Genomic DNA, 115,343 nt, shown 5'->3' on the forward strand with positions numbered 1-115,343 from the left:
TTGTTGATGATGTCCTGCTTGGCGCGGGCGATGCCCTCCAGGACCGGGTCGACCGCCTCCAGGTGGGAGGGGTTCGCGGCGAGCGAGACCTTGATCTGCTCGCCGTCCAGGCCGGTGAAGGTGCCGTTGGCGCCCAGGTGGTACTTGACGTCGCCGGAGCCGTGCATCGACTTCGGGTCGAGGTTGCCCTCGAACTCGCGGAAGATCTGCGCGTACGACTTGCCGACGATGTTCGCCAGCACGTTGAGCCGGCCGCGGTGCGCCATGCCGATGACGGCCTCGTCGAGCCGCGACTCGGCGGCCGCGTCGATGACGGCGTCGAGCAGCGGGATGACCGACTCGCCGCCCTCCAGCGAGAAGCGCTTCTGGCCGACGTACTTCGTCTGCAGGAACGTCTCGAAGGCCTCCGCGGCGTTCAGCCGGCGCAGGATGCGCAGCTGCTCCTCGCGCTCGGGCTTGGCGTGCGGGCGCTCGATGCGGTCCTGGATCCACTTGCGCTGCTTGGGGTCCTGGATGTGCATGAACTCGATGCCGACCGTGCGGCAGTACGAGTCGCGCAGCACGCCCAGGATGTCGCGCAGCTTCATGAGCGACTTGCCGGCGAAGCCGCCGACGGCGAACTCCCGCTCCAGGTCCCACAGCGTGAGGCCGTGCTCCAGGATGTCCAGGTCGGGGTGCTTGCGCTGGCGGTACTCCAGCGGGTCGGTGTCGGCCATGACGTGGCCGCGGACCCGGTAGGAGTGGATCAGCTCGAAGACCCGCGCGGCCTTGGTGACGTCGTCGTCGTGCGCGGTGTCGATGTCCGTGCGCCAGCGGACCGGCTCGTACGGGATGCGCAGCGAGGCGAAGATGTCGTCGAAGAAGTCGTTCTCGCCCAGCAGCAGCTGGCTGATGATCCGCAGGAACTCGCCGGAGGCGGCGCCCTGGATCACCCGGTGGTCGTACGTGCTGGTCAGCGTCATGACCTTGGAGATGCCGAGCTTGTTCAGGGTGTCCTGCGAGGTGCCCTGGAACTCCGCCGGGTAGTCCATCGAGCCGACGCCGAGGATCATCGACTGGCCGGGCATCAGACGCGGCACGGAGTGCACGGTGCCGAGGCCGCCGGGGTTGGTCAGCGAGGCCGTGACGCCCTGGAAGTCGTCCATCGTGAGCTTGCCCGAGCGGGCGCGGCGCACGATGTCCTCGTAGGCCTGCCAGAACTCGAAGAAGTTCAGCGTCTCGGCCTTCTTGATGGCCGCGACGACGAGCTGGCGGTCGCCGTTCGCCTTGACCAGGTCGATGGCCAGGCCCAGGTTGACGTGCTCGGGCTTGACCAGGGTCGGCTTGCCGTCCTTCTCCGCGTAGGAGTGGTTCATCGACGGCATCGCCTTGAGCGCCTGCACCATGGCGTAGCCGATGACGTGCGTGAAGGAGATCTTCCCGCCGCGGGCGCGCTTGAGGTGGTTGTTGATGACGATGCGGTTGTCGAACAGCAGCTTCACCGGGATGGCCCGCACCGAGGTGGCGGTGGGCAGCTCCAGCGACGCGCTCATGTTCTTCGCCACAGCGGCCGCGGGGCCGCGCAGCGTCTGGAACTCGGTCGCGGTCGCGGCGTCCGCCGGGGCCGCGGCGGCGGCCTTCGCGGCGGGCGCGGGCTTCGCGGCAGGAGCGGCGGGCGCCGGGGCGGCCGGAGCCGGCGCGGCGGGGGCCGCGGGCTGCGCGGGGGCCGGAGCCGCAGCCGGGGGCTGCACGGGCGCGGCGGCGGCCGGGGCCGGGGGCGCCGCGGGGACGGCGGCGGGCGCCGGAGCGGCGTTCGCACGGGCCGCGGCGCCCGAGGCGCCGCCCTGGCCGGCGGGGGCCGCCGGAGCGGCGGAGCCGTCCGGCTTGTAGTCGGCGAAGAAGTCCCACCAGGCTCGGTCTACCGAGTTCGGGTCCTGGAGGTACTGCTGGTAGATCTCATCGACCAGCCACTCATTGGGGCCGAAACCCCCTGCGGGGCCCTCGCCCTGCGCTTCGTGGTCGGTCGTGACACTAGAGCTATTGGGGGACTGTGGCGACACGGCGGCAACCGCCCTCTTCCGCTTCACAAGATGGTGGACAGCGGAAATAAAGGCTACGCCTACCTGGCCCTGCGTCGCAGGCCCGGGGGCCAGTCGTCGTGTACGTCACACCGAAAATCTGGTTTCGGAGCCCTTCATGGCGGGAAATTGGTCCCTCTTGAGGGTTGTCCGACCGGAAGTGGCCGCTGTGCCCGGGATGAACGTCACATGAACTGCGGGCACCGCCGGGGCAAGGCCGTCAAGGCGTTGCCGTTCCGCTACCCGGAAGAGTCACATGTATGCGGCAACCGCGGGGTGATTCGGCCACCTGGATCCGGCCGCCGTGCAGGTCCACCGCCCAGCGCGCGATGGCCAGCCCCAGTCCCGTCCCCCCGTCGCCGCCCGGCTGGGAGCCGCGGTGGAAGCGCTCGAAGACCCGTCCCCGGTCCGCCTCCGGGATGCCCGGACCCTCGTCCACGACGTCCAGCTCCAGCGACCCCGGCGCCGCCCCGGCCCGTGCCCGTACCGTCACCCGGCCGCCCGGCGGGCTGTGCTTGACCGCGTTGTCGACGAGGTTGGCCACCACCTGGTGCAGCCGCTCCCCGTCCGCGTACGCGACCAGGCCCGGCGGTGCGACGTCCAGGTGCAGCGGCACGTCCGCGCGGGCCCGGGAGCGCGAGCCGCCCGAGCCCATGCCCAGGCTCGCGGTCTTCAGCACCGCCGACAGGTACGGCCACACCTCGAACCGCTTGGCGTCCAGCCGCACCGCCCCGCTGTCCAGCCGCGACAGGTCCAGCAGCTGGCTCACCAGCTTGCCGAGCCGCTCGGTCTGCTGGAGCATCAGCCGCATCGTCTCCGGGTCGGCGGCCGACACGCCGTCCACGACGTTCTCCAGCACCGCGCGCAGCGCCGCGATGGGCGTGCGCAGCTCGTGCGAGACATTCGCCACCAGCTCCTTGCGGTGCCGGTCGGCCGCGGCGAGGTCGGCGGCCATCCGGTTGAACGTCTCGGCCAGCTCGCCGACCTCGTCCCGGCGTGTCCTGGCGACCCGGCGGCTGTAGTCGCCGCCCGCCATGGCCCGCGCGACCGCGGTCATCTCGCGCAGCGGCGCGGTCAGGTTGTCCGCGACGATCTGGGTGATCAGCAGCGAGGCGATGATCGAGAAGATCGTGATGACCCGCAGCCCGGTGGCCGAGCGGATCGCCACGAACACCAGGCCGGTGGTGATCAGCACCGACACCAGCACCAGCGCGGCGAGCGCGGCCTTGATCGAGCGGAAGGGGTCCCAGGGCCGCAGCGCCTCCCACGCCTGCCGCCACCAGCGCCGCAGCACCCCGCCCGGCCCGGCGGGCACCGCCTTCGCGCGGCTCGTCACCCCCTCACCGCGACTCACGCCGACGGCGTCTCCAGCGCGTACCCCACGCCGTGCACGGTACGGATCCGGTCCGCGCCGATCTTCCGGCGCAGCGCCTTGACGTGGCTGTCGACGGTACGGGTGCCGGACGCGTCGGCCCAGTCCCACACCTCGGCCAGCAGCTGCTCGCGCGACAGCACCGCCCTGGGCTGCTGGGCCAGGCACACCAGCAGCTCGAACTCGGTCGGGGTCAGGTGCACGTCGGCGCCCGCGACGCGGACCCGGCGCTGCGCGTGGTCGATCTCCAGGTCGCCGAGCTGGATCGCGGCGCCGCGCGGGCTGTGCGCGGCCGTCGCCGCGCGCTCCATCCGGCGCAGCAGCACATGCACCCGGGCGGCCAGCTCGCGCATCGAGAACGGCTTGGTCATGTAGTCGTCGGCGCCCACCCCGAGGCCGACGAGCATGTCGGTCTCCTCGTCCCGCGCGGTGAGCATCAGCACCGGCACCGGCCGGTCGGCCTGCACCCGGCGGCACACCTCGTGGCCGTCGTAGCCCGGCAGCATCACGTCCAGCACCAGCAGGTCGGGCTGCCAGGAGCGGGCGGCCTCGACCGCCGCCGGGCCGTCGCCCGCGGTGCGCACCTGGAAGCCCTCGGCTTGCAGGCGGGCCGCGATGGCCTGCGTTATCGTCTGGTCGTCCTCGACCACCAGCACCCGGCGCTGCGCGCCGGTCGTCTGCGTGCCGTCCACAATCCGCCCCATAAAATCGTCCTGGCTATCCGGCAGCGTACGGGGCGGGGCGCCGCCGTGACCATCACACCAGCGCCGCCCTAGGCCGCCCGGTGTGCCAGGTGCACGACATCCGGCACCCCGCGGGCCACCGGAATCTCCAGGGTGCGAACCCGTTCGAATCCTGCCGACCGCAGCGCGTCCTCGAACGCGGCCGACGGCTGCGCCGACCACACTGCGAGGACGCCGCCCGGTGTCAGCCGGTTCCGGCATGCGTCGAGGCCGCTGGGACTGTAGAGACTGCCGTTGTTCTCCGTGACTGTCCAGTCCGGCCCGTTGTCGATGTCCAGGCACAGCGCGTCGTACGGCTCCCCGCCGCCGTGCAGGTGGTCCAGCAGGTCCTCCAGCACGAGCGTCACCCGCGGGTCGCCGAGCGCCCCCGCGGAGTACGCCGCGAGCGGCCCCTCGCGGTGCCACGCCACCACCGCGGCCTCGCGCTCCACCACCGCGATCCGCCCCCAGCCCGCCTCCGCCGCCCTGGCCAGCGAGAACCCGACGCCGAGCCCGCCCAGCAGCACGCTCGGCGCGGGCCGCCCGGCGAGCGCGTCGAGGGCGGCGTCCACCAGCAGCCGCTCGGAGCGCCCGTCGGAGGTGTCCATCAGGAAGCAGCCGTTCGCGATGATCTCGTACGTCCCCGCGCCTGCCCGGTGCCGCAGCGCCAGCTCCCCGGCGACACCCTCCCGCCGGTCCAGCACGGTCACCGTCTCGTCCTCAAGCATCCGTCCACCTTAGGCCGTGCCCGGCTCCAGGCCCGCCAGCGCCGGGGGCAGCGGCTCCAGGTGCAGCACGCCCAGCCGCTGGGTGGCGCGGGTCAGGGCGACGTACAGCTCCGCCGTACCGCGCGGGCCGTCCGCGAGGATGCGCTCGGGCGCGACCACCAGCACCGCGTCGTACTCCAGGCCCTTGGTCTGCGACGGCGGCACCGCGCCCGGTACGTCCGGCGGGCCGATCACCACGCTGGTGCCCTCCCGGCCGGCCTCCGCCCGTACGAAGGCCTCGACCGCGCCGGGCAGCTCCGCCGCCGTGACCTGCCGCGCCCACGGGCGCACCCCGCACGCCCGCACCGACTCCGGCGGCCGCACACCCGGCGCGAACTCGCCCAGCAGCGCGCCCGCGACCGCCATGATCTCGGCCGGCGTGCGGTAGTTCACCGTCAGCGAGCGGTAGAGCCACCGCCCCGGCGCGTACGGCTCCAGCGCCGCCTCCCACGACACCGCGCCCGCCGCCGAACGCCGCTGCGCCAGGTCGCCGACCACCGTGAACGACTTCAGCGGGCAGCGCCGCATCAGCACCCGCCACTCCATCGCCGACAGCTCCTGCGCCTCGTCGACCACCACATGGCGGTAGGTCCACTCCCGGTCCGCGGCCGCGCGCTCGGCCAGATCCCGCGTGTCGACCTCCTCGAAACGCGTCGCCAGACCCTCCGCGTGCACCAGGTCCTGCGCGAGCAGATGGTCCTCGTCGTCCATCAGGTCGTCCCGCCGGTCCAGGGCCATGATCTCCAGCACGCCCGCCGCGTACTCCGCCTCCTCCCGCCGGGCCCGCTCCGCCGCCCGCGCCGCGGCCCGCTCCGCCGCCGGGTCCTTCCCCAGCAGATCGACCAGCTCGTCCAGCAGCGGCACGTCCGACACCGTCCAGGCGTCCCCCTCGGCCCGCAGCAGCGACTCCGGCGCGCCCGCCGCCCGCAGCCGCCGCGCCGACCCGTACAGCTCCGCGAGCACCTGCTCCGGGGTCAGCACCGGCCACAGCGCGTCCAGCCCGGCCATGAACACGTCGTCGTCCAGCAGCTCCTTGAGCATGTCCGCCCGCAACCGCTCCCACAGCGCCCGGTCCGAACGGTCCAGCCACTCCCGCCCGGCCTTCCCCACCGCCCGCTCCGACAGCGCCCACGTCACGACGTCCCGGAAGACCTCCCGGGCCTCGTTGTGCGGCCGCCCGCTGTCCCGCGCCTCCTGCCGCGCCCACTCCGCGACGGCCGCGTCCAGCCGCACCGTCACCCCGCCCAGCTCCACCGGCAGCGGCACCTCCGGCACCCGCTGCCGGTCCGCGACCGCCGCCGCCAGCACCTCCAGGATCCCCAGCGAACCCTTCGCCACCGCGACCTGCGGCTCCGCCTCCTCCGCGGTCACCGCCAGCCCCGGCACCAGGTCCCCGGTCGTCATGAACACCACGTCCGACTCGCCCAGCGACGGCAGCACCCGCCCGATGTGCTCGAGGAACGCCGGATTCGGCCCCACCACCAGCACGCCCTGCCGCTCCATGCGCTCGCGCTGCGTGTAGAGCAGATACGCCACCCGGTGCAGCGCCACCACCGTCTTGCCGGTGCCCGGCCCGCCCTCGATGACCAGCACGCCCGGGTGGTCCAGCCGGATGATCCGGTCCTGCTCCGCCTGGATCGTCGCGACGATGTCCCGCATCCCCGGCCCCCGCGGCGCGTTCACCGCCGCCAGCAGCGCGGCGTCCCCGCCGCTCACCCCCTCCACACCGCCCAGCACCTCGTCGGTGAACCCCGTCAGCTCCCGCCCCCGCGCGTGGAACTGCCGCCGCCTGCGCATGCCCTCCGGGCTCGCCGCCGTCGCCGTGTAGAACGCCCGCGCCGCCGGTGCCCGCCAGTCCAGCAGCACCGGCTCATGAGCCTCCCCCTCGTCGAACAGCCCCAGCCGCCCGATGTACGCGGCCCCGCCCTCCACGGCGTCCAGCCGCCCGAAGCACAGCCCGCTGTCCGCGACGTCCATCCGCCGCACCTCGCGCGCGAGCTCGCGCACCGCGACGTCCCGCTCCACGGCGGTCCCGCCGTGCTCCTTGAGCGCGATGTCGTGCGCCGCCTTGGCCCGCGCGCGGCGCGCGTCCAGCCGCGCGTAGAGCGCCTTTACGTAGCCGCGCTCGTCGTCCAGCTCCGTGTCATAACCCTGACGTGCCGTCACGTGCTCCCCGTCCGCCTTGCTGAATCCGCCCACGGCGGAGCATTCTGCGACAAGGTGGGGGCCTTGCGGCAAGCCCCCCACTCCGCTATACGTTTATTAACGGCGGGAGTCCCGCCTGCCCCCTGCGCTGTCGGCTTCCCGCCGCGGGGGTGCCCGCGGGTGTTTCCCACCCCCACCGGCAGGCAGCCGCTGAACCGTCCCGGAGGGGGACGGTGCGGGGTGCCCCCGCAGGAATGCGCTGGGAGTGCCTCGCCAGCTCGGTAAGAGGGTGAAGGCGCATTCCGAGGAGGTGCCCCGTGCCGGCACCCGACCCACCCCCCGGACAGAAAGCGCGATGCCCCGCCGGGTGACACCAGGGGCGCGTGCCGGCACCTCCCAGGCGGAGCCTGGGGGAGAACTGCGCGCCAAGCCCCCACGTAGGGAAGATCGCGACGCCTGCCGCAACAGGCACCCCCGGAGCGTCCTCACGCCGCAGCCCGCGGCGTCTTCTCCCCGTGGACGGCGACGTACGTGGACGCCAGCCACGGAGCCAGGTCCGTGAGGAGGAAGCCGAGGTCCGCCGGGGCCCCGGACGGGGAGAGGGCGAGCTCAGCCGCCCGGCGCATCTGCCCACCCCGCGCGGGGTAGTAGCCCGCGAACGCCGCGGCCTGCTCGCGCAGGGAGCTGGTCCAGCCGCCCCAGCGCGGCATCACGAGCGTGAACCCCGTCCGCACGATCCGCCGGGCCACGCCCCGGCACAGCACGCGGCGCTCCGCGTCCGACGTGGCGGCGGCGAACCGCTCGGCCCACCCGGGGAGGGCGAGCGCGAGGTCGCCGTTGGTCTCCCGGGCGAGCAGCCCGTCCGGCCGGTACCGCGGCAGCGCGTCCGCGAGGTCCGGCCCGAGCAGCGGCGTGCACAGGCAGGCCACGAAGAACCCGAGGTCGTGCCGTTCCAGCTCGCTCAGCAGCGTCCCGGTGTCGAAGAGCAGCAGTCCGACGCCGTCCACGACGGGGAAGCGCGCGTCGAGGTCCGAGGCGAGCGCTTCGGCGGTGGCGCGGTCGGCCTCGGTCGGCGGGTCGTGGAGGACGACGACGAGGTCGAGGTCGGAGATCCCGGCGCGCGCGGTGCCCCGCGGAACGCTGCCGTAGACGTACGCGCTGTGCAGCCGGCCGCCCGGGTACGCGGCCGGGACCCGCTCGCGTACCGCGTCGAGCAGCGGCGCGAACTCCGGCTGGACCCGCGCGAGCGAACCCTCGCGCAGGATCGTCCCGTCGGGCCCGAGGCCCACACCGTGTCCGAGAGGTCCGAGGGGTCCGAGTGGTTCCATGCGCTCCAACCTATGCCGGGGCGCAAGCGGTTTTCGCAGGTCACGGCCTCCTCACCCGCCCGGCGCAGCTGATCGCCGAGAGCGAACACGTTCCCGGGAACACCGGGGACCCTCCGTGCATTGAGCCTCATGTACTCAACTTGCTTGCCCGAGGAGCGATCATGCCGATTGAGTCTGTTCCTTCCAACCCCGCCGGTTCGACGCTGACGCTGCCGGTCCTCCCGCTGGACGGCGAGGTCGTGCTGCCCGGCATGGTCGTGCCGCTCGACCTCACCGATTCCGAGGTCCGTGCCGCCGTGGAGGCGGCGCAGTCCGCGCACCGGACGGGGGCGGCGGGCAAGCCGCGCGTCCTGCTGGTGCCGCGCATCGACGGCACGTACGCGGGCGTCGGGACGCTGGGCACCGTGGAGCAGGTCGGTCGCCTGTCCGACGGCGACCCGGGCGCGGTCATCAAGGGCCGTACCCGGGTGCGGATCGGCGCGGGGACGACCGGGCCGGGTGCCGCGCTGTGGGTCGAGGGCACGGTCATCGAGGAGCCGGTGCCCGCCGAGTCGCCGGGCACGGTGGCCGAACTGATGAAGGAGTACAAGGCGCTGGCCACGAGCTGGCTGCGCAAGCGGGGCGCCTGGCAGGTGGTGGACCGCGTCCAGCAGATCGAGGACGTGGGCCAGCTCGCCGACAACTCCGGCTACAGCCCCTTCCTGACCGCCGAGCAGCGCGTGGAGCTGCTGGAGACGGTGGATCCGGTGGCGCGGCTGAAGCTCGCCGTGCAGTGGCTGCGCGACCACCTGGCCGAGCAGGACGTCGCGGAGACGATCCGCAAGGACGTCCAGGAGGGCATGGAGAAGCAGCAGCGCGAGTTCCTGCTGCGCCAGCAGCTGGAGGCGGTGCGCAAGGAGCTGTCCGAGCTGAACGGTGAGCCGGACGACGAGGCCGGTGACTACCGGGCCCGCGTCGAGGCCGCCGACCTGCCGGACAACGTGCGCGAGGCCGCGCTGAAGGAGGTCGAGAAGCTGGAGCGGTCCTCCGACGCCTCGCCCGAGGGCAGCTGGATCCGCACCTGGCTGGACACCGTCCTGGAACTGCCGTGGAAGGTCACGACGGAGGACACGTACGACGTCGCGGGCGCGCGGGCGGTGCTGGACGCCGACCACGCGGGGCTGGACGACGTCAAGGAGCGCATCACCGAATACCTCGCGGTGCGCAAGCGCCGGGCCGACCGGGGCCTGGGCGTCGTGGGCGGCCGCCGCGGCGGCGCGGTGCTGGCCCTGGTGGGCCCGCCCGGGGTGGGCAAGACCTCGCTCGGCGAGTCCGTGGCGCGGGCGATGGGCCGCGAGTTCGTCCGGGTCGCGCTCGGCGGTGTCCGTGACGAGGCGGAGATCCGCGGCCACCGCCGTACGTACGTGGGCGCGCTGCCCGGCCGTGTGGTGCGGGCGATCAAGGAGGCCGGGTCGATGAACCCGGTGGTGCTGCTCGACGAGATCGACAAGGTCGGCTCCGACTACCGCGGCGACCCGGCCGCGGCGCTGCTGGAGGTGCTGGACCCGGCGCAGAACCACACCTTCCGCGACCACTACCTGGAAGTCGAGCTGGACCTGTCCGACGTGGTCTTCCTGGCCACCGCGAACGTCCTGGAGGCCATCCCCGAGCCGCTGCTGGACCGGATGGAGCTGGTGCGGCTGGACGGCTACACCGAGGACGAGAAGGTCGTCATCGCCCGCGACCACCTGCTGCCCCGGCAGCTGGAGCGCGCGGGTCTGGACGCCGAGGAGGTGACCCTCGCGGAGGAGAGCCTGCGCAGGCTCGCCGGCGAGTACACCCGCGAGGCCGGGGTGCGGAACCTGGAGCGTACGGTCGCCCGCATCCTGCGGAAGATCGCCGCGCGGCACGAGCTGGGCGAGCAGGAGCTGCCGTACACGGTCGGCCCGGACGACCTGCGCGGCCTGATCGGGCGCCCGCACCACGTGCCGGAGTCCGCGCAGGATCCGCAGGAGCGGCGTACCGCGGTGCCGGGTGTCGCGACGGGCCTGGCCGTCACGGGCGCGGGCGGTGACGTGCTCTACATCGAGGCGTCGCTCGCCGACCCGGAGACGGGCGGGTCCGGGCTGCAGCTCACCGGCCAGCTGGGCGACGTCATGAAGGAGTCGGCGCAGATCGCGCTGTCCTTCCTGCGCTCGCACGGCGCCGAGCTGGAGCTGCCGGTCGGCGACCTGAAGGACCGCGGGGTGCACCTGCACGTCCCCGCGGGAGCGGTGCCCAAGGACGGCCCGAGCGCCGGTGTGACGATGACGACCGCGCTGGCCTCGCTGCTGTCCGGCCGCCGGGTGCGGACGGACGTGGCCATGACCGGCGAGGTGTCGCTGACCGGCCGGGTGCTGCCGATCGGCGGGGTCAAGCAGAAGCTGCTCGCCGCGCACCGCGCCGGGATCACCACCGTGGTGATCCCCAAGCGCAACGAGCCCGACCTGGACGACGTGCCGGCCGAGATCCTGGAGGCCCTGGACGTCCACCCGGTCGGCGACGTCCGGCAGGTGCTGGCCCTCGCCCTGGAGCCGGCCGCCGCGGACGTCCGCACGGTGCCCGTGGCCGCCTGACGGCGGGTGACGGCGTGTGACGGCCGTGTGGCCCCTTCCCCGCGCGGGGAAGGGGCCACACGGCCGTGCGCGGCCGGGCTCAGCCCTTGGCGTACGCCTTCACGCGGTCCAGTGCGCCGTTGAACTTGTTCTGGTCGCCGGGGAAGGTGCCGGTGTCGGCCCACTGCCAGAAGGTCTGGTAGCTCCACCCGGCCGGGAGCGTGCCGATGGTGCCGGAGTAGCGGGCGACCCACAGGGCGTTGTGCGCCGCGAAGGCGCCGCTGTTGCCCGTGCAGGTGGTCCACCAGCTGGTGGACGTGTAGATCGTCGGGTAGCGGCCCGTCTTGGCGTGGTACTCGTTCGAGAACGACTGGATCCAGCTCACCATGCCGCTCGCGGACTTCCCGTAGCAGCTGGCGCCGTACGGGTTGTACTCCATGTCCAGCGCGCCGGGCAGCGTCTTGCCGTCCGCCGACCAGCCGCCGCCGTGCGCCACGAACCAGTCGGCCTGCGCCGCGCCGCTCGACACGTCGGGCAGCGCGAAGTGGTAGGAGCCGCGGATCATGCCGACGTTGTACGAGCCGTTGTACTGCTGCGCGAAGTACGGGTTGGTGTACGAGGTGCCCTCGGTCGCCTTGACGTACGCGAACTTCGCGCCCTTGGACCAGGCGCCCGACCAGTTGACGTCGCCCTGGTGGCTGGAGACGTCCATGCCCGGGGTCTGGGTGACCTTGGAGGCGGACACGACCTTGGAGTCGCCCGCGGCGTCGGCGCCCTCGTGGATCTTGATCTGCGAGCCCAGCCAGTCCAGGTCCGGGTGGGTCATGTGGTCGGAACTCGCCGCGTGGGCCGTCCCGGGGGCGGCGAGAACCAGCGCGGACATGGTGGCGAGGAGTCCGGTGAACAGCGTGAGCCTGGCCCGGACCGAGCCGTTGCCGTGCATGACGGAGAGATCTCCGCGGGACATGCGTGCCTCCAGGTGGGGGACTCGTACGTGCGGCGCTACGCGCGGGGAAGGGGTCCTGTGACCGTCGTCGGTCTACTCCTGCGAAATACTTGACGGGCTGCGGAAACAACCGGGTGTGAGGACAACTCTCAGGCGTGGAAAGCGGGAATGCTGTGACCGACGCGCGCAATGCGGCAGATGCGGCAGATGCGACGGGAACGGACGCGTCGACGGAGGCCCTCGAACGCGAGCTGACCGTCCTCTTCCGGCGGGCCCGCGCGGCCTCGGGCGAGCTGGCCGCCGCCGTCCACCCCGACCTCGAACCCGCCGCGTACGGGCTGCTCGTCCGGCTGCACGAAGCGGAACCCGAACGGGCCACCGACCTCGCCTCCTACTTCGGGGTCGGCAAGGCGACGATGAGCAGGCAGCTGCGGGCACTTGAGGCGCTGGGGCTCGTCGCCCGCGAGCCCGATCCCGCCGACGGGCGCGCCTACCTGATGAGCCTCACCCCGGAGGGCCGGGCCCGCTTCACCCGTGTCCGCGACGCCCGCCGCGCGGTGTACCTCCGGCAGCTCGCGGCATGGGCCCCGTCCGACCGCGCGGACCTCGCCCGCCTCCTGCACGCCCTGAACGAATCCACGGCGGACATCCTCTGAGCGGTCCCCCATCCGGGGGAGACCACCTCCGCGGGAAGCTCAGAGCTCGAGCAGCAGCGCCGTCGCGTCGTCGAACGGCTTGCCGCGCGGGACGGCGGTGCCGTCGGCGTCCGCGGACTCGGCGGCGCGCACGCGGGCGAGGAGGCCTTCGGGGCCGCGGTCGCGCAGCAGGGCGAAGGTTCCCGCCCAGTCGTCGAGGTCGAAGACCTCGACCCCCCGCGCGGCCCCGTCGCTGAGCGCGGCCAGCGCCCGCAGCGCGGAGAGCGGTGTGCGCCCGGTCACCGCCTTCCCGGCGACGGCCGGATCCGCGGCGGCGGTGTAGAAGCCCCCCGGCAGGTTCCGCAGCGGGGCGACCCGGCGGCCCGCGGCGCGGAGCCGGTCGATGCGGTCGTCGAGGACGGCGGTCACCTTGCCGTCGGCGTCCTCCAGGAGCAGGACCGAGTCCGAGAGGACGAGGTGCTCCAGCTCGGTGGCGTCCCACCGCACCGCCACGACGGTGGCTTGCGGCGTCAGAGGGTGAGAAAGGTCACACGTGCCCCGGTGGGCATCCGCCGTCACGCGGATGGCGTCGGACAGACACTCCGCAAGCGTCAGATCGTGTCGCGAAACGGACAGTTCCAGCAGGTGGCCGCCGAGGCGGGCGGTGAACCAGGGGACGGAGTGCACGCAGTTTCCGTTGTCGGGCGGCGGAGTGACCCCGTCCAGTAGCACCATTGCCCCGCCGTGGCCCCCGGCGGGCATCGCGGCCGCCACGAAATCCTCGTTAAGCGCCCCGGGTGTTCCCGGCGCGGTCGCCGTCTCGATTCGCATGTCGTCCAGTGTGCGCGACGCGTGAGCGCCGCCCCCGGCAGGGCGCGGGTGTCGGCCCGGTGTGCCCGGCAGGCAAACCGCGGCGGGGTGTCGCCCCGCGGGCGCCGGGCCCGTAGCGGCCGCGGTGACACCGGAGCGTGCCCGGCAGGCAAACCGTCCGGCGGCGGGCCGGAAGCGGAAGCGGCGGACGCGGCGGCGGACGGGCCGTCAGGACCTGGCAGGGGAGGGCATCCTGGCAGAGACGGGGTCCGGCGCGCCAGTACGGCCGGGGTACGGGTGGGGCTGGTGGGCAACTCGGGGCGTGTGCCGGGTTGTCCGCCGCGACACCCGTGCGATTCACTCGTTCGGGTGTCCGGAGGAGGGAGGCGTGGCTCCCCTCCTGGCGGGACTGCAAGGGTCGGATCAGCCCCTGCATATTCCCTGGGGAATCCCCCGCCGGCGATACGTGATTGCGAGCCCCGAAGTGCGTAGACGACGTCAAGTGCGTGAACGGCGGGTCAGGCAGCGCATGCTCGCCGCCCTGCTGGTGTGCGCGGGCACGGTGCTGGCCGCCGCGGCGCCCGGGGTCGCCCTCGGCGTCGGCGACCTGACGTCGGCGCAGGACGGGGCGGCCGCCGCCCGACTCGCGCAGCGCACCACCGTGCTCGCCCAGGACCTCGGGGACGAGCGGGACGACGTGGCATCCCTCGTCGCCGCGGGCCGGCCCGGTGCCGCCGTGCCCGCGCAGGACGGCACCCGCACCGACCGCCAGGTGCGGGACGTGCTCGGCGCGGGACCGGACAGGGAGCTGCGGGCCGCGCTCGGCACGCTGCCCGGGGTGCGCCGTGCCGCCCTGGGCGCGGCGGGCGGCGGGGCGGGCGTACAGGCGGTCGTGACGGCCTACCAGCCGCTGCTGGACGCCCTCGCCCGCCGGGCGGCGGATCCGGCCGCCGCCGCCCTCACCCGCGCCGCGGACGCGGCCGCCGTGCAGCGCGGGCTGCTCACGGGCGCCCTCGGCGCGGGCGGCGGGCAGCCCGAGCTGGTGGCCGCCGCGCAGGCCGCCCGGCTCCAGGAACGCGCCGCCGTCGCCGACTTCCGGGCCGCCGCGGACGGTGCGCTGCGCGACCGCTACGACAGCACCGTGACCGGCCCGGACGCCGCGCGCGCCGACAAGGACACCACCGCGCTGCTGGACTCCGCCGAACTCACCGGCTCGGACCGGGCGATGGGCGCCGAGCGGGTCCGGGGGGACCTCACCGCCCGGCTCGCGCTGATCCGCAGCGTCGAGGCGTCGGCGGCCACCGACCGGGCCGCCGCGGCAGCCGCCCACCGCGACCACACGGTCACCGTGCTGGAACTGCGGATCGCCCTCGCCGCCGGGTGCCTGCTGCTCCTCGCCGGAGTGCTCGTCGCCCTCTTCCGCAGCCTGACCCGGCCGCTCGCGGCCCTGCACGTGTGGGCCCGCTCCGAGGCCGCGAGCGGGCGCGGAGCGCAGATCGTCGGGCAGGACGAGTTCGCCGCCGTGGCCCGCCGCGCCAACGCCCTCACGCACGAGGCGCAGGCGCTGCGCGCCCGTACCGCCGACCTCGGCAACGAGCTGACGGCGCAGCGCGGCACCACGCAGAGCACGCGCGGCGCGCTGGCCGGCGCGGTCGCGGAGAAGGACGCCCTGCGCCGCGCCCACGACGAGATGGTCGCCCATGTCGCCGATCTGGACCGCGAGCTGACGGCCGCGGCGACCCGGGACGCCGCGCACATGTCCCATGTCAGCCTCTCCCTGCGCACCTTGGGCCTGGTGGAGCGCCAACTGGCCCTCATCGAGAGCATGGAGGAGCAGGAGCAGGATCCGGACCGGCTCGGCACGCTCTTCCAGCTCGACCACCTCGCGACGCGGATGCGCCGCAACAGCGAGACGCTGCTCGTGCTCGGCGGCACCGAGCACAGCCACGGCGCCACCGCGAGCCCCGTGCCGCTCATCGACGTCGTACGCGGTGCGATCTCGGAGATCGAGCGCTACGAGCGGGTCCGCATCCAGGTACTGCCCGGTGCGCGGGTCGCGGGCCGGGCGGCGGACGACGTGGCCCACCTGGTCGCCGAACTCCTGGACAACGCCACCGGTTTCTCCGCGCCCGAGACCGAAGTGCTGCTGTCCGGGCGGGTGCTGGAGTCCGGTGAGGTCGCGGTCGCGGTCGAGGACGCCGGGATCGGCGTGCCCGCGGAGCGCCTCGCCGAGCTGAACGCGCTGCTCGCCGACCCCGATCCGGCGCCGCCCGGCGCGGTGGCCGGCATGGGCCTGTACGTGGTGTCGCGGCTGGCCCGCAGGCACGGCGTCCAGGTGCGGCTGCACGCGCTGCCGTCGGGCGGCACGCAGGCCGTGGTGCTGCTGCCGGGCCTGATCGTCCCGCCGGTCGGCCCGGACGAGGCGCCCTTCGTGCCGCTGGAGACCGCCGTCACCGGCTTCAGCGGCGGCGACCCCCGCCGCCACCCGTCCCCGCACCCGCACACCCCGTCCCCGCACGCCCCTTTCCCGTCCCCGTACGTCCCGGCGCCGCAGCCGTACGCCCCGCACACCGCCGTGCCGCAGCCGTACGCCCCGCAGGCCCCGGCCCCCTACGTCCCGGCCCAAGTGCCGCACCCGGACGGTCCGTTCACCGCGTCACCCGGTGAGCCGCCCGCCCCCTACCCGGGCCGCCCCGAGGCCGTACCCGGGCACCCCGCGCCCGCCGGGCCGCCGACCCCCGCGCACGGCACGCCCCTCGCGGCGCGCCCCACGCCCCCTCCGGCGGCCCCTGCCGCCCCGCAGACGGCCTCGCCCGAGCACGCGCAGGCCGCGGGCCCCGCGGCGCCGATAACCGGCCCGCACGGGCTTCCGCAGCGCGTGCCGCGCGGCGCGGGCGGGGCGGTGCGGCCGGTGGCCGCGCCGCCCGCGGCTCCGGTCGACGCGGACCAACTGCGGCGCAGGCTCGCCGGGTTGCAGCGCGGGCTGCAGGCCGGGCGGGCCGACGCCGTACGCGAGGCCGACGCCGCGCGTGAGCGCGGCGCGGCGCCCGGCGGGGAGCCGCGGCAGGGGCCGCGGACGCAGCAGGGGCACACCGACACCGCAGGATCCGTTGAGGAGGCGACCCGTTGAGCGTGGTCGACACGATGACCGGGGCGATCAGCCATGAGGCCCGCAACTTCCGGTGGCTGCTGCGCAACCTGGTCCATGAGGTGCACGGCATCCGCTCGGTCGCGGTGGTGTCCTCGGACGGCCTGCTGCTGTGCGGCTCCGAGCCGGACGGCGAGGGGCCGGGCCCGGACGACACCCCGCCCGCGCACCCGGGCCTGGCCGGCAGCGGCCGGATGGACCTGGCCGCGGTGGTGTCCGGGCTCGCCTCGCTCACCGTGGGCGCCGCGCAGCTCATGGACGGCGGGCGGGTCCGGCAGACCACCGTGGCGATGTCCGGCGGGGTGCTGATCGTGATGTCGATCAGCGACGGCTCGCTGCTCGGCGCGCACGCCACCGCCGACTGCGATCTGAGCGTCGTGGCCTACGAGATGGCGCTGTTCGTCGGCCGCGCCGGCCACGTCCTGACACCCGCGCTGCGCAGCGAGCTGCGCCAGTCGGGCGGCGGGGGCGCGCGCTGATGGCGGCGGCCGCCTGGGGGCCGCCCCCGCTGTCGTACGTACCGCCGCGGCAGCCGTACGGCCCGCTGTCGTACGTACCGCCGCAGCAGCCGTACGTTCCGCTGCCGCGCCGCACACCGCACCTCGCCCGGACGGAACGCGCCGACCGCAGGTCACACAGGGTGCGCCCGTACGCTCTGACGGGCCGCCGGGCGCTCGCCGGCAATGCCGGGGGCCCGATGCTCGGCGATCTCGCCGGGCAGGGAAGAATTCGCGTGTACGGTACCGGTCACGGGTCCGTACGCCCCGACCGCGCGCTGCTCGAAAGGGTGCTCAGTGGACTACGCAGGCTCTGACCGCCAGAACGGCCTGCACGCCTGGCCGGTTGAGCGTGACCGCGCGCCGGTCTCCACCAAGATCGTGGTGGCCGGCGGCTTCGGCGTGGGCAAGACCACCTTCGTGGGAGCGGTGTCGGAGATCACCCCGCTGACCACCGAGGCGGTGATGACGCAGGCCAGCGAGGGACTGGACGACCTGGGCGCGACACCCGACAAGGTCACCACGACCGTCGCGATGGACTTCGGCCGCATCACGCTGGAGGAGGACCTCGTCCTCTACGTCTTCGGCACCCCCGGCCAGCAGCGCTTCTGGTTCATGTGGGACGACCTGGTGCGCGGCGCGATAGGCGCGATCGTGCTCGCCGACACCCGCAGGCTCGCCGACTGCTTCCCGGCGCTCGACTACTTCGACGGCACGGGCCTGCCCTACACCGTCGCCGTCAACCAGTTCGAGGGCACGTACGCCTACACCTCTGAGGACGTGCGCGAGGCGCTCGCCGTGCCGTCGCACATCCCGGTGCAGATCATCGACGCGCGCGAGCGCCGTTCCGTCGTGGACGCGCTGCTGTCCCTCGTCACGCACGCGCTGGCCGACCAGCCGCTCTAGCGGCGGGGCCGCTGCCGCCCCGTCACTTCCGGAGCGTCGCCGCGGACTTGCCCGCCGGTGTGCCCTTGCCGGAGGCCGGGGCCTTCCCGGGCGCGGTGGACGCTGCGGACTTCGCAGTCTTCGCGGTCTTCGCCGCCGCGGGCACCTTCACCGCGGGCACCTTGCGCGGCTTGTAGTGCGCGAGCGGCTGCGCGCCCATGTCGGGGCGGACGGCGCCGAGGACCGGGTTGGCGCCGATCGGCGAGATCTTCACGTACGAGCCGGTGTGCGGGGCCTGCACGACCAGGCCGTTGCCGATGTACAGGGCCACATGGGTGGCCTTCGGGAAGTAGACGACCAGGTCGCCCGGCCGCAGCAGCGACAGCGGCACGCGCGGCAGCTTCGCCCACTGCTCCTCCGCGGTGCGCGGGATCGGCACGCCCGCGTGCCCCCACGCCTGCGAGGTCAGGCCCGAGCAGTCGTAGGAGTCCGGGCCCACCGCGCCCCACACGTAGGGCTTGCCGAGCTGCGCGAAGGCGTACGCGATGGCGGCGTCGCCCTTCGCGGAGGGGGCGCGTACGGCCGCGTCCCGGCCCAGCGGCTTGGAGTCCATGAACTCCTGCTGCGCCTTGTCCGCGCCCTGCTGCTCCAGCGCCTCCAGCTCGCTGATCTGGACGCCGCTGAGCCCGGCGAGCAGCGACTCGACCTGCCGCAGGTTCGTCTCGATCTCGGTCTTCTTCGCCGCCTGCGTGTTCTGCGCGGTCTGGGCGGCGTCCAGGGCCTTCTGCGCCTGCGCGTTGAGCCCGGTCAGCCGGTCCTGCTCGGCGGTGAGGCTGTCGACCGCCGCCTGCTGGGTTTCGACCGTGTGCTGCGCGAGGTGCAGGTTGCCGAAGAAGTCCTGCGGATCCTCGCCGCCCAGCATGGCGATGTACGGCGACAGGCCGCCGGTGCGGTAGAGCTGCCGGGCCAGCAGGCCGACCTGGTCCTTGCCGGCGGCGACCTTGGCGCGGGCGGTCGCGAGCTGCCCGTCCAGCGCGCGGGCCTTGGTGCGCTGCTGGTCGGCGGTGACCTTGGCCTGGTTGTACGACTCGGTGGCCGCCTCGGACTGCTGGTAGAGCGTCTGCAACTGCGTCAGGAGCTGCGGCAGCGAGTCGGGGTCGGCGGTGGCGCCGGGTGTGGGCAGCGAGCCCAGGGTGGCCGTCGGCGTGGTCGGGGGAGTGGTGGCGGGCGGTGCCGGCGGCGGTTCGTACGGGCGGGCGGACGCGGACTGCCCCGCGTTCAGCGACAGCGCCGCCGTCGCGAGCAGCGCGCTGCACACAGCCGCCGAGCGCTGCCAGGACCTGGTGTTGCGAGCCACCGGCATGTACGTGTCCTCCCACATGACGAGCCGTTGTGAGCGTGTCATAGGTTGTCATATCTTCGACTGCCGGAACGTGTCATTCCGCTCCGGGGAGTCGCCCGGTTCGCAGGACTGCCTCATCGCTTGCCCCATGTCTTCCACGAGCCTCCCCGCGCGCGCGGTTCCGTACCCGCAGCGACACACCGGGGAGCCGCAAAACGTTCGAACCCGTGTCCACGGCGGCGGGGCGCCGGGGACACGGGCTCGGGGGAGGCGTGGGGGGATGGGGCGTACGGCCCGGTCACCGCCCTCGGGACCGGGCCGTACGCGTCTGGGGGGCTACCGCGGGGTCAGCCGAAGTAGCTGTCGAAGTTCTTGGAGAACTCCGCGTTGTTGAAGCGGTCCCAGTTGATCGACCAGGTCATGAGGCCGCGCAGGGCGGGCCACTGGCCGTGGGTGGTGTAGCCGCCGCAGCTGGTCTTCTTCGTCAGGCAGTCCAGCGCCTGGTCGACCGCGGCAGGGGCGGTGTACCCGTTGCCCGCGGTGGTGGAGGCGGGCAGGCCGATGGCCACCTGGGAGGGGGCGAGCGCCGGGAACATGTTGGCGGTGTTGCCGGCCACCGGGAAGCCGGTGAGCAGCATGTCCGTCATCGCGATGTGGAAGTCCGCGCCGCCCATGGTGTGGTACTGGTTGTCCAGGCCCATGATCGGCCCGGAGTTGTAGTCCTGGACGTGCAGCAGCGTCAGGTCGCCCCGCATCGCGTAGATCACCGGCAGGTACGCGCCCGCCCGCGGGTCCTGGCCGCCGAACGGGCCCGAGCCGTAGAACTGGTAGCCGAGCTGGACGAAGAAGGTCTCCGGCGCCATCGTCAGCACGAAGCCGCTGCCGTAGCGGGCCTTGAGGGTCTTCAGCGCCGAGATCAGGTTGACGATCACCGGGGTGGTGGGGTTCTTGAAGTCGGTGTCGCCGGTGTTGAGCGACAGCGAGTGGCCCTCGAAGTCGATGTCGATGCCGTCCAGGCCCCACTGGTCGACGATCGCGGCGACCGACGACACGAAGGCGTCCCGCGCGGCGGTCGTGGTGAGCTGGACCTCGCCGTTGGCGCCGCCGATCGACAGCAGCACCTTCTTGCCCGCGGCCTGCTTGGCCTTGATCGCCGCCTTGAAGTCGGCGTCCGACTCGACCGAGGGGCACTCGGCGACCGAGCAGCGGTTGAAGTGGATCTGCCCGGAGGTCGGCGAGGACGTCTCACCGAAGGCCAGGTCGATGATGTCCCAGCTGTCGGGCACGTCCGCGAGGCGGGTGTAGCCGGAGCCGTTGGCGAAGGTCTCGTGCAGGTAGCCGACGAGCGCGTGCGTCGGCAGGGTCCCGCCGCCCGGCGGTGTGGTCGGGGGAGTGGTGGGCGGGGTCGTCGGCGGCGTCGTGGGAGGCGTGGTGGGCGGGGTGGTCGGGGGCGTCGTCGGCGGGGTGGTGGGCGGGGTCGTGGTGCCGCCGCCGGGGCCCTGGAGCGAGATGTCGTCCGCGAAGTACGCGGGCTGCCCGTACCAGCCGTGCACGAAGACGCCGGCGCTGGTCTGCGTGGCCGCGGTGGTGAAGGACACGCTGAGCTGCGTGTAGCCGCTGGTGCCCGGCGTCCAGGTGCTCGTGCCGCCGTCCACCCCGAGGTAGACGTAGGAGCCGTTGACCTGCGCGGTCAGCGTGTACGTGGTGTTCGGGGCGACGCTCACGGTCTGCTTGCACTGGCCGGTGGCGGACGCGGAGGGCGTCGCCTTCAGCGCGTACGAGCCGCTGTGCGCCTGCCCGGTGACGGCGGAGGCGCCGGCGTCGCACGTCCAGCCGGTCAGGTTGCCGGACTCGAAGCCGCCGTTCGCCAGGAACTCCCCGGCGCTCGCGGACGGGGCGAGGGCGACCAGGCCGCCGACGGCCAGCGCCCCGGCCAGCGCGGCCGACGCCGCGGCCAGTGGTCTCTTCCTGCTGAGCGTGCTGAGCATGGGGGGATGCTCCTTCGCGGGTGCGGTGCGGGGGAGGGTGCGGTGCGGTGGTGCGTGGGCTCACCGCGCAGCAAACAGGTTTAGACCAATCGTGTCAATGGTCCGGACCAAATCCCCCGCGCCGTCAGCGTGGCCGCGACCAGGGCCACTTGGGGCCCGGCGCCCGCTTGCCCTCGGGGTCCCACCGGAAGACCCACGGCGTCCGGTTCTCCCCCTTCACCCCCGGGACGCGGTGGTACACGTACCGCTGCCCCTCCACCGGCACGACGTACTCCTTGGGCGGCTGCCCGGTCATCCCCACGACCACCTCGATGACCCGCCCGTCCAGCGGCCCCCCGACGAACTCCGTCTCCTCATGCCTCATGCGCCCACCCTGCCACGGGGTGCGCCACCCGAACGTCTTTCCGGGCCGGAGGCCATAAGGTGGGGCGGTGGCTTACCGGAGAATGGACGTCGAGGCCCGCCGTGCGCAGCTGCTCGCCGCCGCCGTCGACCTGTTCGGCCACCGGCGGCCGGAGGACGTCTCGATCGACGAGGTCGCCGCGGCCGCGGGCGTGTCCCGCCCGCTGGTCTACCGCTACTTCCCCGGCGGGAAGCAGCAGATCTACGAGGCCGCGGTGCTCGGCGCGGCCGACGAGCTGATCGGCCGGTTCGCGGTCGCCGCCGAGGGCCCGCCCACCGGGCGGCTGTCCGCCGCGCTCGACCGCTACCTCGCGTACGTCGAGGAGCACGCCCCGGCGTACGGCGCCCTGCTGGGCGGCGGCAGTGTGGCCGAAACCAGCCGTACGGACGCGATCGTGGACGGGGTGCGGCGCCGCGCCGCGGAGCAGGTGCTGCACCACCTCGGGGTGACCGAACCGGGCCCGCGGCTGGCGATGATGGTGCGCTCGTGGATCGCGTCGGTCGAGGCGGTGTCGCTGATGTGGATCGACGAGGGCCGCAAGCCGTCCCGCGTCGAGCTGCGCGACTGGCTCGTGGACCACTTCACCGGCCTGCTGCTGGTCACCGCGACGACCGACCCGCAGGCGGCCCGTGCGGCGGCCGAGGCGCTGCCGCAGGAGACGGGCGAGAGCCCGGCGGGCGTGCTGCTCGCCCGGCTCGGCGCCCTCGCGCCCGCCGCGGCGCACCTGTTCGACAAGGCGTGACGCGACCCTGCGCCGGGCGGGTCAGAACGCGAGGGCCCCGGCCGCGCCCACGGTGCCGGCGAGGGCGCGGATCGCGTCGTTCTCGGTCTCGGTGCGCCAGACCAGGGCGTACCGCAGGGCCGGCAGATCGGGCATCGGAAGGTAGCGGATGTTCCTCATGGCCCAGTAGCCGGAGACCAGGCTGGGGAACGGCATGACGATCTCGCCCATGCCGACGGCGTTGATCAGTTCGTCCGGCTGGGCCGTGAGGATGAGCCGTTCGACCTGCCGGCCGCGGGGTGTGCTGAACGGCAGCATGGCGTCCTCCCAGTAGTCCAGGTTGAGGGCGGCGCCGCCGACGGGGAAGTCGCCCAGCGACTCCGCCGGCGCCGAACTGCGCAGAGCCAGCGGGTGGTCCGCGGAGACCGCGAGGACGCGGTGGTCGGTGAGCAGGGTCGGTCCCACGGTCAGGTCCGGTTCGTCCACGGGCAGCCATGCCACGAGGGCGTCGAAGTCGCCCCGGCGGAGCTGGCCGAAGGGGTCCGCGTATCGCGCGACCCGGATCCGGAGTTCCCACCGGGGGTGCGCGGCGCGGAAGGCGTGCCAGTAGTGGTGCAGCCCGCGGACGTTGAACGGCATCATGCCCACCCGCAGCCGGGCCGTGACACCGCGGGCGGTCATGCGCGCGCGTTCCAGCGACTCGTGGAGGCCGATGTAGACCGGCTGGAGGTCCGCGTGGAGCTGCCGCCCCACCTCGGTGAGCCGGACCACCCGGCTCGTACGCGTGAACAGCGGCGCCCCGATGCGGCGCTCCTGCTTGCGGATGCAGTGGCTGACGAGGGCCGGCGAGATGCGCAGCCGTTCGGCCGTACGCCCGAAGTGCAGCTCCTCCGCCAGCGTCAGGAAGATCTCGATCTCCCGCAGTTCCATGGATCCCCCGATCCGTGAACGACGAATCACCCGGGGCGGTACGTGGTCAGGGCACCGGCCCACGGCATTCAATCATTCAACCACTTTGGTCGATCACCACTGGATCCGTCGTTGATCACCGAGGGGATCCGCGACGAGGCTGGCAGCCATGCAAGCACGTATGAAGAACCCGGCATTCGTCCTCCCCGACGCCATGAAGGGCATCGGGGCCATCTTCAAGGCCGTTGGCGCCGGCGGCGTTTCGCACGAGCTCCAGGAGCTCGTGGGGCTTCGGATCAGCCAGATCAACGGCTGCTCCGCCTGCGTTCACGCGCACCACCAGAACCTGCGCAAGGCCGGCGTGTCCGACGACCGTGTCGCGGCCGTGGCCGCCTGGCGCGAGGCGCCGTTCTTCGACGACGCCGAGCGCGCCGCCCTCGAACTCGCCGAGGTCGCCACCCGCCTGGCCGACCGCTCCGCCGACGCCGCGCCGGAAGAGCTGTGGGACCGGCTCACGTCGTTCTACGACGAGCGGCAGATGTCCGCGCTGATCCTGCTGATCGGCGTCACCAACATGTTCAACCGCATCAACGCCGTCGTGCACGAGCCCGCCGGCACCAACTGGAGCTGACCCATGGGCGACACCATCGACCTGACCGCGATGTACGCGATGCACGACGCGCTGCGCCGTGAACTGGCCCACCTGGACCGGATCACCACGCGTGCCGACCTCGACCCGGGCCCGGTCGTGGCGACCTGCGCGGGCTGGGAGTTGTTCAAGAAGGCGCTGCACGTCCACCACACCGCCGAGGACGACGCCCTGTGGCCGGTCCTCCGCAGCAACCTGGCAGGGCATGCCGAGGACCTGGCGCTGCTGGAGGCCATGGAAGCCGAACACGCCGCCATCGACCCGCTCATCGCGGCCGTCGACGCAGCGGCGCTGGACCCGGGCGCGGATTCCGGGCACCTCGGCGAACTCGTCGACGCCCTGACCGTCGGGCTGACCGGCCACCTCAAACACGAGGAGGACGCGGCGCTGCCGCTGATCCGGCGTGCGCTGACCCCCGGGCAGTGGGCGCACTTTGGGCAGACCCACGCCCAGCGCATCGGCCCCGACGCGCCGCGGCTGCTGCCGTGGCTGCTCGACGGCGCCGACGAGCAGACCACCGCGGTCGTGCTCGCGCCGCTGCCGGATCCGGCCCGCGGTGCCTACGCGGGCGCCTGGCTCCCGGCCTACGAGGCACTCGACCGCTGGGCCGCGGGCACCGCCGCGGCGTGAAAGCCCGTGGCCGCAACCCCGCCGGTTCGGAGGGCGGCGGGGTTGCGGCCACGGGGTGGCGGCAGGGGGGCTCAGGCCCGGACGGGTATGAGCCCCGAGGCCTTCCAGATGCGGCGGCTGGGGCCGCGGATGAGGCCGATCTCGTCGAAGAAGTCCATCAGCCGCTTCGCGGACTGCCGCATCACGTCCTGCCGGTGCGGGCTGGTGCGGGCGGCCGCGACGGCCTCCTTCACGTCGAGGCCGACCTCGGCGTAGACCTGCGGGCTGATGAGGGAGCGGGCGATGACCTTGGCGGCCTGCGCGGAGGTGAGGCGGGTGGCCTCGATCTCCCAGCGCGGGGCGGTGACCATCTGCCTGCGCAGCTCCTCGCGGGCGTAGCGGATGTGCCGCGCCTCCTCCACGACGTGGATGCGGGTGATGCCGCGGGTGAGGGTCTGGACGCGCTCGTCCGGGAAGGTCAGCCGCTGCATCCAGTCGAGGATCTCCTCGGCCAGCAGGGTGCCGGTGAAGGAACCGGGCGTGGTGGAGACGGTCTTGAGGACGCGCCCGAGCTGCTGGTCGAAGCGGCTCGGCCGGTAGGCGGGGGTGCCCAGCTTGGTCACCGCGCGGGCGAACATCTTGGAGTGCCGGCACTCGTCGGCGATCTCGGTGAGCGCGTAGCGGACGTGGCCGCTGGTCGGGTCGAGGTCGTAGGTGTGGCGCAGCAGCAGCTGCATGAGGATCGTCTCGAACCACACGCCGATCGAGCACAGCGACGCGGCCTCGTGTCGGCTCAGCTCCATCCGCTGCTCGTCGGTCATCCGGTGCCAGAGTGGGGTGTCGTAGAGCGAGAGCAACTCGGGCGGCCAGAACCAGCGGCCTTCCTCGAAGGGCGCGTCCCAGTCGAGTTCCGTGTCGGGATCGAAGGAGTGCTTCGCGGACGCCGCGAGCAGGCGTTCCGCGGTCTTCTCGCGGTCGGTCAGTGTGGCGTCCATGCCGAACAGGCCTCCGGTGCACGAGGGTTACCAGCGGTACGGGTCTTATGAGACTCTGTGTCAACAAGCCCGTCAAGACCCCGCGCACGAACCGCCGCCCGGCACAGGCGATTGGAGCCGCCCCATGTCGACGCAAGGCCGTTACACCACCGAGCCCGCCGAGTGGTCCTGGCAGGTGCCGGCGCACGGCGCCGCCCGCTTCACCTGGGAGTACGACGACGGCCGTGACCGGCTGCTGGCCCTGTACCAGAAGGGCAAGGACAAGCAGTGGGACGGTATGCGCCGGATCGACTGGGATCTGGAGGTCGATCCGCACGACCCGCTGGGCACCCCCGACGAGGTCATGTCGCTGTACGGCTCGCGCTACTGGGACGCGATGAACGACGCCGACCGCGCGCTGCTGCGTCAGCACTACGCCTCCTGGCAGTTCAGCCAGTTCCTGCACGGCGAGCAGGGCGCGATGGTGTGCGCCGCACGCATCGTGGAGTCGGTCCCGGACCTGGACGCGAAGTTCTACTCCGCGACCCAGACCATGGACGAGGCCCGGCACGCCGAGATCTACGGGCGCTTCCTGCACGAGAAGATCGGGATGCTCTACCCGATCGACGACAACCTCCAGTCGCTGCTGGGCGACACCCTGCGCGACTCCCGCTGGGACATGCCCTACCTCGGCATGCAGGTGCTCATCGAGGGGCTGGCGCTGGCCGCGTTCGGCATGATCCGCGACACCACCGACAAGCCGCTGCCCAAGCAGATCCTCGCGTACGTCATGCAGGACGAGGCCCGGCACGTCGCCTTCGGGCGGATGGCGCTGCGCGACTACTACCGGCACCTGTCCGACGCCGAACTGCGCGAGCGCGAGGAGTTCGTGATCGAGGGCTGCTACCTGATGCGCAACCGGCTGCGCGGCCTGGAGGTGCTGGAGAACTTCGGCATCCCCGCCGCCGAGGCCGCCGAGCTGACCGAGTCCTCCGACTTCCTGCGGCTCTTCCGCAAGCTGCTCTTCTCGCGGATCGTGCCGTGCGTGAAGGACATCGGCCTGTGGGGCCCGCGGCTCCAGCAGGCGTACGTCGATCTCGGTGTCTTCGAGCTGGGCGACTCCAACCTGGACCTGCTGATGACGCAGGACGAGGAGATCGCCGAGCGGATGGACGCCGAGCGCTTCGCCGCCGAGGAGCAGGCCCGGGTGACCGAAGTAACCGAAACCATCACCCAGGGGGAGGAAGCTCCGGCGTAGGACCGTACGCTTGTCCGATGACCAGTGAAGGGCCGATATCGCGGCGTGCTGCCCGCCGGGCCAGAGCGCGCCGAAGGCGCCGCAGGAACACGGCGGTCGGCCTGTCGGTGGTCGTCGTCGCCGCCGTGGCGACCGGCTGGGCGGTACTCGGCCGCGGCGGCAGCCCCGCCGGAGCCGCGGCCACCCCGCGGACGACGGCCACCGGGGCGCCGTCCGGCCCGGCCACCGCGTCCGCGACCGCCGCCGGGGCCGCGCACGAGCCGTCCGGCACGATCACCCTCGCCTTCGCCGGCGACGTGCACTTCACCGACCGCACCGCGAACCGGCTCGGCACGGACCCCGCGCTCGGCCCGATGTCGCAGGCGCTGGGGGCCGCGGACTTCTCGATGGTCAACCTGGAGACCGCGATCACCACCCGCGGCACCCCGCAGCCGAAGAAGTTCCACTTCCGCACCTCGCCCGACGCGCTCGGCGCCCTTCAGCGCTCCGGTATAGACGCCGTGACGATGGCCAACAACCACGCCGTCGACTACGGCCCGCAGGGGCTGACCGACAGCCTCGCGGCGCAGCGGGACTCGCCGATACCCGTCGTCGGCATCGGCCCCGACGACACCGCCGCCTACCGCCCGTACGTCACGACGGTCAACGGCGTGCGGCTGGCCGTCGTCGCCGCCAGCCAGGTGCAGGACTACACCAACCAGGTCTTCCGTGCCGGGCCCGGCCGCCCCGGCATCGCCTCCGCGCTGGACCGCCCCAAGCTGCTGGCCGCGGTGCGGGACGCGCGCAAGCAGGCCGACGTCGTCGTGGTCTACCTGCACTGGGGCACCGAGGGGCAGAACTGCCCCGGCCCGGAGCAGAAGTCGATCGCCGCCGACCTGTCCGCGGCGGGCGCGACCGCGGTCGTCGGCACGCACGCGCACGTCATGCTCGGCTCGGGCATGCTCGGCCCGACCTATGTCGCCTACGGCTTCGGCAACTTCCTCTGGTACGGCTCCTCGCCCTACCCGCACTCCGACCAGACCGGCGTGACGACCCTCACCGTCACCGGCGGCAAGGTCGCCAAGGCGGTCTTCACCCCGGCCCTGGTCGACGGCCACGGCGTGCCCGAGCCGCAGACCGGGGCCGCGGGCCGGACGATCACCGACCGTTACGAGGGCCTGCGCGGCTGCACCGGGCTCAAGGCCCCGCCGAACTGAGCCGCGCGGCCGGTCGCCCGCCCGTCGACAGGGCGATTTCGGCCACCCCGCATGACGCGGACATGCAGTGATACGACGATACGTCCGGATCCTGTAACGACCCCTTGGTTGCGTCGTCGTCGCGGAACCGTACCGTGGGCGGCCGCATCTATCCGTTCGCGGAGCAGGTGAGGGACGCTGGGCCGCGGAATCGGGACCTCGGGCGACGAAGTGGGCGGGCGGTCACACACCATGACGGGTTGGCGGACAACGGCCGGGCGGCTGACACCGGAGCGGATCAAGAGCGCACCGCGAGCCCTGGTGATAGGGGTGGCCGTCGTGGTGGTCGTGCTCGCCGCGGTGGTGTCGGCGCTGGTCGCGCCCGGCGGCGGCAGCAGCGGCACCGCGGCGGCCGCGACGACGGGGAGCACGGCGAACGGCAAGAACGCGAAGGACGGCGGCGGGACGGGCGACGGCAAGGGCGGCGGGCACTCCACGTCCCCGCACAAACCGTCGTCGAAGCCGTCCAGGACCGCGCCGCCGGTCCCCTTGGTGCCGGTCGACATCGTGCACGCGGCCGAAGCCCCCGGCAAGGCCGTCAACATCACCATCGACGACGGCCCCGACCCCGTGTGGACCCCCAAGGTCCTGGAGGTGCTCAAGAAGCACCACGTTCACGCGACCTTCTGCATGATCGGCCCGCAGGCCAAGGCCCACCCCGCCCTGGTGCGCCGGGTCGTGGCCGAGGGGCACCGGCTGTGCGACCACACCGTCTCGCACGACGAGTCGATGGACCACAAGCCTTTCGCGTACCAGCAGAAGGAGATCCTGGACGCCCTCGCGATGATCGAGGAGGCGTCCGGCAACGCCCCCGTCCAGTACTACCGGGCCCCCGGCGGCGCCTTCACACCCGCCAGCCGCCAGCTCGCCGCACAGCACGGCATGCGGCCGCTCGGCTGGAACGTCGACACCAAGGACTTCTCCCGGCCCGGCGTCGGGACGATCGTGGCGACGGTCAAGTCGGAGATCTCCAACGGCCCGACGATCCTCTTCCACGACGGCGGCGGCGACCGCGCGCAGACCGTGGCCGCCCTCGACCAGACGCTGACCTGGCTCGCCCAGCAGCACTACACCTTCAGCTTCCCGAAGGTCCACTGACCGCTCCGGCCCGCACGAACCGCCCGGCTCAGCCGCCCGGCGGCCGTGGCGCCGCCAGCACCGCCCGCATCACCGCACGGGCGATCGGCGCCGCGCTGCCGCCGCCGGAGATGTCCGCCCGAGCCGCCTCCGCGTCCTCCACGACCACGGCGACGGCCACCGCCGCCCGGCTCGCACCCTGCGGCCGGGCGTAGCTGATGAACCACGCGTACGGGGTGCCCTTGTTGCCCACGCCGTGCTGCGCGGTGCCGGTCTTGCCGCCGACCACCGCGCCCGGGATCGCCGCGTTGGTGCCCGTGCCGTCCGTCACGACGGCCTCCATGAGCTGCTGCAACTGCCCGGCGGTGTACCGCGACACGGCCCGGTGCAGCCGCTCGGGCTCGGTCCGCGACACCACCGCGCCGGAGTGGTTGGTGACCTTGTCGACCAGGTACGGGCGCATCAGCTCGCCGCCGTCGCCGACCGCCGCCGCGACCATCGCCATCTGGAGCGGCGTCGCCGTGGTGTCGAACTGCCCGATCGAGGACAGCGCGACCTGGTCCGGGCTCATCGCCGTGTCGAAGTTGCTCTTCGCGACCCCCGGCGGGACCCGCAGGCCGGTGTCGTTGAAACCGAAGGCCTGCGCCTGCCGCACCATCGCCCCGAGCCCCACGTCGGCACCGAGCTTGGCGAAGACGGTGTTGCACGACACCCGGAAGGCGTCCAGCACGCTCGCGTCCGCGCAGCCGCGGCCCTCGTTGGTGAGCGACCAGGCGGTGCCCGGCAGCCGGTACGGGTCGGGGGAGTCGGTCGGCGCCGTCAGATCGGTGACCGCGCCCGACTCCAGCGCCGCCGCGGCCGTGACCACCTTGAAGGCCGAGCCCGGCGGGTAGGTCTGCCGGATCGCCCGGTTGAGCATGGGCTGCGCCGGGTCGTCGTTGAGCGCGCGCCACCGCTCGGCCACCGCCGCGCCCGTACCGGACAGCAGCCCCGGGTCGTAGGACGGCGACGAGACCAGCGCCAGGATCCGGCCGGTCGCCGGGTCCAGGGCGGCGACCGCGCCGCGCCGCCCCGCGAGCCCGGAGTAGGCGGCCTGCTGGGCGGCCGCGTCGATCGTCGTGTGGACGTCGCCGGGGCGCTGCCGGTCACGGGTGATCTCGCTCCACAGCGGCACCGACGCCAGCCGTGCGCTGGTGCCGGACAGCAGCCCGTCCTCGGTGCCCTCCAGCAGCGAAGTGCCGTACGTCTGCGACGCGAAGCCGGTCACGGGCGCGTACAGCGGCCCGTCGCGGTACGTGCGCACATACGCCAACTGGCCGCCGGTGTCGCGCGAGCCGGTGACGGACCTGCCGCCGACCAGGACCGCGCCGCGCGGATGCGCGTAGCGGGCGATGGCGATCCGGCGGTTGGCCGGGTCGGCGGCGTACGAGCCGGACTCGACGACCATCACCCGCACCGCGTTGACCAGCAGCGCCAGCGCGAGGAGCAGGATCAGCACCGCGCAGCGGCGGATGCAGCGGGTCACAGGGGGACGTCCTCTCCCGGCGGCGACGGCGGCGACGGTGGCGACGGCGGCGCCGGGCGGCGCGCGCTGTCGCTCAGCCGGATCAGCAGCGCCACGATGATCCAGTTGGTCACGACCGACGAACCGCCCTGCGCCAGGAAGGGCATCGCCATACCGGTGAGCGGGATCAGGTCGGTCACCCCGCCGGCGATCACGAACACCTGGAGCGCCACGATCGCCGCGAGCCCCACCGCGAGCAGCCGCCCGAACGGGTCGCGCAGTGCCAGCCCGGCCCGCAGGCCGCGCGCCACCAGCAGCGCGTACAGGCCCAGCAGCGCGCACAGCCCGGCCAGGCCCAGCTCCTCGCCCGCGGTCGCAAGGACGAAGTCGGACTTCGCAGCGAAGCCGATGAGCGCCGAATGCCCCTGGCCCAGCCCGGTGCCCAGCATCCCGCCGTTGCCGAACGCGTACAGGGACTGGGCGAGCTGCCCCGGCCCCAGGCCCGCGCGGACGCTCGCGAAGGGGTGCAGCCAGTCCTCGACCCTGCTGTGCACGTGCGGCTCCAGCGAGCCGACCGCGAACGCGCCCGCCGCGCTCAGCAGCATCCCCACCGCGACCCAGCCGGTCCGCCCGGTCGCCACGTAGAGCATCACGACGAACAGCCCGAAGAACAGCAGCGAGGTGCCGAGGTCCCGCTCCAGCACCAGCACCCCGACGCTCAGCAGCCAGATCGTCAGCACCGGCCCCAGTACCCGCCCGGTCGGCAACTGAAGCCGCCGCAGCCCCAGCACGGTACGGCCGGTGTACGCCAGCACCGCCCGGTTGGCCGCGAGGTAGGCGGCGAAGAAGACCGCGAGCAGCACCTTCGCGAACTCGCCCGGCTGGATCGAGAACCCGGCCGCCCGGATCCAGATACTCGCGCCGTTCACGGCCGGGAAGAAGATCGGCGCGGCCATCAGCACGAGCGCCGCGGTCACCCCCAGGTAGGAGTAGCGGGCCAGCACCCGGTGGTCGTCCAGCGCCAGCACCGCCAGCACGAACAGCGTGATGCCCAGCGTCGACCACACCAGCTGCGCGGGCGCCGCCCGCGGCCCCAGCACCGGCTCCAGGTCCAGCCGGTAGATCAGCACCAGGCCCACGCCGTTGAGCAGCACCGCGATCGGCAGCAGCAGCGGATCGGCGTACGGGGCCCGGGCGCGTACGGCCAGGTGCGCCAGCACCGCGAGCAGCGCGAGCCCGGCGCCGTACCCGGCGGCGTCCTTCGGGACCGCGCCCGACGTCGCGAGCCCCACCTCCGCGTAGCCGTACACCGACACCAGCACGGCCGCGACGGTGAGCGACAGCTCCACCCCGCGCCCGCGCCGCGGCCCCGCCGCCACCGGCCCCTTCGCGGGGGCGGTTCTCGCCGAGGTAGCGCTCATGCCTCGCAACTTAGCAAGCCGTTGCCGACATGTCCGTCATGTCCCCCGCGATGCCACGCGGGGCGCCCCCGCCCCCAGAGGCTCTGGAGCATGCGCGTGCCGCGCCGGGCACCCGTTTTCAGGCTGCGCGTGCCGCGCGGGGCACCCCCCCAGGGGCGCGGGGAACTGCGCGCTCAGCCCACCACCGGCCGGTGGTCCGGAAACGACAGCAACTGCCCCTTCCGGCCGGTTGACTACCCGCGCCCCGGTGGGGGCTGAGCGCGCAGTTCCCCGCGCCCCTGATGGTTGCCGCCCGCGGCATGCGTAGGGTGGCGGCGTGAACGCACAGCCTCGCGGAGAGATCGCCCAGACGCTCGCCGACCTCCCGTACGCCTCCGCGCTCGTCCCGTACAGCGGACCCCTGGAGGTCGAGGGGGACTACGACACCGTGCACCTCGACGGCCTGGACGTGGCCGAGGGCGCGCGGGCCGCGGGGGCCCGCTTCCTGGAGTCCGCGCTCAGCGACTGCGTGCTGGCCGGCACGGACCTGCGCGGGGCGCGGTTCAACGACGCCTGGCTGTCGGGCTGCCGCCTCACCGGCTGCACCCTGGCCGGAGGCCAGTGGCTCGACACCGCCGTCCTCGGCAGCTCCCTCGCCGGTGTCGAGCTGTACGACGCGGTGCTGCGCCGCGTCACGTTCGTGCGCTGCAAGCTCGACTCCGTCAACCTGCGGGCGACCGCGCTGCACGACGTCGTCTTCGAGGACTGCGTGCTGCGCGACGTCGATTTCGGCGAGGCCCGGCTGGAGGGCGTGACCTTCCCGGGCAGCCGGATCGAGCAGGCCCGTTTCGGGCGGGCCGTGCTCAAGAACGCCGATCTGCGCGGCGCCCTGACGATCGACCTGGCCGACGGCTACGAGTCGCTGCGCGGCGCGGTGATCACTCCCGCGCAGCTGCTCGACCTCGCGCCCGCCCTCGCCCAGACCCTCGGCCTGACCGTGGCCGAGCCCGCCGCGCCCGCCGGGCGCGCGTCCAGCGCCCGGACCCGGGCCGCAAGCAGAAGGAGCCCCCGCCGATGAGCACCCTCCACGACATCCCGCTGCAGACCCTCGACGGCACCGCGACGACGCTCGCCGAGCACGCCGGCAAGGTCGTGCTGCTCGTGAACGTCGCGTCCAAGTGCGGTCTCACCCCGCAGTACGAGGCCCTGGAGCGGTTGCAGAAGAGCTACGGGGACCGCGGCTTCACGGTCGTCGGCATGCCCTGCAACCAGTTCGGCGGCCAGGAGCCCGGCAGCGCCGAGGAGATCGCGACCTTCTGCTCGACGACGTACGGCGTCAGCTTCCCGCTGCTCGCCAAGGCGGACGTCAACGGTGCGAACCGGCACCCGCTCTACGCCGAGCTGACGCAGGTGGCCGACGCCGAGGGCGAAGCGGGAGATATCACCTGGAATTTCGAGAAGTTCCTGATCAGCGGCTCGGGCGAGGTCGTGGCCCGGTTCCGTCCGCGGGTCGTTCCCGAGGCTGACGAGGTGATTGGTGCGATCGAGGCAAACCTGCCCCGCTGACCCACCGGCCGTGGTGGCGATCACCCGGCTGACCAGCGGCGAAGATGCCTAGATGCGCGAACGCGCCATGGCAGGATCCGGCCGGTTCCAGGACATTGTCCGGAACCGGCCGCGCTGGTTTTCTGTAATCACCGCCCCGGCAACGAGAAGGGACAGTGGAGTGCACGACTACGGGTTCCGCACCGGCCACCTGTGTGTCGACACGGACCCTGCACTCTGCGTTCCTTGCCAGGAGCGTTTGGATCGGCAGCTCGCCTTGCTTCCCCGGGTATACGGCGAGCTTGAGGTCGCACTCGTAGCAGCGCAGGACCCCGGCGACAGACTGTCCGGTACTGACCGGCCCGGCATCCCCCTGAACGGGCCGGCAGTCGAGGCGCGCGCTGCTATTCGAGACACTCTGACCTCCTGGGCCGATCTGATGGTCGAGGGCCGCACCGTCCGCCTCCCCCTGCGGACGGTGCCGGCCCTCGCGGCCTTCCTCCGGCGCCATCTCGGCTGGCTCGCGGTGCATCCCGCGGCCGACGACGCGGCGACCGACATCGACACCGCGCTCCAGCGCGCTCTGGCCGTCGCCAGGCCGCACGAAGCCCTCATGGCCGCGACGGCCTCCGTCGGGTCCTGACCCGAGCCCCGACCCAGGCCCACCGGCCGTAGGGAATCATCCCCCCACAAAAATGCACAAAGCACCGCGCGGTCCGCGAATCATCACGGGCCGCGCGGTGCTGTGTCCGCCGCGGTACGGGCCGATCGCCCTCAGACCTGGACGGTGCTGGGGAACCACCCGGCAGGCGTGGCCGTGGTGGTGCTGGGGAACCAGCCGATGGGCGTGGCGGTGGTCGTGCTGGGGAACCAGCCCGCGGGCGAGACACTCGGGAACCACCCGGCAGGCGTGGCCGTGGTAGTACTCGGGAACCAACCAGCGGGCGAAACGCTCGGGAACCACCCGTCGGGGGTGACCGTCGTAGTACTCGGGAACCAACCGGCGGGCGTCACACTCGGGAACCAGCCGTCAGGCGAGACGGTGCCGGTCTTGGCGACGGGTGCGGGCGCAGGCGCGGGCGCGGAGGAGGAGTCGGCGGCAACAGCCGTGCCGGCAGCCGACGACAGAGCGAGCACCAGTGCTGCTACAGCGGAGACATGGGTCGAACGCCGGATCCGCGACATCTTAATCCTTAGGTGGGCAGAGGAAGTGACGTGCTCACTATGGAGTAGGGACACATGACTTTCCTAATGATGGCAAATGCAACCTGCATCGAACCAGGTAGTGCATGTGCGTATCTCTGCCATGGCGTGAATACGCCGGTCTGATCGCGTCACCTGAGGACGTCAGATCAGACGGTGGGCCGCGGCGAGGACTCCGGCCTGGAATCGGCTGTCTGCTTCAAGATAGCGCATGATCTCGGAAACCAGGCGACTCACTGTCCTCAATGACACCCCGAGTTTCCGGGCGATCCGCTCGTCCGTCAAGCCGTTGGCCAGCAGCCTCATGGTCGTACGGTGCTGCTCGGTCAGCTCGCTGTCGGATTCCAGGCTCGGCGGCGTGTTCGCACTGTAGGGGACCGACCGCAGCCAGCAATCCTCGTACATGGCCACGTACGAACGCACCAGGGCGGGCCCGCGGATGACAATGGCGGGGCCCAGCGGCTCATCCGGATTCGCCAGTACCAAAGCGCTGTGTGTATCGGCCATCAGGAGATCGAAAGGAACCTGCGGGGCGAGCCGGACTTCCACTCCCGCGGCAGTGAGATCCGACAGGTATTTACGTTGCCGGGGTGCTGAATTAATGCTCTGGCCATAAATGGCGCGCACTTTGATGCCGCGTGCGATGAGTTCGCTGTCGGCGGTGAGGGAACTCGCCAGGACCTCGCTGGACGGCAGCGGGCCCGGGTGCATCCAGCTGGCCGTCTCGGTGATCGTCGCGTCGAAGTCCCGCAGGAACCGGCGCCGCCGGTGGTCCCGGGTGATCAGCTCGACCTCGATCTCGGCGTTCTCCCGCAGCACCGCGGGGCGGTAGCGCTCCATCAGCGACTCCGCGGCCTCGACCATCGAGGTCAGCTCGTCGCGCTGGCGCCGCAGCGACGCCCGCTGCCGGGCCAGCAGCTCGATCAGCGCGGTGTCCGGCTCGACCGCGTCCACCGTGTCGGCGCCCTCGGTCGGGCGTATGAGCCCCAGCTCCGCCAGCTCCTGCCAGCCCGCCTCGGACTCGGCCTCGGTCAGGCCGAGCGCCGCCGCGGCCTTGTCCGGGGCGACGGCCCCCTGGCTGCGCAGTGTCTGATAAAGGGCGAGCCCGATGTCGGCCGCATTCGGCCCACCGCCCCTCACCGAATTGGCCACGGATTCCCTCTTTCGTCGCGCGGTGCGCCGAAACGTGCAGCTGCCTGCAAGGTGGCAACCGCACCCTATACCGACTCTAGCAATGGATGGCCCCCTTGCCAGGGGTGAGATCACGGTTCGGACACCCCGGCGTCGCGGTCGCGCCACGTTTCCTGGTAGGAACGAGAGCCGGCCGGGCGAAAGGATGAGCACGATGCGTCACACGGGGCGGCAGGGGCTGCCGGCGGAGACCGCCGACGGGCACGGCGGAGGCCTCACCGGGGCGGACGGGCCGGGGCACGCGCCGGTCCCGGTCGTCGTCGTCGGGGCCGGGAAGGTCGCGCACGCCGCGCATCTGCGCGAGATGCGCGATCTGCCGCGGGTGATCCGGCCCGCGGCGGTGATCGACCCGGACCCGGCGCACCGTGCGGCGGTGATGGCGGGATTCGACCGGGTCGCGGTGTGCACCACCGCCCAGGAGGCGGTGTGGGCCGGGGCGCAGGCCGCGCTGGTGCTCTCCCCGTGGTGGACCCACCGGGACGCGGTGCTCGGCTGCCTGGAGGCCGGGCTGCCGGTGCTGTGCGAGAAGCCGGTGAGCCTGGACCCGGCGGAGATCGACGAACTGGCCGCCGCCGAACGGCGCACCGGTGTGCCCGTGACCGCCGGCTACATGAAGCGGCACGATCCGATCGTGCAGTTCTTCGTCGAGCACTGCCGGGACAACGCGGCCACCGCCCGCCGGATCAGCGTCGACATCCACGACCCCAACGCCCCGCACCTGGTCGACCACCTCGTCCCGTACCCCGCCCCGCCCTACGGGCCGCAGCCGGCCGCCGCGCAGGAGGCGCTCGGCCGGGCGCTCGGCCCCGGCGCGAGCGGCACGCAGCGCGAGGTGTACGCCCGGGGCCTGGGCGGTTCGCTCATCCACCAGGTCAACATCGTGCACGCGGCGCTGGAGGGAACCGGGCGCACGCTGCACGGGTCGCTGGAGCACAGCGTGCAGTGGGCCGGCGGCAGCGCGGTGAGCTGCCGGTGGCGGCCGGACGACGGGCTGCTCGTCGAGGTCAGCCATCTGCGGCTGCCCGAGCACCGGCGCTACCGCGAGACGATCGAGTTCACCGGCACCGACACCGTCGCGACCCTCACCCTGCCCTCGCCCTACGCACGCGACGAGGGCGCGACGCTGCACATCGACACGTGGGAGCCGGACACCGGCGCCGCCACCCGCACCACGCACCGCTCCGGGCCCGCCGTGACGGGCTTCCGCGAGCAGTTGCGGGCCTGGGCCCGCAGCGTCGCGTGGACCCCCGGCGCCGAGGGCCCGCCCGCCCCGCGCCGCGGGATCTGGCCGCTGCCGGGGCTGCGCGAGGTGCGCGCGGACACCCTCGCGGTCAGGGAGGCGGCGCTGCGGCTGACGTGAGGCGGGGGCTCACTCGGCCTCGGGCTCGGGCTTGATCGCGGTCGGGTCCGGCACGTGCGGCAGGACGTCGGCGACGTACGAGGCGACGGCCGCCTCCAGGCCGACGTCCTTGCCCGCCTCCTCCGACATGTACCAGCGGTGCTCCAGCAGCTCGTGGTAGATCTGCGCGGGGTCCAGGCTGCGCCGCAGCTCGACCGGGACCAGCCGCACCGCGGGCCGGAAGACCTGCCGCACCCAGCGGTGTGCGAGCACCTCGGGCCGGGCGCCCAGAGGGTCGCCGGGGGCGTAGTCGTCCTGGGTGGTCATCCAGGACTCCAGGTCGTTGAGCAGGCTGCGGGCCTGGTTCTCCTCGGTGTCCATACCGGTGAGCCGCAGCAGTTGCCGCTGGTGGTGGCCGGCGTCCACGACCTTGGGCAGGAAGGTGATGGTGTCGCCCTCGGGGGAGCGCTGGATCTGCATCTCGGCGACGTCGAAGCCGAGGTCGTTGAGGCGGCGTATCCGGCGGTCGATGTACTGCCGCTTGTCGGCCGGGTAGACGGACTGCCGGGTCAGCTCGTGCCACAGGTCGTTGTAGCGCGAGCAGATGGCCTCGGCGAAGGTCACCGGGTCGACGGCCGGGTGCAGCGAGCCGCCCGCCTCCAGGTCCATCAACTCACCGGCGATGTTCACCCGGGCCAGGTCGATGTCGTAGTCGCGCTGCCCGGCGGTCAGCTCCGGCTGGATCTGCCCGGTCTCGGCGTCCACCAGGTAGGCGGCGAAGGCGCCCGCGTCGCGCCGGAAGAGGGTGTTGGACAGCGAGCAGTCGCCCCACGCGAAGCCGACCAGGTGCAGTCGGACGAGCAGCACCGCGAGCGCGTCCAGCAGCCGGTTGACGGTGCTGGGCCGCATCGTCGTCTCGAACATCGAGCGGTAGGGCAGCGAGCCGTTCAGGTGCCGGGTGACGAGCGCGGGCTCCAGCGGGGTGCCGTCCGCGGCCTCCCGCCCGGTGACGACGGCGATCGGGTCGACCCCGGGTATGCCGAGCCGGTCGAGGTCGCGCAGCAGCCCGTACTCGCGCACCGCCGCCCACTCGCTGACCTCCTTGACCGCCACCACCTCGTCCCCGGCCCGCGCGAAGCGCACCACGTGCCGGGAGATGCCGCGCGGCAGCGCGACGAGCGACGCGTCCGACCACTGCTCCAGCGGCAGGTGCCACTCCAGGTCCAGCAGGGCGGAAGGGTGGTCGGCGTCGAAGGCCCTGATCTGCAGCGGCATGGCGGCGGCTCGGCTTCCTCGGGAGGGGGACGGGGCGGCGTGGCGCCGCAGCTTCGATGGTGCCATGCGCGACACGCGGGGCCGTCGGCGGGAATACGGTCGACAGCGGGCCCGTGGATCGAAGAGCATGCCTGCTCATGACCAGAACAGACCTGCCGCCCACCGGCGACGAGCGCACCACGCTCACGACCTTCCTCGACTACGCCCGCGACACCGCCCGGGAGAAGTGCGAGGGCGCCACCGACGAGCACGGCCGCGGCGCCCCGCTGCCCGGCTCCCCGCTCATGACGCTGTCCGGTGTGATCAACCACCTGCGCTGGGTGGAGCACTGGTGGTTCGACGTGATCTTCCTCGGCGAGGAGGACCGCGGCCCGTGGACGGACGAGGACCCCGACCGCGAGTTCACCGTGGACCTCGGCCTCCCCCTCGCCGACGTCCTCGCCGCCTACGCCGCCGACGCCGAGCGCCACCGCGCGACGGCCGCCGCCCACTCCCTCGACGACCTCGCCCGCCGCCCGATCCGCGACGGCAGCCATGTCAACCTGCGCTGGGTCCTGATGCACCTCATCGAGGAGACCGCCCGCCACAACGGCCACCTCGACATCCTGCGCGAACTGGCCGACGGCACGACGGGCCAGTGACCGGCCCGGTGACCCGGCCCGGTGACCCGGCCCGGTGACCCGGCGGGGAACCGCGTGCTAGCGTCGGCGGCGCCGTGCATCGATGACGACCGGAGGAGGTGAGACCGATCAGCGCAACGACAGGTCGGGCCCGCCCTCTCCTCGCGCATGGCTGAGGGAGCGCCCGCGCACGCGCGACGCGCGTGAGGCATCCCGAAAGGCGTGAACGCCATGCGTTTCACTCTCCGCCCGGATTCGTCGGTCGTCGACGGCGTCCGGAGCAGGCATTTCTCTCTCGGTGAGATCCCCGGTGTCCTGTGGACCCCGGACGGGGCGGCACCGGGCACCCGGCCGCTCGTGCTCGTCGGGCACGGGGGCGGGCAGCACAAGCTGGCCCCGCTGGTGACCGCCCGCGCGGAGCACTTCGTGCGGGAGTGCGGCTTCGCGGCCGCCGCCGTGGACGTGCCGGGGCACGGGGACCGGCCCACCGACCCGGAACTGGACGCGCTCGCCACCGCGAACGGGCAGCGCATCGCGGCGGGCGCGCAGCCGTACCCGCTGATCGCGGACTTCCAGGCGCTCGTCGCCCGGCGCACCGTGCCGGAGTGGCGGGCGGTGCTGGACGCCCTCCAGGGGCTGCCGGACGTCGGCGCGGGGCCGGTCGGCTACTGGGGGGTGTCGCTGGGCTGCGGGCTCGGGGTGCCCTTCGCCGCCGCCGAACCCCGGGTGCGGGCGGCCGTGCTGGGGCTGAGCGGGGCGCGGGCGCTGGCGGACGCGGCGGCGCGGATCACCGTCCCCGTACGGTTCCTGCTGGCGTGGGACGACGAGCGGATCCCGCGGGCGGAGGGGCTGGCCCTCTTCGACGCGTTCGGCGCGGCGGACAAGTCCCTGCACGCCCACCCCGGTCCGCACTCCACGCCGCTCCCGGCGGACGAACCGGCGGACGCCGCCCGCTTCCTGGCCCGCCACCTGGTCTGACGACGGCGGACGGCCCGCCCCCGGTGGGGGGCGGGCCGTCCGGTCGTGCGGAGGGTGCGCGGGGTTACCAGTCCTTGCCGCCCGAGGAGGTCACGGTGACCGAGGCGGTGGCCTTCGGGGAGGTGACCTTCGTGCCGTCGGGGGTCAGCCCGGTGGCGGTGGCGGTGTCGGAGACGCAGCCGCGCAGCGCGTCCTGCTCGGTGACGGTGTACGGGGGCGCCGTGCACGTCATCGACTCGCCGGGGGCGAGCGTCGACTTCGGGCAGCTGACCTCGCCCGCGGTCGGGTCGTCGACCGTGACGTCGTGGAGCGTGCTGCCGCCGGTGTTGGTGACCGTCAGCGTCCAGTGGACGACGTCGCCGGGGCGGGCCGTGTCACCGGAGCCGCCCGCTCCGTAGCCGGTGCCGCCCTTGTGCTCGACCTCCGCCTTCTTCACCAGCTCCAGCGAGCCGGTCTGCGGCTCGGAGGTGACGGTGAGGCGGGCGGAGTCGGTGCCGGAGGCGACCGGGGCGCCGGAGCCGTTGACGGCGGTGGCGTGCGCGGTGTTGTCGATGTGCCCGGCCGCGGCGTCCTCGGCGGTCACCGTGTAGCGCGCGGTGCAGGTGGTCGTGGCGCCGGCCGCGAGCTCGTCCACCGGGCAGGCCGCGGGCGGCAGGCCGGTGCTGCCGCCGAAGGCGTCGTCGGCGATCGCCAGGTCGTGCACGGGCGTGTTGCCGGTGTTGGTGACCTTGAAGGAGTAGGTCACGGTGTCGCCCGCGGCGGCCCGCGCCGGGCTGACGCTCTTGTCGATGCTCAGCCCGGAGCGGTTCACGGTCACTGCCGCGCTGTCCTCGTTCGAGGTGACGGCGGTGCCGTCGTCGGCGCGGGCGGCCGTGGCGCGGGCGGTGTTGGTGATCCGCCCGGCCGTGACGTCGGCGTCGGTGACGGTGTAGGACGCCGTGCACAGGACGCTGTCGCCGGGAGCGATCGGCTCCTCGGGGCAGGACGCGTCGAGCGGGTCGCCGCTGCCGCTGAAGGACGTCTCGACGACGGCCGGGGCCAGCAGCGTGGCGGTGCCGGTGTTGGTGAGGGTGAACTCGTAGCCCACCTGCTCGCCCGCCGCCCACACCCGGGTGGGCGCGGCGGTCTTGGCCAGGCGCAGCGCGCCCGTGCCGGTGGTGGTCAGCTCGGCGCTGCTCTGCCCGGAGCCGACGTCGGCGCCGGCCGGGTCGAGGGCGTCGGCGCTCGCGGTGTTGTCCACCGTGCCCGCGTCGATGTCCTCCTGCGTCACGGTGTACGTGGCGGTGCAGGTGGTGTCGTCCCCGGCGCCGAGCGTGCCGACCGGGCAGCTGATGTCGAGCGGGCCGCCGGTGCCGCCGAAGTGGTTCTCGGTGACGTGCAGCCCGTGCAGCGCGGTGTTGCCGGTGTTGGTGACGTGGAAGCGGTAGGTGACCTGCTGCCCGGCGGCGCCGACGGTGGCCGGGCTGACCGACTTCTCCAGCTCCAGGCCGGGGTTGGCGGGCGGGCCCTCCAGGACGACCGAGCTGTCCTCGGAGGTGAGCGCCCCGGCCGGACCGGTGCCGGTGGCGTGCGCGGTGTTGGCGACGCTGCCCTGCGCGACGTCCTCGGCCGTCAGCGTGTACGTGGCGCGGCAGACCTCGCGCCCGCCCGGCGGCAGCGACGCCTCCGGGCACGTCACGTCGCCCTTCGTGCCGTTGCCGGTGAACCGGGTCTCGTCGATCGCGATGTCGTCCGCCGTGGTGTTGCCGGTGTTGACGACCTCGTAGAAGTACGTGATCTCCTGCCCGGCGGTGAAGTCCTCGGGCGCGTCCGGCTCGGCGGACTTCACCAGGCTCAGACCCCCGGTGCGGGTGACCTGCACGGTCTGCGCGTCGGTGTCCGTCAGCTCGGTGCCGTCCGGCGCGTAGGCCGTGACCTGCCCGGTGTTGTGGATCGCGCCCGCGTCCACGTCCTCCTGCGTGACCTCGTACAGCGCGGTGCAGGTGACCGGCTCGCCGGGCAGCAGGGTGTGGTCCCAGGCGCCGCAGTCCAGCGGTTCGAGGGCGCCGTGGCCGTCGAAGCCGGGGTCGGTGACCTCCACGCCGTGCAGCGTGGTGGTGCCGGTGTTCTCGACGGTGTAGGTGTAGCGGACGGGCTGGCCCGCGTGGTCGACCGTGCCGGGCTCGGCGGTCTTGGTGATGCTCACGCCCGGCCGCGGGTGGGTCGCCACCTCGGCCTCGGCGGGGCCCGCCTCGACGTGGTCGCCCAGCTCGCTGACGGCGGTGGCGCCCGCGGTGTTGACGATCCGCCCGGAGTCGATGTCCTCCTGCGTGGCCGTGTAGTCGGCCGTGCAGTCCATGACGTCGCCCGGCGGGAGCGTACCGGTCGGGCACTGGACGGCGGGGAAGCCGCCGGTGCCGCTGAAGTACCCGTCGGTGACCTTCACGTCGTGCAGCACGGCCTGCCCGGTGTTCCGCACCTCGAAGTGGTACGTCACCCGGTCGCCGGCCGTGTCGATGTCGGTCGGCTCGGCGCTCTTGGTGATGCTCAGCCCCGGCGTCGGGCGGTACACCGGGACGGCCGCGCTGGCCTCCGCGTCCGCCGGGTTGCCGAAGGCGTCCTCGCCGTGCGCGTGCGCGGTGTTGACGATGATGCCGTCGGCGGCGTCCGAGGGGGAGATCACGTAGAGGAAGTCGCCGCAGAAGATCGCGCCGCCCGCGGGCAGCGGGCCGCCGCAGTCGAAGTGCGCGCCGAGCCGCGGGTCGTCCACGGTGACGTGCTGGAGCGTGGTGGTGCCGGTGTTGACCACGTGGAACTGGTAGTGGACGGTGTCGCCCACGGTGCCGCCGGGGTTGCCCACCACTTCCTTGACCAGTTGCAGGTCGGTGTGGCCGACGCCGACGTTCTTGATGTCGCAGTGGATCTCGCCGGACCGCACCGCCTGGAACGACCAGTCGCCGGGCCCGCCCCGCAACGGCACCGGGTTGCCCTCGGCGTCCGCGCAGAAGGCGTCGGAGTGGTAGAACTCCGGGCGCGGCGGCAGGTAGTCGTTCGTCAGGTGGTCGAAGAGGTGGTACGTCCGGCCGGGCACCACGTCCACGGGCGGGGTGGCGACGCTGTCCTCGCCGTCCTGCGTGGTCGCGGAGGTCAGCAGGTTGCCGTCCTCGTCGAAGACGCCGATCTTGAACTGGTCGCCCGGGTCGTTGCGCCGGTCCACGGTCTTGACGACCGACAGCCGGGTCGGCGTCCCCAGGCGTGCGCACTGCGCGCCGTCCGCGGGGGCCGGGCTGACCCTGGCGACCGGCTGGGCGCTGCGCGCGTTCAGGTCGACGCGGTAGACCTCGTCGTCCGCGGAGGCGTAGAGGAAGGTGCCGTCGGTGAAGGTGGCGGCGAAGGGCGCGGCGGAGTAGCCGCCGCTCACCGGGCCGAGGTCGTGGTCGGTGAGGTTGCCGGTGTCGACGAACACCAGGTGCGCGGGCCGGCCCGCGCCGGTCGTACGGCTGAGCCCGTACAGGCCGGTGCCCGCGGGCCCGTTCTCCAGGTACGACCAGTCGCCGGGGACCTGGAGCGCGGAGGTGTCGAAGGCGCCCTGCCGCAGGATCTGGCCGTACGTGCCCGAGCCCGGCGCGAGATCGACCTCGGCGACGCGGCCGGTCGCGTCCACGACCCACCAGTGCCCGTCGGGGTCGATGTCGCCCGCGACGGGGGAGAGCGGCAGCGTCACGCCGATGGTCGCGAGGGCGCCGTCCTGGCCGATCCGGTAGACGGTGCCCGTCCCCGGGGTGACGCCGTAGAAGTAGTCGTCGAGGGTGTTGTAGCCCACCGCGTCGAGCGGGACCGAGGTCACCCCGGCGCCGGACACGGCACCGGTGGCCGGGTCGACGCGCTGGATCTGGATCAGGGCGCGGCTGATGATCGACACACTGTCGAAGGTGTAGCCCGCGAAGCGGTCCGGGCAGTTCCACGCGGGGAGCGCGGCCGCGGCGGCGGCAGCCCGGTCGGCGGCGCCGCCCGTCGTGCTGCCCGGGGTGGCGGCGGGGGCGGCCAGGGCCAGGCCCTGACCGGCCGTCAGGACCAGCGAGACGGTCGAGGCCGCCACCCAGACCGGGGTCCGGCGCCGCGCAATCCGGCCGGAGCGCGGTCCGTCCCACCCCTTGCCCGGCCACAACTGACGTCTCATCAACAACTCCCTGTGCGAACGGTGACGGGTCGCTACGAGGAGAGCAGGGGGCGGGCGGGGGGTGCGGGAGCCGGGTACGGCCTATCCGGTGAATTCACGGCAATTCCGCCCGAAGGGGCGAGTGGGCGGGCGGCCGGGTGGGGGACGGGCGGGGCTGAGCGGGCGGGGTGACTGGCGGTCTCCTGCCGCCGCCGGGCCGGTCGGTGGCTCGGCGGCGGCGGCGGAGGGGCGGGGCGGTTTCGGAGCCGTCCCGCGCGGCCCGGGAACGGCCGTACCGGCCCGGAGCGCCTCCCCGCGCCCGCCCGGCCCGGTACGGCCGGACGCATCCCCGTGCCCGGCCCGGGCGCTGCGCACGAGCCCCCCGGCCCGTGCGTCCCGCACCACCCGGAAAGTCTGGGGCGCGGCGGGGTGACGGCCCGGGCCCTGTCTGTACGGGTACTGCGAGGGCCACCCCGGGCCGCCGTACCGGACGCCCGCCCACTCGCCCCTTCGGGCGGAACTGCGGCGCATGATCGACCACATGGGGCAGGTCGGCGCCGCGGTCGTGGGCGACCACTTCGACGTCGCCGCGAACGCGCTCGGCGCCCTGCTCTTCGCGCCGGTGCTGACGAGCCCCAGCGCGGCAACCGGCGCGATGCCGAACCTGGCGCGGCACATCTTCCTCGACCCGTCCGCCGCGGACTTCTCCCTCGACTGGGACGAGGTCGCCGCCGTCACCGCCGCCCAACTGCGTTTCGTACGCGCCCTGTCGCCCGAGGACGCGGAACTGACCGCGATCATGGCGGAGTTGGACGCGGGAAGCTCGGCCTTCCGGACGTACCGGTCCGCGGGCGACGTGGAGTTGCGCGCCTCCGGGACCAAGGTCGTGCACCACCCCGACTACGGCGTGCTGCACCTGCACCACGAGAACCTCGACCTGCCGGGTGACCCGCACCACCGCGTTCGTCCTCAGTCCCGAGCCGGACCCGGCCACAACCGCCGTGCGGGCGCGGCTCATGCGCGCGGGCGGCTCCCCGGCGTCCGGCCGAACGCCCGCCGGAAGACGTCGATGAAGGCGCTCGGCGAGGACCAGCCGCAGCGCGCGGCGACGGCCGTGACCGGCTCGCCCTCGCTGAGCAGCACCAGGGCGTGGTAGAGCCGTAGTTGGGTGCGCCACTGCGGAAAGGTCATGCCCAGCTCGTCCCGGAAGAGCCGGCTCAGCGTGCGCTCCCCGGCGCCGGCCGCGGCACCGAACCCGGCGAGCGAGCGGCCGTCCGCCGGATCGCGCTGGAGCAGTGCGCAGACCGCGGCCAGCCGCGGGTCGGACGGCATCGGCAGGTGCATCGGTTGCTGCGGCGAGGCGCGCAACTGGTCCAGCAGCACCGCCCGCATCCGCCGCCGCTCGGCCCCCGTGACCGGCGCGTCCTCCCGCGTGTAGGCGAGGATCAGCTCCCGCAGCAGCGGCCCGACGGTGAGGGCCGCGGGCGCGTCCAGGCCCAGCGGGTTGACGGACGCGGGCAGCCCGATGGTGTGCAGGTCGAGCCGCCCGTGCGCGCGGTGCGAGTGCGCGGTACCCGCCGGGACCCACAGCGCCCGGTTGCCGGGCGCGATCCACGTCCCCGCGTCCGTGGTGACGGTCAGGACGCCGCGCCCCGCGTAGTGGATCTGGTGCGCGCGGTGCACGTGCGCGTCGATTCCCTCCCCGGCGATGAGCGGCCGGACCGAGGTGGGCGGCGCGACCGTCGTCTCGGGCGGCGGCGTCGTCGTCGCCGCTGGCGGGCGGGGTGTTCTCGGCACGGCCGCACTGTACGCGGCGCGGCGGGCGGGTCTCCCGGAGCGGCGGCTCGCGGGTGCCGGGCGGGGCCCGTCCCACCTCTGGCGGTTTTTCGACAGCATCCGGCATTCTGCCGGAAGCGGTGACCTCGGCCCGCGGGCCACGATCGACGTCATGACCACCTCACGGCCTGTCGGCCCGCCCCCCGAACCGCTCGCCACCGGCCCCGCTCCGGCACTTGTCACAGGCCCCGCCGGGGGCGCCCCGCCCGAACCGCCGCCGCCCGCGGTCGACAAGCTGCCCGCGGTCGACAAGCCGCCCGCGGGGGGAAAGCAGCAGCGGGCGATCCTCACCCTCTCCGTCGGGCACGCGTGCGTGGACATCTACCAGGGGGCCGTGTCCGCGCTCGTCCCCTTCTTCGTCGCGGACCGCGACTACACCTACGCAGCCGCGTCCGGCGTCGTGCTCGCCGCCTCGCTGCTCTCCTCCCTCGTGCAGCCCGCGTTCGGCGCGCTCACCGACCGGCGGAGCATGCCGTGGCTGCTGCCGCTGAGCACCGCCCTGTGCGGGATCGGCATCGCGTTCAGCGGTGTCGGCAACTCGTACGCGCTGACGCTGCTGTGCGTCGCGATCGCGGGCGTCGGGATCGCCGCATACCACCCGGAGTCGGCGCGGGTCGCGCGGATCGCGAGCCGCGGCAGCCACACCGCGATGGGCTGGTTCTCGCTCGGCGGCAACATCGGCTTCGCACTCGCCCCGCTGCTGGTCACGCCCGTGATCGGGGCGGGCGGCCTGGGGGCCACACCCGTACTGGTGCTGCCCGCAGCGCTGGGCGCGGCGCTCGCGCTGATGGCCGTACGCCGCGGGTCGGCCGCCGCGGAGGGGCCCGGGACGCGTACGGCGAAGGCCGACGCGCGCCCCGACGACCGCCGCTCGTTCGTCCGCCTGACGCTCGCGATCGTGTGCCGGTCGGTCGTCTTCGTCGTCCTCGGCAGCTTCATCTCGCTCTACGCGCGCCAGCGCACCGGCGGCGGCACGGCGGCCGGGGCCGCTGCCCTCTTCCTGCTCTACCTCGGCGGCGCGGTCGGCACGGTGCTGGGCAGCTCGCTCGCCGCCCGCTGGTCCCGGGTCCGGGTCGTGCGCTGGTCGTACGTCGCGAGCATCGCGGCGGTCGCGGGCGTCGTCCTCGTCCCGGGCCCGGCGATCTACCTCTTCGTCGCCCTCGCCTCCGCGGGCCTCTACGTCCCCTTCTCCCTCCAGGTGACCCTGGGCCAGGACTACCTCCCCTCCCGCGTCGGCACCGCCAGCGGTGTGACGCTGGGCCTGGCGGTGAGCGTCGGCGGCGTCCTGAGCCCCGCGGTGGGCGCCCTGGCCGACGCGACGTCCCTGCGCACGGCCCTCCTCCCCCTGATCGCCCTCCCCGCCCTCGGCTGGCTCCTCACCCGCCCCCTCCCCGAACCCGCCCTCCCCGCCCAGCCGTAGCTGCGGCCGGGGGCTCGGGGCCGGGCACCGCCCTCTCAGGCCGCGTCGCGGAAAACCGCTCCCGGAGTGGCCCGTGCCGTGTCGGACAGGACGAAGGCCGCGTTCGGCCTGGCCCACATCAGTTCCACCCAGTCGCGGACGGTCGCACCCGCGGGCACGGGGACCAGTTCCTTCGGCCCCGTCAGCGGCTGGGTGGACATGCCCACCGCGAGGAGTTGGCCTGCGTCCGTGGTCGTTGCCAGAACGACGTCGTGCCCGTGGGCGACCATGCGTGCGAGGACGGAGGCCGCCGACTCGGACGGTGTGGCGAGGAGGATGACATGGCGGCCCTCGGCGTCACGTGTGCCGGGCTGTTCGGCGAGCTGCTGAAGGATGCCGACGGCGTGCGGCCGCTCGAACGCCTCCGCTATCCGGCGGCGTTCGTCGACGAGGTCGTCGTCCGGCGCGTCGAAGGTGAGCGGGACGGTCACGCTCGTGATCAGGGCGTGGTCGATCAGCGCCATCTCCGTGCGCGTCGGGTGGTGCAGCCCGTCGTCGAGGCCGAGAGCGCGGAGCCAGGTGTTCACTTCCGACCAGAGCCACACCATGGACCGGCCGGCCGTGCCTTCGGGGAGGGGGAAGGGGGTTCCGGCGCCCTGCCGTTCGCCCCTGACCCACTGGGCCACGTTCTGCCTGCTCCGTCCGCTCCGTTCGGCGATCTCGGGGATCCCGACCAGGTTGCGGTCGAGGCGCAGGACGCGCAGCCGCGGGGAGGCGCTGACGGCTTCGGTCGCCGCTTGCAGGGCTGCTCGTACGGCGTCGCTGCCGGTGCCGGTCACCGTGAGCAGATCGACGCCCCCGCCGCGGAAGAGCATGGCGTCAATCGCTTCCAGCGCCTCGACCGCATCGTCGTCGTCAACGCTCACGCCGGACACCACGAAGGTCAGCTCGTAGTCCATGTCTCCTCCTTCGCCGCCCAGCAGCATTGCAGAGGTGTTGTCATTCGTCAACGGACAAAGGGTGAGGAAAGCGAAGAAGCCGGGCTCACGGATGAGGTGGATCAGGTCGTCGCGTCGCGTTTCCTTGCCAGGCTGCGTTGTGGCGAATCCTCGGGCTTCGGGCATCGTGCGGCCGCCGAGCGGATACGTCTCGCGGCGGAACCGGGATTCGACGGGGTGCCGGGAACGGGGATCGTCGTGCAGCCGAGTGCGCAGGGGCAGTACAACCGTCCCTTGTGACCCTCGGTGTGTACCGACCAGCCCTTGGCCAGCAGCTCTTCGACGACCTCCCGGATCTCCTTCCTGAGTGAGGAGACCTTCAGATCCTTCCCGACCATGTCAGCCTCCCATGCGGACTCCGTGGGCACCGTTGCTGCGCCCTTCGCGACCGTCCACCGCGCCAGGGCATACGTCTGTCCTGTCTCGGATCGTGCGTTGATCCGATAGGGAGGCAATCCTAGTGCCGTGAGCTGACTCTCCGTTATGTCCCGCAACGAGTCCGCGGACCTGCGCGGAGGGGAGTTGAGCCGTGCGGGCCGGGCGCCCGGCCGGGCAGGAGGCCGCCCCGGTGCACCCGGCGCCGACTGCCGGAGCGGGCCGCGCAGAACGCTCCCCGGCTCCCGTGGGTGTGCGCTAGGTTGCCCGCCATGAGCGAAGCCAGGGAGTCCGCGGGCGTCCGGGGAGCGGGGGGAGACGGGGGAGCGGGCGGGGGCGTCGCGTGGCCGCCCGGTCCGATCCGTACCGCGCGGCTCGTCCTGCGGGCATCCGAGGCGCGTGACCGGGCCGCCTTCGTCGAGCTGTTCGCCTCGCCGGAGGTCGGCACGTACGTCGGCGGTGCGCAGCCGCGCGCGGAGCTGGAGCGCACCATGCCCGAGGTGCCCGGCAGGCGGCCCGGCTTCTTCGTGGCCGAGCTGGACGGCGAGACGATCGGCATGACGACCCTCGACGTCCGTGACCCCGCCCGCCCCGGCCACGTCCGCCCCGAACGCGGCGAGCACGAACTGGGCTACATGTTCCTGCCCCACGCCTGGGGCCGCGGCTACGCCACCGAGGCCTGCGCCGCGGCCCTCGCGTGGTTCGCCGCGGCCCACCCCGGCGAGCCCGTCCTCCTCACCGCCCAGACCGCCAACGTCCGCTCCCTGCGCGTCGCGGAGAAGCTCGGCTTCACGGAGGTGGAGCGCTTCCCCGAGTACGGCGCGGAGCAGTGGCTCGGTGTCTGGACCCCGCCGTCCGGCTGAACGCGCGTGCGAGGATCACGGCGTGACCGACCTGCGCTTCCGCCGTGCCGACGCCTCCGACCTGCCCACCCTCGTCCGGCTGCGTGACGACGCCGCCCGCTGGATGCTCACCCGTGGCGTCACCGGCCAGTGGCGTCCCGGCGAGCTGGACGAGGACCACTTCCGCCGCGTCATGTCGCACGGCGAGGTCTGGCTCGCCGAGTCCGGCGGCCGTCCGGCGGGCGCGTGGGAACTGTGGTGGCAGGACGAGGCCGCCTGGGGCCCGCAGCCCCCGGTCGCCGGGTACGTCCACCGGCTCATGGTCGACCGCGCGGCCGCCCGCCCCGGCACGGGCCGCCACCTCCTGCGCGCCGCCGAGTGCCGGGTGACCAAGGCCGGACGCTCCCTCGTCCGTCTCGACTGCCTGGCCTCCAATGCCCGCCTGACCGCCTACTACGCCGCCGACGGCTACCAGGTGGTGGGCCGCAAGGCGGGCAAACCCCAACCGGGCGCCGAGCCGAAGTCGTTCACCCTCCTGGAGAAGCACCTGGGCCCCGGCGGCGCGTAAAGGCCGTGGGGGCAGGGTCGGCGGTTCCGCGACATCACCCTCGCCGGACGAGGGTGATGTCGCCGACCTGCCAGCCTTCCGCGTGCGGGTCCTGCTGCACTCGTCACGAGACGGCAGGCTCCCCACAGGACGGACCCCATGGCCTCGACACCCACTGAGACCTCGACACGCGCCGAGATCCCCGAGACCACCCCGACCACCCCGACCACCGCGGCGATCGGGTGGCTGGCGGTGGTGTCGGTGACGCTGGGAATCTTCTCGATCGTCACGACCGAGATCCTGCCGATCGGTCTGCTCACCGACATCGGCTCCAGCTTCGCCCTCTCCGACGGCACGGCGGGGCTCATGATGACCGTGCCCGGGTTCCTCGCGGCCCTCTCGGCGCCGGTCGTCACCGTGGCGACGGCGCGGGTGGACCGGCGGCTGATGCTGGGCGTGTTCGTGTTCCTGCTGGCCGCGGCGAACTTCCTCGCCGCCGCGGCACCCGGCTTCTGGCTCGTCCTCGTCTCGCGCGTCGTCGTCGGTGTCGTCATCGGCGGCTTCTGGTCGATCGGCGCCGGACTGGCCGAGCGCCTGGTACCGGCCGCGTCGGTCGGGCGTGCCACGTCGGTCATCTTCTCGGCGGTACCGCTCGGTTCGGTGCTCGGCGTACCGGCGGGCACGTTCATCGGGGACCTGGCGGGCTGGCGCACCGCCTTCGTCGTGATGGGTGCCTTCACCGTCGGCGTGCTGGTCCTGCTCGTGCTGGTCGTCCCCCCGCTGCCGCCGCTGCGGACGACCCGTCTGCACGTGCTGCGCGGCATGCTCAAGAACGTCAACACGCGTTTCGCGCTGCTGCTGACCTTCCTGATCGTGCTGGCCCACTTCGGGACCTACACCTACGTCACGCCGTTCCTGGAGCGGGTCACGGGCGCCGACGCGCGGCTGATCACCGTCTTCCTGCTGGTCTACGGCGCCGCGGGAATCGTCGGCAACTTCCTCGCCGGGGCGGTGGTCGTACGCCGCCCCCGGGCCACTCTCGGGCTCGCGGCCGCCATGATCGCGGCGGCCACCCTGCTGCTGCCGGTCCTGGGCCACGGGCGGGCCGGCGCGCTGGCCCTCCTGGTCGTCTGGGGTACGGCCTACGGCGCCGTGCCGGTCGCGTCCCAGACATGGTTCGCCAAGGCGGCCCCGGACGCGCCCGAAGCGGCATCGGTGCTCTTCACGTCCTCCTTCCAGGCGACCATCTCCTTCGGCGCGCTGATCGGCGGAGTCGTGCTCGACCGCACCTCCCCCTCCACCGTCATGACCCTCGGCGGCCTGACCGCCGCACTCACCCTGCTGGCCACCTGGACCCACTCCGCCCGCCGCCACACCTGGCCGACCGGCACCGGAGGGCAGTGAGCGGGCTCCGTTCAGGGCGACTGCTGGATGACCTGCCAGACGACGATGCCGGACGTCTTCTTGTCGGCGGGTGTGTGGATCGCGGTCTCCGGAAGCCCGTCCTTCGCCGTCGTCTCCCCGTGCATCACGACCTTCTTGGAGGGCGTCAGCCTGGCACCGGCCTCCGCGCGGAGGACCTGCGTGGGGAAGGAGACGGTGGGCTGTGCGCTCGGCGAGTGCGAGGCTTCTCCGCCGCCCGAGCCGCCGCCCGAGCCGCCGCCGCAGGCGGCGACGGCAGTGAGTGCCGAGCCTGCTACCAGGGTGGCCCACCAGCGTTGCGGGACCCTCGTGCGTGGCCTCCAGATTCTCCGACGTTGAGGGTTGTCTACCACTGGCAGCCCTCGTGGAGCCGGAGTGCCGGTTCTCACTTGTATCACTTTGTCCACTGTGGTCACGGCGTCATGCAAGGCTTGACCGATCGTGAAAGGGGGGCATGGCCAAGAGTGATGAACCGATGGTGGACAACCCGCAGCGGCAGGCCCTGGAGACGCGCAGTTCTCGGGCATCGACCCGGCGCGGCTGCCCACCACCATCTCGACCCTCGACGCGGACCGCGACCGGCTGCGCTCAAGCGCCACCTCGTACAAGTCGCAGTTCGAGCAGCACGGCCTGGACACCCAGCCGCTGACGAAGTTGCTCGGCACGCCTCGTGGGTCGACGAGATGAACGCCTCCCGGACAGCCCTCGTCGAAACAGCGGTGGGGCTCGCTGCAGGTGGCCCCACCGCCGCCATCGACACGGCGAAAGAGACCGGGCAGGAACTCGCCCTCAGCACGCTGACCGGCTGGATCACCAACACGATGACGGTCAAACCGGACGACGCGCCTCACGACCTCCTGGCGTCGATCAAGGGCGTGGAGGACGCGGACGTCAAACAGGAAGGGACATGGACCGGCGCCATGAACCACGCCGCCGCTGACATGGTCGCCGACGGCTTTCCGCAGCCGACCCTAGTGCCGGTGTCGTTCGGCCTGGAGCACCAGAAGGAGAGAACCTACACAGGAGACCCCTACGGCCAGGTCGGGAAAAACAGCGTGAAGCCACCGCCGCCCGTCTACATTCACGGCCACGGCGCGCCGGACGACTTCGTCCAGGCAATCGCCCGCAACAACGGCGAGGTGGACGTACAGAAGATGACCCCGGCGCAACGCGATGCCTACACGAGGTGGCTGCACGACCCCGCGGTCGTGGCCAAGATGAGCAAGGACGGCCTCTGGACGCAGGCGATCGGCCAGAACGCCAGATCCTAGAACGCTCAGCTTCCCCTCGGCACCTCGACGCCGTAGGACGGTACGTACGCGGTGTCTCTCGCCAGGCGCAGGTCGTAGCCGGTCGCGGTCGCGACCGCGACGCTGCCACTTCGCAATGGCGCCGGGCGCGTTACGCAACGAGGCGGGGCCACGGGACGCCATCCCGTGGCCCCGCCTCGGCAGGGTCTCAGACGGTGTGGGCCTGGGCGAAGCCCAGGAAGTGGGACCACTCGGCGGGGGAGAAGGCGAGTTGGGGGCCTGCCTTGTCCTTGGAGTCCCGGACGTGGACGGTCTCGGGGCAGGACGCGACCTCGACGCAGTCGCCGTCCTGGCTGCCGCTGTAGCTCGACTTGTGCCAGGAGAGGGCGACCTCGATGCAGTTGTCGCCCGAGCTGCCGCTGTAGCTGCTCTTGAACCAGGTGAGGTCGGTGGTCATAGCTCTCCTCGCAGTCGCAACAGCAGGCTCCTGGACTCCTCGGGGGTGAGGGCCTGCGAGCGCAGTTTTGCATACCGCATCTGGAGGATGCTGACCACTTTGGAGTCGGAGATGAGCTGGCCTGTGCTTTGTCCTTCAGCGTAGGCGAGCCACCTGCTGTCGGGCGTCTCCAGCAGCTGGATCGGTCCGCCGATGCCAGGGTGCACTCCCGTGGCAAGGGGCAGTACCTGGATCTCGACGTTGCGCTGCTTGCCGACCTCCAGGAGGTGGTCGATCAGCTCCAGGGTCGCCTCGCGACCACCGGTCTGCCGTAGGAACAGGTGCTCGTCCAGGATGAAGCTGAAGGCTGTGTTCGGGCGTTCGCTGAGCAACTGCCCACGTTCCGCTCGCGCGGCCCACTGGTTGTCGATTTCCTCGTCGCTCAGCGGAGGCAGTCGCTCCTCGAACAGCGCGCGGGCGTACGCCTCGGTCTGGAGCATCCCCGGGATGAAGCGGCACTCGTACACGTGCACATTGACTGCCGTCTTCTCCCTCCGCGCCCACTCGCGGAACCAACTCGCCAAGCCCGGCTGGCGAGCCACATGCCGCAGCGCCTTCCGCAACGCGCCCGTACCGCCGAGGTGGGGCTCGGCCCGTTCCGCGAAGTCGGGGTCCGGCATGCGCCGGCCCTGTTCGATCGAGGCGACCGTGTGCGGGGAGAGGCCGACGTGGGCGCCCAGCTCCTCCCGCGAGAGGCCGGAGAATTCGCGTAAAGCCATGACGACGGCGCCGAACGTCTTCAGGCTGTCCGAGGGCTCGGGCTCACCTCCGCCCGCGAACGTACCGCTGGACGTCACGTTGGCCGTCATAGGCCACCTCCCGCACACTGGACCCCGCAGGGTCACTCCGCTGGAGGACATGCTCACCCTGGGTGATGCGTACTGTCCACAGTTTGTGCACGTACGCTTGCTCAGCGTACGCGGTTCGGTGCTGGGATCGCGGGCGCTGAGCAGGGCACATTGGGCTCCATGACGACTCACGCAGCTCCCCAACTGCCGTGTGCAGAGGGTGAGTTCAGGCAGCAGTTCAGTTCGACCCGGCGCGGGGCGCGGCTCGCGCGGCAGCTCGCGCTCTATCAGCTCAGCACGTGGGGGATCCCGCACACGATGACGGTCTTCGACGCGGCGGAGATCGTCGTGGGGGAGCTGGCGGCGAACGCGGTGACCCACGGGTGCGTGGCCGGGCGGGACTTCGAGGTGATGATGCGGCTGCGCGACGCGACGTTGCGGATCGAGGTGTCCGACACGCGCACCGAGCGGCGGCCGCCGGGGCCGGGGGCGCTCACGCCGCCGCCCGAACTCGGGGAGAGCGGACGCGGGCTGCTGCTCGTGGAGGCGCTCGCGGACCGCTGGTCGGTACGGGACCGGGTGCCGGTCGGCAAGACGGTGCGGGCCGAACTCGACATCCCGCTGCCGCCGGTACGGCCGCGTACCCGGGACTGAGTCCCGAGGCCGCCGGTGGTCCGGGTGGGTAAGGTCGGGCGATCGGCCCAGGCACGTCGTGGGGGAGGCGCAGGGGATGTCCGAGCCGGACCAGCGGCGGATCCGGGAACTGCGCGCCCGTGCGCAGGCCGTGGGCGGCGGCGTGCGGGAGGACAGCCCCGCGGACGTCGTACGACGGGTGTTCGCCGTCCAGGCGCAGGACGCCGGGGCCGCCGCGCTGGGCATCAGGGCGCGCGGCCACGGGATCACCGCGGAGACGGTACGGGCCGCGTACGAGGACGAACGCGGCATCGTCCGGGGCTGGTTCCTGCGCGGGACACTGCACACGGTGCCTGCGGCCGACGCCCGCTGGCTGCTGCGGCTGCTCGCCCCCGGCATCCTCGCCGCGACCGTCCGCCGCTACGGCCAACTCGGCCTGGACGACGTGACGCTGGCCGCCTCCGACGAACTGCTGGGCCGCACCGTGGCGGCACAAGGCCCGCTCACCCGGGCCGAGTTGACGCAAGTCCTGGGCCCGCTCGGCATCCCAGCGAAGAGCCAGGCCCCCTTCCACCTGATCCGGCACGCCGCACTCACCGGCGTCCTCTGCCACGGCCCGCAGCGCGCGGGCGAGGCCACGTACGTCCTGCTCGACGACTGGCTCCCGCCCACCGCCGGGCCCGAGGGAGACGCCGCCGAGGCCGAACTCGCCCGCCGCTACCTCGCCGCCTACGCGCCCGCCACCCCCGAGGACTTCGCCACCTGGTCCGGCCTCCCCGTCACCCGGGCCCGCCGCGCCTGGCAGGCTCTGGCCGCGGAGGGCACCACCACCCCGTACGACGCGACCCTCACCACGCTGGCCGCCGCCCCCGCACCGGAGCCGCCCGCGCCGGGCACCCCCGACGTACGCCTCCTCCCCGCCTACGACGGCTACCTCCTCGGCCACCGCACCCGCGCCACCTCCGTCCCGGCCCCCCACGAATCCCGCGTCTGGCCCGGCGGCGGCATCATCCGCCCCACCGTCCTCGTGGACGGCCTCACCGTCGCCACCTGGACCCGCACCTCCACCAAACCCCTGATCAACGTCGATCCCTTCGCCCCCCTCCCGCCCGAACTCGCCGAGAGCGTGGCCCGCGAGTCGGCGGCGGTGACGGCGTTCCTGCGCCCCGAGGCGTAAGGCATCCCGGGGAACCGGCAGCGGCAATGGCCTGTTCCGGCACGCGCGGACCCCAGCACGGCGAGTAGCATGTTTCACTACAGTCCGTAACTGTTGGGGTGCCAGGAGGCGGTCATGACTCGTGCGTGGGAAGCGGATCCGGCGGCGTTATTCGTCCGACGGCTGGGGAAGTCGGCGGCGGAGACGGGCAATTCGAAGGACGACAACGACTGCCCGGACATCTGGCAGCTGTCCAACGGTGACATCGCCGTCATCGGACGTGACCTCACCTCCGGTTACGCGGGTCGCCTGCCAGACGGTGTGTCGCTCGGCGCGGACGAGCGCCTGGTCGTGATTCCCGGCAACATGCTCAGCGCGGCGAAGGTGGATATCCCTGATGCTTGATCTGTACGTCCCCGAACTGCCCGCCGGACCAGGCGAGTGGCTTACCCGGCTGGAGTACAAGCGGGACTTTGGCGAGCGGCGTGCCGTGGTGCAGAACGGCAACTCGTGGAAGCTGGAGCGACGGCAGCACTTCGAGGAAGTCGATGCCAGCAGGGATGCTCTGAGGCGTGGCGACTGGGCGGAGGCTCTGCGGCTGTTCGAGGCGGATCGGGACGAGGTCCGCGCGGCGGCACAGGCCGAGGCGGCGAAGGGCAACGCCTTCTACCGGCTGCGAGTGGTGGAGGAGCCGCTGACGCCGTACATGCAGTGGGAGCTGCACTGGCTGGCCCTGCGCGCGGAGTGCGGTCACCAAGTGCGCGTGCTTCCGGCCGCGAGCGTGCTGGCAGCCGAAGCGGACGGAATGCTCCCGGAGTTGACGCTCATCGACGGCCGCACGCTCTTCCGGGTCGTCTACACGGACGAGGGCGCCACCGAAGGCGCCGTCCGCTACACCGATCCGGAAATCGTGCGGCCGTGGGAGAACTACCTGCGCGAGCTGTACGGGGCGGCCGAGGACATCCTCACCTATTTCCCCCGCGCGGTCGCGCCGCTTCCTCCACCTCCGGCAGCATGAGCGCGGACAGCGGGGGGACGTCGTCGGAGTCGCACAACGACCTTTCAGGAACGTCCTCGCGCGATGTGGTGCAGGCCGGGAGCGTCACTGGCGGAGTCCACTTCCACCAGGACGCTGGTGGCCGACGCCTGCCGACACCGCGGCAGTTGCCCGCCGGTGTCCACGGTTTCGTCAATCGCAGCGCCGAGCTCGCGGAGCTGGACGCGCTGGTGGCTGACGGGACAGTCGTGTCCCTGCATGTGATCGCCGGGACGGCCGGTGCGGGGAAGACATCGCTGGCGCTGCGGTGGGCGCATCGGGTGAAGGACCGTTTCCCGGACGGGCAGTTGTTCGTCAACCTGCGCGGTTACGACGCCGGCGAGCCGGTCACGGCAGAACAGGCGTTGCGCGGGTTCTTGCGGGCGCTCGGCGTCCCGGCTGCCGAGGTGCCCGGTGATGTGGACGGCGCCGCAGCGCTGTACCGGTCCCTGCTGGCCGAGCGGCGCGTCCTCGTCCTGCTGGACAACGCGGCCACCGCGGGCCAGGTGCGGCCGCTGCTGCCAGGCAGCGGGGACAGCCTGGTACTGGTGACGAGCCGGAGCCGGTTGTCAGGTCTCGCGGTACGGGACGGGGCGCGGCGCATCACGCTGGGCACGCTGCCCGAGCCGGAAGCGGTCGCCCTGCTCCAGGCGGTGACAGCCGCACACCGCTCCGCTGACGACGTGGAGCAGCTCGCCGAACTGGCCCGGCTGTGTGCCAGGTTGCCGCTGGCGCTGCGGATAGCGGCCGAACGTGCCGCCAGCCACCCGCACATGAGGCTGGACGAGTTGATCGCGGACCTGCGGGACGAGTCGGGGCTGTGGGACGCGCTGAGCACCGGAAGTGAAGAAGAGGCCGAGGCCGTACGGACGGTCTTCGCGTGGTCCTACCGCGCGCTGTCCGAGCCCGCCGCCCGGCTCTTCCGGCTGCTCGGCCTCCACCCGGGAGTCGACTTCGGGCTGAACTCCGCCGCCGTCGTGGCCGACCTGAACACGGGGAAGGCCCGGCAACTCCTCGACGACCTCGTGGGCGCCCACCTCCTGGAGCAGACCGCCCCCGACCGCTACCAGTTCCACGACCTGCTGCGCGCCTACGCCACCGACCAGGCCCAGACCGAGGAGTCTCCCGAGGACCGGCTGGCCACGCTCCGCCGCCTCCTCACCTGGTACCTGCACGCCGCCGACACCGCGCAGGACTGGATCTCGCCGAGCGAGGACCATCTCGACCTGCCGCGGCACGCGCTGGACTCCGTTGACCTGCTGACCTTCCCCGACTACAACGCCGCCGTCGACTGGACCGAGCGCGAGCTGGACACGCACTCGCGGATGGTCTCCGGGGCAGCGGGAATCGGCGACGACCGGCTCACCTGGCAGCTCGCCGATACCCTGTGGCAGGCCTGGCCGCCGTCCGCCGCCCGCGCGGACTGGACGGGCATCGGGCACGCCGGGGCCGACGCCGCGGCACGCGAGCAGGAGCCGGTGGTGCGGCTGCGCCTGCTCACCCGGCTCGGCATGGCCTACCGCGGATGCGCCCGCTACGACGACGGCATGGAGTGCCTGCGCCTGGCCCTTGAGCTGGCGCGCACGACACAGCGTCGCTCCGACGAGGCAAGAGTGCGTAACGTCATCGGGCTGATCCACCTCCGGAAGCGCGAACTCAACCTGGCCAGCGCCCAGTTCCGTGAAGCCGCGGCGATCCTGCGCGACCTCGGGGGCCAGCGGCTGCTCGGCAGTGTCCACGCCAACGTGGCCGCCGCCTGCTACCGGGCCGGGGAGCTGACCGAAGCGGCGTCGGCGCTCCGGCTCGCCGAGGACGCCCACCGCGCGTCCGGCGACCGGGGTGGCATCGGGAACGTCCTCCGGCTGCGGGCCGAGTTGCATCTGGCAGCCGGGCGGCGGGACGAGGCCATGGCGGACGCCTGGCAGGCCATGGACATCGCCCTGAGCCTGCGGGACCACACGCTTGAGGCTTATTGGCTCATCACCCTCGGCGACGCCCAGCGCGCCACCTCCGCCCACGGCGACGCCCTCGCCTCCTTCCAGCGCTCGGCGATGCTGCACCGCAGACTCGGTGACCGCAGCCGCGAGGCCCTCGCGTGGCGCGGCACCGCGCTGACGTATGCGGCCACCGGGCGCGGGGAGGAAGCCGCGGGCTTCCTGCGGCAGGCGGCCGCCGCGCACCGTGCGCTCGGGGACGGGTGGGAGGAGGCCGTCGATCTCGACCACCTCGCCGGGCTCGTCGCGGAGGACGACGCCCGCGCGCACCTGGCCCGTGTGCTGGAGCTGATCGCGCCGTACGGCGACCCGCGGGCCGAGGCGCTGCGGGGCCGCGCGCGGGGTGCGGCGGGGGAGTGAGGGTACAGGCTCGGGCCGGGGGCGCACACGGTTGGGGGGTTTGCGGGGGCAGGTGACGGAATCGGGGAGCGGGGCGGTGCCGGGTCGGGCACAGTCTGAGTATGAGCGGTTACGAGGACAGCGTGCCCGCGTATCTGACGGTCCGGATGACCGCCCCCGAGGGGCCGATCGCCGCGCTCGCCGACGAGGAGGCGTGGTACGCCCGGGAGCGGTATCCGGATCTGCTCGGGGCGGGTATGGCCGAGTACTTCTGGGCGCGCGAGTTGGAGACCGGCGGGTGGGAACTCTGCGAGTACGGCGGCAGTTGGCCGCAGCAGGCGCGTGACTCGCTCGGCTCGCACTTCCGGCTGAACGCCCAGCGCGCGGGCAAGGGCGGCGACGCCAACGCCCAACGCCGCTGGTTCGCCGCGGCGTTGCGGATGGACCGCGAGGTCGTCAACGAGGTCTCCGTGCTCGGTGAGCGCTTCCGTATCGTCCGCGCCGCGCACTTCATCCGCTCCGGACCGGCCGGGCCCGAACCGCCGCGGCCCACCGACCCCGACCCCGCGGAGGTCGGGGACGGCCACCGGGTGCCCTCGCGGACCAAGGGCTTCGTCGTCGATCCGCTCACCGGCACGGGCATGTCGGACGGCATCCTCAAGCTCGACCTGCTGCCCATGGCGCCCGTCCTCAGGGACGCCCCCGAGGAGATGAACGACGAGGCCCGCGCCGCCATCCACCGCTACCCCGGGGGTGTGCTGCTGCCCGCCGCCTTCGTCATCTCCGCCCGGGTGAACGGGCGGTGGGGCTTCCACCAGCCCGGCAGCATCTACTCGACCCCGCAGGGCGCGCGCGACTCCCTCGCCTTCTGGCTGCGCGTGATGGAGCCCTTCCAGCAGCGGATGCCGGAGGAGCAGAAGGCGGAGTACGTCGCCGCCGCGGACCGGCTGGACGAGAAGCGGTCCAACGTCGTCACGATCGACGGCCACCGCTTCCGCATCACGCGCGTGGAGCGTCTCGTCCGTATCGGACCCGACGGGCCCGAGCTGCCCCGGCCCTCCGACTACGACCCCGAGGTGCCCGTCGAGGTGCAGACCCGGCAGTTGCGCGAGGAGGGCGTCATCGACGAGGACGGCAACGACCTGCGTCCCGAGCGGCCCGACCCGCGCGCGGACGAGCTGCGCCGGCTGTGGCAGGAGGAGGAAGCCCGGCGCGTCGCCTGGCAGGCCGCCCGCAAACGCGCACGGGCCGCGGCCGCGGGCCCCTCACCCGATCCCGACCCGGACCCGGATCCCACCCCGGACCCCGATCCGGCCTGACCCACCTCGCGACCCGCCGGGACGGCCGCCCCGCCCCGCCCCGCACCCGACCAGGGCCCGCCCCGCGCGAGAAGCCCGTCCCCCGACGGGGCGGCCGCGCCCCCATGACGCGGCCGCCCCAGCCTGTGCGGCCCCCGGCCCCCGGCCCCTACCGAGCAGCGGAGTGCACCGTCGTGCACCGGCCGTACGCCCTCGCCGGGAAGCCCTGCGGCGGACCGCGTCCGCCGGGCCGGGGACATCTCTTGACGGATACCCTGTGAGCGCTAACAATGACAGACCAGCACAGAGATCGGAGAACCATGTCGCAGACCGCGCAGACCACCGGCCAGCCACGCCGGGCGCCGACCATGGCGGACGTCGCCAAGGTCGCCGGCGTGTCGCACCAGACCGTCTCGCGCGTGCTGAGCAACCACCCCAATGTACGGGACACCACCCGCGCCGAGGTGCTGCGGGCCATCGAGCAGCTCGGCTACCGGCGCAATTCGTCGGCCCGCGCGCTGGTGACCCGGCGCACGCTCACGCTCGGCGTCGTCGCGTGCAACCCCACGCTCTTCGGGCCCGCCAGCACCCTGTTCGGGCTGGAGGAGGCCGCGCGGGACGAGGGGTACATGGCCTCGGCGGTCACGCTGCGGCGCTACACCGCCAAGGCGCTGGAGGAGGCGATCGACCACCTCAGCGAGTGGGGCGTCGAGGGCATCGTGGTGATCGTGCCGCACCGCGAGGCCGTGGCCGCGCTCGCCGAACTGCGGCTGCCCTTCCCGGTCGTGACGGTCGAGGGCGGGCACTCGCTGCCGATAGCGGGGGTGTCGGTCGACCAGGAGCTGGGCGCGCGGCTGGTCACCGGCCACCTGCTGGGCGCCGGGCACCGCACGGTGTGGCACGTGGCCGGGCCGCCGAACTGGCTGGAGGCCGAGGCGCGCGTCAAGGGCTGGCGCGAGACGCTGGAGGAGGCCGGGGCCGAGGTGCCGCCGCCGCTGGTGGGGGACTGGACACCGCTGTCGGGCTACCGCGCGGGCCAGGAGCTGGCCGGACGGGTCGCCGCGGGCGCGGCGCGGCGCAACTCCGCCGACGTGACCGCGGTCTTCGTGGCCAATGACCAGATGGCGCTCGGCGTGCTGCGGGCCTTCCGCGAGGCGGGCCTGTCCGTGCCGGGGCAGGTGGCGATCGCGGGCTTCGACGACATCCCGGAGGCCGAGTTCTTCGCGCCACCGCTCACGACCGTACGGCAGGACTTCGCCGCGGTCGGCCAGGCCAGCATCCGCCTGCTGGTCAACCGCCTCGAATCGGGCGGCGGTCCGGGCCCTGCCCCGGGCGCGGACGCCGAGGTCGAGCGCGTGGTGATCGAGCCCCGGCTGATCGTACGGCGCAGCAGCACGTCGCTGTGACGGCGGCGGCGACGCGGACGAGGCCCCCGGCCGCGCGCCTCCGTCCCCGCCCTCGTCCCCGCCCTCGTCCCCGCCGGACCGGCCGCCTCCCGGCCGTCCGTCCGCCCGCCGCACGGCCCGCACCGAACCGCACCCGCCCGTACGACCCGCGCCGCACCGCACGTACGCGGCGCGCGCACCCCGCACTCCCCGCACACGCAGCGGCGACCGCATCCCTCCACCCTCGGGAGATCCGCACATGACGCACACCAGCACGACACCGCCCGCCGACGCGGTCACGGTCGGCATCGACTTCGGGACGCTGTCCGGGCGGGCTCTTGTCGTCGCCGTCGCAGACGGCCGTGAACTGGGCAGCGCCGTCCACGAGTACACGCACGGCGTCGTCGAGTCCGCGCTGCCGGACGGAGGTCCGGCGCTGCCGCCGGACTGGGCGCTGCAGATACCGCAGGACTGGCGGGACGTGCTGCGCTTCGCCGTGCCGCGCGCGCTGGAGGCGGCCGGTGTGCGGGCGGACCAGGTCATCGGCGTGGCGGTCGACTTCACCTCCTGCACGGTCCTGCCGACGACGGCCGACGGCACTCCGCTCAGCGAGCTGCCCGCCTTCGCGGGGCGCCCGCACGCCTACCCCAAGCTGTGGAAGCACCATGCCGCGCAGCCGGAGGCCGACCTCGTCGTCCGGCGCGCGGAGGAGACCGGGCAGCCGTGGCTGGCCCGCTACGGCGGCAAGGTCTCCAGCGAGTGGCAGTACGCCAAGGCCCTGCAACTCCTGCGCGAGGAACCGGAGATCTACGCGGCCGCCGAGCGCTGGATCGAAGCGGCCGACTGGATCGTGTGGCAGCTCACCGGCGCGGAGAACCGCAACCTGTGCACCGCGGGCTACAAGGGCATGTACCAGGACGGCAGTTACCCGGACGAGGACTTCCTCGCCGCCCTCCACCCGGACTTCGCGGGCTTCACCGCCAAGGTGGACCACCCGCTGTCCCAACTCGGCACCAGCGCGGGCACGGTGACCGCGGCCGCGGCCGAACTGACCGGGCTGCGCGAGGGGACGGTCGTCGCGGTCGGCAACGTCGACGCGCATGTCACCAGCGCCGCCGCCCAGGCCCTGGAGCCCGGCCACATGCTGGCCATCATGGGCACCTCGACCTGTCACATCATGAACTCCGCGGTCTTCGCCGAGGTCCCGGGCATGTGCGGGGCGGTGCGCGGCGGTGTGGTGCCGGGGCTGTGGGGCTACGAGGCGGGCCAGTCCGGGGTCGGCGACATCCTCGCGTGGGCGGTGCGCACCACGCTGCCGCACGAGTACGCCGCCGAGGCACGGCGCCGGGGGATCTCCCCGCACGAGCTGCTCACCGAGAAGGCCGCGGCCCAACCGGTCGGCGGGCACGGCCTGATGGCGCTCGACTGGCACAGCGGCAACCGCTCGGTGCTGGTCGACCACCACCTGTCCGGGCTCGTCGTCGGCCTCACGCTCGACACCCGGCCCGAGGACGTCTACCGCGCGCTGATCGAGGCCACGGCCTTCGGTACGCGCACCATCGTCGAGACCTTCGAGCAGTCGGGCGTACCGGTCGCCGACTTCACCGCCGCGGGCGGGCTGCTGAAGAACACCTTCCTGATGCAGACGTACTGCGACGTGCTCAACCGCCCGATCAACGTGCTCGCCTCCGACCAGGGCCCCGCGCTGGGCGCCGCGATCCACGCGGCCGTCGCGGCGGGCGCCTACCCGGGCATCAGGGAGGCCTCGGCCGTCATGGGCCGCATCAAGCGCGCGGCCTACACCCCGGACCCGGTCCGGGCCGCCGCCTACGACCTGCTCTACGCCGAATACCGCACGCTGCACGACCACTTCGGGCGCGGCGGCAGCGCCGTCATGCACCGGCTGCGCGCCCTGCGGACCGCCCGGTGAGACGGCGGAGGCCCGGTTCGGGTCCCGGACCCGGTCCTGGTCACGGAACAGGCCCCGGGTCCGGGCGCGGGGAGCCCGGCCCCGCGCCCTCGCCCGCCCCGGACCCTCGCCGTACGCCCCGCGCGGCCTGCCGACAGCCGGAATGTTAGCGATCACTATTTTCTGTTAGCGCTCACTATTCAGAGACGAGGTACCCCGCCATGAGCAGCAGCAGCCCCCCTCCGGCGCCCGCCGGCGATCCGCTCGACCGGTTGCGGCGCCAGGTCAGCGATCTGCACCAGGAGCTGGTGCGCTACCAGCTCGTCGTCTGGACCGCCGGGAACGTCTCCGCGCGCGTCCCCGGCGCCGACCTGTTCGTGATCAAGCCCAGCGGTGTCGACTACGACGCGCTCACCCCGCAGAACATGATCGTGTGCGACCTGCGAGGGCGCGTCGTCGAGGGCGAGTTGTCGCCGTCCTCGGACACCGCGGCGCACGCGTACGTCTACCGGCACATGCCGGAGGTCGGCGGCGTCGTCCACACCCACTCCACCTACGCGTGCGCGTGGGCGGTGCGCGGCGAGCCCGTGCCGTGCGTCCTGACCGCGATGGCCGACGAGTTCGGCGCCGAGATACCCGTCGGACCCTTCGCGCTCATCGGTGACGACTCGATCGGCCGCGGCATCGTCGAGACCCTGCGCGGCCACCGCTCGCCCGCCGTCCTCATGCAGAGCCACGGCGTCTTCACCGTCGGCAAGGACGCCCGCGCCGCGGTCAAGGCCGCGGTGATGTGCGAGGACGTCGCCCGCACCGTGCACATCTCGCGTCAGCTCGGCACCCCGCTGCCCATCCCGGGCGCCGACATCGACCGCCTGTACGACCGCTACCAGAACGTCTACGGCCAGCAGCCGCCCGCACCGCCCACCGCACCGTCAGACGGCAGGTCCGCCGCACCGTCCGACGGCACGCCCGCCCAGCCCCCCGCCCCCGGGGGCGACCGCCCCGCCGACCGAGGAGTCACCGCATGACAGCCGCGTCCACGCCGCCGCCCGCCGCCGAGCGCGAGGTCTGGTTCCTCACCGGCAGCCAGGGCCTCTACGGGCCCGGCACCCTCGCGCAGGTGGCCGAGCAGTCGCAGGCCATCGCCGCGCGGCTCGCCGCCCTCCCGGGCTCGCCCGCCCGCGTCGTGTGGAAGCCGGTCCTCACCGACTCCGCGGCCATCGTCGCCACCGTCCTCGCCGCCAACGCCGACGACGCGTGCGTCGGCCTGGTCGCCTGGATGCACACCTTCTCGCCCGCGAAGATGTGGATCTCCGGGCTCGACCTGCTGCGCAAGCCGCTGCTCCACCTGCACACCCAGGCCAACGTCGAACTGCCCTGGTCCAGCATCGACATGGACTTCATGAACCTCAACCAGGCCGCCCACGGCGACCGCGAGTTCGGCTACGTGCAGGCCCGGCTCGGGGTGGCCCGCAAGACCGTCGCGGGCCATGTCTCCGACCCGGCGGTGGGTGAGCGCGTCCACGCGTGGATGCGGGCCGCGATCGGCGCCGCCACCCTGCGCACGCTGCGCCTCGCCCGGTTCGGCGACAACATGCGGGACGTCGCCGTCACCGAGGGGGACAAGGTCGAGGCGCAGCTGCGCTTCGGGGTGTCCGTCAACACCTACGGCGTCAACGACCTCGTCGCGGCGGTGGACGGCGCGAGCGACGCCGAGGTCTCCGCGCTCGTCGGGGAGTACGCCGACACCTACCGGCTCGCCCCCGAACTCGCCCCCGGCGGCGACCGGCACGACTCCCTGCGCTACGCCGCCCGGATCGAACTCGGCCTGCGCGGCTTCCTCGACGACGGCGGCTTCGGCGCCTTCACCACCAACTTCGAGGATCTCGGCGGGCTGCGGCAGCTCCCGGGCCTCGCCGTCCAGCGGCTCATGGCCGACGGCTACGGCTTCGGCGGCGAGGGCGACTGGAAGACGTCGACGCTGCTGGCGACCGTCAAGGCGATGGCCGTCGGGCTGCCCGGCGGCACGAGTTTCATGGAGGACTACACCTACCACCTCGTGCCCGGCGAACAGCTCATCCTCGGCGCGCACATGCTGGAGGTGTGCCCCACCATCGCGGCACGGCAGCCGAGTTGCGAGGTCCACCCGCTCGGCATCGGCGGTCGCGAGGACCCGGTGCGGCTCGTCTTCGACGCCGCCCCCGGGCCCGCGGTCGTCGTGGGCCTGGCCGACATGGGCGACCGCTTCCGGCTCGTCGCCAACGCCATCGAGGTCGTGCCGCCCGCCGAGCCGCTGCCCGCGCTGCCCGTCGCCCGCGCGGTGTGGCGCCCGGAACCCGACCTGCGCACCTCCACGGAGGCCTGGCTCACCGCGGGCGGCCCGCACCACACCGTCCTCTCGACGGCGATCGGCCCGGAGGAGCTGGCGGACCTCGCGGACATCCTCGCGACCGAACTCCTCCTGATCGACGCGGACACCTCGCTGCGCCGCTTCACCCAGGAGATCCGCTGGAACCAGGCGTACTTCCGGCTGGCGCGGGGCCTGTAGGCGTCCGCGCCCGCCGCCGGGGCGGCCGCTCCGGGCGCGGCGGCCGTCCCGGAGCGGCCGCCGCGCCCGTCGCCGCCCGTCGTATTTCCCGTTCGGCCGCGCCGACCCGCCGGCCACTTCGCCCTTCGCCCCCTCCGTCCCCCTCCGCCGGTTGCGCGCGTACGGGCGGCCGTGCGCGATGTCGTCTCGCGTCCCCTCTTGCCTTCTCCATACCCCCCAGGGGTATATTACCGACTCCGAGATACCCCCACCCGGTATAGGAGGCACGTCATGGACACCCGGCAGGACACCCCCCACCAGGCCCCGCGGAAGGCTGCGCGAGGCGCCCCGCAGGACGCACCCCACCCCCGGCGGTGGACCGCCCTCACGCTCATCGCGCTGGCGCAGTTCATGGTGATCATGGACACCTCGATCATCGGCGTGGCCCTGCCGAAGATGCGGGCCGACCTGAACTTCTCCGCCGAGAACCTGAGTTGGGTCTTCAACGCCTACGTCATCGCCTTCGGCGGACTGCTGCTGCTCGGCGGGCGGCTGTCCGACCTGCTGGGCGCCAAGCGGGTCTTCGCCGCCGGATGGGCGGTGCTGGCCGCGGGCTCGCTCGTCGCGGGACTCGCCGGGCAGGCCGGGACCGAACTCGCCGGGCGCGCCCTGCAGGGCGCAGGCGCCGCGCTCATCGCCCCCGCCGCGCTCACGCTGCTCATGACGCTCTTCGGCTCCCGGCCCGCCGAGCTGGGCAAGGCCTTCGCGCTGTACGGGGCGGCGGCCCCGGCCGGCGGCACCGCGGGCGTCTTCCTCGGCGGCGTGATCACCCAGTACGCGGACTGGAGTTGGGTCTTCTTCGTCAACCTCCCGATAGCCGCCCTCGTCCTCGCGCTCACCCCCGCCGTCATGCCCGCCGCGCCCGTGCGCCGCGGATCGGTGGACTGGGCCGGGGCGCTCACCGTCACCGCCGGGCTCGCGACCACGGTCTACGCGGTGGTCCGCGCGCCCGAGACGGGCTGGGGCGCCGCCCGCACCTGGCTGGTGCTCGTCGCCGGACTGCTGCTCGTCGGCGGCTTCGTCGCCCTCCAGGCGCGGCGCCGCGAGCCGCTGATGCGGCTGGGCGTGTGGCGCAGCCCGGGGCTGGCCGGGGCGAACCTCGCCCAGCTCCTCCTGGCGGCGGCCTGGATCCCGATGTGGTTCTTCCTCAACCTCTACCTCCAGCAGGTCCTGGGGCTCGGCGCGTTCGCCTCGGGTGCGGCGCTGCTGCCCATGACCGGGGCCGTGATGGTGATGATGATCGTGCTGGCGCCGCGCCTCATCGTCCGCTTCGGGCCGAAGCCGCTCGTCGTGACCGGTCTGGCCGCGCTCGCGGGCGGCATGCTGTGGCTGTCCTTCGTCCGCGCGGACGGCACCTACGCGGTGGACGTGCTGCCCGCCTCGCTGCTGGCCGCGCTCGGCATGGCGCTGGCCTTCATCCCGTCGCTGGGCACCGCGCTGTCGGGGGTCCGGCCGGAGGAGGGCGGCCTTGCCGCCGGGATCGTCAACACCAGCTACCAGATCGGCTCGGCCGTCGGGCTCGCGGCGATGACGGCGCTCGCCGCCGCGCACGGCTCCGGCGCCCTGGACGACGCCGCCGCCCTCACCGACGGCTACTCCGCCGCCTTCACGGGCGCGGCGGTCGTGGCCGCGGCCGGTGCGCTGGCGGCGGCGGCCGGGTTCCGCGGCCGTGCGAAGTCCCGGGCCGCGTAGCCCGCTCGGGCGCGCCCGGACGGGCGGCGGGGGCGTACCACCCACAAGGTGGCGCGCCCCCGCCGCCCGTCCGTACGTCCCCGGACGCACCGCCGTACGCCTCCGGGCGCCCGTCCGTACGTCCCCGTCGCGCCGTCCGTACGGAGGGGCGAAAACTTTCTGCACGCTCTCTTGACGCCCAATCAGTGAACGCTAACATTCGAGGGGTGACGGGCCGCCCGTCCCTCGGATGCCGCGTCGGACGCGGCGGTGGGTGGGCCCTGCGGGGCGCCTGCGCGCCCTTGAGGCACGAGAGCTACGAGAGGCACGGCATATCGCCTCTCGAACGGTGCGACGCCGGGACGTCCGGTGGGAGCACGGGTGTGCCGACCCCTGGAGCGGGGTCGGGCGGGCCGGTGTACGACACGTACGACACGATCAAGATGTGAGCGCTAACAAACAGCAAACGGGCTGCGAGGCCTTTCCGGACGGGATGTTGTCATGGGTGCAGTGCGGTGTGGTCGGGCAGGTCGGACGGCATACGGGGCTGACGGGGCGGACACGGCAGGCACGGCGGGCGCGGTGGACGCGGCGGACGTGGCCGGGAAGCGCCGCGGCCTCGTCCGGCGCTGCGGGGCCGCGGCGGTGGTGCTCGCGGTGCTGGCCGGGGCGGCGGCGTGCAGCAAGAGCGGTGCGGGCGACTCGGGTTCGGGCTCGGGCAGCGGCGGCGGCTCGACCGGCGGGACGGGCACGGACGCGCCCGCCGTGACGATCCAGGGCGACATCACCTTCAACGACGCGAACCTCGCCAAGCTGGACGCCGCCCTGAAGCAGGCGCTCGCGGGCAAGGACCTGTCGAAGGTGAACGAGGCGATGGTCGTCAACGTCGCCGTCGACTACTGGAACGCGGGCAAGGTCGGCTTCAACAAGGGCGTCAAGGACCTCGGCGTCAAGGGCGTCTACCAGGCCCCGGCGAACGGCCGGCTGGACCAGCAGCTCAGCATCATCCAGACGCTGCGCGGCCAGGGCATCACCGGCCTGAGCGTCTCCGCGATCGACCCCACCGCGATCAAGGCCCCGATCAGCTCGGCGAACAAGGCCGGTATCCCGGTGCTGGCGATCGACTCGCCGCTGCCCAAGGAGGACGGCGCCGCGCTCTACCTCGGCACCCCCAACTACACGGCGGGCCAGAAGGCGGGCGAGGCGATGAAGCAGGCGCTCGGCGGCAAGGGCCAGGTCGTCGTGCTGGTCGGCTCGCTCACCACGTCCAACGCGGTCGAGCGCATCCAGGGCTTCGAGGACGCGCTCAAGGGCACGGACATCAAGGTCGTCCAGAAGCTCAGCGACGGCATGGACGCCTCCAAGGCCCTCACCAACGCCCAGACCGCGATCCAGACCAACCCGAACGTCAACGGCCTGTACGGCGTGTACTCCTACGACGGCCCGTCCGCCGGGCAGGCCGTCCAGGCCGCGGGCAAGACCGGCAAGGTCAAGGTCATCTCGGACGACAGCGACCCGCAGACGCTGAACTTCATCAAGTCCGGCGTCATCCAGGCGACCGTCCTCCAGCAGCCCTACCAGCAGGGCTACACCGGCGCCTACCTGCTGGCGGCCTTCAAGGTGCTGGGCGTCGACGCGACGCTCGCCCTCGTCAAGCCCTACCTGGAGTCGGACGGTACGACGCTCAGCTCCGGCGTCGGCCTGGTCACGCAGGCCAACCTCAGCGACTACCAGGCCAAGCTCACCGAACTCGGCATCGGCTGATGGCGGCGGCCCCCTCCGGAAGCGGCACGGCCCCCGCCCGTACCGGCACCGACACCGCCGTCGCGCTGCGCGACGTGAGCAAGGCGTACGGCCCGGTGAAGGTCCTGGACATCCCGCGGCTCGACCTGGCGCGCGGTCAGATCGTCGCCGTGGTCGGCGAGAACGGCGCGGGCAAGTCGACGCTCATGGGCGTGCTGTCCGGCACGGTCACCCCGACGACCGGGACGATCGGGATCGCGGGGCGGCCGCTCCAGCCCGGCCGCCCCGACCACGCGCGGGACATGGGCGTCGCGATGGTCGCCCAGGAGTTCCCGCTCGTCGGCCAGTTGAGCGTCGCGGAGAACCTGCTGCTGGGGCGCCGCCCGCAGCGCGCGGGCACCCGTGCGCTCGGCTCGCTCGTCGTCGACCGGGCGGGCACCCGGGCGGAGGCGCGGGCGCTGCTCGCCGAGGTCGGGGTGCGCGGGGTGGACGTCGACCGGCCGGTGGGCCGCTACCCGGTGCCGGTGCGGCAGATGATCGAGATCGCCAAGGCGTGGGGCCACCGCCCGGTCGTGCTGATCCTCGACGAGCCGACGTCCTCGCTGGGCCCCGTGGAGGCCGAGCGGGTGCTCGCGCTGGCCCGGCAGCACGCGGCGGCCGGGGGAGCGGTGCTCTTCATCGGGCACCGGCTGGACGAGGTGCGGGCGGTCGCCGACCGGGTGGTGGTGCTGCGCAGCGGAAAGCTGGTGGCGGACCTGACCCCGGCCGAGGCCACCGAGGAGCGGATGATCCGCGAGATGGTCGGCACCGAACTGGCCCGCGCCGACCTGACCCCGCCGCCGTCGGTGGAGCGCGCGGCGACGCTCAGCGTGCGCGCCCTCACCGCGGACGGCCTCGGCCCGGTCGATCTCGACGTCCACGCGGGCGAGATCGTCGGGGTCGCGGGCCTCATGGGTTCCGGCCGCAGCCGGCTGCTGCACACGGTGATGGGCGCGCAGCCGCGCACCGGGGGTTCGGTCGCCTTCGAGGGCGCCGACTTCCGGCCCCGGCACCCGGCCGACGCGGTGGCCGCGGGGATCGGGCTGGTGCCGGAGGACCGCAAGGTGCAGGCGCTGCTGCCCGCGCACTCCGTGCGCTGGAACGTCACGCTCGCGACGCTGCGCCGGATCAGCCGGCGCGGGGTGCTGCGGCCCCGGGCCGACAAGGTGCACGCGGCCCGGATCGTCCGGGATCTCGGGGTGCGGCTGCACACCCAGGAGCAGCCGATCGGCTCGCTGTCCGGCGGCAACCAGCAAAAAGCGGTGTTCGGCCGCTGGCTCGCGGCCGAGCCGCGGCTGCTGCTGCTCGACGAGCCGACGCGCGGGGTGGACGTCGGGGCCAAGGCGGAGATCTACAGCCTCATCGACACCGCCGCGCAGGACGGCCTCGCGGTGCTCGTGGCCTCCTCCGAACTGGAGGAGCTGCTGTGGATCTGCCACCGCATCGTGGTGATGGCGCACGGCCGGATCGTCGCCGACCTGCCCCGCGACCGGTTCGGCAAGGAAGTGATCATGACCGCGGCGGCCGGCTCCGGCGCCGGGCTCGCGGGCGGCGGTACGGGAGCCGGCGCGGCCGGCGGAGGGAAGGCACGCGCATGAAGGACGGCACACCGATGAAGGACGGCACGCGCGGGGCGGCCGAACCGGTGACCGGCGCGGGGCCCGCGGCCCCCGCCCCGGTCACGGCGGCCCCCGACGCCCCGGAGCCGCGCACCCCGCTGCTGCGGCGGCTCGTCGAGACGCCCGAGGTCGGGGTGATCGCGGCCTGCGTGGTGGTCTTCGTGTCCCTGGCCCTCGACAAGTCGACGTTCGCGGGCGCGGTCAACCTCCAGGGCATGGGCTTCGACCTGGCGCAGTACGGGCTCATCGCGATCGGCGAGTCGCTGGTCATCCTCACCGGCGGCATCGACCTGTCGGTGGGCGCGCTGCTGGGCACCAGCGTCATCCTGATGTCCTGGTTCAACGTGCGCGCGGGACTGCCGCCCGTGCTGGCGATCCTGGTCACGCTGCTGATCTGCGGCACGGTCGGGCTGATCCACGGGCTCGCGGTGACCCGGCTGAAGATGGCGCCCTTCGTGGTGACCCTGGTGACGTACACCGTCGCCCAGGGCGTCACCCTCGCGATCACCTCGGGCACCTCGATCACCGGCATCGGCGGCACCTTCAGCGACCTCGGGCAGACGTACGTGGCCCAGGTGCCGCTGCCGCTCATCCTCTTCGTGGTCGTCGCGCTGGTGGCCTGGTTTTTCCTGGAACGCACCTACGCCGGACGGCAGGTCTACGCGGTCGGCGGCAACCCGGAGGCCGCCCGGCTCGCCGGGATCCGCGGCGACCGGCGCGTCATCTCGATGTACGTGACCAGTTCGCTGCTGTCGGCCTTCGCCGGGATCCTCGTGCTCGGCCGGATGGGCGTCGGGTCGGCGAGCGGGGTGGGCGTCGGCTGGGAGCTGTCGGCGATCGCCGCGGCCGTCATCGGCGGGGTCAGCCTGGTCGGCGGGCAGGGCCGGATCGTCGGGATCGTCGCGGGCACGGTGCTGCTGGAACTCATCAACAACGGACTGACGACGCTTCAGATCAACTCCAACTACACCAACATCGTGCTCGGCTGCGTCCTCGGTCTGGCGATCACCGCCGACCGGCTGCGCGCCAGAAGCGTGGCGCGCCGCGGCTGAGTGACGCCGCGGACCCCCATGCCGCGGCGGAGAGCCGGTCCGGCGCCGCACCCACCGGCGCCGGGCCGCCCTCCGGGCTGCCCGCCCCCGCCCGCGGGCGGGCCCGGAGCCCGGAATCCGTGCCGGGGCCGCACCCGCGGCCGTCCGGCCCGCACCACCCATCACCCCCCCCCACGGAGGAGGACCTCGTGTCCGTACTCGCAAAGATCCGGGTCCGCCGCAGGCTGCGCAGTCTCGCGCTCGCCTTCGGCGCGACCGCCGCGCTGGTCGCCGGCGTCCTGGCCGGCACCTCGCCGGCCTCGCAGGCGGCGGGTTCGCTGCCCTGCGACATCTACCAGTCCGGCGGCACCCCGTGCGTCGCCGCGCACAGCACCACCCGCGCCCTGTACGGCTCGTACAACGGCTCGCTCTACCAGGTGCGGCGCGCGTCCGACAACGCCACGCAGAACATCGGCGTGCTGAGCGCGGGCGGCTACGCCAACGCGGCCGCCCAGGACTCCTTCTGCTCCGGCACCACGTGCGTGATCACCGTCATCTACGACCAGTCCGGCCGCGGCAACAACCTCACCCAGGCCCCGCCCGGCGGCTTCAACGGCCCGGCGTCCGGCGGCTACGACAACCTCGCGAGCGCCACCGCCGCGCCGGTCACGGTCGGCGGCCACAAGGCCTACGGCGTCTTCGTCGCCCCCGGCACCGGCTACCGCAACAACCACACCAGCGGGGTCGCGACCGGCGACAACCCCGAGGGCATGTACGCGGTCCTCGACGGCACCCACTACAACGGCGGCTGCTGCTTCGACTACGGCAACGCCGAGACCGACAGCCACGACGACGGCAACGGCACCATGGAGGCCATCTACTTCGGCAACATCAAGGTGTGGGGCTACGGCTCGGGCAACGGCCCCTGGATCATGGCCGACCTGGAGAACGGCCTGTTCTCCGGCGTGAACCAGCACCTCAACTCCGGTGATCCCACCGTCAACTACCGCTTCACCACCGCGCTCATCAAGGGCGGCGCCAACCAGTGGGCGATCCGCGGCGGCAACGCCCAGTCGGGCAGCCTGTCCACCTTCTACAGCGGCGTGCGCCCCAACGTCTCCGGCTACAACCCGATGAAGAAACAGGGCGCGATCATCCTCGGCATCGGCGGTGACAACAGCGTCGGCGCCCAGGGCACCTTCTACGAGGGCGTGATGACGTCCGGCTACCCCTCGGACGCCACCGAGAACGCCGTGCAGGCCAACATCACCTCGGTCGGCTACACCGCGGGCACCACCGGCGGAACCGGCGGCCTCACGGTCGGCAGCAAGACCTCGCTGCGCGCCACCACCTCGTGCTGCACCGGCGACTACCTCAAGCACGACGACAACGACGCGAACGTGGTCATCGCCGGTGTCACGTCGTCGAGTTCGGCGACCGACAAGGGCGACGCGACCTGGATCGTCCGAGCGGGCCTGGCCAACAGCGGGTGCGTGTCCTTCGAGTCGGCGAACAAGTCCGGACAGTACCTGCGGCACCAGAACTTCAAGCTCCAGCTCGCGGCGAGCGACGGCAGCGACCTGTTCAAGCAGGACGCCACCTTCTGCACCCAGAGCGGCCTGAACGGGCAGGGCCTGTCCTTCCCGTCCGTCAACTACCCCGACCGCTACCTCCGCCACTACGACTACAACGTCTACCTCGCCGTCAACGGCGGCTCCAACGCGTGGGACTCCAGCACCTCCTACGCCGACGACGCGAGCTGGGCCGTCGCCTCCCCCTGGGCGCCCTGATCCCGTCCCCCGCGGACGGGAAAGGCCGTCCCCCCGCGGCCAATGCGGGGGGACGGCCGTACGGAGGGGCGCTGCCGAGAACCTACTTCAGGCTGTCGGCCATCGTGTTGACCAGGGTGCCGGAGGAGTCGTCGTTCTCCAGCGAGAAGGCGAACATGCCCGCGAGCCCCTTGGACTTCGCGTACGCGGCACGCGCCTGGATCGCCTGCGGGGTGTCACCGGTCCAGAAGTTGGTGCCGTCGTAGATCCAGGCGCTCTCCGTCACCGGGTCCCAGTGCAGCTGCGACGCGGCCGGGCTGAGCTCCTTCCAGGCGGCCAGGCCCGCCTCCTGGCTGAGTGCCTTGGCCGCGGTGGGGCCGGTCGCGCTCTGGTAGAGGCCGTAGTCGCTCCCGGCGGGCACGCCCGTCCAGCCGCGCCAGTAGAAGGGGACGCCGAGGACGATCTTCGAGGCCGGGAAGCCGCCGGGGATGCCGTACGCGGGCAGGCCCGCGGTGTACGAGGTCAGGGCCGTGTCGACGTTGTACCTCGCGGTGCCCGGGGTGATCGGGGCCGTCGGGTCGGCGGGGCTGTCGTGCAGCGGGTCCTGGTGGTTGGTCGGGCCGGTCGCGTCCCACGAACCGTGCATGTCGTAGGTCATCACGTCGGCGTAGTCGAGGTAGTTGCCGATCTTGTCGGTCTCCAGGTACTGGATCTTGTCCTGGCCGCTGGGCAGCGCCGCGGTCAGCAGGAAGTGCTTGCCGACGCTCGTCCCGTAGGCGTCCAACTGGGTGCGGAACTCCTGGAGCAGCAGCGTGAAGTTGGCCTTGTCGGCCGCCGAGTAGTGGTTGCCGGTGTGGCCCCCGGGCGAGCCCGGGTACTCCCAGTCGATGTCGATGCCGTCGAAGATGCCCGCGCCGGACGCGGTGCCGCCGGACGGGTCGCCCTGCACGTTCTTCGGCAGGTTGCCCTTGAGGAACATGTCGATGCAGGAGGACACGAACGCCTTGCGGGAGGCGTCGGTCGCGGCCGCGTCCGAGAAGTACTTGGAGTACGTCCAGCCGCCCAGCGACACCGTGAAGCGCAGGTTCGGGTACTTCGCCTTGAGCGCGCGCAGCTGGTTGAAGTTGCCCTTGAGCGGCTGCTCGTAGACGTCCGCGGCGCCGTCCACGCTGTCGCCCGCGGCGACGTCCGCCTGGTAGTCGGCGTAGGCGTCGCCCGCGCCGTCCCCGGCGTTGGGGTCGTCCTCGTTGCCCGCGTCGGACGCCTTGATCGCCTCGAAGCACTTGTGGCTGCTCGGGTTGACGTTCTCGAACGCGTAGGTGACGACGTCGAGTTTGGCCGCCGCCCCGCTCGTGCCGATCTGCTTGGGGTAGTAGGCGTTCTCGTAGATGCCCCACTGGTCGAAGTAGGCCGAGCTGAACGCGTGCGCGGCGGGCGCGGCGCCCGTCGTGACCGTGACCGGCTGCGACAGCGTCGCCGAGGCGTGGCCGGAGGCGTCGTAGGCCTGCACCGCGAAGGTGTAGGTCGTCCTCGGCAGCAGCGAGCTGACGGCGACGGTGGTGCCCATCGACGTGGCCACGATCTGGCCGTTGGAGTAGACCTTGTAGGCCGCGACGTCGCCGTTCTGCGAGCTGTCGGTGGAGGCGTTCCAGCGCAGCACGGCGGCGTTCCCGGTGACCGTGCCCGCCGTCAGGCCCGTCGGGACGGTGATCTTGCCGTCGCCGGTCGGACCGCCCGGGGAGGTCGGGGGTGTGGTCGGCGGGGTGGTGGGCGGTGTCGTCGGGGGAGTGGTGGGCGGCGTGGTCGGGGGTGTGGTCGGCGAGGTGGGCGGGGTCGTCGGCGGAGTCGTCTGGCCGCCGCCGGGGCCCGTCAGGCTGAGGTCGTCGGCGTGGTAGGAGCCCTGGCCGTACCAGCCGTGCGTGAAGACCGTCACCGAGGTGGTGCTCGCGCCGGTGGTGAAGTGCGTCGTGAGCTGCTGCCAGGACGTCGCGCCGGGCGCCCACACGCTGGCGTTGACGCCCGTGCCGGTGGCGCCGAGGTAGACGTAGGAGCCCTGCACCCAGCCGCTCAGGTCGTACGCGGTGCCCGGCTGGACGGCCACCGTCTGCCGGCACTCCGCGGTGTCGGACGCGCTCGCGGCGCCGGTCAGCGCCGAGGTGCCGGAGTGCACGGGCGAGCCGGAGACCGAACCGCCGGTGCACGTCCAGCCGTCCAGGGTGCCGGTCTCGAAACCGGGGTTGGCCAGCAGCTGCTGGTCGGCGGCCGCGGCGTGTCCGGGCACGGTGACCAGCGCGAGCCCGGCGGCGACGAGTGCGGCGGCGGTGGTGGCCGCGGCCCCGCGCCGGGCCCGCCGGGCGCGCGCGGCGGCGGGGGTGGGGGCGGGTCTCGCCTCGTGGGGGGATACGGACATGCCAGGACCTCCGGTTTGCGTGTGTGGGGGCGGCCCCCTCCCGGACAACGGTCCGGGAGGGGGCGGGCGGGCCGGCGGTGGCCGGCCTCGCGGATGCGCCGCGCGCGGGAAGGCGGCGCGGCGCGCCGGGCGGTACAGAGCCGTACCGCCCGGCGGCGGCCGGACGGTGGTGAGGCGTCCGGCCGCGCGGCCCGGCGGCGGTGACCCGCCGGGCCTGCGGCGGGGCGGCACAGAGCCGTACCGTCCCGCGGTGCGGCCCGGCGGCAGGTCACGCCGGACGGGCCGCTGCGGGTCCGGGCGCCGACCGCCCGGACCCGGTGGGCCGGGGCGTCAGCCGCCCAGGCCGGTCGTGAGGGCGGTGAAGAGGGAGCCGTTCGGGGTGTCGCCCGACATCTCCCAGATCATCGCGCCGAGCAGATGGTGCGAGGTGATGTACTGCGCCTTCTTGCCGATGGACCAGGCGTCGTCGAAGGACCACCACTGGCCGCCGCTGCCGGTGTAGCCGTACGTCGCCACCGACTGCGCGTCGTGGTAGACGGTCAGCCCCGGCACGCTCGTGACCAGGTTGTTGTAGCCGCGGGTGCCCGCCTCCTCGGCGAACTGCCCCGGCGCCGCCCCGTTCGCGGCCTGCCACACGCCGTGCACGCCGCCGTCGGTCACCTGTTGCCAGCCGCGCCCGTAGAAGGGCAGGCCGAGGGTGAGCTTGCGCGGGCTGACCCCGGCGGCGAGGTAGGTCTGGATGGCCTTGTCGGCGCTGAAGTCGTTCGGGACGGGCGAGGTCGGGTCGGCGTAGAGGTTGGCCTGGTGGCCGGTGCGGCTGGGCTCCCAGGAGTTGTCGCTGCCCGAGCCGTGGAAGTCGTAGCCCTGGACGTTCTCGATGTCCAGCGACTTCGACACCTGCGGCAGGTCCCAGCCCAGCGCGATCTTGTTGGGGTCGGCCGGGGTGAAGGCGGTCAGCAGCAGGTGGCTGCCGCCCAGCGCGTCCAGTTCGGTGCGGAACTCGGCGAGCAGGGCGGTCAGGTTGGCCTTGTCGGCGGGCGAGTAGTGGTTGCCGGGGTGGCCGTCGGGCGAGCCGGGCCACTCCCAGTCGATGTCGAAGCCGTCGAAGATGCCGGCCGCGACACCGTCGCCGCCCGCGCCCTCGTAGGACGGCAGGTTGCCCTTGATGTAGGTGTCGATGCAGGACTTCACGAACTTCTTGCGGGAGGCGTCGGTCGCCGCCACGTCCGAGAAGTACTTGGAGTAGGTCCAGCCGCCGAGCGACATGACGACCTTCAGGTGCGGGTACTTCGCCTTCAGCTCCTTGAGCTGGTTGAAGTTGCCGCGCAGCTTGCCCCAGCCGTCGTCCGCCTGGCCGTTGACGGACTGGGCGGCCGGGAAGGCCCGCCCGTAGTCGGCCTCCGCGTCACCGGCGCCGTCGCCCTGGCTCGGGTCCTCCGGGTCGGCGGTGGTGGCCTTGGTGACGCCCTGCAGGCACGTCAGGTTCTTCGGATCGACGTTGCCGAAGGCGTAGTTGATGACGTCCAGCTTGGCCGCGGCGCCCGAGGTGTCGAGGTTCTTCACGAAGTACTGGCGCCCGTAGATGCCCCACTGCACGAAGTAACCGACCTTGGCGTAGCCGCCGTTGCCGACCGCCTCCTGCGTGGTGACGGTGACTGCGTTGCTCGCGGGCGAGGCGTTGTCCGCCAGGTCGCGGGCTTTGACGGTGAACGTGTAGGCGGTGGAGGGGGCCAGGCCGGTCAGGGTGGCGGTGCGGGTGGCGGCCGGGGTGGACGTCACGAGCTTGCCGCCCTGGTAGACGTCGTAGGCGGCGACCCGGTTGTTGTCGGTCGCCGCGCCCCACGACAGTGCCACGGTGCTGTCGGTGACCGTGCCCGCCGTGAGGCTGCCCGGCGCGGTCGGCGGGACGGTGTCCGTGGACGGGTCGAAGGTCGTCGCGGTGACCGGGGCGCTGACGGCGCCCACGTTGCCGCGGCTGTCCTTGGCCCGCACCGTGAACTGGTAGGACGTGGCGGGCGACAGGCCCTGCACGGTGGCGCTGGTGGTGCCGCTGGAGGCCACCACCGTGCTGCCCTGGAGCACGTCGTAGGAGGCGACGGGGAAGTCGCCGATCGCGGCCGCGGTCCAGCCCAGCGTCACGGTGTGGGCGGTGGCGTCGGTGACCGTCACGCCGGTGGGCGCGTGCGGCGGCGTGGCGGGGCTGCCGTCGCACTTGGCGCCGTTGACCAGGCAGCCGGTCGGCGCCGACAGCGGACCCGAGGCGGTGAAGGTGTAGCTGTACGGGTACGTCGAACCGCCCGCCGGGACGCTCGCGTTGTAGTACGCGGGGGAGGCCACGACGTGCTGGCCGGTGACGGTGGAGGTGCCGTACGTCTCGCTGGTGATCTTCACGCCGGCCGGCAGGTCGAACTCCAGCGACCAGGTGCTGATCGCCGCGGACGTGCCGTTCTTGACGGTGTACGTGCCCGTCCAGGACGAGCCGGAGCCGGTGCTGCTGAACTCCGCGGTGACCGCGCCCGCGGCGTGCGCGGCGGGCGCGGAGATGCCGGCGAGCCCGGCGACGGCCAGGCCGGTCGTCGCGGCCAGGGCGGCCAGCCGGCGGCGCAGCCGGGCGAGCGGGCGGCGGGGTGGGGGAGCGCTGGGCGAAGGTGAGCGTCTGGGGAATCGCAGTCCGGTGGACACGGCTCTCCTCGGGATGTGGGGGCGCGAGGGCGGCCCCACCAGGACAGCCGAGATCAGCGGGTACGGCAATGGCCCGGACGACAATTGGACTGGACCAATTCGGCGAAGGGTGAGAACTTCGTGCGGGTCATCGCGTCGCAGAGGACTAGACCAACGTCCGTGAATTTACCTTCACTTGACCCGCGTCGGGTTGCGGGTGACGCCTCGGGGTGGAGAAGGTCGGGTTGTATCGGGGGCGACACTCTGTCTCGCACGTGTCCGGTGACCCTCACGGTTGTGCGATACACCTCTCGCCCGGGATACTGCGTCCCCGCAGGTTCTTTCGTGCCATGTCCCGTATGCCGTACGGATGTCGAGGAGCGACCCAGGATGACCGCCGCCCCGCAGCAGGCGCAGACCCCCGACCCGGCGGCCCTCGCCCTGGAGATGCTCGCCCCCGGCGGCCGGGAGGATCCCTACCCCCTCTACGCCCGCGCACTGGACATGGGCCCCGTCCTCGACGTCGGCGGCGGCCTCTACCTCGTGTGCGGCTACGACGCCGTCAACCGCGCACTGCGCAACCCCGCCTTCGGCGTCACCGGCGCGCAGGTCTCCTCCGAGGACCGCGACGCGCACGACGCGATCGCCCTGCTGGCCCGCTCCGTGCTGGAGAACGACCCGCCCGAGCACACCCGCATGCGCGCCCTGATGAACTCCGTCTTCACCCCGCGCCGCATCGCCGCCTACGAGCCGATGGTCGCCGAGGTCGTCCGCCAACTCCTCGACACCCTCGCCGAATCGGGCGCGGACGGGGCGGCCGTCGACTTCATGACCGCGTTCGCCTCACCGCTGCCGCTCACCGTCATCTGCGAGATGCTCGGCGTGCCCGCGGCCGACCGGCACCTCTTCCGTACCCTCGCCGCCGACCTCACCATCGCGCTGGAGTTCGTCACCGACCCCGCGGCGCTGCTGCCCGCCGACGCCGCCGCCGTCCGGCTCGCCGACTACTTCAGCGGCCTGGTCGCCGAACGCCGGGCCCACCCGCGGGAGTCGGAGGACCTGGTCGGCGCGCTGCTCGCGGCCCGCGACGCCGACGACGGGCGGCTGTCCGAGGGCGAGCTGCTCGCCAACCTCACCCTGCTGCTCGTCGCGGGCTTCGAGACCACCACCGACCTGCTCGGCAACGGCCTGCGGCTGCTGTTCGAGCACCCCGAGGCCGCGGCGGGCCTGCGCGCCGGACGGATCGGCGTCGGCCCCTTCGTCGAGGAGGTGCTGCGCTACGAGTCGCCCGTCCAGCTCACCACCCGCATCGTGCACGCCGACGGCCAGGAGCTGGCGGGTGTGCCGCTGCCGCGCGGCGCCCAGCTCGTGCTGCTCGTCGGCGCCGCCAACCGCGACCCCGCCCGCTACCCGGACCCCGGGCGCTTCGACCCCACCCGGACCGCGAGCCGCCCGCTCAGCTTCGGCGCGGGCGCGCACATCTGCATCGGCAACGGCCTGGCCCGGCTGGAGGCCGCCGTCGCCTTCCCGCTGCTGCTGGCCCGCTTCCCGCACCTCACCCCCGCAGGCCCCCCGCCGACCCGCCGCGACCGCGTCGTGCTGCGCGGCCACAGCACCCTCCCGGTCCGCGTCACAGGGGGGACACCCGGGGCCTGACCTGGGAACGGGCACAATGCGCTCGGGTCGCGGCGTTCGACCACGCCGACGGCTCCTCGGTGCGCGGCGGCGACGTCGTCCTCTTCGACGGCGCCGACCGGGGTCCCCCCGGTGTGGAGGGCCTGGGCGTCCCGCAGCCGGGCGGCCCATCCGCCGGGACCGGAGCGGCGCCCTCCGGTTACCTCACGTCAAGTCCCTGACCTGCGCGCGTATGTGGGCCGCCGGGCGGTGCAATGGCACAACGTCACCCCGCGTTCCACAAGCGTTCAGCTTCCGGCCGGTGCAGGTGTTCTTCTTGCATCCCTAGGGTCCCATGAGGCTTCGGAAGGAAGGGACTCATGGACGCAACCGCAGTCCGGGCCCGCGGGATCACCAAGTGCTTCGGGGAGGTCGTCGCCCTCGACGGTGTCGACCTGGACGTGGCACAGGGGCAGATCCACGGCCTGGTGGGACCGAACGGAGCCGGCAAGACGACGCTGCTCGGCCTCCTGCTGGGACTGTCCGTCGCCGACAGCGGCCGGCTGGAGATCCTGCGCACCCCCGTCGGACGGGCGCTGACCGCCCCCGACGGCGTCGCCGGGTTCGTCGACGGCCCAGGCCTCTACCCCTCGCTCACCGCCCGGCAGAACCTCGCCGCCCTCGCCGCCCTGCGCGGCACCGGCAGCGGCGGCACGGTCATCGACGACGCGCTCGCCCAGGTCGGCCTCACCGACGTCGCCGACGACCGGGTGCGCGGCTTCTCCCTCGGCATGCGGCAGCGCCTCGGGCTCGCCGCCGCGCTGCTCACCGAGCCGCGGCTGCTGGTCCTCGACGAACCGTCCAACGGCCTGGACCCGGCGGGCAAGAAGCATGTGCACGGCGTCCTGACCCGGCTCGCCGAGGCCGGCACCAGCGTCGTCGTCTCCAGCCACCGGATGGACGACCTGGAGGCGCTGTGCTCCGAGGTCACCATCCTCGCGACCGGCCGGGTCGTCTTCTCCGGCCCGATGAGCAAGCTCGCCGCCGAGAACCGCGAGCTGGACTACCGGCTGCTCACCTCCGACGCCGCGGCCGCCCGGGAGGCCGCCGCGGCCGTCCCCGGGATCCGGGTCGTCGAGGAGTCGGTGGAGTGGCGCGGCGCCGAGGCCCTGGTCGTCCGCGCGCTGGTCCCGGCGCTGGACGAGCTGGTCGCCGCGGTGGTGTCCGCGGGAGTCGCGGTACGGGAGTTCGCCCCCGTCGTCTCGCCCCTGGAGGCGGCCTTCCTGGCGCTGACCGAGCCACCGGAGGAGCCGCGGACGACAACGCGGCAGCAGGAGAAGGAGGCCGCCCGATGACCGCCACCGCCCCCGCCCCCGTCCGGGAGCAGCCGCCGGCCGGCGCCCGCGTGCCGGTCACCCGCGGCTACCGCTTCGAGCTGGTCAAGCTGGTCTCCCAGTGGCGCATCCGGCTGCTGGTGCTGGCCTGCTGGATCGCGCCCGCGCTCTTCGTCGTCGCGGTGGGCCAGCAGAGCACGCTGCCCACCGACACCCTGTTCGGCCGGTGGATGCACGCCACCGGATGGGCCGGGTCGCTCGTCATCCTCGGCTTCTCCGGAACGTGGGCGCTGCCGCTGCTCACCTCGGTCGTCGCCGGTGACGTCTTCGCGTCCGAGGACCGGCTCGGCACCTGGCGGCACCTGCTCGTCGCGGTGCGCTCGCCGCGGCGGATCTTCGTCGCCAAGGCGCTCGGCAGCCTCACCGTCATCGTGCTGATGCTCGCCGGACTGTGCGCGTCCAGCGTCGTCGGCGGCCTGATCGCCGAGGGCAACCACGCCCTCGTCGGCCTCGACGGGCATCTGCTCGCGCCCTCCGACGCCGCCGGGCACGTCCTGCTGGCCTGGGCGTGCGTGCTCGCCCCGACCCTCGCGCTCGCCGCGATCGGCCTGCTCGGCTCCATCGGGCTCGGCCGCTCCCCGATGGGCCTGCTGCTGCCCGCGCTGGTGGCGCTCGCGATGCAGCTCGCGCAGATGCTGCCGCTGCCCGTCGCGGTGCGCCTGGCGCTGCCCGGCTACGCGTTCATCTCCTGGAACGGCCTGTTCACCAGCCCCGGCCAGCTCACCCCGCTGGTCGTGGGCGTCGCGGTGTCGCTGGCCTGGGCGGTCGCCGGCACCCTGCTGGCCTACCGGCTGTTCCTGCGCCGGGACTTCACCAACTCCACCGACGACGCCTCCGGGCGGCGCACCGTCACCGGCGGGTTCGTCCCGCTCGCGGTGCTGTGCGGCGTGACGGTCGGGGCCGTCGTCGTGGCCACCCCCTCGATGGGCTCGGGTATCGACCAGCCCAAGATCCAGCGCTCGGTCGCGACCGCGTTCGCCCACCTCTACCGCATCCAGACCTCCGAGCTGAACCGGCCCGCCGTCACGGAAGCACAGCTGCGGGTCTCCGCGGCCTGCAACCGCGGCGGCGGGCAGGTCTCGGCCAACGGGCCGGGCAACGACTGGCGCTGCGTCGTGACCTGGCATCTCCCTGGCGTCGAAGCCCCTGGTCAGGCCATCTACCAGCTCGACGTCACCGCGGACGGGCGGTACGTCGCCGACGGCGACGGACCGAAGGAAGTGAACGGCTACTTCCTGGTGCGCACCCCGCAGGGGGACGCACCGAACCCGCTCTGGCAGTTCGACGGCAACGTGGAACTGCTCCACACCTCCTGAAAGGGAAATCCATGCAGGTAACGCGCAATCGCCGGCGTGTCGAGAGGGTGGGATTCCTCTCGAAACACGTCGGTCACCGCGTGCCCCTGGTAACGGCGGGAGTCACCGCGCTCGCGGTGGCCGCCACGGGAACGGCGTTCGCCACGACCAACGGGTTCGGCACCCAGCAGGTCGGGCAGGACACCAAGGACGGCACGGTCATCTCCAGTGACCAGTACCTGGCCCCGTACGGCGACCGCCTCGTCATCAACAACGGCAAGATCATGTCGTCCACGGTCAGCCCTGACGGCACCCACCTCGCCGCGTCGGTCACCGACGGCGGCGTGGCGCTCGCGATCGTGGACCTCAAGGGCGGCAAGGTCCAGCAGACCGTCGGCAACTCCGCGTCCGCGAACCTGCGGATCAAGGGCAACGACATCGGGCAGGAGGGCCCGACGTACTCGCCCGACGGCACGCAGCTGTGGCTCGGCCAGACCGACGGCTACACCAGGTTCACGGTGAACGACGACGGCACGCTGGCCGACCCGGTCACCGTCGCGATCCCGGCGGACGGCAGCAAGCACGCGCTGGCGAGCGCCGCGGTCTTCTCCGCGGACGGCTCCACCGTCTACTCGGCGGTCAACGGCCAGAACCGGGTCGTCGCCATCGACGCCGCGACCGGCGCGATCACCCGCAGCTGGGCCACCGGCAACGCGCCGCGCGGCCTGGCCCTCGTCGGCGGCAAGCTCTACGTGAGCAACGAGGGCGGCCGCACCGCCAGGCCCGGCGAGAGCACCATCAACTCCTACGGCACGCAGGTCCCGGCCAACCCGGTGACCGGTGCCACCACGACCGGCACCGTCAGCGTCATCGACGTGGCGAACCCGTCCGCGGCCGTCGGCAGCATCGACGTCGGCCTGCACCCGACGGCGCTCTACGCCCACGGCAGGACGCTGTTCGTCACCAACACCGCGACCAACAGCGTGTCCGTCATCGACACCGCCCGCGGCAAGGTCGTGCAGACCATCGCCACCCAGCCGTGGCCGCAGGCCACCGTCGGCTACGAGCCAAACGCGGTGACGCTCACCGCCGACGGCCACCTGCTGGTGACGCTGGGCCGCGCGAACGCGGTCGCCGTCTACCGCTTCACCTCCGCGCAGGAGCCGGTCAGCTACGTCGGCCTGCTGCCGACGGACTACTTCCCGGCCGAGATCGCGACCGTCGGCAACAAGATCGTGGTGTCCAACACCCGTGGCATCGACGCCCGCCGCCCCACCACCGCGGCCGGCCACGCCACCCACGACACCACGTCGAGCCTGACCACCTTCACGCTGCCGAGCGACAAGGTGATCCGGTCCGAGACGTCCAAGGTCTTCACGCAGAACGGCTGGATCGGGGACAACGTCAAGAACGCCCCGGGCAACCACTACGGCAAGAAGCCCGTGCCCGTACCGGCCCGCCTCGGCGACCCGTCGACGATCCAGCACGTCTTCCTGATCGTCAAGGAGAACCGGACCTACGACCAGCTCTTCGGCGACATCGCGAACGGCAACGGCGACCCGGCGCTCGCGGAGTTCGGCGAGAACGTCACGCCCAACCAGCACGCCCTCACCCAGCAGTTCGGCCTGTACGACAACACGTACGACATCGGCACGAACTCCGCCGAGGGCCACAACTGGCTGATGCAGGCCGACAACCCGGAGTACACCGAGTCCTCCGCCGGTGAGTACCTGCGCAGTTACGACACCGAGGACGACGCGCTCGGCCACCAGAAGAGCGGCTTCCTGTGGACCGGCGCGCAGGCAGCCGGCAACACCGTCCGCGACTTCGGCGAGTTCCAGCAGTTCCTGACCAAGCCGGCCGCGGCCACCTGGCAGAACCTGTACTGCGACGCCAAGACGATGGACGCCACGGGCGCGCCCACGCAGTACCCGCTGGACTCCTCGTCGCCGATCCCGTCGCTCAACGACGTCTCGGTGCACGGCTTCCCGAAGTTCGACACCTCCGTGCCGGACATCTACCGCGAGCAGCTGTGGGAGCAGGACTTCGCCAAGAACGGCCCGGCGAACCTGAACATGTTCTGGCTCTCCAGCGACCACACCGGCGGCCCGGCGAACGCCGCCGCGCAGGTCGCGGACAACGACCTGGCGGTCGGCCGGATGGTCGACACCATCTCGCACAGCCCGTACTGGAAGAACTCGGCGATCTTCGTCGTCGAGGACGACTCCCAGGCCGGTCTCGACCACGTCGACGGCCACCGCGCCCCGATCCAGATCATCAGCCCGTGGGCGCAGCACGGAGCGGTCGACAGCCACTACTACTCGCAGATCACCATGATCCGCACCATCGAGCAGATCCTCGGCGTCCAGCCGATGAACCAGAAGGACACCGCGGCCACGCCGATGACCGGTGCCTTCACCGCGAAGCCGGACTACACGCCGTTCACGGCGTTGCCCAACCGCACCTCGCTGACCGCCGGTCTGGCCACCCCGCCCTCCTGCGGTGTGGACACCCCGGCCGCCCAGGACCCGGCCGCCGCTCCCGTGCCGTCCGCCGTCGTCCCGGCCGCCGAGAGGGCCACGGCCGCGCAGTGGGACAGCTGGAAGTCCAAGCAGCGGCTGACCGGCCCGAACGCGGTGCCGGACTACGCCAACCCCGCGCAGATGAACCACTTCACGTGGTACCAGACGCACGACTGGAAGAAGCCGTACCCGGGCGAGAGCCGGATCTTCGCCCCGGACGACGTCCCGGGCGCGTTCATCCCCTCCACGGAGAACGACGACTGACGTCCCGTCGACGACGGCCCCCGCCCGGCGCACCACGCGCCGGGCGGGGGCCACCGCGCTGCCCGGGACCTCGCGGGCCGGGCGGCTGTCGGTGCGGGATGCCAGGATGCGAGGGTGCTGCTGACACCCGGGAACACCCTCTTCGTCCGCGGGCAGACCCCCGTGCTGCTGCTGGCCGACGCGCCCGTCCACGACGCCCTTCCGGCGGTGGGCCGGGAGATACCGCGGCCCGCGGGCTGGAGCGTGCTGCCGCGGCTGACGCTGTGCGTCGTCGACGGCCCCGGCGAGCACGGCGTCGTGATCCCCGCGCTCGCCGCGCCCGTCCTGCCCGCGCTCACGGCCGCCTCTGCCGCCGCCGCGGACGCGGAGGCCGGCATGGGCGACTGGTGCGCGGACGCCGAGGCCGCCGGGGGCGTGCTGGTGCTGTCCCTGCCGCAGCTCCCCGCCGAACTCGACCTCGCCGCCCTGACGTCCGCGGGCTCGGCCCGCGGCGGGTTCCTTCCGCTGGCGGGCTGAGCCGCACCCGTCACGCCAGCTCGGCCAGGGCCGTACGGACCGGGGCGACGGCGTCCTCCGCGCCGATACGGCGGGCGAGGGCCGCGGCCCGCGCCGCGTACCCGGGGTCCGTCACCGCCCGCCGGACGGCCGTGCCGAGCGTGTCCGCGGTGAGCGCACGCAACGGGACGGGCACGGGGGCGACGCCCAGGGCGGTCAGGCGGCGGGACCAGAAGGCCGCGTCGAACTGCACCGGCACCGGCACCGCGGGCACCCCCGCGCGCAGCGCCGCCGCCGTCGTACCCGCACCCGCGTGGTGGACGACCGCGGCCGTGCGCGGGAAGAGCAGCTCGTGCGGGAGGTCCCCGACGGTGAGCATGTCGCCGCCCGCCGCCTCCCCGGCGTCCAGCCCGCTCCAGCCGCGCTGGACCACCCCGCGCACCCCCGCCGCGCGCAGCGCCCGCACCACCGCGGCGCTCAGCCCCGCCGGGTCCGGCACGGTGGCGCTGCCGAGCCCGACGTAGACGGGCGGCGGGCCCGCCGCGAGGAAGTCCTCGACCTCGTCCGGCAGTCGCGCGCCCGGTGCCGCCCGCGGCCACCAGTAGCCGGTGACGGTGAGCCCCGCGCGCCAGTCGGCGGGACGGGGCAGCACATGGCGGCTGAAGCCGTGGAAGACGGGCCAGTCCGCCCGCTCCCGCGCCCGCCGGGCCGCGCCCACGCCGCGCGGCGGCAGCCCCAGCCGGATTCGCAGATCCCGCGCGGCGTCCCGGAAGACGGTGTCGAGCCCGGCGTTGACGGCCCGCGCCGCCGCCCGGTTCACCGGCCCGCCCCACGAACCCGTACCGATCACCGGCGGCGCGAACTCCCGGGTGGGCGCCAGCGGTTGCAGATACACCCCGAGGCTCGGCACCCCGAGCCCCTCCCCGATCACCTGCCCGAGCGGCGCGACGGCCCCGCCCAGCAGCAGCACCTCCGCGCCCTCGGCCGCCGCGAGCATCGCCCCGGCCATCTCCCCGACCAGCTCGCGCGCCATCGCGAACACCCGCCACAGCTTCGCGGCGGGATTGCGCGCGGCGTGCAGCCCCTGCCCTGCCCGCGACGCCAGTTGGGCCCGCGGATCCACCGGCAGCCCGTGGAAGCCCACCCCGGCGTCCGCCACGATTCCCGCGAAGCGCTCGTGCGTCACGACCGTCACCTCGTGCCCGCCCGCGGCGAGCCCGTGCCCCAGCCCCGTGTACGGGGCCACGTCCCCCCGCGAACCCGCCGTCATGATGACCACACGCACGGTCACCAGTATGCCGGACGGCCCCCGCCCGCGGGGCGTTCAGCGTGCCGCGCGGGCCACCGGGGCGACGGCGGGCCCGGACGCGCCGCTGTGCGCGGCCGGAGCGGTGGCGGTCAGCAGCACGGTGACGACCAGCACGGCGGTGAGCCCCGCCAGTTCACCGAGGACGGTACGGGTGACGGCGGAGGCAGCGGGCGGGGTGGGCCCGCTGGGCGCGGACGCGGACGCGGACGAGGCGGCGGGCGCGGTGGACACCGCGGGTGTGCGGGTGTGGCGGAGGGCCGCCGCCGCGAGGACGGCGAGGACCAGTGCGATCTTCAGCAGCAGCAGGCGGCCGTAGTGCGTGCCGGTCAGCGCGCCGAAGCTGCCGAGCAGCCGCCAGGCCTGGTACGTGCCGGTGGCGATCAGCACGGTCACCGCCGTGAGCGCGAGCCGGGTGAAACGCCGTGCGGCCACGGCGAGTTCGGGCCCGCGGTGGCCGACCAGCAGCACGGCCAGGGTCGCCACGCCGCCCGCCCACACCGCCATCGCCGTGACGTGCAGGGTGGTGACGAGCACGCCGAGCGGCGCGAGCGGCTCGCTCGGGGCGTGGCTGGTCTGGCTCCACGTCAGTGCCAGCAGCAGCGCCAGCGGCACCGCACCGGCCGCGCCCGCCCGCCGGTGGCGCAGGATCTGCTCACCGACCACCGCGGTCAGCGCGAGCAGCATCAGCCGGGCGACGAGCGTGTGCCCCACGTGCGTGCTCAGCGTCGCCGACAGCAGCGACCGGTCGCCGACCCGGGAGAGCGACGCGCCCTGCGTGGTCGGCCCGTGGACCAGCAGTTGTGCGACGGTGCCGACCAGTGCCGCCGCCCACCCCACGGCGGCCGGCCACCGCAGCCGCGCCCACGAGGGCCCGTGCCCGTGCCCGCTCCCGCCGGGCGGGGCGTGCACGACGTCGATCCCGACGAAGGGGCCGGGTGCGGTCCGTACGCCACCGGTGCGGGTGCGCGCGGCGACGGCGGTGCCGCCGGGGCCGGGCGGCGCCCCGCCGGGGACGTCGGCCTCCCCGCCCCCGGCCCCCTCCTCCGGCGGCCGCGGCAGGCAGGACGCGCGGACGGCGGTGAAGCCGGTCATCGCGGCGAGGCCCGCGAAGCCGAGCCACACGGCGGTGTCGAGGACCGCGCCGGTGAGGCGGTCGCCGGCGGTGGGCGTGGCGGTCGCGGGGGCCGCGGAGGCGGCGCCGACGGAGAAGGTGAGGGCGCCGGTGGTGGTGTGGCCGTCGTCGGTCGCGGTGGTGCGCCAGGTCAGGACGTACGTGCCGGGGCGCCGCTCGGGCGCGAGCCCGACCCGGATCCGCTCGCCGCCCGGCCCGGCGGCGACCGGCGCGCCCTCGTCGAGGCGCTGCCCGCCGGGGCCGATGACGTGCACGGAGCTGAGCCGCGGTGCGATCCGCTCCGAGAAGACCAGCGTCACCTGCCGGGGTTCTGCGGTGAGCACCGCCCCGTCGGCGGGCGACGACCGTACGAGGTCGGCGTGCGCCCCGGCCGTACCGGGCAGCGCGAGCAGCGCGACGACCGCGAGCGCCGCGCCCGCCACGAACCGCCGCACCGTGCGCACGCACACCCGCCCGCCCGCGCGCGGGCCCGGCCTCAGTGGCATGACCCGCTCGCACGGCGCTGCCGGACGACGGAGTCGGCGCCGCCCCGGAAGGCGGCGAGGGTCTGCGGGTCGGGGGCGAAGCGCCAGTGCCCGGCCGTGCGGCGCAAGGTGTTGGCGCCCTGCGCACCGCCGTGCGTCCAGCTGACCTGGAAGGCGTCCGGGCCGGTGCGCGAGCCCGTACCGAGGACGTACGGGATGCCCAGCGCGGGCCGGCACTCGGTGTTGGCGCGGACGAACTCGTCCTGCGGTACGGCGTCTTGGGCGTCGGCGGTCCACAACTGCCAGGCGCCCGCCCAGTTCCCGCCGGACAGCCGCCCGAACTCCTGGCGGGCGACGGCGTAGGCCTGCTGCCCGGCGGCGGCGTCCGCGCCGCTCACGCCGTGCCCGGACCCGGGCCCGCCGGACCGTACGGCCGCCACGGTGGCGACCGCCGCGGCGGCCACGCCGAGGGCCACCCATCGCTTCGGTACGCGCACCACCGCGCACCCTCCTTCGTCCGTCCGTGGATGCGGCCGGGAGCGGGCGCCACACGCACCGGGCGCCCGCCCCCGGGGTCGGGGGACGGCCTGACCAACAGCCGTCCGCGGTCCGTCAGTTGGTCAGGCGGTCGGTGCCGTAGTGCTCGATCAGCGACTCGTTGGCCTTGAGGTCCAGGTCGGCCGTGAACTTCAGCGAGTCGCGGATCTGGGTGTTGCTGATCGCCGAGGACGGGACCCCGCCGAAGGTGTACGTGAAGGACTGCCCGGGTGCGACCTGGCGCTCCGCGAGCGTCACGTCGTGGAAGCCGAGCCGGGCGATGTAGAACGACGTGCCGTCGCCGCGCGGCACCTCCAGGTAGTCCTGCTGCGGGTGCCCGTAGGCCTGGGTGGAGGTGTAGCTGTGGTCGTCGGAGCCGGACGGGGCCCGGAAGACCAGCACCGCGCAGTCCGTGGACAGGGTCTGCGAGGAGGTGTTGGTGAAGACGAAGTTCCAGTCGCCGTACCACTGGTTGCCGGAGAAGGTGACCTGCTCCGAGAGGCCGACGTTGCTGGTGAACTGCGTGGTCAGCGGCTCGCTGAGGACGGGGTTGGCGCCGCTGAGCGGGTGGTCGACGCCGTTGGCGCAGCGCTCCAGGGAGGAGCTGTACTGCGAGGGCTGGCCGGTCGCGGTGGCCTGCGTGAAGCTGGACGGGCCGGAGCTGACGGCGGTGGTGGTGTTGGGGTCGGCCGAGGCCGTACCGCCACCGGCGAAGGTGGCGAGCCCGGCGAGCAGGGCGACGGTGCCGAGGCCGGCGGCGACGCCGAACCCGGTGGATTTTCCGCGCATGGTGATTCCGCGCATGGTGAGGACGATCCCTTCGATCGCGAACGAGCAGGCGTGCAGCCCGCGGCGGGCACCGCGGGCCGGTGGGGGCACGGCGGCGCGGTGCGCTGCACCGGCCGCTGTTACCTCGTCGACGCGTACGGCGCTCGGGTGTCGTTTCGGGCGCGGGGGGAGGCCGGCGACGGCCGGCCGTTCCTCCGCACGGCACCCGAGCGGGGTTGCCCAGTACGGTGGCACTCGCCGCAACCCGGCGCAAGGGTCTGGACCAATCAGGTCTGGACCTTTACGTATCGCGCCTGGTTGCAGGCCTGCCTCGCATCCCGACTCCGGTTCTGCTGACGGAAATTGGTCTACACCACGACATCCGGCAACGCCCCAGGACGGCACCCTGACAACGTCGGTCACCCGCCGGATTGGTCTGCCCGGAACGGCCGCCCGCGCGCCCACCCGTACCGTCCCTGAAGCCGCGCGGGCCCGGGGACGCGATCGCGCCACCCGCCGACCGGCGGATGGCGCGATCCGGATCCCGCGCGGACCCCCGTCACTCGTTGCGCGCGTTCTCCGGTCCTGTGACACGCGCCAGCAGCGGCAGCGTCGCCCCGATCACCGCGAGCGCCGCGGCGATCCCGCCGCCGACCATGGCGTAGTACTCCGGGCCCGGCGGCCGCAGCGAGTAGTCCAGCTGCGCCTTCAGGAAGAGCTGGGCGGCCAGGAACCCGGTGCCGATCGCCACCACCGCGACCGCCAGCATCGGCACCGCGCTCTCCAGCAGCACGACCTGACGCAGCGTCCGCAGCCGCACCCCGGTCAGCCGCAGCAGGCTGAAGGGCCGCTTGCGGTCACCGATCCCGCCCGCCACCGCGACCGCGAGGCTGCACCCGGCCACCGGGAAGCTCACCGCGATGACGATGTCGGCGAGCCGCCGGTAGCTGTCCAGCTCCTGCGCCGACGCGGCGCGGTTCTCGGCGAGGGTGTACGGCGGGTCGTCCCCCGGGTAGGCCCGCGCCAGCAGCGTCCGCACGGTCTCGACGGCCGGCTGCGAGCCGTCCGTGGTGACCGCGATCTGCACCACCGGCAGCCGCCGCAGCGCCTCCGGCGTGAGCGTCGCGGCGGGCCAGCGGGCGGGCCACGTCTGGTCCTTGGTCATGCCGTACACGCTGACCACGCTGTTGAACGACGAGGTCCGCGCGCCCGGCGGGCAGGCCCCGTACACCGGCACGGTGGCCAGTTGCGCGCACTCCACCAGCCCGCCGCCGAAGGCCGCGCGCGGGTCGCCGCCGCCCGGGTCGGAGTGGATGACGAGCACGCCCCCGACGCCGGGCACCGCGCGCAGCGCCGCGACCACGCTGTCCGGCGGGGTGGCCGCGGTGCCCTGGGGGTGGCCCCGTTCGAAGGTCTCGTGGTCGCTCACCACCGTGTCCCGCACCGCCTTGCCCGCGCCCGGCAGCCCGCGCTCGTGCACCATCGCGTCGATGATCCCGACCGCGGTGGTCGTCACGCACAGCGCCAGGACCAGCCCGCTGACCGCCCGGAAACCCGCCTTCGGGTCGTCCGACAGCCGCCGCCCGGCGACCAGCCCGGCGGCGCGCCGGGCACGCGCGGCCATCAGCCGCGCCCCCGCCATCGTCAGCCACGGCCCGGCCACCACCAGCCCGCCCAGCACCACCAGGATGCCGGGCAGGAACGCCCGCACCTGCCCGGTGCTGGTCGCCGGGCGGTGCCCGATGAAGCACGCCAGCTCCACCAGCCCCGCCACCAGCGGAATCAGCCGGTAGGCGCGCGGCGGCCGCGGGGTGACCCGGCGGGTCACCCCGAGCGGCGAGATCCGCACCCGGCGCAGCGCGAGCCGCGCCGACACCGCCGCCGCGAGCGGCACCCCCACCGCGACCACCGCGATGTCGGCGGCGGACAGCGACAGGTCGGACAGGAAGAACGGTGTGCGGGTGAAGTCGACGCGCACCAGCAGCGGGCGCAGCAGCGCGTACAGGCCGAAGCCCGCCGCGACGCCCGCGGCCGCCGCCACCGTCGACTCGACCGTCGAGACCACCGCGATCTGCCGGGGTGTCGCCCCGACCAGCCGCATCGCGGCGAACCGCTGCTCGCGCGCGGCCGCCGACAGCCGGGTCGCGGTGCCGATGAGCACCAGCACCGGGAAGATCATGGCCGCGGCGACGACCGACAGGATCAGCTTCATACCGTTGCTGTTGGTGCCCACCGCGCAGCTCGGACCGCTGCAACTGCTCGGCGAGACACCGGTGATGGCCCTCACCTCGGTCGTACCGGGCTGCCCGGCCAGCTCGTCCGGGCGGTGACCGACCACGATGACGAGGGAGTCCGGGCCGGGCAGCGCCGCCTTGCCGATCGTCCCGGCGAGCCGGCCCGGGTAGCGGTCGGCGAGCTGCGCGGCCGGGGTGTCGCGCAGCAGCGCGGCCATCGCGGGCGAGGCGTAGAACTCACCCGGCCCCGGCAGCCGCGCCATGCCCGGCGGCACGGGGGAGTGCGGCCCGGTCGCGGCCACGTCGATCCGGCCGACCAGCTTGCCCTGGAAGCCGTCCGCGCCGATCCGCCACCACAGCGGGTCGGCGCCCGGCTGCGCCTCGGCCGGCACCCGGCCGGTGTTGAGCCAGCCGTTGCGGGCGTTCTGCGTGCTGGTGGCGTTGAGCGCGGCGAGCGTGGCCAGCAGCATCCCGACGCCCAGCGCGACGGCGGCCGCGATGACGAGCAGCCGCAGCAGCGCGTCCCGGCCCGTTCCGAGGGCCATCCGCAGGCCCAGCCGTATCACGTCCGGCTCCCGCCGAGCGCCGGGGTGGTGACGCGGCCGTCGCGCACCATGACCTCGCGGTCGGCGCACGCGGCGACCCGGGCCTCGTGCGTCACGATGACCGCGGTGGTGCCGTTCGCCCGGACGGTGTCGACCAGCAGCTCCATGACCTGCTCACCGGTGAGCGAGTCCAGCGCGCCGGTCGGCTCGTCGGCGAACAGCACATCGGGGCTGCCCGCCATCGCCCGCGCCAGCGCGACCCGCTGGGCCTGACCGCCCGACAGCTCCCCGGAACGGCGCCGCTCCAGCCCGTCCAGCCCGAGCCGGGCGAACCAGCCGCGGGCCTCGGCGAGCGCGGGCCCGCGCCGCGTACCGCGCAGCAGCAGCGGCATCGCGACGTTCTCCTCCGCCGTCAGCTCGGGGACCAGCTGGCCGAACTGGAAGAGGAAGCCGAAGCGGTCCCGGCGCAGCTCACTGCGCTCCGGCTCGCGCATCCGGTCCACCCGGCGGCCGTCGAAGAGCACCTCGCCGCCGTCCGGGACGAGGATCCCGGCCAGGCAGTGCAGCAGCGTCGACTTGCCCGAACCGCTCGGGCCCATGATGGCCACGATCTCCCCGCGCCCCACCGCGAGGTCCGCGCCGCGCAGCGCGGGCGTCTGCCCGAAGGCCAGCTCCACGCCCCGCGCCTCGACGAACCCCGCGCCGTCGCCCCCGCCCCCGCTCATCCCCGCACCTCCCGCGCGAGCGCGGACAGCCGGGCCTGCGTGACGTCGATCCACCGCAGGTCGGCCTCCAGCCGGAACATGCTGTGGTCGGCGAGCAGCTTGTCGACCAGCGGCCCGGTCCGCTTGACCTCGGTCAGCTCGCGCATCCTCCGCACATGCGCGGCCCGCTGGAGGTCCAGGTACGCCGACGCGTCGCGCTCCAGCATCAGCGCGAGCACGACCTTGGTGAACAGCTCCGTCTGCAGGTGCTGCTCGGTCTCCACCGGCTCGGTCAGCCACGTCTCGACCTCCGTGGCCCCCTGATCGGTGATCACATACCGCTTCCGGTCCGGCCCCGCCCCCGGCTCCGCGGCCCCCACCACCACCTTCCCGTCCCGGGCCAACCGCCCGAGCGTCGAGTACACCTGCCCCAGCAGCAGCGGCTTGCCGGGACTGAAGTACGTGTCGTAATCCCGCTTGAGGTCATATCCATGGCTCGACTGCCGTTCGAGCAGCCCGAGAAGCGTCATCGGTACGTTCACACTCGGTGTATACACTGGGTGTGCACACCGGGTCAACGCGATGCCGGACCGCCGATCGGGTAGTGCCGTGTGCGCCGACGGAGGGGCTTCGCGGCACGGCTCGGCACGGCGGGCGGGTGCGGGGAGGAGGCTCGGCGGGCGGGGAACCGTTCCGCGAACCGCCGGGCGTGCCCGGTGGGGTCCCACAGCAGGAAGGACGTCATGCCGCAGTTCGCCACGTCGAAGCCCCTGACCACCCTCGCCCTCACCGCGGGGGCCGCCGTCCTCGGCCTGTTCGGTGCCGTCGCCCCCGCGGGCGCCGCCACTGCGGGCACCCAGGCCGCGCCGGCCACCGCGCGGAACGGATACGTCGACGGGCAGGTCGTGTCCAACCTGCCGCTGACCATCCGCGCCGCCGCGACCACCAACTCCGCGGCGCTCGGCAGCTACCCGCCCGGCGCCATCGTGCACATCTCGTGCAAGGTCAACGGCCAGACCGTGGACGGCAACCCGCGCTGGTACAAGCTGCACGACCGCACCGGCTGGCTCGCCGCCCGGTACGTCGTCAACCTCGGCACCGTGCCCTGGTGCTGACCGGGCCCACGAGCACCGCGTGACCGCCGCGCACGGCGGCCGTACGTCCGACGTACGGCCGCCGTGCGCGGTCGACGTATCGGCGGCGGCGGCGGAGGAGGAGGGCCGGAAGTGGACGCGCGCAGAGGACCCGGCCGGACGGGGGCCGGGCCGCGGCGCTCGGGCGAGCGGGTGGACCGGCTCTACCGCACCCTGCTGCGGCGCCGGAAGAAGTCGCTGGGCCCGGGGGACGTCGCCGTCGCCGACCTGCCGAAGGTGCGGCTCGCGGTGGGCGCCGCCGCGCTCGGCAACACCATGGAGTGGTTCGACTTCGGCGTCTACGCCTACCTCGCCGACACCCTCGGCAAGGTCTTCTTCCCCTCCAGCTCACCCGGCACCCAGGTCATCTCCACCTTCGCGACCTTCGCCGCCGCCTTCCTCGTCCGCCCGCTCGGCGGCCTCGTCTTCGGCCCGCTCGGCGACCGCATCGGCCGCCAGCGGGTACTGGCGATCACCATGATCATGATGGCCGCGAGCACCCTCGCGGTCGGCCTGCTCCCGACGTACGCGGCCGTGGGCTTCCTCGCGCCCGTGCTGCTGCTGGTGTGCCGGCTCGTACAGGGCTTCTCCACCGGCGGCGAGTACGCGGGCGCGACCACGTACATCGCGGAGTACGCGCCCGACCGGCGGCGCGGCTTCCTCGGCAGCTGGCTCGACTTCGGCACCTTCATCGGCTATTCGCTGGGCTCCGGCCTGGTCACCGTGCTGACCGTCACCCTCGGCTCGCAGAGCCTCCAGGACTGGGCCTGGCGCATCCCCTTCCTGGTGGCCGGGCCGCTCGGGGTGACCGGCCTCTACATGCGGCTCAAGCTGGAGGACACCCCCGCCTTCAAGGCGGAGGTCGAGGAGGCGGCCCGGTCCGTGCCGGGCGAGGGCAGCCCGGTCGACGAGGCCCGGCAGTCCGGGCGCGGGCGGCTGAAGGACATCTTCACCGGCCACTGGCAGGCCATCCTGATCTGCATCGGGCTCGTCCTGCTCTACAACGTCACCAACTACATGGTGACGTCCTACCTGCCGACGTACATGACGTCCACGCTCGACTTCGGCGACACCACCGCGCAACTGCTCGTGCTCGGCACCATGCTGCTCGTCGTGCTCACCATCACGGCGGTGGGCCGCACCTCCGACCGGTGGGGGCGGCGCCCGGTGTTCATGACCGGCAGCATCGCGCTCATCGCCCTCTCCGCTCCCGCGTTCCTCCTGATCCGGCAGGGCGGCATCGTGCTGCCCGCGGTCGGCTGCGCGATCCTCGGCCTGCTGCTCGCGTCCTTCGCGGGCACCTCGGCGGCCACCCTGCCCGCCCTCTTCCCGACCCGCATCCGCTACGGGGCCCTGTCGATCGCCTTCAACCTCTCCGTCTCCCTGTTCGGCGGCACCACGCCGCTGGTCGCCTCCGCGCTGGTGGAGGCGACGGGCGACGCGATGGTCCCCGCGTACTACCTCATGATCGCGGGCGCCGTCGGCTGCGTCTCCACGCTCTACCTGCGCGAGACCGCGGGCAAACCGCTCTCCGGCTCGCGCGCGATGGTCGAGACCCCGGGCCAGGCCCGCCGCCTCGTCGCCCGCAGCCGCACGGCGGCGGGACGGCACGCCCGCGACGTCTGGCTGCGCATCCGCGGCCGCCGCCGTCCGCCCGGTTAGACTCCCGGCCGCTACCCCGGCGCCCCCGGCCGCTACCCCGGCGTACGGCGTACGGCGGCCCCCAGCGGGCGCAGCGCCCCCGCACTCACCAGCGCCATCGCGGCCGCCGCCGCCACCGCGACGGCGAAGCCCCCGCGGGCGCCGAGCGCGTCGACCGCCCAGCCGGAGGCCGCCGCCGCGGCGGCCGAGCCCGCGGCGCTCGCCGAACCGAGCCAGGAGAAGGCCTGCGTCAGGACCAGCGGATCGACGGCCGACTCCGTCAGCAGCGAGAAGAGCGCCAGCAGCGGCGGCACCGCCGCACCGGTCACCACCACGGCGGGCGCCAGCGCGACCGGCGAACCGGCGGCGAGCAGCAGCAGCCCGCCCAGCGTCAACGCGGCGGTGGCGGCGAGCAGTTGCACGGGCGGCGCGGCCCGCCACCGGCGCAGCCCGTACAGCCAGCCGGCCAGCAGCCCGCTGCCGCTGGACACCGCGAACAGCGGGGCCGCCGCGCCCGGCGCGCCGTGCTCGACCGCGAAGGCGGTCACCGACACCTGCATCGCGCCGAAGTACACACCGATGCCGAGGTTGAGGACCAGCAGGACCAGCAGCCCGCCGCCCAGCAGGGTGCGGCCCGCGCGGGCGCGCGCGGCGACGTCGGCGGTGTGCGGGGGCGCGCTGCCACGCCGGGCGGCGAGCAGCAGCCCGCCACCGACCGTCAAGGAGGTGGCCAGCGCGCTCCCCGCCGCCGGGTGCCCGGCCGCCGCGAGGGCGCTGACCAGCGCCGGGCCCACGAGGTAGGACACCGCGTTGCCGACCGACTCCAGCGCGAAGGCCGCGGGCAGCTCCGCCGCCCGGCCGTCGCGCAGCAGCGCCGCCCAGCGCGCCGCGGACATCGCCGGGAGCTGCGGCACGCTCGCCCCGACCGCCGCGCCGCCCAGCGCCAGCAGCGCGCGGGGGGCGCCCGCGGACGTCAGGGCCACCAGCGCGGCCACCGCGGCGGCGTGCCCGAGCAGCGCGGGCGGCAGCACCCGTGTCTGCCCGAACCGGTCGGCGAGCCGGGCCAGTTGGGGAGCCCCCAGCGCCTCGGCCACCGCGAAGCCGCCGCTCACCACCCCGGCGGCGGCGAAGGACCCGGTCCGGTCGTGCACGAGCCAGACGATGCCCAGCCCGGTCATCGCGCCGCCGCACCGCCCCAGCAGTGCGGGCAGGAAGAACGCCGCGGCCCCGGGGGTGCGCAGCAGGGCACGGTAGTTCGCCGTCGACACGGCGATTCCCTCTCGCTGCCCGGCGGGACGGCCTCCCGGGTCGCCGGTGCCCGTGCGTACCGACCCGTGGACGACCGCCTGGAACCGTCCAGTTGTGGCGCGGAGTGGGGACACACGCCCCGCACCGACTCCGTCACCGGGCAGAAGTCCTGTGATCAGTTCACCGGCCCCGGAAACGGGGCCGAGCAGCATCGAAGAGCATGGCGCGGACGAAGTCAACCGCGGGTGTCGTGAGCGGGGATCGGGGGGCGCGGGCGCGCGCGGGCCGGGTGCGCCATGCGCCCGGCCGTCCTCGCCCGAGCGGGCCCCCGCCCCGTACCGCGTGCCGCGCCGTCCGGCCGGTTCAGCGGTGCGGCCACCGGATCCGGCGCGGGCGCCACGGGTCGCGGTGCCGGTGCCGGTGGTGCGGCGGCGTTGACGGCACCGGGGGCGGGACCGGGGCCGGCGCCCGTACCGCCGCCGGGACCGGCCGGGCGACCGGGCTCGCGGGGTGCAGGCCCTCCTCGGAGTACGGCGTCGCCGCGATGGCCTCGACCATCTGCTGCTCGTCGAAATCCTCGGAGCCGGGGATGTGCGGGACGAAGCCGATGAGGACGTTGTCGCGGAGCACCTCCGCGTCCAGCCCGCCCGCCCCGCCGACGGTCCACAGGGCCTCGCACCCGTCCGGGATGACCACGCGGAGGGCGAAGTCGTACACGCCCTCGTCGGCGCGGTGGGCCATGATGCCCCGGGCCCGCAGGGCGGACACCAGGTGATCCACCCGCTCGCGTTCCATGGCACTTACCTCCTCGGGACCTGCCGTGCGCGGTACGCGGCGGGAGGTGCCGCCACCTGCGCCGACTCCACCGTACTGCGGTGACCCGGCCGCCTCCTCCCCGCCGGTTCCGGCCCCCTGCGCGCGGCTCGCCGACCGCCCGCCGTGAGCGGAGAAGCGGCATGCTGGAAGGAGGAAAGCAAACGCGCGCACCGGTCCGCCGCCGCCCGGCGGGGGACCGGCGGGAGGCGGTGAGGGCTCATGCGGTCCCGCTTCGCACCCGACCGGCAACTGACCGTGCGGATGGGGGTCGTCCTCTTCCTGCTCGGACTGGTCTACGTGGCCTTCGTCGCCGCGCTGGTCGTCCTGCTGAAGTCGGTCGTCGTGGTCGTGCTCGTCGTGGCCGCGCTGATCGCCGCCCAGTACTGGTTCTCCGACCGGATCGCGCTGTTCGCGATGCACGCCCGCGCCGTCACGCCCGAGGAGGAGCCCGCGCTGCACGGAGCCGTCGACCGGCTGTGCGCGCTCGCCGACATGCCCAAACCGGTGGTCGCGGTGTCCGGGACCGACCTGCCCAACGCGTTCGCGACCGGGCGCAACGCCGACCACGCCGTGCTGTGCGTGACGCGGGGCCTGCTGCGCCGCCTCGACGCCGGGGAACTGGAAGGGGTGCTCGCCCACGAGCTGTCGCACGTCGCGCACAAGGACGTCGCCGTCATCACCGTCGCGTCCTTCATCGGCGTGCTGGCCGGGCTGCTCGTGCGGTTCGCCTTCTACTCCGAGCTGTTCGGCGGCCGCCGCCAGGACCAGAACACCGCCGCGCTGCTCGCCCTCGTCATGGCCGTGTCCGCGGCCGCCTACCTGCTCGGCTTCCTGCTGACGCGGGCCCTGTCCCGCTACCGCGAACTGGCCGCCGACCGCTCCGCCGCGCTGCTCACCGGCCGCCCGTCGGAGCTGGCGTCCGCGCTGGTCAAGGTCAGCGGCGACATCGCCCGCATCCCGACGGAGGACCTGCGCACCGCCCGCTCCTTCAACGCCTTCTTCTTCACCCCCGCCCTGCGGGAGGACGCGCCGCTCGCCACCGTCCTGTCCACCCACCCCAGCCTCCAGCGCCGGCTGGACGCGCTGGGCCGCATCTCCACCGAGCTGGGCCTGCACTCGTGACCGCACCGGCCGCGCCCGAACCTCCCGGTCCCGCCGAGCCCCCCGAGCCTCCCGGTCCCGCAGGACACGGCGGCCACCCGCGGGGGAGCCTGCGCGTCTACCTGGGCGCCGCCCCCGGCGTCGGCAAGACGTACGCCATGCTCGCCGAGGGGCAGCAGCGCGCCCGCAGCGGCACGGACGTCGTCGTCGCCCTCGCGGAGGACTACGGCAGACCGCCGACCCGCGCGATGGCCGAGGGGCTGGAGACCGTACCCCGCCGGAGCGTGGAGTACCGCGGCTGCACCTTCACCGAGATGGACCTCGACGCCGTCCTGGCCCGCCGCCCGCAGACCGCGCTCGTCGACGAGCTGGCCCACACCGACGTCCCCGGCTCACGGCACGACAAACGCTGGCAGGACGTCGACGAGCTGCTGGCCGCAGGCATCGACGTGATCTCCACCGTCAACATCCAGCACCTGGAGTCGCTCAACGACGTGACCCGGGACATCACCGGCGTCACCCAGCGCGAGACCATCCCCGACGACGTGGTCCGCGCCGCCGACCAGATCGAACTCGTCGACCTCTCGGCGGAAGCACTGCGCCGCAGGCTGCGGCAGGGCGAGATCTACCCGGCGGAGCGTATCGACGACGCGATGGCCCACTACTTCCGCGCCGGGAACCTCACCGCCCTGCGTGAGATCGCCCTGCTGTGGACGGCCGACCGCGTCGAGGAGGCGCTGCTCCGCTACCGCCGGGACCACGGCATCCAGCAGCCGTGGTCCACCCGCGAACGCGTCCTCGTCGCCCTGTCCGGCGGCCCGGAGGGCGACACCCTCGTCCGCCGCGCCAAGCGCACCGCCTCGCGCGGCGCGGGCGGCGAGTTCCTCGCCGTCCACGTCGAGCCCGAGGACGCGGCCGCGGCCTGCTGCGCGGGCCTGCCCGACCACCAGCGCGCGCTGGTCGAGGAACTCGGCGGCAGCTGCCACACCGTGACCGGCGACAACACCGCGCGAGCCGTCCTGGACTTCGCCCGCTCCGTCGACGCCACGCAGATCATCATCGGCGCCACCACGCGCAGCCGCCTGCACCGGCTCTTCCGCCGCGGCATCGGCGAATCCGTCATCGAGGGCTCGGGCGAGACGATCGACGTGCACGTCGTGACGCATGCGCACGCCGCGCACGGGCGCTTCCTGCGCAGGCGCAGGGGGGCCCGCGAGAGGGCGTGACGCACGCACACCGGGCGGCGGTCGGCCTCACCCGCGTGCCCGGCCGCGTGGATGACGGGTATCGGCGCGACGCTCCGTTAGTTTCCTGTCACGCGCCGTGCCCCGCGGTCGCGCGCCCCGGACGCGAGAGGTGCCCCCGCCACGATGACGGCCCCGGTGACCGGACGACCGCGCGACGCTCCTGCCGCACGCGGTACCGGGCGCGCCCGGCCGGGGCCACGGTGAGGGGGCGCGGCGGCGGAGGCCCGTTCGCCGCCCTGCGCGAGCCGAACTTCCGGCTGTACGCGGCGGGGCAGTGCGTGAGCCTGGTCGGCACCTGGATGCAGGCCGTGGCCCAGTCCTGGCTGGTGGTGGAGCTGACCGGCTCCGGGACGGTCCTCGGGCTGGTGGTGGCCGCGCAGTTCCTGCCCGTGCTGCTGGCCGGGCCGTACGGCGGGCTGCTCGCCGACCGGGCCGACAAGCGCCGGCTGCTGCTGTGCACCCAGACCGCCCTCGGGCTGCTCGCAGGGGTGCTGGGGGTGCTGACCGTGACGCACGCCGTCCGGCTGTGGATGGTCGTGCTGCTCGCGGTCGCGCTCGGCACCGTCAACGCGGTGGACAACCCCACCCGGCAGACGTTCGTCCCCGAGATCGTCGGGCCGGGGCTGCTGCGTGCCGCCGTCGCCCTGAACAGCGTGATGACCAACGCGGCCCGCGCGGTGGGCCCGGCCGTGGCGGGCGTCCTGATCGCCTCCGTCGGGGTCGGCGTGTGCTTCCTGGCCAACGCCGCCAGCTACGCCGCCGTCCTGCTCGCGCTGCTGGCCATGCGCACCGAGCGGCTCCGCCCCGGCCCCGCGGTCGCCCGCACCTCCGGCCAGCTCACCGCCGGGCTGCGCTACGTCCGGGGCACGGCCGGGCTGTGGGCGCCGCTGGCCATGATGGGGCTGATCGGCACGCTGGCCTACGAGTTCCAGGTGGTCCTGCCCCTGCTGGCCCGCTCCGGTGGCCACGACGGGGCGCGTACGTACGGCTTCATGACCTCCGTCATGGGCGCCGGGGCCGTGGTCGGGGGTCTCGTGGTGGCGGCCCGCGGCCGGGTCGGGGTGGTCCCGCTCGTCGTGGCGGCCGCGGGCTTCGCCGCCGCGCTGACCGCGGCCGCCGCGCTCCGCCCGCTGCCCCTCGAACTCGCCGCGCTGGCCTGCGTGGGCGCGTCCGGCACGGCCTTCCTCGCCACCGGCAACACCACGCTGCAACTCGTCGCCGACCCGTCCTACCGGGGCCGCGTCATGGCCCTCTGGTCGGTCACCTTCCTCGGCAGCACCCCGGTCGGCGGCCCCCTGGTCGGCCTGGTCGCCGAACATCTCGGCCCGCGCGCGGGTCTCGCCCTCGGCGCCGCAGCCTGCGCGATCGCCGCCCTGCTGGGCCTCCTCGCCCTCTCCCGCGTCCCGCCCCGGCACCGCCACCTCGACCCCCGGCCGGCGGACCCACCGCCGGAGGCACACCACACCTGACGCGTCCGGCCCGGCCCGACGCTCAGGCGAGCTGCGTCTCACCCCGCGGCGTGAGCGCCCACCCGTCGAGGAAGCCGTCGTGCAGTCGGACCGCCAGCAGGCCCGCCGTGCCCGTACCCGCTGCCGCCCGCGCGGCGCCGAGGTGGAAGGTGACGAAGCGCGCCGTACGGTCACCGGCGGCGTAGCCGAGCGTCTTGGGCAGCTCCGGGTCCTCGGGCCCGAAGACGACGGACGGCGGCCCGAACGCGCCGAGCACCTCGGGCAGCGTGCGGTCGTCAGCCGCCCACGCCACCACCGCCTCGGCGAGGGCTGCGTGCTCCGCGCCCGTCAGCGTCCGGTCGAGCCGCAGCCACCCCCGCCGGTACGCGTCCTCGCCGTACTGCGACGCCACGACGTGCACGTCCGGCCCCGGAAAGGCCTCCCGCAGGAACGCCGACGGGGCGAGCCGCGCGACGGTGTCCGGTATCCACACCGCCTCCCCGGCCTCCGCCCCACCGCCGCCCGCCCCGGCCGCCGCCAGCTCGTCCAGCAGACGTGCCACGGCGGCGAGCCCGCCGTGCTCCGAGGGACGGCGTACGGCCCGGTTGAGGCGGGCGAGCAGCCGCTCGCGGGCGGGGGAGACGAGGATCCCGGTCACGGGAGCAGTGTGCCGGACGGGCGCGGCACCCGCCGCACGTTTCCTCACCACCTGCGGTCGTGGAGCGCGCGCAGCCACGGCTCGCGGACGGCGGGCATGCGCGCGAGGGTGTGCCGGAAGGCCTTGTGGGACGGCACGAAGGGCATCACCGGGTGCGGCTCCAGCGGATCGTCCCGCTCCACCCCGGCGGGCAGGCCGCCGACCACCGGAAGCCGGGTGCGCTCCTGCGGGAAGGCCATGTCGGCCCACAGCGCCGCCTCCACGGGTACGGCCGCCGCACCGCCGCGCGGCCGCCACACCTCGCCGGTCTGCGGATGGACCGGTACGAGCAGCAGCTCGGCGTCCGGCTCGCCCGCCCCCGGCCCTCCCACGTCCAGCCGCAGCGCGTCCTTCCCGGCGGGCAGGAGCGCGTCCTTCCCGGCGGGCAGCAGCGCCGCTACACCCCGCCCGAGGACGTCGGTGACCGGTCCGGGCCTGACGCGGACGGGCCTGCCGCCCGACGCCGCCACCAGGTGGGCGAGGGCGGCGCCCGCGGGGATGTCCTCGAAGCCGCCCAGCCCGCGCCACAGTGCCCCGTTCACGAGCAGCTCCGACCAGTCCAGGACCCGGCGTTCCGGCGGACCCGGCAGCCGTACCACCGCCTGCGGGAGCAGCCGGACGAGCTGCCAGTGCCCGCAGTCGTCGTCCCGCCCGCCGACCGGCAGCCCGCAGCTCAGGCAGCCGAGGTTCGGCCCGTAACCGCTGTTGATCCCCAGGCAGTAGCCCTCCGTCCGCCCCGCGATCAGCCCGGTGCCGCGCATGTCGCCGGGCGCGAGCAGCACGGTCCCGGCCGGCCCGTCGGACACCGAGGCCACCGGGGCGTACAGCCCGCGCGCCGCCGCCTCCTCCGCCCCGAACTCCGGGCCCGGCCGCCACGGGGGGCCGTACGGTTCGGGATCGACGGCGTAGGTACCCGCCTCCATGAGCGGCGGGTGCAGGGTCTCCCAGTGGGCGTCGCGCAGATGGACCGGCAGGGCCACCCGCGACACCGCCGCCGTGAGCACGGCACCGCACCCGGCGCACCCGAACACCGCCACGCCCCGCCTCCCCGTTGCCCCCGCCTCCCGTAGCCCCCCGCATCCCAGCGGACGGGGGACCGGGCGGCAAACCCTTTTACGCCCGCCTGCGGAAGGGCGCGAGCGTGCCGCGTACCAGCTCGGCCGCGCCCCAGTCGGGTTCGAACTGCGCGATGACGGCGAGGTGCTGGCGCAACTGGAGGACGGGCATGCGCTCCCGCCACCCCCGGTCCAGCCCGGTCAGTTCGGCGTACAGGCCGAAGAAGGCGTCGGCCTCGGGCGGCGGCGCCGTCGTCCACAGGTGGGCGAGGTCCACCTCGGCCCATGTGTACGACACCGCGGGGTCGATGAGCGCGGGGCCCCCGTCCGGTGCGGCCATGACGTTCTGCGCCCACAGGTCCCCGTGCGTCAGGCACGCGGGCGCGTCCGGCAGCAGTTCGGGCAGCCGCTCGCACAGGTGCTCCAGCGCCGCCCGGTCCCCGGCGTCCAACGCCCGCTCCACCCGCGGCTCGTCGAGCCAGCGCAGCAGCCGGTGCCGCGCGAAGAACGCGAACCCGTCGTCCTCCCAGTCGTTGACCTGCCGCCGCCGCCCCAGCCAGTTGTCCCGGTGCCACCCGAACCGTGGCTGCCGCGTACTCGTGTGCAGACGGGCGAGCCCGTGCGCGAACCGCTCCCAGAAGCCCGCGTCGTCCGGCCGGGGCCGCAGCACCGACAGCACGAGCAGATCCCGCCCGGCGAGCAGCACCTCCGGGGTGTCCACACCCCCCGCCGCCCGCAGGGCCCCGAGCCCCTCCGCCTCCGCCGCGAAGGCGTCGTCGGAGGGCGACTCCGCGAACCCCTTGACGAACACCTCCGTCCCGTCCCCCCGCCGCGCCCGCCCCGCGACCGCCGCCAGCCCCCCGGTGACCGGTTCGACGGCGCCGACGTCCCGCATCCCGGCGGCGTGGAGGCGTCGGAGCAGGAGCGATGCGGTATCCGTCATGGCCGCGATGATCCCCTCCGGCCGCGGGCCGTGGCAACGTCATCTCGTTCCGGCGGCACGGGAGAAGGACCCGGGTGTCAGACCCCGGCACGATAATCCGGGACATGTCCACACGGTCCGACATGGCACTCGAGTTGCACCTCGGGAAGATCCTCTCCGCGGCGACGGCGGAGCCCACCAGGGACGCGGTCTCCCTGGCCCTGGATCACGTCCGCTCCGGCACGGGAGGAAAACGCAAGGGAGGCAGACGGCTCGGCGAACTCCTCGGTGCGGCACGCCTCGCCGCCGCCGAAGCGGGGGAATGGGACACGGTGCGAGCCCTCCAGGACGCCCTGTACTACACCGAGGGGCGGCTCCTCCGGCCGGACTACGAGGAGAAGTACCGTCTGCACTACATCGACCACGGCCCGCGCGACAGGCTGGGACTCCAGTCGATCGCCAGAACCGTGGCCCTGAGCGCCGAACTCTGGTGCCTCGAAGCCGAGAGATATCTCGCCGCGCATCCCGGGGCCGACCTTTCCGAGGTGCTGGAAAGCATGCGCAAGCTCGCCGAGGACGCCCGTTTCACGCAGGCCCCGGAGGAGGACCCGGCGCGCTATCACATTCCGCGCGGGATCTCCGAACTGGCCCTCTGGACGGAGCGCGTGCTGCGCGACCGGGTGGAGGTCACGGACCCGGCGGAGTCCGCGCGACGGATCGTGTCGTCCCCCGAGGCGCTGTCCGTCCTGGCGGCGGACGAGGACGGCCGTACGGTCCTGCGCGCCGCCGAGATGCAGCGCCGCGCGGCCCGGCTCCGCGAGCTGCGCAAGGTGGCCGAGGACCCAGGGGCCGGCGAGCATGCGCTGCAACGGGCGCTGAAGGGGATGTACTGGATCTTCGGCGGGCGCTTCATCGGAGAGGCCGACCAGCGAAGGCTGGTCCCCGGCGACGAGGTCGACATCCCCCTCATCCGCAGCGACGGATCCCTGTACGTGGTCGAGCTGAAACGGGCCGCGGGTGTGGAACTGGTCAAGGGGCACCGCAACTCCCTCGTGCCGAGGCGGGACGTGCACGATGCCGTCGGCCAGGCGATCAACTACCTCGTCGGTCTGGACGAGCATCGCGAGCGCATATTCGCGGAGTTCGGCATCGACACGCGCCGCGCCAGCGCGCTCGTCCTCGTCGGGTATCCGCAGGGTGATTCGGGCGTTGCGGAGGAGGACGTCAACGAGGCGCTGCGCATTCACAACTCGCATCTGAACCGGGTCGAGGTTCGCACGTACAGGGAGCTCATCGACAGCGCCGAACGCGCCCTCGCGGTGGGCGACGCCGGGTAGCCGCCCGTGGCGGAGGCGAATGCCCGCGGGTGTCGGAAACTGTCGCAGTGTTTCTGACGTGAGGCCCTGGAGGCGAAGCCGCTGACAGAGCCCTACCGAGGCGTTGGAGGCCGGGGGGGTGCCGCCGGTCGCTGTACAGGTGTACCCCCGTGAAGCCTCCCGCCGACGCCTGCGCGGGCCCATGGCCCCAGGCGCCGCGACCGCAACGTTACCGATGGCCGCATTGACGTCGGCGACGGGGAACCTTACGTTCCTGCGAGCAGAAACTATCGCAAGTTTCCGAACGAACGTCGGTGCTGCTGTCAGACGGGAGTGTGCGCCGGAACGAGGCATGGCCGGATCCCGCGTGCCGCAGACCCGGCGTACGGGCGGCGCGAGTACCGCCCCCGCCTCAGACCGCGTGGCCCGGCGACGAACCACGGCATCGACAACCGCGCCCCCCACAAGACCCGGTAACCGGCCCACCCCCCCACGCAGGAGCCGCCATGCTGATTCCCCGCCCCCTCCGCCGCCCCGCGGCGGTGCTCACCGCCGCCCTCCTCGCCGCCGCTGCCGCGCTGACCGCGGCGCCGCCCACCGCGCGGGCCGACACCCCGGCCCCCCGCGCCTTGCTGGTCGGGCAGAGCAACACCGGTGCCTGGAACGACCTGACCTCGGCCACCGGCGCGGACCCGCAGGGCGGTTCGGTCTACTACAGCGTCCGCGACGGCGGCTTCTCCGGCGCCTGCGGCACCACGTGCGAGAGCACGTACGCCTCCTTCCTCGCCGACCGCGGCAAGCAGATCGAGGTCGGCGTGAGCTGGAAGGACAACCCGCCCGGCTGGGACGGCAACGACGCCGACAAGCAGACCGCCTCCCAGCAGGCCACCGCCGCGATCGCCGCGGGCGGCTACGACCAGCAGTTCGGCGCGCTGTCCTCCTTCGTCGCCGCGCACCCCGCGGCCACCTTCCTCGTCCGGGTCGACTACGAGGTGAGCACCCCGTGCTTCTGCACGGGCGGCACCGACTGCACCCCGTACAAGAACGCCTTCCGGCACGTCGCCCAACTCCTGCGCGCCCAGAGCGGCGCGGGCAACCGCGTGCAGTTCGTCTACCACCCCGTGCGGGGCCAGTTCGACGCCCTCTACCCGGGCGACGACGTCACCGACTGGGTCGGCGTCAGCGTCTTCAACAACGACCTGTGCCAGCCCTACCGCGAGAACGGCACCACCTACTGGAACGGCACCGAGGACACCGCCGCCCGCACCTGCTCCGGCTACTACGACGACTACGTGAACGGCAACGTCAACGCCATCCCGCACGCCTACCCCGTCGACCTCAACATCCTGCGCATGATGTGGTGGGCCCAGCAGCACGGCAAGCCCATGCTGGTGGCCGAGTCCGGCGTGCAGCGTATGTCCGACACCCTCGCCTCCGACGGCACCCAGCCCGACGCCGACTTCACCGCCTTCATGCAGCGCCTCACCACCCTGCTCACCTACCGCGGCCCGCTCCCCAACGGCGTCATCGACGGCGCCCAGACCCACTTCACCGGCACCGCCTACGACCTCTCCCAGGTCATCCGCGCCGTCACGTACATCAACATCGACTGGCGCTACGGCTTCGACGGCCAGACGTCCCCCACCTCCCCGATCGCCCTCCCCCCGTCCAGCGGCTGGTACGTCAACTCCCTCCTCAGCCACTACCCCCAGGGCCGCACCACCTTCTGCCAACTCCTCTCGACCACCTCCTTCGCGACCACCTGCCACTGAGCCCCCGCACGGCCCCCGGCCGGTGAACCAGCCTCCCGACGGTCGGGACCCCGGAGCTTTCCGGGATCCCGACCGTCGGGTGCGGCAGAATCGCCCCGCTGCCGACGGCTCCCACAGTGCCGGACAATCCCCGCGGGGCGGAGGAACTAAAGGGGGCCGAATGGAATATCCGGATCTGTCACCTAACGGGACTTCACGGTTCCCGATCCCCATGCGGGCGGTGGGCCGGCTGGGCCATCGGTACGGAATTCAGGGATCCTATGAGGCGCGCTGTCCGGGCTCCCCGTTCATGAATTCCCGGATGTCGTCAGATTCGGCATGAGCGAGATTCTGGACCATCGAGCGGCCCGAGGCCAGGTCGCCTCCGCGATCTCGGCTCGGTCGTACGACCTCCGTCACGCCGGGGTACCTTCCACGCGTGGGCCAACGCTGCAGAACTACGCGTCCACGGGAAGGATCTGGACCAGACCGACGGAGGTTCGCCCATCCATTCGGGTGTGGGCGGCCCGGATCGTCCACACGCCGGCAGGCAGGGGGACGGGAGCCTGTTCAGGCCGTCCGCCCGCGGGATACTCCACGTTCAGGTCGGCTCCCGCTACGGCTGAGTCCATGAGCACGGCCGGCCCGTCCGTGGCCCAGGTGCCGCACTCCTCCCACGGGGCGGTGGCATCGGCCAGCACCGCTTTGACGGCGGCGACCAGATCGGCCTCGGAGTCTGCTCCAAGCCAGCGGAGGAACACTCGGTGCTCAGCGAGGAAGCAACTGGTGGCCGGCTCATCGGCGAGTACCAGCGCCTGAGCACCGTCTGCGCCCACCTCTATGACCCCGGCCAGGTCCTCCACATCGCAGGCCCGGTCGTAGTCGTCCGGGAAGTCCCCGTCGCTTAGGACGATTCCGTCTCCCGTGCAGCCATGCCATGCGGCCAGTGCCGAGGCAGGGATGGCGATGAGGGGGCCACCCATCGATTCGACCCAGCTGAGGTTCACGCTCAAAGTGTGCCCTTGGGCGCTGACAAGGCGGAGTGCGGGGCTTGTTGGAGACCGGACTCGTGAGCGTGCGGGCGATCCGAAAAGCGTGCTGAAGGGAGAGTCGCTGGTCGGCGGGGGTAGCTTGCAGTTCGTCGAGACGGTTCGGCTGGAATGACAGATCGCCGGTAGCAGGTTTTTACGTCGCGGCGGTGGGCGGTGCCGGATTCGGTACCGCCCACCGAATGGGGCTTCAGCTAGATCAGCGAGTCGTAGATCTGCCAGTCGGGCCCTATGTATGTGCGGGTCAGGAAGGGGGTCGTGGCGTTGCCGGTGCCTTGGTAGAGCCAGAGGTCGCCTGAGGTGGCGCGGCCGACGAGGTCGGGTTTGCCGTCGCCGTTCACGTCGCCGGTTGCGGCGATGGCGTTGTAGGTGTTCCAGTCGGTGCCCACGGAGTTGCGGTTATGGAAGGGCGCTGCCGGGTTTCCGGTGCCCTGGTAGAGCCAGAGTGTCCCGGTTGAGTCGCGGGCGACGATGTCGGCGTTGCCGTCCCCGGTGAGGTCGCCTGTGCCGACCAGGGAGGTGTATCCGCCCCAGCCGGTGCCGATGGAGGTGCGGTTTTGGAAGGGTGCTGCCGGGTTTCCGGTGCCCTGGTAGAGCCAGAGTGTCCCGGTTGAGTCGCGGGCGATGAGGTCGGCGTTGCCGTCTGCGGTGAGGTCGCCTGTGCCGACCAGGGAGGTGTACTGGCCCCAGCCGGGGCCTACCTGCGTCCGTGGAGCGAAGGGCGCGCTCGGATCGCCTGTTGCCGGGTAGTACCACAGCGTGCCGGTGGTGTCGCGGCCGACGAGCGTGCCCGTACCGTCCGACATCTCACGGCTGACGCTGGTGATGATGTCGTAGGTGTCCCAGTCGCCGCCGATTGGGAACCGGGGGGCCAGCGGAACCGATCTCGCGCCCATGCCGTGGTACTGCCACAGTGTGCCGGAGGTGTCCCGTGCCAGCAGCGTTCCGAGCTGGGACGGCAGGGGGACGTTGGCCATGGCGGCGATCTGCTCGCCGTTCAGGACGGTACCGTTCCAGGTCTGGACGTTGGAGACGCTGCCGCTGAAGTAGTCGGCGCGCGCGCCGTTGTTGAGGTCGTTGCCGAGTGTGAAGTTGCCGGTGAACCCGGATACGGCGGTGTGGGTGCCCTGGGCTATGAGCCGGTCGTCGACGTACAGGCTGGCGGCCTTGGTGGCGGGGTCGTAGGTGGCGATCAGGTGGGCCCACTCGCCGACGACGGCCGTGCCGCCGGCGACACAGTCGTAGGAGCGTGTGGCGTCGGCGGTGGCCAGGCAGAACGCCCACCGCCGGTCGGTCTGGGGGTACAGCAGGAAGCCGGAGTTCTTGGTGCCGTCCTGCGAGGCGATGACACCACCGACCGCGGAGGACTTGGCCCACAGCGACAGCGAGAACGGGGCGGACATGGACAGCACAGCGGTGGTGGTCATCGACCCGGTGGTGCCGTCCAGAGCCAGGACGTGGCCGAGCGCGCCGTCGGTGTTCCAGGTGGCGCCGGCCGGCGAGCCGTTGAGGGTGAGGCTGCCGCTGGTGTCGGCGGCGCTGGCGGCCGGGGGGTCGTGGGAGGTGGGTCCGTCGTCGGTGCTTTCGACGGTGCCACCGTCGTCGAGCGGCCAGACGTGATCCGGGCTGGAAATCTTCTGCACGGGCTGGGCGGTGAGCGCGGTGCCGTTGAAGAGGTAGGCGGTGACCTTGCCGCTTGTGTCGACCTTGCGCAGGTCGGGGGTGCCGTTGCCGTCGATGTCGGCGGCCTGGAGGATCGGGGCCGCGGCGCTGGTCCAGCCGCTGGTGGCGAGCTGCACGGGGGTGGCGGGGTTGCTGTTGGCGAGGTTGGCCAGGTCGTCGGGGCTGTAGTAATACAGCGCACCGCTGCTGGTGTCGCGGGCGAAGAGTTCGGGCAGGCCGTTGCCGTCGAGTGCGGAGGAAATGGTCCAGCCGGTCCAGTCGCCGGTGCCGGTGGGGTTGACGGAGGAGAGCGGGAGTGCGCCCTCGATGCCGGTGAACGCGCCGGGGGTGGTCGCGGCGCCTTCGTCCAGCAGGTTGCCGCCGATGACGACCAGCAGGTCGGGGAAGCCGGAGAGGGGGTAGCCGCCGACGGTGTTGTAGAGTCTGCCGCCGCTGGCGATGGAGGTGACGAAATTGTTGGTGCGGCTGTCCTGGAAGACCGGGTCGGCGACGTTGGCCTGGTTGCCGCTGGTGGGGGAGAGGGTGGCGCCGTCGCCGTTGCCGTAGAGGACGGAGCCGCTGCCGGTGGCGGGGTTGTAGTCGAGGACGTCGTTGAAGCCGGCGCCGTTGGCGAAGTGGCCGGTGACGGCCTGGGTGCCGTTCCAGTCGGCGGGCGAGCCCGCGGAGTTGACGCCGGTGCCCTGGGCACCGATGTCGGTCGCGCCGGTGTTCACCTGCCCGCCGTAGGTGGCGTGGGCGAGCCAGTAGCCGCTGGGCAGACCTGCCTGTGCGCCGACCACGGTCAGGTCGGGGTGTCCGTCGCCGGTCAGGTCACCGTCCGAGGCGGTGGCGGCCGGAGCGGCGTAGACGAAGCAGTTGGAGGTGTCCCCGATGTTGCCGCCGGCCGAGACCGGGGTGACGGTGAGGACGTTGGTGCCTCTGGAGGGCGTCACGCTGATGCTGGATCCGGTGCTCGTCTCGGGTGCGGCGCCGTTGAGCTGGTAGAGGTAGTGGTCGGGCGTCGTGCTGTCGCTGGACGCCAGGTTGAACGTGGCGGGTGTTCCGACCTGGTAGGCGACAGCCGATTCGCTGCAGTCGACGTCGGCGGTGTCTTTGATGACAGGGGGTCCGGATCTGGTCGGGTCGACGGTGAACGTGCAGGTTGCGGACGGCGCCGAGGTGTATTCGCCATCGCTGGCCGTGACGGTCCACGACAGTTCGGTCGGGGCGGTGGTGCCGAGCAAGGTGTGCAGATTGGCCTTGGTGAGGGTGTAGGCAGCCCTGGTGCCCGAGGCGGCGCTCACGGTCTTAGAGGTGAGGAGCGCTTTGTCGACGGTCACCTGGAAAGTGGCGCTGAGCGTTCCGCCGTCGGTGTCGTTGACGCCCGCATAGAGGGTGACGTCGCCGTCGCCCATAATGCCGCCGGTGCAGTTGCGGGAAGGTGAAGTGGTCAGCAGGGTGGGCTTGGCGGGCTTGTGGTCGTACGTGACGGTCATCTTCATGGTGGAAGGGTCGAACTTCTTCCACTGGTCCCTGTCGCCGTTGTCACTGGCCTGGAGACCGAAGGTGACCGAGGAGGCGGGGGTGTTGGCGATGGCCTGCATGGTGCTGTGGATGTCCCAGCCGACCGACGCGGCCGGGCAGTTGGACGACCAGCCGTGCGCGACGGTCTCGGTGTCGACCTTGGTCTTCCACGCCGGGGGGTTGTCCCAGGTGGTGGCCGAGGAGATCGCGCCGGTCGTCCACAGTTCCACCGGTTCCGCGGCGCAGGAGGCGGAGTGGGTCTCGGTGGCGTAGAAGTGCGTTTGGGTCGCGTCGATCGTGGCGTCGTAGATCTTGCTGCTGACGCTCATCCGCACGTAGGCGTTCGCCTTGTAGTACGGCGATTCCCATCCGTTGTAGCCGACACGCAGGCCCTGGGAGTCCTTGGTGTTCCAGAAGCTGGTGGAGTGGTTGTAGGAGCTGGTGTAGGTGTAGCCCTGCGATGAGCCGCCGGCGGCGTAGGGCGGGTCGATGTAGAGCGGGTAGACCGTGGAGTCGCTCTTCAGCAGCGAGGCGTCCGGCGTCAGCGCCATCGTTCCAGCCGTGGTGTCGGGCCCTGTGCCATCGGTGTAGACGGCCTTGACCGGTGCCACGTGCGCGCCTGTGCCCGGCGCGAGCGTACTGGACGTTTCCGGGTCGCCGGAGCCGGACGGGTCCGTCTCCGGTACGGCGGACCGGGCCGACACTGTTCCGTCGGACGGCGTTGTGGCCGAATCCCACATCAGGGGTGCGGGGGCGGAGAAGACGGTGCGGCCGGCAATGTCCTTGGCAGTGAAATTGCCCGCTGCATCGGTGGCCGGTGTGACGCCCTTGGCCTGGGTGGCGAACGCCAGGCTGGTCAGAGCCGGATTGGCCGCGGCGGTGGCGTTCTTGACGACCAGAGACTCGGAGAAGCCGCCCTGGACGTCAGCGGCGATCACGAGATCGACTCCGGGCAGGACATCGGTGTAGGTGGCGCTGCTCCCGGACAGGGTGGGGGCGGGCAGGTCGCCGAGGGAGGCGGGCAGTGCCAGGGACAGGGCGCGGCCGGTGTCCTTCATCACTGCCAGGGGGCCCGATCCGCCGCCGGACAGGGTCAGGTCGGCGGTCGTCAGGGCTGGTGAGACAGAACCGTCCGCGTTGCGCACCAGGTCGGCGTCCAACGGTTTCCACGCGCCGGCTGTGTATTTGCGGACCGGTACAGCGTTCTGGGTGAGGGTGAACGTGCCGTCCGCGTTCGCCGACTCGGTCTCGGTGGACGTGGTGGCCGACTCCACACTCACCGTCTGCCCGGTGGCGACGGCTTTCGCCGAGGCGTCAGCTTCGTCGGTGGTCGTCTTGGGCGCGCCGTTGGCAGCTGCCGTCTTCGGCGCGGCGGGAGCCGCGTGTGCCGGTACGGCCGCGACGGTCAGTGACAGCGCGCCGAGCGCTGCGGTCACCAAGGTGGCCACGGCGCGGCGGGTCCGAGCGGGTCTCACGGAAAAACTACCCCCACATTCGGCATTTGGGCCCGGCCGGGACAGGTCGTTGGGCCGGGCAACTACCGGCCGAGCATCTCCCGAACCAGGGTTTCTCGTCGACCGTATGCCGTAGGCCGGGCGAATCGCGCATGGGGGAAATGGTGGGCATGTGGTCGGATTTTCCACAGTTCCTTCACAATTACTTTACAAAAACATTGCATTCTGATGTCCGGCATATCGGGCATGAGGGTCTCGGCGTGATCCACGTCGCCGTGCGATAGTCGTCGCCGCTTTACCGGCTCGCCGAGAGCCGGGGGTTGGTCATGCCTGCTCGCAGGCAGGTTCGAGGGTGGGGCAGGTGCCGTTGATGGCTCGCGTTGCGTGGCTCGGTCGCGGAGTTCGCTTTCCGCGGTCACGAAGCAGGTGGGTGGGCGTTGTTGCGGCGCTTGCGGTCACCGTGTCGCTGGCGAGTGCCAGTCCGGCGGCGTCTACCCCCACACATGCCGGTCCACCGCCGATACGT

Annotated in this window: 90 protein-coding genes and 1 pseudogene (1 of these 91 running past the window's edge); 52 read left to right on the forward strand and 39 right to left on the reverse strand. The window is 73.2% G+C overall.

Annotation, left to right across the window (positions count from 1 at the left end; translation table 11 throughout):
• The 6 genes from ACH4PY_RS18295 to ACH4PY_RS18320 all read right to left on the reverse strand — a co-directional run.
• A protein-coding gene (locus tag ACH4PY_RS18295; protein ID WP_398183119.1) for a multifunctional oxoglutarate decarboxylase/oxoglutarate dehydrogenase thiamine pyrophosphate-binding subunit/dihydrolipoyllysine-residue succinyltransferase subunit crosses the window boundary here: on the reverse strand, positions 1-2,039 show its 5' portion. The gene continues 1,783 nt to the left of window position 1, outside the view; the window shows 2,039 of its 3,822 coding nt (coding positions 1-2,039); the start codon lies at positions 2,037-2,039; its stop codon lies off the left edge, out of view.
• Positions 2,040-2,277: 238 nt separating this feature from the next.
• On the reverse strand, positions 2,278-3,351 hold the full coding sequence (locus ACH4PY_RS18300; RefSeq protein WP_398183434.1) for an ATP-binding protein: 1,074 nt from the start codon (positions 3,349-3,351) through the stop codon (positions 2,278-2,280).
• A gap of 56 nt (positions 3,352-3,407) precedes the next feature.
• Positions 3,408-4,133: a response regulator transcription factor gene (locus ACH4PY_RS18305; protein ID WP_031522433.1), complete on the reverse strand. Its 726-nt coding sequence runs from the start codon at positions 4,131-4,133 to the stop codon at positions 3,408-3,410.
• 68 nt (positions 4,134-4,201) lie between these two features.
• Positions 4,202-4,879 carry a spermidine synthase gene (locus ACH4PY_RS18310; protein ID WP_398183122.1) on the reverse strand — a complete coding sequence of 226 codons (678 nt, stop codon included), beginning with the start codon at positions 4,877-4,879 and terminating at the stop codon, positions 4,202-4,204.
• Positions 4,880-4,888: 9 nt separating this feature from the next.
• Positions 4,889-7,117, reverse strand: a complete 2,229-nt coding sequence (gene helR / locus ACH4PY_RS18315; protein WP_398183125.1) for an RNA polymerase recycling motor ATPase HelR — start codon at positions 7,115-7,117, stop codon at positions 4,889-4,891.
• Between the two features lie 431 nt (positions 7,118-7,548).
• The gene (locus tag ACH4PY_RS18320) at positions 7,549-8,391 is read right to left on the reverse strand and encodes a nucleotidyltransferase domain-containing protein (RefSeq protein WP_398183128.1); all 843 of its coding nucleotides are present in this window, start codon (positions 8,389-8,391) and stop codon (positions 7,549-7,551) included.
• A 161-nt stretch (positions 8,392-8,552) separates the two neighbouring features.
• Here ACH4PY_RS18320 and lon point away from each other — a divergent pair, with 161 nt between their 5' ends.
• Positions 8,553-10,985 (forward strand): endopeptidase La, encoded by a 2,433-nt coding sequence (gene lon / locus ACH4PY_RS18325; RefSeq protein ID WP_398183131.1) that lies wholly within the window; start codon positions 8,553-8,555, stop codon positions 10,983-10,985.
• A gap of 79 nt (positions 10,986-11,064) precedes the next feature.
• On the opposite strand, the gene ACH4PY_RS18330 is transcribed toward lon, so the two are convergent.
• A complete protein-coding gene (locus ACH4PY_RS18330) occupies positions 11,065-11,931 on the reverse strand; it encodes a lysozyme (RefSeq protein ID WP_398183134.1) in 867 nt (288 codons plus the stop codon).
• Positions 11,932-12,083: 152 nt separating this feature from the next.
• Between ACH4PY_RS18330 and ACH4PY_RS18335 the strand changes: the two genes are divergently transcribed.
• Entirely contained in the window at positions 12,084-12,566 is a 483-nt protein-coding gene (locus ACH4PY_RS18335) for a MarR family winged helix-turn-helix transcriptional regulator (protein ID WP_398183137.1), read from the forward strand.
• A 39-nt stretch (positions 12,567-12,605) separates the two neighbouring features.
• Here ACH4PY_RS18335 and ACH4PY_RS18340 read toward each other — a convergent pair whose 3' ends face one another.
• Entirely contained in the window at positions 12,606-13,376 is a 771-nt protein-coding gene (locus tag ACH4PY_RS18340; protein ID WP_398183140.1) for a hypothetical protein, read from the reverse strand.
• 481 nt (positions 13,377-13,857) lie between these two features.
• Between ACH4PY_RS18340 and ACH4PY_RS18345 the strand changes: the two genes are divergently transcribed.
• From ACH4PY_RS18345 to ACH4PY_RS18360, 4 genes are read left to right on the forward strand one after another with little or no spacing between them, the layout of a single operon-like run.
• Positions 13,858-16,485 carry a nitrate- and nitrite sensing domain-containing protein gene (locus ACH4PY_RS18345; protein WP_398183144.1) on the forward strand — a complete coding sequence of 876 codons (2,628 nt, stop codon included), beginning with the start codon at positions 13,858-13,860 and terminating at the stop codon, positions 16,483-16,485.
• Positions 16,486-16,499: 14 nt separating this feature from the next.
• The gene (locus ACH4PY_RS18350) at positions 16,500-16,982 is read left to right on the forward strand and encodes a roadblock/LC7 domain-containing protein (RefSeq protein WP_398183437.1); all 483 of its coding nucleotides are present in this window, start codon (positions 16,500-16,502) and stop codon (positions 16,980-16,982) included.
• Positions 16,982-17,317 (forward strand): hypothetical protein, encoded by a 336-nt coding sequence (locus ACH4PY_RS18355; protein WP_398183147.1) that lies wholly within the window; start codon positions 16,982-16,984, stop codon positions 17,315-17,317. The genes ACH4PY_RS18350 and ACH4PY_RS18355 overlap by 1 nt, the downstream gene beginning before the upstream one ends.
• Positions 17,298-17,906, forward strand: coding sequence for a GTP-binding protein (locus tag ACH4PY_RS18360; RefSeq protein WP_398183151.1), 609 nt, complete (start codon positions 17,298-17,300; stop codon positions 17,904-17,906). Before ACH4PY_RS18355 ends, ACH4PY_RS18360 begins: the two co-directional genes overlap by 20 nt.
• 22 nt (positions 17,907-17,928) lie before the next feature.
• Here the strand turns inward: ACH4PY_RS18360 and ACH4PY_RS18365 are convergent, their stop codons facing one another.
• From ACH4PY_RS18365 to ACH4PY_RS18375, 3 genes are all read right to left on the reverse strand, one after another.
• A complete protein-coding gene (locus tag ACH4PY_RS18365; RefSeq protein ID WP_398183154.1) occupies positions 17,929-19,290 on the reverse strand; it encodes an NlpC/P60 family protein in 1,362 nt (453 codons plus the stop codon).
• Positions 19,291-19,574: 284 nt separating this feature from the next.
• Positions 19,575-21,215 (reverse strand): chitinase, encoded by a 1,641-nt coding sequence (locus ACH4PY_RS18370; protein WP_398183157.1) that lies wholly within the window; start codon positions 21,213-21,215, stop codon positions 19,575-19,577.
• A gap of 124 nt (positions 21,216-21,339) precedes the next feature.
• Complete coding sequence (locus tag ACH4PY_RS18375; protein WP_398183160.1) at positions 21,340-21,579, reverse strand: hypothetical protein; 240 nt, start codon at positions 21,577-21,579, stop codon at positions 21,340-21,342.
• Between the two features lie 82 nt (positions 21,580-21,661).
• On the opposite strand from ACH4PY_RS18375, the gene ACH4PY_RS18380 reads away from it, so the two are divergent.
• Complete coding sequence (locus ACH4PY_RS18380) at positions 21,662-22,360, forward strand: TetR/AcrR family transcriptional regulator (protein ID WP_398183440.1); 699 nt, start codon at positions 21,662-21,664, stop codon at positions 22,358-22,360.
• A 21-nt stretch (positions 22,361-22,381) separates the two neighbouring features.
• On the opposite strand, the gene ACH4PY_RS18385 is transcribed toward ACH4PY_RS18380, so the two are convergent.
• On the reverse strand, positions 22,382-23,269 hold the full coding sequence (locus ACH4PY_RS18385; protein WP_398183163.1) for a LysR substrate-binding domain-containing protein: 888 nt from the start codon (positions 23,267-23,269) through the stop codon (positions 22,382-22,384).
• Positions 23,270-23,417: 148 nt separating this feature from the next.
• Here ACH4PY_RS18385 and ACH4PY_RS18390 point away from each other — a divergent pair, with 148 nt between their 5' ends.
• Together ACH4PY_RS18390 and ACH4PY_RS18395 are read left to right on the forward strand one after the other, a co-directional pair.
• Positions 23,418-23,879, forward strand: coding sequence for a carboxymuconolactone decarboxylase family protein (locus ACH4PY_RS18390; RefSeq protein WP_398183166.1), 462 nt, complete (start codon positions 23,418-23,420; stop codon positions 23,877-23,879).
• Between the two features lie 3 nt (positions 23,880-23,882).
• Positions 23,883-24,527, forward strand: a complete 645-nt coding sequence (locus ACH4PY_RS18395; protein WP_398183169.1) for a hemerythrin domain-containing protein — start codon at positions 23,883-23,885, stop codon at positions 24,525-24,527.
• A 71-nt stretch (positions 24,528-24,598) separates the two neighbouring features.
• Here ACH4PY_RS18395 and ACH4PY_RS18400 read toward each other — a convergent pair whose 3' ends face one another.
• On the reverse strand, positions 24,599-25,501 hold the full coding sequence (locus tag ACH4PY_RS18400) for a diiron oxygenase (RefSeq protein ID WP_398183172.1): 903 nt from the start codon (positions 25,499-25,501) through the stop codon (positions 24,599-24,601).
• Positions 25,502-25,625: 124 nt separating this feature from the next.
• Between ACH4PY_RS18400 and ACH4PY_RS18405 the strand changes: the two genes are divergently transcribed.
• The 3 genes from ACH4PY_RS18405 to ACH4PY_RS18415 all read left to right on the forward strand — a co-directional run bounded on the left by ACH4PY_RS18405 (position 25,626) and on the right by ACH4PY_RS18415 (position 29,071).
• Positions 25,626-26,738, forward strand: a complete 1,113-nt coding sequence (locus ACH4PY_RS18405) for a ferritin-like domain-containing protein (protein ID WP_398183175.1) — start codon at positions 25,626-25,628, stop codon at positions 26,736-26,738.
• Positions 26,739-26,755: 17 nt separating this feature from the next.
• Entirely contained in the window at positions 26,756-27,934 is a 1,179-nt protein-coding gene (locus ACH4PY_RS18410; RefSeq protein ID WP_398183178.1) for a CapA family protein, read from the forward strand.
• A gap of 231 nt (positions 27,935-28,165) precedes the next feature.
• Positions 28,166-29,071 carry a polysaccharide deacetylase family protein gene (locus tag ACH4PY_RS18415; RefSeq protein ID WP_398183181.1) on the forward strand — a complete coding sequence of 302 codons (906 nt, stop codon included), beginning with the start codon at positions 28,166-28,168 and terminating at the stop codon, positions 29,069-29,071.
• Between the two features lie 28 nt (positions 29,072-29,099).
• Here ACH4PY_RS18415 and ACH4PY_RS18420 read toward each other — a convergent pair whose 3' ends face one another.
• Together ACH4PY_RS18420 and ACH4PY_RS18425 are read right to left on the reverse strand one after the other, a co-directional pair.
• Entirely contained in the window at positions 29,100-30,575 is a 1,476-nt protein-coding gene (locus tag ACH4PY_RS18420; RefSeq protein ID WP_398183184.1) for a penicillin-binding transpeptidase domain-containing protein, read from the reverse strand.
• Positions 30,572-31,975 carry an FtsW/RodA/SpoVE family cell cycle protein gene (locus ACH4PY_RS18425; RefSeq protein ID WP_398183187.1) on the reverse strand — a complete coding sequence of 468 codons (1,404 nt, stop codon included), beginning with the start codon at positions 31,973-31,975 and terminating at the stop codon, positions 30,572-30,574. The genes ACH4PY_RS18420 and ACH4PY_RS18425 overlap by 4 nt, the downstream gene beginning before the upstream one ends.
• Positions 31,976-32,291: 316 nt before the next feature.
• Here ACH4PY_RS18425 and ACH4PY_RS18430 point away from each other — a divergent pair, with 316 nt between their 5' ends.
• From ACH4PY_RS18430 to ACH4PY_RS18445, 4 genes are all read left to right on the forward strand, one after another.
• Positions 32,292-33,032 carry a pentapeptide repeat-containing protein gene (locus ACH4PY_RS18430; protein WP_398183190.1) on the forward strand — a complete coding sequence of 247 codons (741 nt, stop codon included), beginning with the start codon at positions 32,292-32,294 and terminating at the stop codon, positions 33,030-33,032.
• On the forward strand, positions 33,029-33,520 hold the full coding sequence (locus tag ACH4PY_RS18435; RefSeq protein WP_398183193.1) for a glutathione peroxidase: 492 nt from the start codon (positions 33,029-33,031) through the stop codon (positions 33,518-33,520). The genes ACH4PY_RS18430 and ACH4PY_RS18435 overlap by 4 nt, the downstream gene beginning before the upstream one ends.
• A gap of 418 nt (positions 33,521-33,938) precedes the next feature.
• Positions 33,939-34,142 (forward strand): hypothetical protein, encoded by a 204-nt coding sequence (locus tag ACH4PY_RS18440; RefSeq protein WP_398183196.1) that lies wholly within the window; start codon positions 33,939-33,941, stop codon positions 34,140-34,142.
• Positions 34,143-34,310: 168 nt separating this feature from the next.
• Positions 34,311-34,742: a hypothetical protein gene (locus ACH4PY_RS18445; protein WP_398183199.1), complete on the forward strand. Its 432-nt coding sequence runs from the start codon at positions 34,311-34,313 to the stop codon at positions 34,740-34,742.
• A gap of 104 nt (positions 34,743-34,846) precedes the next feature.
• On the opposite strand, the gene ACH4PY_RS18450 is transcribed toward ACH4PY_RS18445, so the two are convergent.
• The gene (locus tag ACH4PY_RS18450; protein WP_398183202.1) at positions 34,847-35,854 is read right to left on the reverse strand and encodes a LuxR C-terminal-related transcriptional regulator; all 1,008 of its coding nucleotides are present in this window, start codon (positions 35,852-35,854) and stop codon (positions 34,847-34,849) included.
• Between the two features lie 193 nt (positions 35,855-36,047).
• On the opposite strand from ACH4PY_RS18450, the gene ACH4PY_RS18455 reads away from it, so the two are divergent.
• Entirely contained in the window at positions 36,048-37,253 is a 1,206-nt protein-coding gene (locus tag ACH4PY_RS18455; RefSeq protein ID WP_398183205.1) for a Gfo/Idh/MocA family protein, read from the forward strand.
• Positions 37,254-37,262: 9 nt separating this feature from the next.
• Here the strand turns inward: ACH4PY_RS18455 and ACH4PY_RS18460 are convergent, their stop codons facing one another.
• Positions 37,263-38,507: a DUF4032 domain-containing protein gene (locus ACH4PY_RS18460; protein WP_398183208.1), complete on the reverse strand. Its 1,245-nt coding sequence runs from the start codon at positions 38,505-38,507 to the stop codon at positions 37,263-37,265.
• Positions 38,508-38,644: 137 nt separating this feature from the next.
• Between ACH4PY_RS18460 and ACH4PY_RS18465 the strand changes: the two genes are divergently transcribed.
• Both ACH4PY_RS18465 and ACH4PY_RS18470 read left to right on the forward strand, forming a co-directional pair.
• Positions 38,645-39,148: a DinB family protein gene (locus ACH4PY_RS18465; protein ID WP_398183211.1), complete on the forward strand. Its 504-nt coding sequence runs from the start codon at positions 38,645-38,647 to the stop codon at positions 39,146-39,148.
• Between the two features lie 210 nt (positions 39,149-39,358).
• Positions 39,359-40,105, forward strand: coding sequence for a dienelactone hydrolase family protein (locus ACH4PY_RS18470; protein WP_398183214.1), 747 nt, complete (start codon positions 39,359-39,361; stop codon positions 40,103-40,105).
• 64 nt (positions 40,106-40,169) lie between these two features.
• Here ACH4PY_RS18470 and ACH4PY_RS18475 read toward each other — a convergent pair whose 3' ends face one another.
• Positions 40,170-44,264, reverse strand: a complete 4,095-nt coding sequence (locus ACH4PY_RS18475) for a hypothetical protein (RefSeq protein ID WP_398183217.1) — start codon at positions 44,262-44,264, stop codon at positions 40,170-40,172.
• A gap of 499 nt (positions 44,265-44,763) precedes the next feature.
• Here ACH4PY_RS18475 and ACH4PY_RS18480 point away from each other — a divergent pair.
• A pseudogene (locus tag ACH4PY_RS18480) lies at positions 44,764-45,195 on the forward strand (transcriptional regulator); the annotation flags it as partial.
• 62 nt (positions 45,196-45,257) lie between these two features.
• Here ACH4PY_RS18480 and ACH4PY_RS18485 read toward each other — a convergent pair.
• Positions 45,258-46,040 (reverse strand): AraC family transcriptional regulator, encoded by a 783-nt coding sequence (locus ACH4PY_RS18485; RefSeq protein ID WP_398183220.1) that lies wholly within the window; start codon positions 46,038-46,040, stop codon positions 45,258-45,260.
• Between the two features lie 151 nt (positions 46,041-46,191).
• Here ACH4PY_RS18485 and ACH4PY_RS18490 point away from each other — a divergent pair, with 151 nt between their 5' ends.
• On the forward strand, positions 46,192-47,499 hold the full coding sequence (locus tag ACH4PY_RS18490; RefSeq protein ID WP_398183223.1) for an MFS transporter: 1,308 nt from the start codon (positions 46,192-46,194) through the stop codon (positions 47,497-47,499).
• Positions 47,500-47,534: 35 nt separating this feature from the next.
• Here ACH4PY_RS18490 and ACH4PY_RS18495 read toward each other — a convergent pair whose 3' ends face one another.
• Both ACH4PY_RS18495 and ACH4PY_RS18500 read right to left on the reverse strand, forming a co-directional pair.
• Positions 47,535-48,488, reverse strand: a complete 954-nt coding sequence (locus ACH4PY_RS18495; protein ID WP_398183230.1) for a helix-turn-helix transcriptional regulator — start codon at positions 48,486-48,488, stop codon at positions 47,535-47,537.
• A 50-nt stretch (positions 48,489-48,538) separates the two neighbouring features.
• Positions 48,539-48,814: a hypothetical protein gene (locus ACH4PY_RS18500; protein WP_398183233.1), complete on the reverse strand. Its 276-nt coding sequence runs from the start codon at positions 48,812-48,814 to the stop codon at positions 48,539-48,541.
• A gap of 309 nt (positions 48,815-49,123) precedes the next feature.
• On the opposite strand from ACH4PY_RS18500, the gene ACH4PY_RS18505 reads away from it, so the two are divergent.
• From ACH4PY_RS18505 to ACH4PY_RS18520, 4 genes are all read left to right on the forward strand, one after another.
• Positions 49,124-49,714: a GNAT family N-acetyltransferase gene (locus ACH4PY_RS18505; protein WP_398183235.1), complete on the forward strand. Its 591-nt coding sequence runs from the start codon at positions 49,124-49,126 to the stop codon at positions 49,712-49,714.
• Positions 49,715-49,736: 22 nt separating this feature from the next.
• Positions 49,737-50,261: a GNAT family N-acetyltransferase gene (locus ACH4PY_RS18510; RefSeq protein WP_398183239.1), complete on the forward strand. Its 525-nt coding sequence runs from the start codon at positions 49,737-49,739 to the stop codon at positions 50,259-50,261.
• 138 nt (positions 50,262-50,399) lie between these two features.
• Positions 50,400-51,644, forward strand: coding sequence for an MFS transporter (locus ACH4PY_RS18515; protein ID WP_398183242.1), 1,245 nt, complete (start codon positions 50,400-50,402; stop codon positions 51,642-51,644).
• A 701-nt stretch (positions 51,645-52,345) separates the two neighbouring features.
• Positions 52,346-52,933, forward strand: coding sequence for a hypothetical protein (locus ACH4PY_RS18520; RefSeq protein ID WP_398183246.1), 588 nt, complete (start codon positions 52,346-52,348; stop codon positions 52,931-52,933).
• Positions 52,934-53,120: 187 nt separating this feature from the next.
• On the opposite strand, the gene ACH4PY_RS18525 is transcribed toward ACH4PY_RS18520, so the two are convergent.
• Positions 53,121-53,369, reverse strand: a complete 249-nt coding sequence (locus ACH4PY_RS18525; RefSeq protein ID WP_398183250.1) for a DUF397 domain-containing protein — start codon at positions 53,367-53,369, stop codon at positions 53,121-53,123.
• The gene (locus ACH4PY_RS18530; protein ID WP_398183253.1) at positions 53,366-54,217 is read right to left on the reverse strand and encodes a Scr1 family TA system antitoxin-like transcriptional regulator; all 852 of its coding nucleotides are present in this window, start codon (positions 54,215-54,217) and stop codon (positions 53,366-53,368) included. The genes ACH4PY_RS18525 and ACH4PY_RS18530 overlap by 4 nt, the downstream gene beginning before the upstream one ends.
• A 159-nt stretch (positions 54,218-54,376) precedes the next feature.
• Here ACH4PY_RS18530 and ACH4PY_RS18535 point away from each other — a divergent pair, with 159 nt between their 5' ends.
• From ACH4PY_RS18535 to ACH4PY_RS18605, 15 genes are all read left to right on the forward strand, one after another.
• Positions 54,377-54,850 carry an ATP-binding protein gene (locus tag ACH4PY_RS18535; RefSeq protein ID WP_398183256.1) on the forward strand — a complete coding sequence of 158 codons (474 nt, stop codon included), beginning with the start codon at positions 54,377-54,379 and terminating at the stop codon, positions 54,848-54,850.
• 76 nt (positions 54,851-54,926) lie between these two features.
• Complete coding sequence (locus ACH4PY_RS18540; RefSeq protein WP_398183259.1) at positions 54,927-56,006, forward strand: winged helix DNA-binding domain-containing protein; 1,080 nt, start codon at positions 54,927-54,929, stop codon at positions 56,004-56,006.
• Positions 56,007-56,120: 114 nt separating this feature from the next.
• The gene (locus tag ACH4PY_RS18545; RefSeq protein ID WP_398183262.1) at positions 56,121-56,390 is read left to right on the forward strand and encodes a hypothetical protein; all 270 of its coding nucleotides are present in this window, start codon (positions 56,121-56,123) and stop codon (positions 56,388-56,390) included.
• Positions 56,383-57,003 carry a DUF6879 family protein gene (locus ACH4PY_RS18550; protein WP_398183265.1) on the forward strand — a complete coding sequence of 207 codons (621 nt, stop codon included), beginning with the start codon at positions 56,383-56,385 and terminating at the stop codon, positions 57,001-57,003. The genes ACH4PY_RS18545 and ACH4PY_RS18550 overlap by 8 nt, the downstream gene beginning before the upstream one ends.
• Positions 57,000-59,375, forward strand: a complete 2,376-nt coding sequence (locus ACH4PY_RS18555) for an ATP-binding protein (RefSeq protein ID WP_398183268.1) — start codon at positions 57,000-57,002, stop codon at positions 59,373-59,375. The genes ACH4PY_RS18550 and ACH4PY_RS18555 overlap by 4 nt, the downstream gene beginning before the upstream one ends.
• Positions 59,376-59,476: 101 nt before the next feature.
• Entirely contained in the window at positions 59,477-60,673 is a 1,197-nt protein-coding gene (locus ACH4PY_RS18560; protein ID WP_398183271.1) for a DUF5954 family protein, read from the forward strand.
• 299 nt (positions 60,674-60,972) lie between these two features.
• Positions 60,973-62,058 (forward strand): LacI family DNA-binding transcriptional regulator, encoded by a 1,086-nt coding sequence (locus tag ACH4PY_RS18565; protein ID WP_398183274.1) that lies wholly within the window; start codon positions 60,973-60,975, stop codon positions 62,056-62,058.
• A gap of 238 nt (positions 62,059-62,296) precedes the next feature.
• A complete protein-coding gene (gene araB / locus ACH4PY_RS18570) occupies positions 62,297-63,967 on the forward strand; it encodes a ribulokinase (protein ID WP_398183277.1) in 1,671 nt (556 codons plus the stop codon).
• 200 nt (positions 63,968-64,167) lie between these two features.
• Positions 64,168-64,974 (forward strand): L-ribulose-5-phosphate 4-epimerase, encoded by an 807-nt coding sequence (locus tag ACH4PY_RS18575; RefSeq protein WP_398183280.1) that lies wholly within the window; start codon positions 64,168-64,170, stop codon positions 64,972-64,974.
• Complete coding sequence (araA, locus tag ACH4PY_RS18580) at positions 64,971-66,494, forward strand: L-arabinose isomerase (RefSeq protein WP_398183283.1); 1,524 nt, start codon at positions 64,971-64,973, stop codon at positions 66,492-66,494. Before ACH4PY_RS18575 ends, araA begins: the two co-directional genes overlap by 4 nt.
• Before the next feature lie 390 nt (positions 66,495-66,884).
• Positions 66,885-68,225, forward strand: coding sequence for an MFS transporter (locus ACH4PY_RS18585; protein WP_398183444.1), 1,341 nt, complete (start codon positions 66,885-66,887; stop codon positions 68,223-68,225).
• A gap of 561 nt (positions 68,226-68,786) precedes the next feature.
• Positions 68,787-69,968, forward strand: a complete 1,182-nt coding sequence (locus ACH4PY_RS18590) for a substrate-binding domain-containing protein (protein WP_398183286.1) — start codon at positions 68,787-68,789, stop codon at positions 69,966-69,968.
• A complete protein-coding gene (locus ACH4PY_RS18595) occupies positions 69,968-71,584 on the forward strand; it encodes a sugar ABC transporter ATP-binding protein (protein WP_398183289.1) in 1,617 nt (538 codons plus the stop codon). Before ACH4PY_RS18590 ends, ACH4PY_RS18595 begins: the two co-directional genes overlap by 1 nt.
• A complete protein-coding gene (locus ACH4PY_RS18600) occupies positions 71,581-72,657 on the forward strand; it encodes an ABC transporter permease (protein ID WP_398183292.1) in 1,077 nt (358 codons plus the stop codon). Before ACH4PY_RS18595 ends, ACH4PY_RS18600 begins: the two co-directional genes overlap by 4 nt.
• A 188-nt stretch (positions 72,658-72,845) precedes the next feature.
• Positions 72,846-74,426 carry an alpha-L-arabinofuranosidase B gene (locus tag ACH4PY_RS18605; protein ID WP_398183295.1) on the forward strand — a complete coding sequence of 527 codons (1,581 nt, stop codon included), beginning with the start codon at positions 72,846-72,848 and terminating at the stop codon, positions 74,424-74,426.
• Positions 74,427-74,508: 82 nt separating this feature from the next.
• Here the strand turns inward: ACH4PY_RS18605 and ACH4PY_RS18610 are convergent, their stop codons facing one another.
• Positions 74,509-76,815: a glycosyl hydrolase family 18 protein gene (locus ACH4PY_RS18610; RefSeq protein ID WP_398183298.1), complete on the reverse strand. Its 2,307-nt coding sequence runs from the start codon at positions 76,813-76,815 to the stop codon at positions 74,509-74,511.
• A 330-nt stretch (positions 76,816-77,145) separates the two neighbouring features.
• Positions 77,146-79,422, reverse strand: a complete 2,277-nt coding sequence (locus ACH4PY_RS18615; RefSeq protein WP_398183447.1) for a glycosyl hydrolase family 18 protein — start codon at positions 79,420-79,422, stop codon at positions 77,146-77,148.
• Positions 79,423-79,866: 444 nt separating this feature from the next.
• On the opposite strand from ACH4PY_RS18615, the gene ACH4PY_RS18620 reads away from it, so the two are divergent.
• The 5 genes from ACH4PY_RS18620 to ACH4PY_RS18640 all read left to right on the forward strand — a co-directional run bounded on the left by ACH4PY_RS18620 (position 79,867) and on the right by ACH4PY_RS18640 (position 87,081).
• The gene (locus ACH4PY_RS18620; protein WP_398183301.1) at positions 79,867-81,132 is read left to right on the forward strand and encodes a cytochrome P450; all 1,266 of its coding nucleotides are present in this window, start codon (positions 79,867-79,869) and stop codon (positions 81,130-81,132) included.
• A 338-nt stretch (positions 81,133-81,470) separates the two neighbouring features.
• The gene (locus ACH4PY_RS18625; protein ID WP_398183304.1) at positions 81,471-82,445 is read left to right on the forward strand and encodes an ABC transporter ATP-binding protein; all 975 of its coding nucleotides are present in this window, start codon (positions 81,471-81,473) and stop codon (positions 82,443-82,445) included.
• A complete protein-coding gene (locus ACH4PY_RS18630) occupies positions 82,442-83,800 on the forward strand; it encodes an ABC transporter permease (protein ID WP_398183307.1) in 1,359 nt (452 codons plus the stop codon). Before ACH4PY_RS18625 ends, ACH4PY_RS18630 begins: the two co-directional genes overlap by 4 nt.
• 11 nt (positions 83,801-83,811) lie before the next feature.
• Positions 83,812-86,565 (forward strand): alkaline phosphatase family protein, encoded by a 2,754-nt coding sequence (locus ACH4PY_RS18635; RefSeq protein WP_398183310.1) that lies wholly within the window; start codon positions 83,812-83,814, stop codon positions 86,563-86,565.
• Positions 86,566-86,679: 114 nt separating this feature from the next.
• Positions 86,680-87,081 carry a hypothetical protein gene (locus ACH4PY_RS18640; protein ID WP_398183313.1) on the forward strand — a complete coding sequence of 134 codons (402 nt, stop codon included), beginning with the start codon at positions 86,680-86,682 and terminating at the stop codon, positions 87,079-87,081.
• Between the two features lie 10 nt (positions 87,082-87,091).
• On the opposite strand, the gene ACH4PY_RS18645 is transcribed toward ACH4PY_RS18640, so the two are convergent.
• The 7 genes from ACH4PY_RS18645 to ACH4PY_RS18675 form a co-directional block, all read right to left on the reverse strand.
• Positions 87,092-88,330, reverse strand: coding sequence for a nucleotide disphospho-sugar-binding domain-containing protein (locus tag ACH4PY_RS18645; RefSeq protein ID WP_398183450.1), 1,239 nt, complete (start codon positions 88,328-88,330; stop codon positions 87,092-87,094).
• A gap of 54 nt (positions 88,331-88,384) precedes the next feature.
• Complete coding sequence (locus ACH4PY_RS18650; protein ID WP_398183316.1) at positions 88,385-89,986, reverse strand: copper resistance CopC/CopD family protein; 1,602 nt, start codon at positions 89,984-89,986, stop codon at positions 88,385-88,387.
• Positions 89,977-90,465 (reverse strand): hypothetical protein, encoded by a 489-nt coding sequence (locus tag ACH4PY_RS18655; RefSeq protein WP_398183319.1) that lies wholly within the window; start codon positions 90,463-90,465, stop codon positions 89,977-89,979. The genes ACH4PY_RS18650 and ACH4PY_RS18655 overlap by 10 nt, the downstream gene beginning before the upstream one ends.
• A gap of 112 nt (positions 90,466-90,577) precedes the next feature.
• Entirely contained in the window at positions 90,578-91,306 is a 729-nt protein-coding gene (locus ACH4PY_RS18660; RefSeq protein WP_398183322.1) for a hypothetical protein, read from the reverse strand.
• Positions 91,307-91,829: 523 nt separating this feature from the next.
• A complete protein-coding gene (locus tag ACH4PY_RS18665) occupies positions 91,830-94,070 on the reverse strand; it encodes an FtsX-like permease family protein (RefSeq protein WP_398183325.1) in 2,241 nt (746 codons plus the stop codon).
• Positions 94,067-94,774 (reverse strand): ABC transporter ATP-binding protein, encoded by a 708-nt coding sequence (locus ACH4PY_RS18670; protein ID WP_398183328.1) that lies wholly within the window; start codon positions 94,772-94,774, stop codon positions 94,067-94,069. The genes ACH4PY_RS18665 and ACH4PY_RS18670 overlap by 4 nt, the downstream gene beginning before the upstream one ends.
• Positions 94,771-95,295: a PadR family transcriptional regulator gene (locus ACH4PY_RS18675; RefSeq protein WP_398183331.1), complete on the reverse strand. Its 525-nt coding sequence runs from the start codon at positions 95,293-95,295 to the stop codon at positions 94,771-94,773. The genes ACH4PY_RS18670 and ACH4PY_RS18675 overlap by 4 nt, the downstream gene beginning before the upstream one ends.
• 201 nt (positions 95,296-95,496) lie before the next feature.
• Between ACH4PY_RS18675 and ACH4PY_RS18680 the strand changes: the two genes are divergently transcribed.
• Positions 95,497-95,868 carry an SH3 domain-containing protein gene (locus ACH4PY_RS18680; RefSeq protein WP_398183334.1) on the forward strand — a complete coding sequence of 124 codons (372 nt, stop codon included), beginning with the start codon at positions 95,497-95,499 and terminating at the stop codon, positions 95,866-95,868.
• Positions 95,869-96,039: 171 nt separating this feature from the next.
• Positions 96,040-97,548: an MFS transporter gene (locus ACH4PY_RS18685; protein WP_398183453.1), complete on the forward strand. Its 1,509-nt coding sequence runs from the start codon at positions 96,040-96,042 to the stop codon at positions 97,546-97,548.
• A gap of 32 nt (positions 97,549-97,580) precedes the next feature.
• Here the strand turns inward: ACH4PY_RS18685 and ACH4PY_RS18690 are convergent, their stop codons facing one another.
• Together ACH4PY_RS18690 and ACH4PY_RS18695 are read right to left on the reverse strand one after the other, a co-directional pair.
• The gene (locus tag ACH4PY_RS18690; RefSeq protein ID WP_398183337.1) at positions 97,581-98,795 is read right to left on the reverse strand and encodes an MFS transporter; all 1,215 of its coding nucleotides are present in this window, start codon (positions 98,793-98,795) and stop codon (positions 97,581-97,583) included.
• 343 nt (positions 98,796-99,138) lie between these two features.
• Positions 99,139-99,570, reverse strand: a complete 432-nt coding sequence (locus tag ACH4PY_RS18695) for a hypothetical protein (protein ID WP_398183340.1) — start codon at positions 99,568-99,570, stop codon at positions 99,139-99,141.
• A gap of 240 nt (positions 99,571-99,810) precedes the next feature.
• Here ACH4PY_RS18695 and htpX point away from each other — a divergent pair, with 240 nt between their 5' ends.
• The 3 genes from htpX (at position 99,811) to ACH4PY_RS18710 (ending at position 103,408) form a co-directional block, all read left to right on the forward strand.
• Positions 99,811-100,713, forward strand: coding sequence for a zinc metalloprotease HtpX (htpX, locus tag ACH4PY_RS18700; protein ID WP_398183343.1), 903 nt, complete (start codon positions 99,811-99,813; stop codon positions 100,711-100,713).
• On the forward strand, positions 100,710-101,918 hold the full coding sequence (locus ACH4PY_RS18705; RefSeq protein WP_398183346.1) for a universal stress protein: 1,209 nt from the start codon (positions 100,710-100,712) through the stop codon (positions 101,916-101,918). The genes htpX and ACH4PY_RS18705 overlap by 4 nt, the downstream gene beginning before the upstream one ends.
• Positions 101,919-102,139: 221 nt before the next feature.
• Complete coding sequence (locus ACH4PY_RS18710; protein ID WP_398183349.1) at positions 102,140-103,408, forward strand: MFS transporter; 1,269 nt, start codon at positions 102,140-102,142, stop codon at positions 103,406-103,408.
• A gap of 22 nt (positions 103,409-103,430) precedes the next feature.
• On the opposite strand, the gene ACH4PY_RS18715 is transcribed toward ACH4PY_RS18710, so the two are convergent.
• From ACH4PY_RS18715 to ACH4PY_RS18725, 3 genes are all read right to left on the reverse strand, one after another.
• The gene (locus ACH4PY_RS18715) at positions 103,431-104,045 is read right to left on the reverse strand and encodes a hypothetical protein (protein ID WP_398183352.1); all 615 of its coding nucleotides are present in this window, start codon (positions 104,043-104,045) and stop codon (positions 103,431-103,433) included.
• A gap of 44 nt (positions 104,046-104,089) precedes the next feature.
• A complete protein-coding gene (locus ACH4PY_RS18720) occupies positions 104,090-105,121 on the reverse strand; it encodes a hypothetical protein (protein ID WP_398183355.1) in 1,032 nt (343 codons plus the stop codon).
• A gap of 76 nt (positions 105,122-105,197) precedes the next feature.
• Positions 105,198-106,082 carry a fructosamine kinase family protein gene (locus tag ACH4PY_RS18725; protein ID WP_398183358.1) on the reverse strand — a complete coding sequence of 295 codons (885 nt, stop codon included), beginning with the start codon at positions 106,080-106,082 and terminating at the stop codon, positions 105,198-105,200.
• Positions 106,083-106,204: 122 nt separating this feature from the next.
• Here ACH4PY_RS18725 and ACH4PY_RS18730 point away from each other — a divergent pair, with 122 nt between their 5' ends.
• Complete coding sequence (locus ACH4PY_RS18730; RefSeq protein WP_398183360.1) at positions 106,205-107,398, forward strand: Shedu anti-phage system protein SduA domain-containing protein; 1,194 nt, start codon at positions 106,205-106,207, stop codon at positions 107,396-107,398.
• Between the two features lie 485 nt (positions 107,399-107,883).
• A complete protein-coding gene (locus ACH4PY_RS18735) occupies positions 107,884-109,149 on the forward strand; it encodes a hypothetical protein (protein WP_398183364.1) in 1,266 nt (421 codons plus the stop codon).
• Positions 109,150-109,586: 437 nt separating this feature from the next.
• Here ACH4PY_RS18735 and ACH4PY_RS18740 read toward each other — a convergent pair whose 3' ends face one another.
• The gene (locus ACH4PY_RS18740; RefSeq protein ID WP_398183367.1) at positions 109,587-110,135 is read right to left on the reverse strand and encodes an Imm21 family immunity protein; all 549 of its coding nucleotides are present in this window, start codon (positions 110,133-110,135) and stop codon (positions 109,587-109,589) included.
• 236 nt (positions 110,136-110,371) lie between these two features.
• Entirely contained in the window at positions 110,372-114,811 is a 4,440-nt protein-coding gene (locus ACH4PY_RS18745) for an FG-GAP-like repeat-containing protein (RefSeq protein ID WP_398183371.1), read from the reverse strand.
• Positions 114,812-115,343: the final 532 nt, after the last annotated feature.

The sequence above is a fragment of the Streptomyces sp. NPDC021224 genome, from assembly GCF_044332905.1.
Taxonomy (GTDB): domain Bacteria; phylum Actinomycetota; class Actinomycetes; order Streptomycetales; family Streptomycetaceae; genus Actinacidiphila.

What these genes read in the sequence shown, in the direction of transcription:
- ACH4PY_RS18305 (WP_031522433.1), bottom strand. Translation starts at nt 4,133, where the DNA reads ATGGGGCGGATTGTGGACGGCACGCAGACGACCGGCGCGCAGCGCCGG.
- ACH4PY_RS18310 (WP_398183122.1), bottom strand. Translation starts at nt 4,879, where the DNA reads ATGCTTGAGGACGAGACGGTGACCGTGCTGGACCGGCGGGAGGGTGTC.
- ACH4PY_RS18320 (WP_398183128.1), bottom strand. Translation starts at nt 8,391, where the DNA reads ATGGAACCACTCGGACCCCTCGGACCTCTCGGACACGGTGTGGGCCTC.
- lon (WP_398183131.1), top strand. Translation starts at nt 8,553, where the DNA reads ATGCCGATTGAGTCTGTTCCTTCCAACCCCGCCGGTTCGACGCTGACG.
- ACH4PY_RS18330 (WP_398183134.1), bottom strand. Translation starts at nt 11,931, where the DNA reads ATGTCCCGCGGAGATCTCTCCGTCATGCACGGCAACGGCTCGGTCCGG.
- ACH4PY_RS18340 (WP_398183140.1), bottom strand. Translation starts at nt 13,376, where the DNA reads ATGCGAATCGAGACGGCGACCGCGCCGGGAACACCCGGGGCGCTTAAC.
- ACH4PY_RS18350 (WP_398183437.1), top strand. Translation starts at nt 16,500, where the DNA reads ATGACCGGGGCGATCAGCCATGAGGCCCGCAACTTCCGGTGGCTGCTG.
- ACH4PY_RS18355 (WP_398183147.1), top strand. Translation starts at nt 16,982, where the DNA reads ATGGCGGCGGCCGCCTGGGGGCCGCCCCCGCTGTCGTACGTACCGCCG.
- ACH4PY_RS18365 (WP_398183154.1), bottom strand. Translation starts at nt 19,290, where the DNA reads ATGACACGCTCACAACGGCTCGTCATGTGGGAGGACACGTACATGCCG.
- ACH4PY_RS18370 (WP_398183157.1), bottom strand. Translation starts at nt 21,215, where the DNA reads ATGCTCAGCACGCTCAGCAGGAAGAGACCACTGGCCGCGGCGTCGGCC.
- ACH4PY_RS18375 (WP_398183160.1), bottom strand. Translation starts at nt 21,579, where the DNA reads ATGAGGCATGAGGAGACGGAGTTCGTCGGGGGGCCGCTGGACGGGCGG.
- ACH4PY_RS18380 (WP_398183440.1), top strand. Translation starts at nt 21,662, where the DNA reads ATGGACGTCGAGGCCCGCCGTGCGCAGCTGCTCGCCGCCGCCGTCGAC.
- ACH4PY_RS18385 (WP_398183163.1), bottom strand. Translation starts at nt 23,269, where the DNA reads ATGGAACTGCGGGAGATCGAGATCTTCCTGACGCTGGCGGAGGAGCTG.
- ACH4PY_RS18390 (WP_398183166.1), top strand. Translation starts at nt 23,418, where the DNA reads ATGCAAGCACGTATGAAGAACCCGGCATTCGTCCTCCCCGACGCCATG.
- ACH4PY_RS18395 (WP_398183169.1), top strand. Translation starts at nt 23,883, where the DNA reads ATGGGCGACACCATCGACCTGACCGCGATGTACGCGATGCACGACGCG.
- ACH4PY_RS18400 (WP_398183172.1), bottom strand. Translation starts at nt 25,501, where the DNA reads ATGGACGCCACACTGACCGACCGCGAGAAGACCGCGGAACGCCTGCTC.
- ACH4PY_RS18405 (WP_398183175.1), top strand. Translation starts at nt 25,626, where the DNA reads ATGTCGACGCAAGGCCGTTACACCACCGAGCCCGCCGAGTGGTCCTGG.
- ACH4PY_RS18410 (WP_398183178.1), top strand. Translation starts at nt 26,756, where the DNA reads ATGACCAGTGAAGGGCCGATATCGCGGCGTGCTGCCCGCCGGGCCAGA.
- ACH4PY_RS18415 (WP_398183181.1), top strand. Translation starts at nt 28,166, where the DNA reads ATGACGGGTTGGCGGACAACGGCCGGGCGGCTGACACCGGAGCGGATC.
- ACH4PY_RS18425 (WP_398183187.1), bottom strand. Translation starts at nt 31,975, where the DNA reads ATGAGCGCTACCTCGGCGAGAACCGCCCCCGCGAAGGGGCCGGTGGCG.
- ACH4PY_RS18435 (WP_398183193.1), top strand. Translation starts at nt 33,029, where the DNA reads ATGAGCACCCTCCACGACATCCCGCTGCAGACCCTCGACGGCACCGCG.
- ACH4PY_RS18440 (WP_398183196.1), top strand. Translation starts at nt 33,939, where the DNA reads ATGGTCGAGGGCCGCACCGTCCGCCTCCCCCTGCGGACGGTGCCGGCC.
- ACH4PY_RS18455 (WP_398183205.1), top strand. Translation starts at nt 36,048, where the DNA reads ATGCGTCACACGGGGCGGCAGGGGCTGCCGGCGGAGACCGCCGACGGG.
- ACH4PY_RS18460 (WP_398183208.1), bottom strand. Translation starts at nt 38,507, where the DNA reads ATGCCGCTGCAGATCAGGGCCTTCGACGCCGACCACCCTTCCGCCCTG.
- ACH4PY_RS18465 (WP_398183211.1), top strand. Translation starts at nt 38,645, where the DNA reads ATGACCAGAACAGACCTGCCGCCCACCGGCGACGAGCGCACCACGCTC.
- ACH4PY_RS18470 (WP_398183214.1), top strand. Translation starts at nt 39,359, where the DNA reads ATGCGTTTCACTCTCCGCCCGGATTCGTCGGTCGTCGACGGCGTCCGG.
- ACH4PY_RS18475 (WP_398183217.1), bottom strand. Translation starts at nt 44,264, where the DNA reads ATGAGACGTCAGTTGTGGCCGGGCAAGGGGTGGGACGGACCGCGCTCC.
- ACH4PY_RS18490 (WP_398183223.1), top strand. Translation starts at nt 46,192, where the DNA reads ATGACCACCTCACGGCCTGTCGGCCCGCCCCCCGAACCGCTCGCCACC.
- ACH4PY_RS18500 (WP_398183233.1), bottom strand. Translation starts at nt 48,814, where the DNA reads ATGGTCGGGAAGGATCTGAAGGTCTCCTCACTCAGGAAGGAGATCCGG.
- ACH4PY_RS18505 (WP_398183235.1), top strand. Translation starts at nt 49,124, where the DNA reads ATGAGCGAAGCCAGGGAGTCCGCGGGCGTCCGGGGAGCGGGGGGAGAC.
- ACH4PY_RS18515 (WP_398183242.1), top strand. Translation starts at nt 50,400, where the DNA reads ATGGCCTCGACACCCACTGAGACCTCGACACGCGCCGAGATCCCCGAG.
- ACH4PY_RS18520 (WP_398183246.1), top strand. Translation starts at nt 52,346, where the DNA reads ATGAACGCCTCCCGGACAGCCCTCGTCGAAACAGCGGTGGGGCTCGCT.
- ACH4PY_RS18525 (WP_398183250.1), bottom strand. Translation starts at nt 53,369, where the DNA reads ATGACCACCGACCTCACCTGGTTCAAGAGCAGCTACAGCGGCAGCTCG.
- ACH4PY_RS18530 (WP_398183253.1), bottom strand. Translation starts at nt 54,217, where the DNA reads ATGACGGCCAACGTGACGTCCAGCGGTACGTTCGCGGGCGGAGGTGAG.
- ACH4PY_RS18535 (WP_398183256.1), top strand. Translation starts at nt 54,377, where the DNA reads ATGACGACTCACGCAGCTCCCCAACTGCCGTGTGCAGAGGGTGAGTTC.
- ACH4PY_RS18540 (WP_398183259.1), top strand. Translation starts at nt 54,927, where the DNA reads ATGTCCGAGCCGGACCAGCGGCGGATCCGGGAACTGCGCGCCCGTGCG.
- ACH4PY_RS18545 (WP_398183262.1), top strand. Translation starts at nt 56,121, where the DNA reads ATGACTCGTGCGTGGGAAGCGGATCCGGCGGCGTTATTCGTCCGACGG.
- ACH4PY_RS18550 (WP_398183265.1), top strand. Translation starts at nt 56,383, where the DNA reads ATGCTTGATCTGTACGTCCCCGAACTGCCCGCCGGACCAGGCGAGTGG.
- ACH4PY_RS18555 (WP_398183268.1), top strand. Translation starts at nt 57,000, where the DNA reads ATGAGCGCGGACAGCGGGGGGACGTCGTCGGAGTCGCACAACGACCTT.
- ACH4PY_RS18560 (WP_398183271.1), top strand. Translation starts at nt 59,477, where the DNA reads ATGAGCGGTTACGAGGACAGCGTGCCCGCGTATCTGACGGTCCGGATG.
- ACH4PY_RS18565 (WP_398183274.1), top strand. Translation starts at nt 60,973, where the DNA reads ATGTCGCAGACCGCGCAGACCACCGGCCAGCCACGCCGGGCGCCGACC.
- araB (WP_398183277.1), top strand. Translation starts at nt 62,297, where the DNA reads ATGACGCACACCAGCACGACACCGCCCGCCGACGCGGTCACGGTCGGC.
- ACH4PY_RS18575 (WP_398183280.1), top strand. Translation starts at nt 64,168, where the DNA reads ATGAGCAGCAGCAGCCCCCCTCCGGCGCCCGCCGGCGATCCGCTCGAC.
- araA (WP_398183283.1), top strand. Translation starts at nt 64,971, where the DNA reads ATGACAGCCGCGTCCACGCCGCCGCCCGCCGCCGAGCGCGAGGTCTGG.
- ACH4PY_RS18585 (WP_398183444.1), top strand. Translation starts at nt 66,885, where the DNA reads ATGGTGATCATGGACACCTCGATCATCGGCGTGGCCCTGCCGAAGATG.
- ACH4PY_RS18595 (WP_398183289.1), top strand. Translation starts at nt 69,968, where the DNA reads ATGGCGGCGGCCCCCTCCGGAAGCGGCACGGCCCCCGCCCGTACCGGC.
- ACH4PY_RS18600 (WP_398183292.1), top strand. Translation starts at nt 71,581, where the DNA reads ATGAAGGACGGCACACCGATGAAGGACGGCACGCGCGGGGCGGCCGAA.
- ACH4PY_RS18610 (WP_398183298.1), bottom strand. Translation starts at nt 76,815, where the DNA reads ATGTCCGTATCCCCCCACGAGGCGAGACCCGCCCCCACCCCCGCCGCC.
- ACH4PY_RS18620 (WP_398183301.1), top strand. Translation starts at nt 79,867, where the DNA reads ATGACCGCCGCCCCGCAGCAGGCGCAGACCCCCGACCCGGCGGCCCTC.
- ACH4PY_RS18625 (WP_398183304.1), top strand. Translation starts at nt 81,471, where the DNA reads ATGGACGCAACCGCAGTCCGGGCCCGCGGGATCACCAAGTGCTTCGGG.
- ACH4PY_RS18630 (WP_398183307.1), top strand. Translation starts at nt 82,442, where the DNA reads ATGACCGCCACCGCCCCCGCCCCCGTCCGGGAGCAGCCGCCGGCCGGC.
- ACH4PY_RS18635 (WP_398183310.1), top strand. Translation starts at nt 83,812, where the DNA reads ATGCAGGTAACGCGCAATCGCCGGCGTGTCGAGAGGGTGGGATTCCTC.
- ACH4PY_RS18645 (WP_398183450.1), bottom strand. Translation starts at nt 88,330, where the DNA reads ATGACGGCGGGTTCGCGGGGGGACGTGGCCCCGTACACGGGGCTGGGG.
- ACH4PY_RS18650 (WP_398183316.1), bottom strand. Translation starts at nt 89,986, where the DNA reads ATGCCACTGAGGCCGGGCCCGCGCGCGGGCGGGCGGGTGTGCGTGCGC.
- ACH4PY_RS18660 (WP_398183322.1), bottom strand. Translation starts at nt 91,306, where the DNA reads ATGCGCGGAATCACCATGCGCGGAAAATCCACCGGGTTCGGCGTCGCC.
- ACH4PY_RS18670 (WP_398183328.1), bottom strand. Translation starts at nt 94,774, where the DNA reads ATGAGCGGGGGCGGGGGCGACGGCGCGGGGTTCGTCGAGGCGCGGGGC.
- ACH4PY_RS18680 (WP_398183334.1), top strand. Translation starts at nt 95,497, where the DNA reads ATGCCGCAGTTCGCCACGTCGAAGCCCCTGACCACCCTCGCCCTCACC.
- ACH4PY_RS18695 (WP_398183340.1), bottom strand. Translation starts at nt 99,570, where the DNA reads ATGGAACGCGAGCGGGTGGATCACCTGGTGTCCGCCCTGCGGGCCCGG.
- htpX (WP_398183343.1), top strand. Translation starts at nt 99,811, where the DNA reads ATGCGGTCCCGCTTCGCACCCGACCGGCAACTGACCGTGCGGATGGGG.
- ACH4PY_RS18725 (WP_398183358.1), bottom strand. Translation starts at nt 106,082, where the DNA reads ATGACGGATACCGCATCGCTCCTGCTCCGACGCCTCCACGCCGCCGGG.
- ACH4PY_RS18730 (WP_398183360.1), top strand. Translation starts at nt 106,205, where the DNA reads ATGGCACTCGAGTTGCACCTCGGGAAGATCCTCTCCGCGGCGACGGCG.
- ACH4PY_RS18735 (WP_398183364.1), top strand. Translation starts at nt 107,884, where the DNA reads ATGCTGATTCCCCGCCCCCTCCGCCGCCCCGCGGCGGTGCTCACCGCC.